The organism is Acidovorax sp. NO-1 (assembly GCF_000238595.1).
Classification (GTDB): domain Bacteria; phylum Pseudomonadota; class Gammaproteobacteria; order Burkholderiales; family Burkholderiaceae_C; genus Acidovorax.
The window spans coordinates 1-111934 of record NZ_AGTS01000075.1 but is presented as its reverse complement, the minus strand read 5'-3'; the positions used below and the strand labels follow the sequence as shown (position 1 = coordinate 111934).

Sequence of the window (111934 nt, the reverse complement as noted above, 5' to 3'; positions counted from 1 at the left end):
TCGCGCGTGGCCAGGTTCCACACGAACTCGCCGGTCTCCTGCACGTTGCGCACCGTGTCCTTGTAGCCGATGCTGGCAAAACCCACGATGGGCGGCACGTAGTTGAAGGCGTTGAAAAAACTGTAGGGCGCGAGGTTGGTGGCACCGGCTGCGTTTTGCGTGGCAATCCAGCCGATGGGGCGGGGCCCCACGATGGCGTTGAACGGGTCATGCGGCAGGCCGTGGCCCAGGCGGGGTTCGTAGCTGTGGATGCCATCGCGGCGGGGTGGGGAGGTGTTCATGGGGCGCAGGGAGTGGATGAAGTGCACGCCGCAGCGGATGTTTTTTTACCGCGCAGTCTGTGGTGCGCACCATACCGCAGGCTTCTGGCGGAGACAGCCATCCGGTTTTTGCTGTGCTGCAAAAATCATAGCTGCAAGCGCATGCTGGTAAAGCGCAAACACCCTTTTTTATTCGAACAGTTGAGACAACAACGGCGCGGCGCCCCTGGTGGTGATCATCAGGGGGAGCGGCCGGAGCACAGGGCGCCTGTGCCGCTGAGATGCCTCGGTAACAGGGCTAAACGCGTGCCCGAGAAGCGACGAGTCACCGCCCAAAAAAATGGACCTCGAGGGTCCATGGGCAGCCGGCGGTGGGCGGTCGCCGCTGGGGTGTTGGCAGTCTTATTTCTGAAACAGCACCAGCTGGGTCTCTGTCGGCGCCATGCCGCCCCTTTCGGCGGTCATCGTCACTTCGTAGCGGGTGCCCGGCAGCGGGACCTGCGAGGTGAAGCTGAAGGAGAAGTCTCCATTGCCATCGGCCTGAACGCGCTGTGACAGCAGTTCCTGATTCAGGCCAAAAACGCCGACCAGGGTGCCTACCGCATTGACCTTGGCATCGACCACCGCGCCAGGCACGGTGCGCCCACGCACGACCACCGGGCCTCTGTCTACCGTGGCGTGGTTGGCGTGGCTGGTGACCTGCAGCTGCACGGTGGCAGGCGCAGCGTTGACTTGCGAAGCGACGTTGAAGGTCCAGTTCTGGCGCATGCCGTTGCCGGCCATGTCGCGGGCAGTCACCTCCACCGGGTACCGGCCGGTGGGCAGGTCCGCGCGGTAGGTGAAAAACTGCGGCGTGATCTGCGAGGCGGTCGTGACGTCGCGTCCCGCGACCACGATGCGCACGCTTCTGGGGTCCACACCCACACCGCCGACGTCGTCAAACGTGCCGGACACCGAGGTGGCCGCGGTGCGCGGAACCGTCTCCCCATCGCGGGGCGACACATGGCGAATCACCGGCGGCTTGGCATCGGCGATCAACGGCTGGGTCAGGGTGGAGGAGACCGTGCGGTCACCGACACGCAAGGTGGCCACGGCGGGGCGCGAGGGCGCCAGGTTGTCCATGCGGCGGATGGTGTACGCACCCTCGTACACACCGGGTGATACCTCGCGCATCGGCACGTTGTCGATGACCCCGGGAATGTCGAAATCCGCCCTGCCGCCGGGCGCGCCGTTCAGCGTGAAGCGCAATTCGGCGCCGGGCTCCATCTTGTCGATGGGGGCGACCGAGAAGCGGTCTATCTTCAGGCCCGGCGGCGGTGCCACCGCCACGTTGCGGCCGCCGATGTCGGCGGGAAGCGCGTAGTTGCTGGTGATGGTGCGGTTGCGCACCTTCAGCGTGGCGCGCACGGCACTGCCTTCACGGAGCCGGTCCTGGCGGCGAAGGGTATAGCTGCCCGTGTAGACCCCCCGTTCGGTTTCCTGCAGCACGATGCTGCGCGGCACGCCGGCAAGGTTGAGTTGAACCCGGCCCCGCGGTGTGGCTTCTACCGTGAACTGCAGTTCGGCCCCGGCGCGAAGGCCGTCGTCTGACACGACCTGCAGTGACCGCAGCTCCGGCTGGGAGGGCTGCGCCATGACCGTGCCCGGAACTGCCACCAGGGCGGCAGCGGCGGGAAGAAGCAGGAATAGGGCGGCCACATGGTGGCGAATCTGTTTTGTCATGGTGTGCAACCTGGTGCTGGGGTGAAACCAGTCTGGGTGCAACAGATGTTGCCAAACGTAGGCGAGGAGGCCCAAGTGCGAAGGACAACGCGCCGATCCCCTGTCAGGCGGCCCCTGTGGCCGGCAGGTGACCTACTGCACAGGGCCGGGCTGCTGCTGCCCCAGAAACCGCCCCGGCGGCTGCCCCACCGACTTGCGCACCATGGCGCTGAAGGCGCTCGCGCTGTAGCCCAGCTCGGCGGCGATCTGGCCCATGGGCATGCGCCCGGCGGCCAGTGACACGGCCTTGGCGAGGATGACCTGCTGTCGCCATTGGGTGAACGTGCTGCCCAGTTCGGACCGGAACAGGCGTGCCACGGTGCGGGGGCTGGCGCCCGTGTCGTGCGCCCAGTCGGCCAGGGTGTCGTGGCGCGTGGGGTCGGCCAGCACGGCCTCGCACAGGTGGCGCAGGCGTTTGTCCTGGGGCAGGTCCACGCCCAGCTTCACGGCGGCGGCGCGGGCGAGTTCTTCGCGCACCAGGGCGCTCAGGTGTTGCTCGCGCCGCAGTTCGGCTGCAGTGAGGGCGGGGCCGTCGTCGGGCGCGGTGGGCATTTCGCGCACCAGGGCGCGCAGCAGGTCGGATACCTCCAGCACGCGGCACTGCCACCAGGCGCCTTCCTGCCCGTGCGGTACGCCGGGGCCGCACTGGCCGCGCGGCTGGTGAAAGTACAGCGTGCGCAGGTCGGCGTCTTCCACCATGGTCACGGCGTGCTCCACGCCGGGGGGAATCCACAGTGCACGCGAGGGCGGCACGATGTACGTGCCGTGGTTCACCGTGAGCCGGATCACGCCCGTGGTCGATATCGCCACCTGCGCCCAGGGGTGGCTGTGGGGCATCACCTGTGTGTCGGCGGCCAGCCAGCGCAGCTTGGCGCGCACCGGGCGCGCGGGGGTGGGCACAAACAGCTCGGGCGTGAGCGAGCCGACATACGACAGCCCGCGCGGGCCGCCGCGCCCGCTGGCCGGCCTCGGGCCCGGCACCACCTGAGCGGCAAAGTGTTCCACCGCCACTTCGGTGGGTGCCAAGGGGGCGGTGCGTGGTTTTGGCATGTTTGCAATAGAAATTGGCCGCCTATCGTAAACCTGCCGAGCCAGCCCTGCCTAAGATGAAGTCCATGACCGCTTCCTCCTCTGGCACCCCTGCCCAACCCGTCCCCCTGCGGCAAGACGCCCGCACCATTGGCCTCATCGGCCTGGCGCACGGCAGCTCGCATTTTTTTCACATGCTGCTGCCGCCGCTTTTTCCCTGGCTGATTGGCGAGTTCGGCTTCAGCTATTCCGAGCTGGGCCTGCTGGTGTCGGTGTTTTTCGTGATCTCGGGTGTGGGCCAGGCGCTGTCGGGCTTTCTGGTGGACCGCGTGGGTGCGCGGCCGGTGATGTTTTTTGCACTGTCGAGTTTTGCCACCGCGGGCCTGGTGGCGGGCACCGCACAGGGCTATACGGGGCTGCTGCTGGCGGCGGCGCTGGCGGGGCTGGGCAACGCGCCCTTTCACCCGGTGGACTTCACCATACTGAACAAGCGCGTGTCGCCCCAGCGGCTGGGGCATGGGTTTTCGGTGCATGGCATCAGCGGCAACCTGGGCTGGGCCACGGCGCCGGTGTTCATGGCGGGCATTGCCACGGCCACGGGCTCGTGGCGCACGGCCTGCCTGTGCGGTGGGCTCCTGGCCCTGGTGGTGCTGGCCATCATGGTGTGGAACCGCGACGCGCTCGATGACCGCCAGGGCACATGGGCGCACCAGGCCAAGGGCGCTGCAGGCGTTGCCGCCCAGCCCGAGCACCCCATGGCCTTCCTCAAGCTGCCCTCGGTGTGGCTGTGTTTCTCGTTCTTCTTCTGGAGCACCTGCGCGCTGAGCGCCATCCAGAGCTTTGCCAGCCCGGCGCTGCAGACCATGTACGGCCTGCCGCTCAGCGTGACGGCCATGGTGGTCACCGGCTACATGCTGTTTGGTGCGGCGGGCATGTTGATTGGCGGCTTCCTCGTGGGGCGGGTGCAGCGGCTGGAGAAGATCATCTCGGTGTGCCTGCTGGGCTCTGCGGCGCTGCTGGTGGCGGTGGGCATGGGGTTTTTGCCCGGCATGGCGGCCGTGGTGGTGGCGTCCCTGGCGGGGCTGGGCACGGGCCTGGCGGGCCCCTCGCGCGACATGCTGATCAAGCGCGCCGCGCCCCCCGGCGCCACGGGGCGGGTGTATGGCACGGTGTACTCGGGGCTGGACCTGGGTTTTTGCCTGGCGGCCCCGGCCTTTGGCGCCATGCTGGACCACGGCATGACGTCCGGCATCTTCTACGGCTCGGCCGTCACGCTGGCAGTCAGCGTGGTGTCGGCGGCGCTGGTAGGGGTGGGCGTGGCTGCGCGGGCCGCGCGGCCGGTGGTATCGGCTGTGTGATGATAATATGAATCAAAAGTGCCTCCAGCGCTTGATGGATAAGCGCGGGCAGCTATTGAATTGATAGTTCATGCCAAAGGCGCGCAGGGCAAAGCTGCCGACAGCCCCCTGCCCATGAAAAAAGGCCCCGCCAGGCGGGGCCTTTGTGTGGGCGCAGTGACGGGCGCTTAAGCCGCGATGGCCTTGAGCGCCTGGTTCAGCGTCTTGCTGGGGCGCATCACGGCGTCCAGCTTGGCCACATCGGGCAGGTAGTAGCCGCCGATATCGGCGGGCTGGCCCTGCACGGCCGCCAGTTCAGCCACGATGGTCTGCTCGTTGTCGGCCAGCTGCTTGGCCAGCGGGGCGAACAGCTTGGCCAGTTCGGCGTCGGCCGTTTGTGCGGCCAGCTCTTGCGCCCAGTACAGGGCCAGGTAGAACTGGCTGCCACGGTTGTCGAGCTGACCGGTCTTGGGCGAGGGGTTCTTGTTGTTGTCCAGCAGCTTGCCCGTGGCGGCGTCCAGCGTCTGGGCCAGGATCTTGGCCTTGCCGTTGCCGGTTTTCAGGCCCAGGTCTTCCAGCGACACGGCCAGCGCGAGGAACTCGCCCAGCGAATCCCAGCGCAGGTGGTTTTCTTCCACCAGCTGCTGCACGTGCTTGGGCGCAGAGCCGCCGGCACCGGTTTCGTACATGCCGCCACCGGCCATCAGCGGCACGATGGACAGCATCTTGGCCGAGGTGCCCAGCTCCATGATGGGGAACAGGTCGGTCAGGTAGTCGCGCAGGATGTTGCCGGTGGCGCTGATGGTATCGAGGCCACGGATCACGCGTTCCAGCGTGTAGCGCATCGCACGTACCTGGCTCATGATCTGGATATCGAGGCCGGTGGTGTTGTGCTCGTGCAGGTACATCTTGACCTTGGTGATCAGCTGCGCTTCGTGCGGGCGGTACGAGTCGAGCCAGAACACCACGGGCATGCCGGAGTTGCGGGCGCGGTTCACGGCCAGCTTCACCCAGTCGCGGATCGCGGCGTCCTTGACCTGGCACATGCGCCAGATGTCGCCGGCTTCCACGTTCTGGCTCAGCAGCACTTCGCCCGTGGCCAGATCGGTGATGTTGGCCACGCCGTCTTCGGCGATCTCGAACGTCTTGTCGTGGCTGCCGTATTCCTCGGCCTGCTGCGCCATCAGGCCCACGTTGGGCACCGTGCCCATGGTCTTGGGGTCGAACGCGCCGTGCCACTTGCAGAAGTTGATGATCTCCTGGTAGATGCGGGCGAAGGTCGATTCGGGCATCACGGCCTTCACGTCCTTCAGGCGGCCGTTGGCGTCCCACATCTTGCCGCCGTTCCTGATCATGGCGGGCATGGAGGCGTCCACGATGATGTCGTTGGGCGAGTGGAAGTTGGTGATGCCCTTGGCGGAATCGACCATGGCCAGCTCGGGGCGGCCTTCGTGGCAGGCGTGCAGATCGCGCTTGATCTCATCGCGCTGGCTTTGCGGCAGGGTTTCGATCTTGCTATACAGATCGACCATGCCGTTGTTCACGTTCACGCCCAGTTCCTCAAAGGTCTTGGCGTGCTTCTCGAAAGCGTCCTTGTAGAAGATCTTCACGCAGTGGCCGAACACGATGGGGTGCGAGACCTTCATCATCGTGGCCTTCACGTGCAGCGAGAACATCACGCCGGTCTTGCGCGCGTCTTCAATCTCTTTCTCGTAGAAGGCCAGCAGCGCCTTCTTGCTCATGAACATGCTGTCGATCACTTCGCGGTCGAGCAGGCTGACCTTGGGCTTGAGGATGATGGTCTTGCCGCTCTTGGTCAGCAGCTCCATCTTCACGTCGCGGGCGCGGTCCAGCGTCATGGACTTTTCGCCATGGTAGAAGTCGCCAGCGTGCATGTGCGAGACGTGCGAACGCGAGGCCTGGCTCCACTCGGCCATGCTGTGCGGGTTCTTGCGCGCGTATTCCTTCACGGCCTTGGGCGCGCGGCGGTCGGAGTTGCCTTCGCGCAGCACGGGGTTCACGGCCGAGCCGGTGCACTTGCTGTAGCGGGCCTTGAGTTCCTTTTCCTTGTCGTCCTTGGGCTGGTCGGGGTAGTCGGGCAGGGCATAGCCCTTGGCCTGCAGCTCGGCAATGGCCGCCTTGAGCTGCGCGACGGACGCGGAGATGTTGGGCAGCTTGATGATGTTGGCATCGGGCTGCAGCGTCTTCTTGCCCAGCTCGGCCAGGTTGTTGGGCACGCGCTGTTCTTCGGTCAGGTAGTCAGGGAACTCACCCAGGATGCGTGCCGCCACCGAGATGTCGCTCTCCAGCACGTTGATGCCTGCCGGCGCCGCAAAGGTGCGAACAATGGGCAGGAAGGAAGCCGTGGCCAGACGGGGTGCCTCGTCGGTCAGGGTGTAGATGATGGAAGGTTGCTGGGTCGTCATGGCTTGTCTCACGAAACAGGGTAGTTAGAGGTGCCCGGCTGCGTCGCAGCGAGGCCCAACGCGGATGCTCGCAGATTGTCCTTGCTCGGGGCTGTCTGCGCCCGCTGTTTTTGCAATCGAATCTCACAATACAAAATTATCATAAGCCCAGTGCACTTTTTTTGACCCAAACGGTGCGAATTCCCGCACTGCACCGGACGGTTTGGCGCCTGTGCCGTTGCCGGGCGTCGCCCGCGGGTTTTCAGCAAGCGCCGGCTGAAATCGCCACCACGCGGCCCGGCGTGACCGCAAAGCGGGCCCAGCTGCGCGGCAAGGCGGTGGGCGACGTGCCCGTGAACGCGCCGAAGGCTGGCAGGATCACTTGCCCTTCGCCCCAGCCAAAACAGGGCGCCCGCAGCGCATCCCGCGCCGCGCCGCGCAACCGCAGCGTGGGGTGCAGGTGCCCGGCAAGCACGGTGTGGCCCGCAACCGCCTTCGGGTGGTGGCAGGCCAGCACCGGCACACCAGCACAAGGCTGCCAGGGCTCGTTGACCAGCGCTATCGCCAGCATGGGGGGCGGATCGCCCGCGTGCAGGTCATGGTTGCCGCGCACCAGGGTCATCGCCACGCGGGCATGGCGCTGACGCCAGGGCAGGAGTTGCTGCCACAGCGCATCGGCCGCCCCGCCGCGCGCATGCAGGAAGTCGCCCAGAAACACCAGGTGATCCGCCCCGGTGGCCGTCAGCACCGCATCCAGCCGCGCCAGGTTGTCGCCCGTGGTTCCGTGCGGCACGGGCAAGCCTGCACGGCGAAAGGTGGCGGCCTTGCCGAAATGCACATCGGCCACCAGCACCATGCGCGCAGCAGGCCACCACACGGCGCGCTGGGGCAGCAGCCACAGGGCGGTGGCACAGGGCAGGGTGATGGCATGCGCGCCAGCTGGCGGCGAGGGGGGCAGTGTCGGGGTGATCACGTTCAGGAAGTCGGTGCTCAGAACCCATGGCGCCGTCGTGGGCGACCCTCGGCACTGCCACGACGCGCGCGGCGCGGGGTTGTGGTCGATGAGCCTTCAGGCAGGTCCCACACCATGTCCGCAGATGGCACTGCGCGCTGCGCAAGGTGGGTGCCCGTGGTCGCGTCGGCCGCCTGCTCCAGCGCCTGCACTATGCGCGCCAGCCGGTCGGCCAGGGTCTCGGTGCTCAGGCGCTCGCGAAAGCGCTCCACCATCAGCGGCAGGGCAAACGGGGTGGGGCGCTCAAGCGCGTGGATGGACAGGGTCTGCGCCTGCATGCCGCGCAGCGTGCGGGCCAGTCGCTCCATGTCCAGCTCGTTCGCTAGCAGCTCGGCACGGGCCTGGGCCAGCAGCAGGTTGTCGGGGTCGTACTGGGCAAACACGTCGTAATAGAGCGACGACGAGGCCTGCAGCTGGCGGCTGCTGCGCTGCTCGCCGGGGTGGCTCTGGAAGATCAGGCCCGCAATGCGCGCGATCTCGCGAAAGCGCCTGCGCGCCATTTCGGTGGCGTTCAGGCTGGCCAGCACTTCATCTTCGAGCCCGCTGCCAATGGTCGTGTGCGTGCCCTCGCCAATCAGGCGCGGCAGCAGCGTGGGCCAGTCCACCGGCTTGGCCGACAGCAGCTCCAGCCCATAGTCGTTGACCGCGATGGAGAAGGTGTTGGGCACCTGCTGCGACGCGCGCCAGCCCAGCAGCCCGGCCAGGCCCAGGTGCACCAGGCGGCCTGCCAGCGGGTACAGGTACAGGTGCCAGCCCTCGCGCGTGTGCAGGGTCTCGGCTACCAGGCGGCTGGGTGTGGGCAGCGCCGACCAGGCCTGCTGCAGCTCCAGCAGTGGCTGGGCGCAGCACATCTCGGGCGTGGTGAACTCGCCGCGCTCGGCCTGCGCCAGCTGTTCCAGCATCGCATCGGCCAGCGTGTTCGACAGCGGCATGCGTCCTCCGCTCCAGCGCGGCAGCGCAGCGCTGCCCTTGGGGGCGATGCGCACATAGGCCGTCATCTGCTGGGTGCGCACCAGCTCCAGCAGCCGGCCTGCAAACATGAACACATCACCCTTGCGCAGCCGGGCAATGAAGCTCTCTTCCACCGACCCCAGGCGCCCGCCGCTCACAAACTGCACCTGCATGCTGGCATCGCTCACGATGGTGCCGATGTTGCTGCGGTGGCGGCGCGCCAGGCGCGCATCGGGCACGCGCCAGATACCTTCGTCGTCGGGCACCACGCGGTGAAAGTCCGGGTAGGTGGCCAGCGATGCGCCGCCCTGGCGCACGAACTGCAGCGCCCACTGCCAGTCGTTGTCAGCCAAGGCAGCGTAGGCTGGTGCGCGGCGCACCTCGGCCAGCAATGCATCGGGCACAAAGCCGCCGCCCAGCCCGATGGTGACCAGGTGCTGCACCAGCACGTCGAGCGGCGCACGCGGTGTGTGCCGGTCTTCAATGCGGCCCTGCGCCAGCGCGTGGCGTGCGGCGGCGGCTTCCACCAGCTCCAGGCTGTGCGTAGGCACCAGGGTGATGCTGGAGCTGCGCCCCGGCGCATGGCCCGAGCGGCCCGCGCGTTGCACCAGCCGCGCCACGCCCTTGGCCGAGCCGATCTGCAGCACCTGCTCCACGGGCAAAAAGTCCACGCCCAGGTCCAGGCTCGATGTGCAGACCACAGCCTTGAGCTGCCCGGCTTTGAGGCCTTGCTCCACCCAGTCGCGCACCTCATGCCCGAGCGACCCATGATGCAGCGCAATGGTGCCGGCCCAGTCGGGGCGCGCCTCCAGTAGCGCCTGGTACCAGCGCTCGGCTTGCGACCGGGTGTTGGTGAACACCAAGGTGGACGCTGCCACTTCGATCGACTGCACCACCTGCGGCAGCAGGCTCAGCCCCATGTGGCCCGCCCACGCAAAGCGGTCGGCACGCGCGGGCAGCATCACCTGCACCTCCAGCCGCTTGTCGATGCGGCCCTGCACCAGCACGGCTGGCGGTGGATGCGGTACGCCGGGCACAGATGCAGGCAGCAAGGTGTGCAGCGCCTCCTCCAGGTTGCCCAGCGTGGCCGACATGCCCCACACCTGCAGCGCCGGGCTCCAGCCCGACAGGCGCGCCAGCGCCAGTTGCACCTGCACACCTCGCTTGTTGCCCACCAGCTCGTGCCACTCGTCCACCACCACCAGGCGCACGCTGCCCAGGCGCTCACGCGCATCGGCGCGGGCCAGCAGCAGCGAGACGCTCTCGGGCGTGGTCACCAGCAGCGTGGGCAGGCGGCGGTCTTGCGCGGCGCGCTCGCCGCTGGCCGTGTCGCCCGTGCGCAGGCCGCTGGTCCAGTCGGGCGCGAGGTCGGGCAGCGGTGCCTGCAGGGCGCGCAGCGAATCAGCAGCCAATGCGCGCATGGGCGTGATCCACAGCACGGTGAGGGGTGGTGCCGCAGCGCGGCGGGTGCGCAGGGCCGTGCGGGCACTCGCTTCTTCCGTGGACGCAACGGGCGCGCCCGCCAGCGCCAGGTGCTGCAGTGCGCCCAGCCACACCGCATAGGTCTTGCCGGCGCCCGTGGTGGCGTGCAGCAGGCCTGAACGGCCTTCGCCCATGGCGCGCCACACTTCCTGCTGAAAGCCAAAGGGTTGCCAGCCGCGCGCGCCCATCCAGCCTGTTGCAGCGCTTGCGGCGACGCTGGGCAGCGGCTTGCGCGGACGGCGGGCCGTGCTCATGTACCAGTGTCCTGCCCCGGAAGCAATGCTGCCAGCGTCTGCAAGGTGTCGGCCTCGGCGACGGTCTTGTCCTGGCGCCAGCGCAGCATGCGCGGGAAGCGCACCGCAATGCCGCTCTTGTGGCGCGGGCTCTTCGCGATGCCTTCAAAGCCCAGCTCAAACACCATGGTGGCCTCCACGCTGCGCACGGGCCCGAAACTCTCGCGCGTGGTCTTGCGCACGATGGCATCCACCTGCGCGATCTCCGCGTCCGTCAGGCCAGAGTACGCCTTGGCAAATGGCACCAGCTGGCGCTCGGGATCATCCTGCGGGCCGGTCCACACCGCAAAGGTGTAGTCGGTGTAGAGGCTCGCGCGGCGGCCGTGGCCGCGCTGGGCGTAGATGAGCACGGCGTCCACGCTCATGGGGTCGATCTTCCACTTCCACCACACGCCCACATCCTTGGTGCGGCCCACGCCATAGTGGGCGCTGCGGTGCTTGAGCATGAAGCCCTCGGTGCCCATGCTGCGCGCGGCCTCGCGCTGGCGTGCCAGGTCTTGCCAGTCGGCGCCATGCAGCAGTGCGCTCAGGCGAAGCGCGGGGAGCGCCGCGACGGCGGCAAGAGCGGGTGTGATTGCGGGTGTAGGTTCCAGCGCGAACTCCTCAACCCGTTCGGACTGAGCCTGTCGAAGTTCTGCACTGCGCTTCGACGGGCTCAGCGTGGACGGTTCGGCGCTCGGCGTGAGCGGTTCGGTGGTTGGCGAGGTTTCCGCAGTGTCGGAGGATGCGTTGACCATTGCCTGGCCCGCTTCGGGCTCCACCACCCGGTCAGACTGAGCTTGTCGAAGTCCTGCGCTGCGCTTCGACGGGCTCAGCGTGAACGGTTCGGTGGGTGGTGGCTTTCCTGCAGTCGCAGTGGACGAGTAGGGCTGCAGCACCGCCTCCAGCAGCGCGCGGCGCGCCTGCTGCGGCTGCTGGCGCAGGTCCTGCCCCGCGTGTTCGAGCAGGTCGTAGGTCACCAGCACCACGGGCAGCTCGCGAAGCAGCTTGGCGCCCAGGGTCTTGCGGCCTAAACGCTTTTGCAGGTCGGCAAAGGGGCGCGGCTGGGGCTCATCAGGCAGCCACACCAGAATCTCGCCATCAACCACTGTGCCGTCAGGGAGCTGCTCCATCGCGGCCTCGGCCAGTTCGGGGAAGCGGTCGGTCACCAGCTCTTCGCCGCGGGACCAGATCCACACCGCACCGTCCCGGCGCACGATCTGCGCGCGGATGCCGTCCCACTTCCATTCCACCAGCCAGTCACCTGGCGTGCCCAGCAGTGCGGGCATCTCGGCCACGGGCTGGTTGAACGGGTGGGCCAAAAAGAACGGGTAGGGCTGGCCTGCATCGGCAGCATCCTGCGCGCTTGCCTCGTCGTCCACCGGCGCGATCAGCGCCTGGTAGTCGCTGGCCTGCGGCTGCCGGCCGATCTGCGTGTAGCCCATCAGCCGGTGGGCGATGCGCTTGGGGTCCAGCGCGCTCACCGTGGCCAGCGCCTGCGTCACCTGCAGGCGCGACACCCCCACGCGGAAGTTGCCGGTGATGAGCTTGAAGTACACAAAGCGCTGCTCGGGCGCCAGCATGTCCCATTGCGTGCGCAGCCGGGTATCGGCGTCACCCTGCGGCAGGGTGCGCAGGGGCAGCAGCTGGGCCATCCATTCCGCCAGTGTCAGTTCGGTGGGCTGGGCGGGCGGGGGCAGCAGCAAGGCCAAGGTTTCGGCCAGGTCGCCGACGGCCTGGTAGCTTTCTTCAAACAGCCACTCGGGCAGGCCCGCAGCCTCTTGCGCCAGCGCTTTCAGGCGCTTGGTGGGCACCATCTGGCGCGGCTTGCCGCCTGCCAGAAAGTACGTGGCCCAGGCTGCATCGGCGGGCGGTGCCACGCGCAGGTAAGCCACCAGCGCCGCGAGTTTGGCCGACTGCGCGGTGGTGGCGTCGAGCGCCTGGAACAGCTGGGCAAAGGCCCTCATGGCGCGGCCTCGGGTTGCGTGCCCGGCTCCTCAGCAGGGGCCGAAGGGACCACTGTGTTGGCGTCGTCCTCGTTGTCGTCGGCGCCGTATTCAGTCTTGAACACTTGCGCGTTCAGACCCTGTTCGCACAGCCAGCGCACCATCACCTCGGTGCTGCCGTGAGTGACGATGACGCGCTCGGCCCCGGTGGCGCCGATGGCCTTTTGCAGGCTGGGCCAGTCGGCGTGGTCGCTCATCACAAAGCCCCGGTCCACGCCCCGGCGGCGGCGCGCGCCGCGCACCAGCATCCAGCCGCTGGCAAACGCGTCGGAGTGTTCGCCAAACCGCTTGAGCCACGGTGTGCCCGCTGCCGAGGGCGGTGCCAGCACGAGCGCGCGTTTCAGGTCGGCTTTGGTCAGGCCCGGGTCCGTCACGCGCAGCGTGGGCGGCAGCGCCACACCGGCCGCGCGGTACACGGCGTTGAGCGGCTCCACCGCGCCGTGCACCACGATGGGTCCGATGCTGGCGTCCACCCCATGCAGCAGCCGCTGCGCCTTGCCAAATGCGTAGGCATAGAGCACGCTGGCCTTGCCCGCCGCTGCGTTGGCTGCCCACCAGGCATTGATGTCGGCAAACAGCGCGGGTTGCGATGGCCAGCGGTAGATGGGCAGTCCAAAAGTCGATTCGGTGATGAAGGTGTGGCAGCGCACGGGCTCAAAGGGCGGGCAGGTGCCGTCGTCTTCGAGCTTGTAGTCGCCCGAGGCCACCCACACCTGGCCAGCGTGCTCGATGCGCACCTGTGCCGACCCCAGCACATGGCCTGCGGGGTGCAGCGACACCCGCACGCCGTGGTGGTCGATGACCTCGGCATAGGCCAGCGTCTGCAGCGCGATGTCCGCCCCCAGCCGGTTGCGCAGCGTGCCCGCGCTGTCGGTATGCGCCAGGTAATGGGCCGAGCCCATGCGTGCGTGGTCCGAGTGCGCATGCGTGATCACCGCCCGGCTGACGGGCCGCCACGGGTCAATGTAGAAGTCCCCGGGCGGGCAGTACAGGCCTTCGGGGCGGTGGACGATCAGGTCGCTGCTGGGCATGGGCAAGGAAGCATCGTAGGCGGCACGCAAAAGCCGGGGTGGGGTCCGGGGTTTGCGGCGCGGGCATTTGTGTCGAGAATATGAATAAAAACAGCCTCCAGCGCATACCCATATTGCGCTAACAGCTATCAATAACGGAGCAACAAACGGCGATCACCTTTACTGCCGATTACGCGTTGCTATGCTCATCATCCTGCGCACAGCCCCGCTGTCTGCAGGCCAAAACCGCTTTGTCTTGCGGTACCAGATCGTGGCCGTGCAACGTCACCGGCCGGGCACCTCAGGGAGCACACCATGCGCGATGTGGGCAGGTTTCTGCGTTTCATGCTGTGGACATCCGTTGTCCTTTGGCCACTGCTGACCTGGGCCCAGGCTGCAGGCAGCCCGCCCCCGCGCACCAACGCCTTCAACGACCCGTTCGTGCAGGTCACCCGCGCCCTGCCGCAATGCCCCGTGCCGGAGGGCCCGCTGTACACCGAGGCTGAGGTGCGCGAACTGGCCCATGTGCGCTCACAGCACGGCGGCAGCTGCCACCGCGTGGGGCGCTGCCGTCTGCCCAACTCCTACCTGTACGACGCCGAGATCATCCCGCGCGTGCAGCGCTACATCCAGCAGGACGGGCGCTTTGACGACACCAGCGTGTGGGTGCTGGGAGAGCGGCGGCTGGTGACGCTGATGGGCTGCGTGCGCTCGCAGGAACAGGCCGAAGCGCTGGAGAAGGCCGTGTGGCTGGTGGACGACGTGATGGGGGTGATCAACCTGTTGCAGGTGGGGACCGAGCGGGGCGGTGTGCGCTACCCGACCTCGAAGCGGTGAAGGGAAGCGATCCTGCCGCGAAAGCGGGCGAAAACGCCTATAGACGCGCGGGCGCTTCAGATGAACAAGGTGGACAACATGTGCATCGGCACAGGCAGGCAGGCCGGGCGTGGCATCCGTCGCCTCGAAGAAGTCCGCGCCTTGCTGGGCGGGACGGATGGACGAAAAGATGGGTGGAAAATGCGGCCGGGTGATGTGGTGCTTCGCCTTGCATTCTTCGCAGGCATGCAGCTTGGGAACAAATTGGTGGTTCTTGCGTGAACCCACTGGGCCCAGGGTGTCCCACACGACGCGTGAAGCTTCGGCTGACACCGGTTTGCAGTGGCCGCGCCAATCGACATTGCCCAGAACTGCCACGTAGAAGCCGAGAAGGTTTGACACGAGATCTTCTTCGCTGAAGCCGCTGTTTGTGAAGGCGGAGAGCGAGGCCTGGACATCCTCAAATCCCATCGATACTTCTTTGAAGATGGCCAGCGCCACAGATCGCTGGGTGGCCAGCGGCAGCCCCTTGCGGATGAAATAGAACTTCGCGAAATCGCGCGAGAGGCCGAATTTGCGCATTCCCTGCCGGTACATCACCACATGGTGGTCCGGACGCCCGGTGACCTGCAAGCCACGCTCCAGCGACACGTCCTTCCATAGATAGGCGGCGCTCGCATGGCGGTTTGCCGGTTACTCGACCGACACAAGGTGACCTATATCGATCCAGCCGCAATTGCACGTGTAGATGAGGCGATTGGGAATGTCAGAGCGAGATGACATGGATGTTCAACGAGGAAGTGGTGAAGAAGAAGGCCGCCCCTTGTGGGAGGGCTGTGTCTTGGGACGAATCAATCAAAGTGAGTGATTTCAAAGCGGATCGACGGGGCGCCCGCATCACTGTCCTGGTAGGTAGTCAACAGGACCAAGTCGTGCTTGTCGGAGGTGTATTGCGCCTCCCTGATTCCCGGAGAGACGGTGTTCTTGTTGCTGACCACCGTCGGGTCATTGCCGCCGGTGCTGACGGAGTGCAGGGCCAAGTTTTGCATTTGCCGGGTCATTTCGTCCCACACCGCATCGGCGGTGTCAGGCGGCACCTTGAAGCTCAATTGCGATTGGGACGGCTTGTTCCCATCACCGACCGAGCCGAAGTATTCGCGGCCCTGTGCGCCGTCCGGCACCTGGATATCGCGGACCAGCGATGAGATGCCCAGGTAGTACACGGGGGAGCCGGGCCGCGTCACGTAGTCCTCTACGGAAAAGAAATATCCCAGCGTGGTCAACGCAGCTAGGAGAAGTGCAGCAGCGACAACGGCGGCCAGTCGAAAGACAGCGCGGAGGGTTGGCTCTGGCATTGTGGGATTGGAGTTGTGCAGAGGGGGCCAGTGATTCTGGCCGTGCATTCCAAAGTGGCGATGTAAGAGATGTAATGGACCGTTTTCCTCCTCGGTTGGTTGGCATGCCATGTGCATTGTTTGCCCTCTCCTCGTGCCGTTGGAACACCATCCAAGGGATTTCCATATCCGCAGAAGAGGGGAGGTATTGCACATTGCGTGCTACCAACAACTTAGAGGTTTGTATGCCATTACGTTTTGATCGTTTCTCGCAGTTATCCGCCCCCGCCTTGGCGGCTGTTTTGACATGCACGATGCCCACCATGACTTCGGCCAAGCCTTTCAAGTGGGCAGGCTCCAGCGACATCCAGACCATGGACATCCACTCGCAAAACAGCGCCCTGGGCAACGGCATCCACGCGGCGGTGTACGAGTCGCTGGTGATGTTCAACAGCCGCACGCTCAAGGTCGAGCCGCTCTTGGCCACATCCTGGCAGCAGGTCACGCCCACACAAATGCGCTTCAAACTTCGCCAGGCGGTGAAGTTCAGTGATGGCTCGACCATGACGGCCGACGACGTGGTCTATTCGCTGCAGCGCGCTATGAGCAAGACCTCCACGTATTCCATCTACACCCAGGGCATGGACCGCATCGCCAAGGTGGATGGCGAGACCATCGACATTTTCCTGAAGAACCCCAACCCCGTGTTGCTGAATCAGTTGACCGAGCTGCGCGTGATGAGCAAGGCCTGGGCCGAGAAGAACAATTCGGTGGAGCCCAAGGACATCAAGGCCAAGGACGAAACCTATTCGCACCGCAATGCCATGGGCACCGGGCCGTTTGTGCTCAAGGAATGGGTGCCCGACCAGAAGATCGTATTCACCGCCAACCCCCATTGGTGGAACGCGGGCAAGGCCGAAGGCAACGTGACCGAGATCACCTACACCCCCATCAAGTCCGAAGCCACACGCATCGCAGCGCTGCTGTCGGGCGAGGTGGACATGGTGCGCGACACCAGCATCCAGGATTTGGCCCGCATCAAGGCCAACCCCCAGCTCAAGGTCATGGAGATGGTGGAGAACCGTACGGTGTACCTGGCCATGGACCAGTTCCGCGACGAGCTGCCCGGCGGCAACATCAAAGGCAAGAACCCGCTCAAGGACCTGCGCGTGCGCAAGGCGCTCTACCAGGCCATCGACAGCGCCACGCTGCAGCGCGTGACCATGCGCGGCATGTCCAAGCCCACGGGCGCCATGGTGTCGCCGCTGGTGAACGGATGGACGGAAGCCGTGGACCAGCGCCTGCCGTACGACGCTAACGCCGCGAGGGCATTGCTGGCCGAGGCGGGCTACAAGGACGGCTTCGAGGTGGACTTTGCCTGCAGCAACAACGCCATCGTGCAGGACGAAGAGCTGTGCCAGGCCATCACTTCCATGTGGTCGCGCGTTGGTGTGAAGGCCCGGCTGCGCACGCTGCCCGCTGTCACCTACTACCCCATGGCACAGCGGCACGAGGCCAGCATTGCGCTGCTGAGCTGGGGTGTGCCCACGTTCGATGCGCTGTACACCCTGCAATCACTCGTCCGCACCAAGACCACGGGCGGCGACGGCAACTACAACCTGGGCCGCTACACCAATGAACGCATGGACTACATCGTGGACCGTGTGAAGACCGAAACCGACCTGCCCGTACGCAACCGTCTGCTCACCGAAGGCCTGCAGCTACAGAACGACACCGTGGCACACATCCCCCTGCACAACCAGATGCTGGCATGGGCCATGAAGAAAAACGTGGAGCTGGTGCAGCGGCCGGACAACCGGATCGATTGGCGCTTGATAAAACTCAACTGAGCCGGCACCCCTGCGCAGACTTCTTTCCCAGTGCCCGTGAATATGTGTGGCCATTTCAGCGGCCTCACGTCCGCTGTACTGGGGCACGGAACAGGGTCGCACCGGTTGCGCAGTGTGCAGCGGCTTTTTTGTGCTCAGCGCGCAGGCTGCAGCATGATGATGGCCATGCCCGCCAGCGCCACCAGCACCCCTGCCACGTCCCATGCCGTAGGCCGGATCCCATCCACCACCCACAGCCACGCCAGCGCCACACCGATATAGACCCCGCCATAGGCCGCGTAGACGCGGCCGGCGCCTGCGGTGTCGTGCAGCGAGAGCAGCCACGCGAACAGCGCGAGGCTCAGCGCCGCCGGCAGCAGCAGCCACGCTGGCTTGCCGTGCTTGAGCCAGAGCCAGGGCAGATAGCAGCCCACTATTTCGGCGAGGGCCGTGGCAATGAAGAGCAAAAAGGTCTTCATCATGGCGTGGTGCCCTGCATCGCCTCTTCGGGTGGCGTACCTGGCCTGGCCGAGAGCCACTGGTGCAGCGCCAGTTCGCCCTTGGGCGTGAAATGCACCACGCGCGAACCCTGTGCGCGGCGCGCCCATCCGCCCTCAAACAGGCGTTTCAGCAACGCGCTGCCCAGCGCGCCGCCCAGGTGGTGGCGGCGCTCGCTCCAGTCCAGGCAGGGGCGGCACAGCATGCGCCGCTGCTGCGCAAGAGCCGAGGCATCGATCCCGACCTGGGCAAACCACTGCAGGCCCGCGGGGGTGAGCTCGGCCCCTGCTGGCGTGGCCGTCACCAGGCCCTGCTGCAGCAGTGATTCGTAGAACTGCACACCCACTTCGCCAGCAAGATGGTCGTAGCACATGCGCGCGCGGCGCAACGCGGGCTCACGCGGGCTCGCGCGCAGGCGCACGGCACCTGCGCGAAAGGCAACGTTCATCAACGATTCCAGCAGGTGCGCCACATCGCGGTCGGCCAGCCGGAAGTAGCGATGGCGGCCCTGGCTCTCGACAGCAATCAAGCCCGCATCCAGCAGCTTGGCAAGGTGCGCGCTGATGGTCTGTTTGGTCACGCCTGCAATGTCCGCCAGCTCGGTGGCCGTGAGCGCGCGGTCGGCCATCAGCGCCGTAAGGACTTCGGCGCGTGCGCTGTCGCCAATGAGCGCGGCAATGCGCGCGATGTGAGGCCCGTCTTTCATGGTTCGATCTTGGGCGAACCATCGATGAGCGTCAAGCGCCTACCGTGGAGGCCTTGTTTGTTTTCTCCACGCGTCAGGCCTTGTCATGATCACCTGTTTCATCCGCTACGAAATCGACCCCTTCCAACGCCAACTGTTTGCCGAATACGCATGCAGGTGGGGCCAGATCATCCCCCGCTGCGGCGGCCATCTGCTCGGGTACTTCCTGCCGTACGAAGGCAGCAACTACGAGGCCTGGGGCCTGATCGGCTTTGAATCGCTTGCTGCCTACGAGGCCTACAGAGCACGGCTGCGCGCCGACCCCGAAGGCCGAGCGAACTTTGCGATGGCGCAGGAAAAGCGCTTCATCCTGCGCGAGGAACGCACCTTCACCCTGGGCGTGGAGGGCACGCTGGGCCTGCCCGCGCACCGCCCGGAGGCGGGCGCACGATGATTGTGTTGAACTTCGACCTGCAGCCCGCACCGGTCCTGCCCAATTCCAAAGGTAGCCAAGAGGGGGTTGGGATGCCAAGACGAGTCGTGGGCAGTAGCCTTATCTGCAGGAGCACCCAGTCTCAATATTCGCTATTAAAAGAGGAGCTATTTGCGCAATCTAGATAAGCGCTGGAGGCCAAAAACACTTAAACTTTTCGGCTATGGCAGGCGCAGCACCAGCGCAGTGACCTCTGCGCGGCGATACCGGATTACAGCGAAAAAATCTTCCCAGGATTCAGGATGTTCTTCGGGTCCAGCGCACGTTTGATGGCCCGCATCATGTCCACCGCGCCAGCGCCGGTTTCATCCACCAGAAAGCCCATCTTGTGCAGGCCCACGCCGTGCTCGCCGGTGCAGGTGCCGCCCATGCTCAGCGCGCGGGCCACGAGCTTGTGGTTCAGGTCTTCAGCGGTCACGCGCTCTTCAGGGATGTTGGGGTCAAGCAGGTAGCCAAAGTGAAAATTGCCGTCGCCCACGTGGCCGACGAGGAAGTAGGGGATGCCGCTGTCCTCGGCCTCCTGCACCGAGTCGAGCAGGCAGTCGGCCAGGCGGCTGATGGGCACGCAGGTGTCGGTGCTGATGGCGCGGCAGCCGGGGCGGCTTTGCACGGCGGCGAAGTAGGCGTTGTGCCGGGCTGTCCACAGGCGTGTGCGCTCTTCGGGCGTGCTGGCCCATTCAAACGCGTTGCCCCCAAACTCGCTGGCGATGTCCTGCACCGTCTCGGCCTGCTCCTTCACGCTGGCGGGGGAGCCGTGGAATTCCATCAGCAGCATGGGTTCCTCGCGCAGGGTGAGCTTGCTGTGTGCGTTGACCATGCGCACGGTGTGGTGGTCGATGAGCTCCACGCGCGCAATCGGCACGCCCAGCTGGATGGTCTGGATCACGGTGCGCACGGCCGCTTCAATGCTCGGGAACGAGCAGATGGCAGCGCTCACGGCCTCGGGCAGCGGGTACAGGCGCACCGTGATCTCGGTCATGATACCCAACGTGCCTTCGCTGCCCACCATCAGGCGGGTTAGGTCGTAGCCGGCGCTGCTCTTCTTGGCGCGCGTGCCGGTGTGGATGATGTCGCCGCCGGCGGTGACCACCTGCAGCGCCAGCACGTTTTCGCGCATGGTGCCGTAGCGCACGGCGTTGGTGCCACTGGCGCGGGTAGCGCACATGCCGCCAATGCTGGCATCCGCACCGGGGTCGATGGGGAAGAACAGGCCCGTGTCCTTGATGGCCTCGTTGAGCTGCTTGCGTGTGATACCGGGCTGCACGGTCACGGTGAGGTCTTCAGCGTTGATGCTCAACACGCGATTCATGCGGCTCACATCGATGCTGATGCCGCCCTGCACGGCCAGCAGATGGCCTTCGAGCGACGAGCCCGCGCCGTAGGGGATCACCGGCACTTCGTATTCACTGGCGAGCTGCACCACATCGGCCACGTCCTGCGTGCTTTCGGCAAACACCACGGCACTGGGCGGTGGGGCCTGCAGCGAGCCCTCGTCGCGGCCGTGCTGCTCGCGCACCGCCTGGGCCAGGGAGCACTGCGCGCCAAAGCGCGCCTGCAGCCCGTCGATGAGGGCCTGTGGCACGTCCCGCAGGTGGATCTCGGGTAGGAGGTGGGCGGCGGCGGTCGGGGCGTTCATGGCATGTCTCCGGAAAGGGCCAAAAAGAATACCACCTGGATGTACTGCGCGACGCCCGGAACGTGCGAAGGCCTGTCCACGCCCTGGAGTTCCAGCGCAGACAGGCCTTCACGGGCTAGCACCCGTCTACGGGGGGAAGGCGTCGGCAGGGCATGGCGGCCCGGGCTGGCGCTTTCCGGGCAGGGTCAGGACTGTGCTCCTTTTTCAAACTCTTCGCGAGACAGCGTACCGTTCTTGTCGGTGTCGAGCTCGTTGAACCTCTGCACGATGGCCGGCAGGCGGGCAACTTCCTGCGCGCTCAGCTGGCCGTCCTGGTTGGTATCCGCCCGCTCGAACGCTGCGGACGCGGCGCTCGCGGTGGCGGGTGCCTTGGAGTTGGCGGGGGCCGGGCCGATGGTGTAGCCAGAGCCACTGCTCTGGGTGTTGCCTTTGCCGCCGGGACCGAACTGGGGGGATGCGCTTGCCGTTTGTGCGTGCAATGCGGCCGCGCCGCCCAAGGCAAGGGCCGCAAAAAGCATCACGCTGCGGGTATCGAACGAATAGCTGCGTCGTTGCAGTGCTTTCATAAGAGCCAGGCTCCTTCGAAGTTGAACAGGGCTTTATTGCACCGCGGCAGCACTGGCAGCGCCAGCACTCTTGCCCGCTGTTGCCCGTGCCAACATTTGCCAGCGCGGTGTAACGCTGTGGGCCCGCGTGTGAACCTTTGTGGCCGGGTTGTGGCGAAATGTGTAGTCCGGACGACTGGCCCGGTGGCGGCGAGGGCTCTTTAGCCGGAGCAATCACCGTGTTGGCTGGCAGCGGCCACAATGGTCATATTCACCCGAGTGGGCCGCGCGGACCGTGCGCGCTCCTCGCGCCATTACATAACCATCACGAGGTCACCATGGGCAACCGGCTCACACAGATCGCAACCCGCACCGGCGATGCCGGCACCACCGGCCTGGGCAACAACCACCGGGTTTCCAAGAACAGCCTGCGCATTCACGCCATGGGCGATGTCGATGAGCTCAATTCGCACATCGGCCTGTTGCTGTGCGAGCCGCTGCCTGACGCCGTGCGCGGGTTGCTGGTGCAGGTGCAGCACCAGTTGTTCAACCTGGGTGGCGAGCTCTCGATCCCGGGGTTTGAACTGCTCAAGAAAGAGGCCGTGCTGCAGCTGGATGAGGCCCTGGAGGAGCACAACGCTGCACTGCCCCGGCTGCAGGAATTCATCCTGCCCGCAGGCACACGTGCGGCGTCACAGGCCCACGTGTGCCGCACGGTAGCGCGGCGTGCCGAACGGGCGGTGGTGGCGCTGGGCAATGAGGAGGCGATCAACGACGCTCCACGCCAGTACCTCAACCGCCTGTCCGACCTGATGTTCGTGCTCGCCCGCGTGCTCAACCGCGTGGATGACGGCGACGATGTGTACTGGAAGAGCGAGCGCCTGGCCCGGCAGGAAGTCGGCAGCGCGTAGCCGGAACCGCAGCGGGTTGCACCGGGGGCTGGTGCAATTTTTCTGGCTCCGGTTTTGCCCACCTTGGTTTATGCTGGCCTGAAACCCCCTCCATCCTTTGCTGTCCCTGCATTTCATGGCTGCCCACGTCCCCACCATGCTGGCGATGATCATCGTCAGTTCGCTGCTGATGGCGGCCTCCCTGGCCGTGGTGGGCTGGGGGCGACGACGCGATGGGCTGGGCTACTGGGCGGCGGGCCTGCTCGTCAACGCGCTGGGGCATGTGCTGCTCATGCTGCGCGGCCGGGTACCGGATGTGCTGTCCATCGTGGTGGGCAACCTGCTGTTGTCCTGTGTGTTCGTGGCGATGATTGCCGCCATCTACCAGTTCCAGGGGCGCCAGCCCCGCTGGCTGCTGCTGTTGGTGCCGCCGGCGCTGGTTACGACACTGGTGATCGTGTTCATGGACAACTTCGCGGCGCGGGTGGGCTGGGTCGGTCTCCTGATCGGGCTGCAGGCCCTGTGGGCGATGGCCATCGCGCTGGAGCACCGCCGGTCCACCGTGGGGCGCGGGCAGTGGCTGCTGGTGGGCGGGTTTGCGCTGGAAGGCGCGGTGTTGCTGGGCCGGTCGTTGCTGGCCATGGGGTTGCAGGGGGGCGCAGGCGCCACGAACATCCTGCAGGGCAGCGGCCTGCAGACCCTCACCTTTGTGGCCACGTTCACGGTGGTGCTGGTCAGCTCGATAGGGTTTGTGTTCATGTCACGCGACCGCGCCGACGAGAACAACCGCATGATGGCCGCGCTGGATCCGCTCACGGGGGTGGCCAATCGGCGCTCGCTGATTGCCGCGCTGGACCGTGACGTGGCCCGTGCCGTGCGCACCCGCGAATCGATCGCGCTCATGATGGTGGACATCGACCATTTCAAGCACGTGAATGACCGCTATGGCCATCCCGTGGGCGACCAGGTGCTGTGCAGTGTGGTGAATGTGCTCAGTGCGCGCGTGCGGTCGCAAGACCTGGTGGGCCGCTACGGCGGCGAGGAGTTCATGGTGGTGCTCCCCGACACCACGCTGGCAGGCGCCGAGCAGCTGGCGCGGTACCTGTGCAGGGCGGTGGAGGAATCCCGCTGCCCGGTTCGCACCAGCGGCGATGCTGGCGCGGGTGCTGCAAGCGCGGAGGGCCAGACCATTGCCGTCACCGTGAGCATCGGCGTGTTCGGTGGACGCCTGGAGCCCGGCGACAGCTGGGACATGCTGATAGCGGCGGCAGACCGGGCGCTCTACGAGGCCAAGGAAAAAGGCCGCAACCGCGTGGAGGTGGCCACGGCCTTGCGGCGCCCCGCATCCCAGGCCACCGCCGACAGCTATTCGGGCGCGGACGCGGCATCCCGGTACTGAGCGCGGGCATGTGCGGCTAGGTTGGCGTCTGCACAGACCTTGTGTTGGAATGCAGGTTTCGGTCCACAAGATCACCCGTTTTCAGGAGAGCCTTTTTATGAACGCCCGTGTTCCCCCCAATGTCCTGCAACCTGCACTCGCCCTGGAGCGGGTGAGCCAGGCCTGGGACAACGACATCGTGCGCCAGCTCACCGACTACATCGCCATCCCCGCCAAGTCGCCGATGTTTTCGCCCGACTGGGCCGAGCAGGGCCTGCTGGACACCGTGGTGCGCAACGCCGCCGCCTGGGTCGAATCGCAGAAGGTGGAGGGGCTGAAGCTGGAAGTGGTGCGCCTGGAAGGCCGCACCCCCGTGCTGTTCTTCGAGATCGAGTCCACCCAGGCCGGCGCCACCGACACCGTGCTGATGTACGGCCACCTCGACAAGCAACCCGAGTTCTCTGGCTGGCGCAGCGATCTGGGCCCTTGGACCCCCAAGTACGAGGACGGCAAGCTCTACGGCCGCGGCGGCGCCGACGACGGCTACGCGGTGTATGCCAGCATCGCCGCCGTGCAGGAGCTCAAGCGCCAGAACGTGCCCCATCCGCGCATCGTGGGCCTGATCGAAACCTGCGAAGAAAGCGGCTCGCGCGACCTGCTGCCCTACATCGACGCCCTCAAGCCCCGCATGGGCAACGTGGCGCTGGTGGTGTGCCTGGACTCGGGCGCCGGCAACTACGACCAGCTGTGGCTCACCACCAGCCTGCGCGGCATGGCCACCGGCACGCTCAAGGTGGAGATCCTCACCGAGGGCATCCACTCCGGTGACGCCTCGGGCCTGGTGCCCTCGTCGTTCCGCATCATGCGCCAGGTGCTCGACCGACTGGAAGACAGCAAGACCGGCCGTCTGCTGCCCCAGAGCTTCCACTGCGAAGTGCCCGCAGACCGCCTGGCCCAGGCCCGCGCCACGGCGGCCATCCTGGGCGAAGAGGTCTACCGCCGCTTTCCCTGGGCGCACTACGACTGCGGCGGCTCCACCACCTTCGCGCTGCCCACCACCACCGACCCGGTGCAGGCCCTGCTCAAGCGCACCTGGGAACCCACGCTCAGCGTCACCGGCGCCGAAGGCTTTCCCGCGCTTCAGGACGCCGGTAACGTGCTGCGCCCCTACACCGCCTTCAAGCTCAGCCTGCGCCTGCCCCCGCTGGTGGATGCAGCCCAGGCCGTGCAGGAGCTGAAAACCCTTCTCGAAGACAACGCGCCCTACCAGGCCAAGGTCACCTTCCAGGGCACCAGCGGCGCTACCGGCTGGAACGCGCCGAGCACCACGCCGTGGTTCGAGCAGGCGCTCAACGAGGCCTCCCAGGCGCATTTCGGCACGTCCTGCGGCTACATCGGCCAGGGCGGCACCATCCCGCTGATGAACATGCTCAGCGAAGGCTTCCCCACAGCGCAGATGATGGTCTGCGGCGTGCTCGGCCCCAAGAGCAACGCGCACGGCCCCAACGAGTTTTTGCATGTGCCTTACGCCAAGCGCCTTACGGCGTCGGTGGCCCATGTGATTGCCGCCATGGCGGAAAACTCGGTTACAACCCCCTGAGGCGCTGCGCGCCTTCCCCCCTTCGCTCGAAGTCGCTGCGCGGCTTCGGGAAGGAGGACGATGCCCTCGCTGCGGGGCGGCCCTTGCTCGGCATCCCCGGTATTGCGCCCCGCCTGATCCGCGTTTTGTTCCCTTGTCCGACCCAGCCCTTTGACCATGACCCTCGACGACGACGAGCTTGCGCCCTCGACCCTGACCACCTTCACCGCCAGCGATGGCGAGAACCTGGCCGTGCAGGACTGGCCCTTGCCAGAAGGTGAGCCCTGCCGGGGGACAGTGCTGCTGGTGCACGGCCTGGGCGAGCATGTGGGCCGCTACGACGCACTGGCACGCCGCCTGAACGACTGGGGGTTTGCCGTGCGCGGCTACGACCAGTACGGGCACGGCGAGTCCGGAGGGCCGCGCGGCGGGCTGACGTCGGACATGCGGCTGCTGGACGACCTTGCCGACCTGGTGGACGCCACCCGGGCGCGCGTCCCTGCAGGCCAACCCCTGGTGCTGCTGGGCCACAGCATGGGTGGGCTGGTGGCGTCGCGCTTTGTGTCGCTGAAGATGCGGCCCGTGGATGCACTGGTGCTGTCTTCCCCCGCGCTCGACGCGGGGCTGGGCGCCGTGCAAAAGCTGCTGCTGGCCACCTTGCCGCACGTCGCACCCAACCTGCGGGTAGGCAACGGGCTGGACGCGCAGTACCTGTCGCACGACCCTGCCGTTGCCGCCGCCTACCTGGCCGATCCGCTGTGCCACGACCGCATCAGCGCCCGCCTGGCCCGCTTCATCGCCTCCGCCGGGCCCGCCACGGTGGCGCGGGCCGCGCACTGGAGCGTGCCCACGCTGCTGCTGTGGGCGGGCAGCGACAAGCTGGTCAACCCTGCCGGCAGCCGGGCGTTTGCCGCGGCAGCGCCCAAGGCCGTGGTGCAGTCCCACTGCTTCGAGCCCCTGTACCACGAGCTGTTCAACGAAAGCCCGGAACTGGCCGAGCCGGTGTTCGACATGCTCCGGCGGTGGCTGGTGCAGCGTTGTCCCGCGTGACTCAAAGCAAAAATGGGCTCCGGCGCTTGTGTGACAAGCGTTAGCAGCTATAAATAATATAGCATTTGTCCGTTTGTCAGGCTGGTGTCTCCGGCACCGCACGGCGGCGATGCCTTGCCAGCCATACCAGCGCCGCGCCTGTCACCGCAATGGGCACGAGCGAGCCCGCATTGAGCAGCGTCCAGCCCTGCGTGGTGACCAGCACCCCCGATGAAAAGGCACTGAGCGCGAGCGTGGCGTACACGCAGAAGTTGATGGCGGCCTGGGCGCGGTCTTTCTCCTCGGGGCGGTAGGCCGTCATGGCCAGGGCGGTGCCGCCGGTGAACAGAAAGTTCCAGCCCACGCCCAGCAGGAAGAGGGCGATGCCGAAATGGTGCAGCTCCACACCCATCAGGGCCACGGCCACGCAAGCGAAGTTCAGCGCCACACCCGCGCCCATCACCGGCAGCACGCCCAGGCGCTTGATCAGGTGCCCGGTGAAGAAGCCGGGGGCAAACATGCCGATCACGTGCCATTCGAGCACCAGCGCGGACGCATCAAAGTCAAACCCGCACACCTGCATGGCCAGGGGCGTGGCGGCCATCAGCAGGTTCATCACGCCGTAGCCCAGCGCCGCGCCCAGGATGGCCACCACCATCGCGGGCTGGCGCAGCAGCACCGTCAAGGGGCGCCCCTGCTCGCGCTGGCCCGCCGCGTTGAGTACCACCGGCTGGGCTTCGAAGCGGATCGCCGACATGCACAGCATGGACAACAGCGCCACGCCGATCAGCGCGATGTAGGCGCCGGCAAACGGCACCGGGAACAAGGTGCGCGTGGCGCTGGCCAGATTGGGGCCCGCCACGGCGCCCAGCAGGCCCCCGGCCAGCACCAGCGACACGGCCTTTTCGCGGTAGTCCGGCTTGGCCAGTTCGGCGGCGGCAAAGCGGTACAGGCCACCGTTGGCGCTGTAGTAGCCCGCCACCAGCGTAGCGGTGCACAGCAGCCAGAAGCTTGCGCTGAACGCCGCCCAGGCACACAGCGCGGCCGATGCCACGGCCACGGCCAGCCCGATCTGGAACGACACCTTGCGGCCCCAGCGCATCTGCGTCCTGGCCACCAGCGGTGTGGACAGCGCACCGCCCACCACATAGCCCATCACCGGCAGCGTGGCCATCCAGCCAAAGGGCGCGAGCTGCAGGCCCACCAGGCCATTGATGGCGATGAAGACAACGTTGTTGGTCAGGAAAAGGCCCTGGCACAGGGCCAGCAACCACAGGTTCTTGTTCACGGCAGGGGAGCGCTCGGGGCGTGCGGTAGGGCGTTGGGAGGGTGGACTGATGCAAGTCAAGGCCGGTCGGCAGGGCGGCGCACCGGGAAGGTAGGGGCACATCAAAACCCGACTGCATTGCTGCGGCATTGTGCACTGCCGTTGATGAAGATCAGCGGATGCGTGCGGCCTCCCCCGTATGGTCGCGCCCAGTGCTGTGGCTCCCTGTCGGGGCCGGCGTTTGAATGTTTGTGATGCAACCCCTGAACCCGATGGAGGCGGTGCGTGCCGACGAGGCTGCAACCCCCGCCCTGGAACTCGTCTGCCCCGCCGGCAGCCTGCCCGCCCTGAAAGCTGCCGTGGACCACGGCGCCAACTGCGTCTACCTGGGCCTGCGTGATGCCACCAACGCGCGCAACTTTGCGGGCCTCAACTTTGACGAGGCCGCCATCGCCAACGGCATTGCCTATGCGCATGCACGCGGCTGCAAGGTCTTCATGGCGCTCAACACCTACCCGCAGGCCAGCAACCCCGGCCCGTGGCGCAGCGCACTGGACAAGGCGGTGGACCTGGGCGTGGACGCGGTCATCCTGGCCGACCCCGGCCTCATGCACTACGCGGTGCAGCGCCATCCCCGGCTGCGCCTGCACCTGTCGGTGCAGGGCTCGGCTACCAACTACGAGGCCATCAACTTCTACCGCGAGCAGTTCGGCATCGTGCGCGCCGTGCTGCCGCGCGTGCTCTCGATGGAGCAGGTGCGCCAGGTCATCGATCGCACGCCGGTCGAGATCGAAGTCTTCGGCTTCGGCAGCCTGTGTGTGATGGTCGAGGGGCGCTGCGCGCTGTCGTCGTACGTGACCGGCGAATCGCCCAACACGCACGGCGTGTGCTCTCCGCCCAAGGCCGTGCGCTGGGTGGAGACGCCGCAGGGCTGCGAGTCGCGCCTGAACGGCGTGCTCATCGACCGCTATGCGCCCGGCGAGAACGCGGGCTACCCCACGCTGTGCAAGGGGCGTTTCGACGTGGGGGATGACGAGAACTACTACGCCATCGAAGAGCCCACCAGCCTCAACACGCTGGAGCTGCTGCCCCAGTTGCTCAAGATGGGTGTGCGCGCCATCAAGATCGAAGGCCGCCAGCGCAGCCCCGCGTATGTGGCGCAGGTCACCCAGGTCTGGCGCGAGGCCATGGACCAGTGCCTGGCCTACCCGCACCGCTATGCGCCCAAGACGCGCTGGATGGCCAGCCTGGACCAGGTGGCTGAAGGCCAGCAGCACACGCTGGGTGCTTACCACCGGCCGTGGAAATGAAATGATCAGGCGACAACCCCCTGAGCCGCTGCGCGGCTTCCCCCTTCTCTCTACGCGCTTCGCGCTGGGGGAAGGGGGACAACGCCAGCGCACGCCAGCGAAGCGCCGCATACGCGGCTTGGCGGCCCTTGCGCGGCGTCCCCTGGCCTGGATCGCGCCAGATCGAAGGTCGGTGCGCCGCTTTGAATCCGAAATATCACGATGAAACCCCGGAGACCGCCCCATGAAACTCTCTCTCGGCCCGCTGCTTTACTACTGGCCCCGCGACACCGTGTTCGCGTTCTACGAGGCCATGGCCGCCACGCCTGTGGATGTGGTGTACCTGGGCGAGACGGTGTGCTCACGCCGCCATGAGCTGCGCCTGGCCGACTGGCTGGCGCTGGCGCGCATGCTGCGGGACTCGGGCAAGGAGGCGGTCTTGTCCAGCCAGGTGCTCATCGAGTCCAGCGCCGACGTGGGCGTGATGCACAAGATCACGGGCAACTGCGAGTTTCTGGTCGAGGCCAATGACATGGGGGCCGTGAGCTGCCTTGCACGCGCACCTGCCGGGCCGCAGGCCTTTGTGGCCGGGCCGCACCTGAACCTCTACAACGCGCACTCGCTGCAATGGATGGCGCAGCTGGGCGCCGCCCGCTGGGTGATGCCGCTCGAAATGTCGCAGGACGCGCTCGCTGCCGTGCTGGCGCAGCGGCCCGCAGGCATGCAGACAGAGGTGTTTGCCTACGGGCGCATGCCACTGGCCTATTCGGCACGCTGCTTCACCGCGCGCCACCGCAACCTGCCCAAGGACGACTGCCAGTTCAGCTGCCTCGACCATGCTGACGGACTGCCGCTGCGCACGCGCGAGAGCGAGGGTTTTCTGGTGCTCAATGGCACACAAACGCAATCGGCCCGCGTCTACAACCTGGCCAACGAATTGGCCGCGATGCGCGCCCGGGGCGTGGACGTGGTGCGCCTGAGCCCGCAGGCCCAGCACATGGCGCAGGTGATTGCCTCGTTTGACGAAGCCCGCCGTGCCGCAGCTGCGGAAGCCACCGCTGAAAAGGCGCCCGACTTTGTGGAGCGCATGCAGCCCTTCATGCCCGATCTGCCCTGCAACGGCTACTGGTTCGGGCGCCCGGGGCTGGAGCAGGGGTTGCAGCGCGGGCCGGAATGACGCGATAGAAGCAGGACCAGCAACGCATGTACCCCGGCGAACGTTTCAACAGCATCAGCCACCTGGTGGGCGCCCTGCTGGCCACGGCGGGCACGGCCGTGCTCATCACCCTCGCGGCGCGCCTGGGCGACCCGTGGAAGGTGGTGGCGTTCAGCATCTACGGCGCCATGCTGGTGGCGCTGTACGCCGCCTCCACCGCGTACCACAGCGTGCGCCGGCGCCCCATCAAGGCCGTGCTGCAAAAGCTGGACCACTGCAGCATCTACCTGCTGATTGCGGGCAGCTACACGCCGTTTGCGCTGGTGTCGCTGCGCGGCGCCTGGGGCTGGTTGCTGCTGGGCGTGGTGTGGGGCCTGGCCCTGCTGGGCATTGCGCAGGAGATCTGGTGGGCGCGGGGTGCACGCGTGCTGTCGCTCGCTATCTACGTGCTCATGGGCTGGCTGGCGCTGGTGGCCGTGGTGCCGCTGTGGCAGGCGCTCACGCCCGCCGGGTTTGCCTGGCTGCTGGCGGGCGGGGCCTGCTACACGCTGGGCATCGTTTTCTATGCGCTGGACCACCGCGTGCGCCACGGCCACGGGCTGTGGCACCTGTTTGTGCTGGGCGGCAGCGTCTGCCACTTCTTCACCGTGTTTTTCTACGTGGCCTGAGGGCCCGTCTTCAACCTATGGCTGCTTTCCCTTCTTCGCCCACCCCTGCCGCGAACCCACGGCTGGTGCCGCCGCCCGTGGGGGCTTTGCTGGCGCGCCTGCCCGCCTACCCCGGCTCGATGCTGCTGGTGACGGCGCTCAACCTGGCGCTCGCGCGGCACCTGCCCGATGACGTGGGCCGCTTGTTGCTCCACAAGAAGATGCGGGTGCAAGTGCGCGATGCGCGCCTGGCCTTTGACTTTGCCTGGACAGGCCAGCGCTTCGCCCCCCACGCCCCGCTGGTGCTGCCGCAGGTGGCTGACGTGACGCTGAGCGCCACGGCCCACGATTTTTTGCTGCTGGCCCAGCGCCAGCAAGACCCGGACACGCTGTTCTTCAGCCGCCGCCTGTCGATGGAGGGCGACACCGAGCTGGGCCTGGTGGTGAAGAACGCGCTCGATGCCATCGAGCTGCCGGTGCTGGACCCGCGCCAGTGGGCGCAGAAGTTGGCACCGCGCCAGGTGCTGGGCCACCTGCGGCGGCACCTCGACCCCACACCACGCCACAGAGGATGAGCATGGCCACCGACACCCATCCCCAGAACCACCCCTTGGTCTATTCCTGCTCGGGCTGCTCCAGCGCCGCGCAGCTGGCCAACCACGTGGCGCTGCAGCTCGACCGGCGCGGCGTGGCCGAGATGTCGTGCATCGCCGGGGTGGGCGGCGACGTGCCGCACCTCATGAAAACCGTGCGCTCGGGCCGGCCCATCATCGCGCTCGACGGCTGTCCGCTGGTCTGCGTCAAAAGCACGCTGGCGCGCCACGGCATCGTGGCCGACCGGCACTACCAGCTGCAGCAGTACGGCGTAAAAAAACGCGCGCACGAAGACTTCGACCCCGTGCAGGCCGCGCTGGTGCTGGAGCAGGTGGAGGCCGACCAGCAGGCGCAACCCTTGGCTCGCTCTGCCGCCGTGGAGCCCTCGCATGGCTGATGCTGCCCACACCCGCCGCGTCATCGTCGCGATCTCGGGCGCCAGCGGCGCCGTGTATGGCGCGCGCCTCTTGCAGGTGCTGCAGGGCCAGAGCGGCATCGAGACGCACCTGGTCGTCTCCGACGCAGGCTGGCGCAACCTGCAGCACGAGCTGGACATGGACCGCGCTGCGGTGGAGGCCCTGGCGCACCGCGTGCACGACGTGGCCAACGTGGGTGCGGCCATTGCAAGTGGCTCGTTCCAGTGCCATGCCATGGTGGTGGCACCCTGCTCCATGCGCACACTCGCCGCCATTGCGCACGGCCTGGCCGACAACCTGCTCACGCGCGCGGCCGACGTGGCCCTCAAGGAGCGCCGCCGCCTGGTGCTGATGGTGCGCGAGTCGCCGCTGCACCTCACGCACCTGCGCAACATGGTGGCCTTGACCGAGATGGGCGGCATCATCTGCCCGCCGCTGCCCGCCTTCTACCTGCGCCCGCAGACCGTGGGCGAGGTGGTGGACTACAGCGTGGCGCGCGCGCTCGACCTTATCGATGTGCAGCACGACCTGGCGCCCCGGTGGCAGGGTCTGGAGCGGAGTGCTCCATAATTGATAGCTGTTTGCGCTTGTTGTACAAGCGCTAGCGGCCAATTTCATTCAAATTCTGGACCTGATATGGCCTACAGCGACCTGCGCGACTTCATGGCCCAGCTCGAAGCCACGGGTGATCTGCGCCGCGTGGCGGAGCCGGTGTCGCCCCACCTGGAGATGACCGCGCTCAGCGATCGCGTGCTGCGCGCAGGCGGCCCGGCGCTGTTGTTCACCCAGCCCACGGGCCACCGCATGCCGGTGCTCACCAACCTGTTTGGCACCACCGACCGCGTGGCCCGCGCCATGGGCGTGGCCGACCTGCGCGGTGTGCGCGCGCTGGGCGAATTGCTCGCCACGCTCAAGGAGCCCGAGGCCCCCAAAGGCTTCAAGGACATGCTGGGCATGGGCCAGCTGCTCAAGACCCTGTGGAACATGGCCCCGCACACCGTGGCGCGCGGCGCACCCTGCCAGCAGGAGGTGTGGGAAGGGCCCGATGTCGATCTGGCCCGCCTGCCCGTGCAGCACTGCTGGCCCGGCGACGTGGCCCCACTCATCACCTGGGGTCTGACCATCACGCGCGGTCCGCGCAAGGCGCGGCAGAACCTGGGCATCTACCGCCAGCAGGTGCTCTCGCGTAACCAGGTCATCGTGCGCTGGCTGGCGCATCGGGGTGGCGCGCTGGACTTTGCCGATCACTGCGCTACGTACCCCGGCCAGCCCTACCCCGTGGCGGTGGCGCTGGGGGCCGACCCCGCCACGCTGCTGGGCGCCGTCACGCCCGTGCCCGATGCGTTGAGCGAGTACCAATTTGCAGGCCTGCTGCGCGGCGCACGCACGGAGGTGGCGCCCGCGCTGGGCGTGCCCCTCTCGGTGCCTGCCACCGCCGAAATCGTGCTCGAAGGCCACATCCAGCCCGATACCCACCACGCGAGCGGCTGGCAGCACGCGCTGGAAGGGCCGTACGGCGACCACACCGGCTACTACAACGAATGCGCCGAGTTCCCCGTCCTCACCGTGGACCGCATCACGCTGCGCAAAGACGCGATCTACCACAGCACCTACACCGGCAAACCGCCCGACGAGCCCGCCGTGCTGGGTTTGGCGATGAACGAGCTGTTCATCCCGCTCTTGCAAAAGCAGTTCCCAGAGATCGTGGATTTCTACCTGCCGCCCGAAGGCTGCAGTTACCGCATGGCGGTGGTGAGCATCCGCAAGGCCTACGCCGGCCACGCGCGGCGCGTGATGATGGGCGTGTGGAGCCACCTGCGCCAGTTCATGTACACCAAGTTCATCGTGGTGGTCGATGCCGACGTGGACGTGCGCGACTGGAAGGAAGTGATCTGGGCCATCACCACCCGCATGGACCCAGGGCGAGACACGCTGCTGGTGGAGCACACACCCATCGACTACCTGGACTTCGCCTCGCCCGTGAGCGGCCTGGGCAGCAAGATGGGGATGGACGCCACCAACAAGTGGCCCGGCGAGACGCAGCGCGAATGGGGCCGGCCCATGCGCATGGACGAAGCTGCGTCAGCCCGGGCGGAGGAGCTGTTTGCGGCGTTGGGCTTTTGAAAACCCGTTCATCCGCGCAGCAGCCTGTCCTCGGCCAGCGAGAGCGCGGCAGGGTGGCCCGACAACACGAGGGTGTCGCCTTCTGCCAGTTGCGCTTCGTCCACCGCGGGGCTCATGTGCCCATTGCCGCGCCGCAGGTTCACCACCCGCACACCCATCGCCGGCAGGGCCAGCTGTCCCAGGTTGCGGCCCAGCGAGGTGGCGCCGGGCGGCAGGTTGATGGTGGACAGGCGCTCCTGGTCGCGTTCGTGCACCGTGTCGTCGTCCGCGCCATGGAAGTAGCCGCGCAGCAGGTTGTAGCGCGCATCGCGCTGTTCCTGCACCAGCCGCAGCACGCGGCGCATGGGCACGCCCACCAGGGCCAGAGCGTGGCTGGCGAGCATCAGCGAGCCTTCGATGGCCTCGGGCACCACCTCGGTGGCGCCGGCCTCCTGCAGTTTGTCCAGGTACAGGTCGTCCTGCGTGCGCACCACCACCGGCACCTGCGGCGCGTGAGAGCGCGCATTGGCCAGCACCTTCAGCGCTGCGGGCACGTCGATGTAGGTGATGGCCACGGCACTGGCGCGCACCAGGCCGGCGGCCATCAGCGCCTGCAGCCGGGTGGCATCCCCATACACCACCGAATCGCCCGCCGCCGCGGCCTGGCGCACGCGGTCCGGGTCCAGGTCGAGCGCCATGTACGGGATGCCCTCGTGCTCCAGCATGCGCGCCAGGTTCTGGCCGCAACGGCCGTAGCCGCAGATGATCACGTGGCTGCTGGTGTTGATGGCCTTGCGGGCGATGGACGTCATCTGCAACGACTGCTGCAGCCAGTCGCTGGCCACCAGCTTCATCACGATGGGGTTGCTGTACAAGATGAGGAACGGCGTGGCCAGCATCGACAGCACCATGGCCGCCAGGATGGGGTTCATCAGCGCCGGTTGCACCAGGTCATGGGTCTGGGTGAGGGACAGCAGCACAAAGCCGAACTCGCCCGCCTGCGCCAGGTACAGCCCGGTGCGCAATGAAACCCCGGTGGTGGCACCCATGCCGCGCGCGAGCGTCAGGATGATCGCGAGCTTGAGCAACAGCGGCACCGTGAGCAGCAGCAGCACCAGGGCCCAGCGGTCCACCAGGATGTGCCAGTCCAGCATCATGCCGATGGTGATGAAGAACAGGCCCAGCAGCACGTCGTGAAAGGGCCGGATGTCCGTGCCCACCTGGTGCTTGTACTCCGTCTCGGACACCAGAACGCCCGCGATGAAGGCGCCCAGCGCCAGGCTCAGGCCCGCCAGCTCCGTCAGCCAGGCCAGGCCCAGCGTGATCAGCAGCAGGTTGAGCATGAACAGCTCATCGCTCTTGCGCCGCGCCACCAGCGTGAGCCACCAGCGCATCAGCCGCTGCCCGCCGGTGAGCAGCAGGCCCACCAGCACCGTGGCCTTGATCAGCGCCCAGCCCAGTGACGTGAGCAGCTGGTCGGGCGACGACCCCAGCGCAGGAATCAGCACCAGCAGCGGCACCACGGCCAGGTCCTGGAACAGCAGGATTCCCATCACCCGCCGGCCGTGTTCACTCTCCAGCTCGGCCCGTTCGGCCATGAGCTTGACCACAATCGCCGTGCTGCTCATGGCCATCACGCCCGATAGCGCCAGCGCCGTCTGCCAGCCCATGTCCCACACGCCGCCCACCCAGCGGGACAGCACCAGGGCCAGCGCGGTCACCACGGCCATGGTCAGCACCACCTGCATCAGCCCCAGGCCAAACACCTGCTTGCGCATGGCGCGCAGCTTGGGCAGGCTGAACTCCAGCCCGATGGCGAACATCAGGAACACCACGCCGAACTCGCCCAGGTGGCGCACACCTTCGGAGTTTTGCGCCAGTGCCAGTGCGTGCGGACCGATGAGCACGCCGGCGGCCAGGTAGCCGAGCATGGGGGGCAGCTTGAGGCTGCGGCAGACCACCACCCCCAGCACCGCGGCCAACAGGTAAAGCAGTGTGAGGGCGAGCGAAGACATGACAGCGATGCTATCCGAGCCTTGCCCGCCGCGCCTGTCCACCGCGCGCGAAAGCGCTGGCCGAGCCAGTGGGCTTGGTGCACCCTGCACGGTGGCAGGCAGGCCCGGTCGATAGAATCGCCATATGACTCCCGCCCCTGCCGCGCTGCCCCCTTTTGATGCTGATCAGGCCCTGCGTCTGGCCCGTGAGACCTTCGATATCGAGGCGGCGGCGTTGACCGGGCTTGCCGCCCGCGTCGATGGCGTGTTTGCCAAGGCCGTGCAGCTGGTGCTGCAGGCCCGGGGCCGGGTGGTGGTGATGGGCATGGGCAAGAGCGGCCATGTCGGCCGCAAGATCGCCGCCACGCTCGCCTCCACCGGCACACCCGCGTTCTTTGTGCATCCTGCCGAGGCCAGCCACGGCGATCTCGGGATGGTCACCGGTGACGATCTGGTGCTGGGCATCTCCAACAGCGGTGAAAGCGGTGAGCTCACTGCCATCCTGCCTGTGCTCAAACGCCTGGGTGCGCCGCTGATTGCCATCACGGGCGGCCTGCATTCCACGCTGGCCCGCCACGCCGACCTGGTGCTCGACTGCAGTGTGGAGCGTGAGGCCTGCCCCCTGAACCTGGCCCCCACCGCCAGCACCACGGCCCAGCTGGCCATGGGTGACGCCCTGGCCGTGGCCCTGCTCGATGCCCGGGGCTTTCGCCCCGAAGACTTTGCCCGATCCCACCCCGGCGGTGCGCTGGGGCGCAAGCTGCTCACCCATGTGAGCGACGTGATGCGCACCGGTGCCGAGGTGCCGCGTGTGCCGCCCGACGCATCGTTCAGCGACCTCATGCGCGAAATGAGCGCCAAGGGCCTGGGCGCGTCGGCCATCGTCGATGCCGCCGGGCAGGTGCTGGGCATCTTTACCGACGGCGACCTGCGCCGCCGCATCGAGGCCGGGGCCGACCTGCGTTCCACCACCGCCGCCCAGGTCATGCACGCCAACCCGCGCCGCATCGCACCCGACGCCCTGGCCGTGGACGCCGCCGAAATGATGGAAGCGCATTCCATCACCAGCGTGCTGGTGGTGGACGCAGCGGGCGCCCTGGTGGGAGTGGTGCACATCGGCGACCTGATGCGCGCAAAAGTCATATGACCCCCCTGAGTCGCTTCGCGCCTTCCCCCCGAGGGGGACGCACCCCCTGGCCCGGCGAAGCCGGTTCCACGGGTGCACTCGCTTTGGCCGTCCCTGTTCAAACTCTGTGTAATGACCTCTGACGCAACCTTTCCCGTGCTGCAATTCCCCCCCGAGTTGCTGCTGCGCGCCCAGGGCGTGCGCGTGGCCTTTTTCGACGTGGATGGCGTGCTCACCGATGGGGGCCTGTATTTCAGCGAAACGGGCGAGACACTCAAGCGTTTCAACACGCTGGACGGCCACGGCCTCAAACTGCTGCAAAAGGCAGGCATCACCCCCGCCGTGATCACCGGCCGCGACTCTGCCCCGCTGCGCGTGCGCCTGAAGGCTCTGGGCGTGGAGCACGCCGTGTTCGGCACCGAAGACAAGCGCCCCGCGGCCGAGCAGATGCTGGCTACCCTGGGCCTGACCTGGGCCCAGGCCGCCGCCATGGGCGACGACTGGCCCGACCTGCCCGTGATGCGCCGCAGCGCCTTTGCCTGTGCGCCCGCCAACGCCCAGACCGAGGTGCGCCACGCGGCGCATTTCGTCACCCAGGCGCGTGGGGGCGACGGGGCAGCCCGTGAGTTGTGCGATCTGCTGCTGGTGGCCACGGGCCGCTATGCGCAACTGCTGGAACAGTACACCGCATGAGCAGCAACGACGACCGCCACACCCTTTTCTGCGGGGCAGCCGCGTGAAGCGCCCGCTGATTCGCCAGGGCTGGGAGCAACTCTCGCTGTATCTGCCGGTCGTGATCATGGGGTTTCTGGCGCTGGGCACGTGGTGGCTGGTGCGCAATGCACCCATGCCCCAGCTGCCTTCCCTGGAGCGACCCCTGGGACATCAGCCGGACTATTTCATGAAGTCGTTTTCCGTCAAGAGCTTTGACGCCACCGGGCGGCTGCAGAGCGAGGTGCGGGGCGACGAAGCGCGGCACTACCCCGACACCGACACGCTGGAGATTGACCAGGTCCGCATGCGCTCGGTGACGCCGCAGGGCCGTCTGACGGTGGCTACGGCCAATCGTGCCCTGACCAACGCCGATGCTTCGGAAGTGCAGCTTTTCGGCAATGCCATCGTCACCCGCGAGCCGTTGCCGGCCAAGCCGGGCGCGCCCGCCCAGCCCCGGCTGGAGTTTCGGGGTGAATTTCTGCACGCCTATACCGGTACGGAGCGCGTACGGTCCGACCAGCCCGTCACGCTCATCCGCGGCAATGACCGTTTCACCGCAGAGTCCATGGACTACGACAACCTGGACCAGGTGCTGCAGCTGCGCGGGCGCGTGCGTGGCGTTCTCCAGCCCGGCACGGCCAAGCCCTAACCTGCCCGCATCAGCCACCAGACCGCATGACCACCACACCCCTCGTCTTCATCACCGGCGCATCCAGCGGCATTGGCCAGGCGCTGGCGCTGCGGTTTTACCGCGCTGGCTTCCGCCTCGCATTGGTGGCACGGCGCGCTTCTGAGATAAAAACGTGGGCTGAGTCACAGGGGATAAGCGCCAATAGCTATGAAATTTATAGTGCAGACGTTGCCGTAACAGACAGCATCGTCGCGGCGGGCAAGGACTGCATCGCGCAGCAGGGGGTGCCCGACGTGGTCGTGGCGAATGCCGGCATCAGTGTGGGAATGGACACGGGTGTGCGCGATGACATTGACGTGATGGCACGCACCTTCGCCACCAACAACATCGGCATGGCGGCCACCTTCCATCCCTTTGTCGATGCCATGGTGCAGCGAGGCAGCGGCACCCTGGTCGGCATCGGCAGCGTGGCGGGGATACGGGGCCTGCCAGGACACGGCGCTTACTGCGCCAGCAAGGCGGCTGTCATCAGCTATTGCGAGAGCCTGCGCGGAGAAATGCGGCCCCACGGAGTCCGCGTGGTCACCCTTTCGCCGGGCTATATCGACACCCCCCTCACGCGCAAGAACCGTTACAGCATGCCGTTCCTGATGCAGGCGGATGATTTTGCAGACCGGGCCTTCCGCTCCATCACGGCGGGCACCAGCTACCGCGTCATTCCGTGGCAGATGGGGGTGGTTGCGAAATTGCTGCGCCTGGTGCCCAACCCGCTGTTCGACAAGCTGCTGGCAGGGCGCCCCCGCAAGCGCCGCCAGAGCGAGCAGTAGACAAAGCGCGCGCACATCCATTTTTTGTGCAGTGCCAGCCAGCGCCAGGCGTAAAAAAAGCCCCCGAGGGGGCTTTCAGAGAAATCCTGCCGGCGAGGCATCAGTAGCCATTGCCACCACCACCGTAGCCGCCACCACCGCCACTGCGACCACCGCCGCCATTGCGTGAGCCGGATCCATAGGGACTGCGAAAACCGCCTTCGCTGCGGCCGCCGCCACCGCCACCGCCATAGCCACCACCGCCTTCGCGGTTTCCACCATAGCCGCCACCGCCACCACCTTCACGGCCGCCGCCATAGCCACCGCCACCGCCACCGCCACCGCCGTATCCACCCCCCCGCTGCGACCACCACCGCCGCCGCCGTAGCCACCACCACCAAACCCACCGCTGCGTGGAGGGCGGGGTTCCATGGGGCGGGCTTCATTGACAACAATGCTGCGGCCTCCCAGCGGCTGCCCGTTCATGCCGCTGATGGCAGCCTGGGCCTCTGCGTCGCTGCCCATCTCCACAAAGCCAAAGCCCTTGGACCGACCCGTGTCGCGTTCCATCATCACCTTGGCGCTGGTCACCGCACCAAACTGGCCAAAGGCCTGCTCCAGATCGCCGTCGCGCACCGAGTACGGAAGATTGCCGACGTACAGTTTGTTGCCCATCGAGGGACTCCTCAAAAACACATGGATAAAGCGATGGAGTCCCGAAAACGCAGCCAGCTAATCTCAATGACGCTCTCAGCGAAACTGACGGATCACCGCAAACTTGTAAAGCGCGAAAAATCGCGCCAACTCATTATGCGCCACACTTTTGCGGAAAAGGCAAGCATCAATTTGTGCTGTGGCGTCCATGCTGCGCGGCCATGAAAAAAGGAGCCCTTGGGCTCCTTTTTTTGCCTCAGTCAACCCAGAAGGGTCGACTGAAAGGGCTTTTTAGTAGCTGCTACGGCCACCGCCGTAACCACCACCGCCGCCGCCGCCGCTACGGCCACCGCCGTAACCGCCGCCACCACCACCGCCGTAGCCGCCACCACCACCGCCGCCGCCGAAGCCGCCGCTGCGGGGAGCGCGGGGCTCCATGGGACGGGCTTCGTTGACCACGAGGTCACGGCCGCCAAAGTTGGTGCCATGCACGCCCTGGATGGCGGCTTGGGCTTCAGCATCGCTGCCCATTTCGACAAAGCCGAAACCCTTGGAACGGCCGGTGTCGCGCTCCATCATGACCTTGGCGCTGCCGACGGAACCGTACTGGCTGAAGGTCTGCTGCAGATCTTCGTCGCGGAAAGAATAGGGCAGGTTGCCCACGTAAAGTTTGTTGCCCATGAAGGACTCCTGAAAAAACACAAAAACGCGATGGAGTCCGACGCAATCAACAAACCTGTGACGACTTCAAAGACGCGAAACTGACCATTCACCGCTAAGCTAACTGCTTTCCTGCACGCAGAAAAGCGAACCCATTATTAATCACTTTTATGGGCGTTGTGGGTTTTATTTGTGAGGTTTCCGGTCCAAAGCCCTGTATTGGTGTGGTTTGCAGGGAAATCCCCATAGGGGTCGATGGGATAAAATCGACGCGTCTTTGGGGAGTAGCCCGCCCGGCCGCGCAATGCGCCGGGGGCATGCGTCAACACACTTGGGCTCTGTGAGCCTATGGCGTATGCGGTTTTTGAGCTGGGCGAGACCATTGACTGCACGCCGATCCCAATGGCCGGAGTCGGTGCGCAGTCAATGCGTTTTCCACCCATCCGGCCGGACAGGACCCCCTCCCATGGAAGCCTTCTTCATTTCCACCGCCATCGTTGCGCTCGCCGAGATGGGCGACAAGACGCAGCTGCTCGCGCTGGTGCTGGCGGCACGTTTTCGCAAACCCTGGCCCATCGTGCTGGGCATTCTGGTCGCCACACTGGTGAATCACGGCCTGGCCGGCGCGGTCGGTGCCTGGGTCACCACGTTCCTGGGGCCGCAGATGCTGCGCTGGATATTGGGGGCATCGTTCATCGCCATGGCGGTGTGGATGCTGATCCCCGACAAGCTCGACGAAGGCGAAGCCGACGGATCGCCACGCTGGGGGGTGTTTGGCACCACCGTGGTCGCATTCTTCCTGGCCGAAATGGGCGACAAGACCCAGATCGCCACCGTCATGCTGGCCGCGCAGTACAACGCCTACCTGTGGGTGGTGGCGGGCACCACGCTCGGCATGATGATCGCCAACGCGCCGGTGGTCTGGCTGGGCGAGCGCATCACTCGCCGCGTGCCCATTCGCGCTGTCCATGTGGTCTCGGCGGTGATTTTTCTGGTGCTGGGGTTGGTGGCGATCTTCACGCCCGCCGGGTGAGCAGCAGCGGCCGTTTTGGTATATTTGCCAGACGCGCCGATTTGCCACAGCTTGCGGGCGCTTTATAAATCCTGCTAAAGACCCGTCCGACACATCCGCCCGGCCTCGTTTTTAGCGACGCCGGGTTTTTTTATGTCGTTTTTTGCCACGCCCCAGTCCATGCATTTTCCGGAGGTCCTGCCGCTGCAAAGCGGTGCGTCCATCCGCGACTACCACCTGGCCTACGAGACCTACGGCACGCTCAATGCCGACCGCTCGAACGCCGTGCTCGTGTGCCACGCCCTCAATGCCTCGCACCACGTCGCGGGCGTCTACGCCGGGCAGGACAAGAGTGAGGGCTGGTGGGACAACATGATCGGCCCCGGCAAGCCCGTGGACACCGACCGATTCTTCGTGATCGGCGTGAACAACCTGGGCTCCTGCTTTGGCTCCACCGGCCCCATGCACAACCATCCCGATACGGGCGAGGTCTATGGCGCGGACTTCCCCGTGGTCACGGTGGAAGACTGGGTCAACGCCCAGGCGCGGTTGCTCGACCGTCTGGGCATCCAGCAACTGGCCGCCGTGCTGGGTGGCAGCCTGGGCGGCATGCAGGCATTGAGCTGGACGCTGCAGTACCCCGAGCGCATGCGCCACGCGGTGGTCGTGGCCAGCGCGCCCAACCTCACGGCCGAGAACATCGCCTTCAACGAAGTGGCGCGCCGCGCCATCGTGACCGACCCGGACTTCCACGGCGGGCACTTCTACCGCCACGGCGTGATCCCCAAGCGGGGGCTGCGCATCGCCCGCATGATCGGCCACATCACGTACCTCAGCGACGACGTGATGAACGAGAAGTTCGGGCGTCAACTGAGAGAAGGCCTGGAGCTGAAATACAGCACGCAGGACATCGAGTTCCAGATCGAAAGCTACCTGCGCTACCAGGGCGACAAGTTCAGCGACTACTTCGACGCCAACACTTACCTGCTGATCACCCGCGCGCTGGACTACTTCGACCCTGCGCGCACCCATGCCGGCAACCTCACGCGCGCCCTGGCCCGGGCGCAGGCCAGGTTCCTGCTGGTGAGCTTCACCACCGACTGGCGTTTTTCCCCCAAGCGCAGCCGCGAGATCGTCAAAGCCCTGCTCGACAACCGCCGCCGCGTGAGCTATGCCGAGATCGACGCGCCCCATGGGCACGATGCTTTTTTGCTCGATGACGCCCGCTACATGGGCGTTATGCGCTCATATTTCGATAGCATTGCCAAGGAGTTGCAACCATGACCGAAAAAGCGGCAATGCAAGCCCTGGCGCGCCTGGTGCCCCCAGGCTCGCGCGTGCTCGACCTCGGTTGCGGCAACGGCGCCATGCTGGACTACCTGCAGCGCGAGCGCGGCTGCAGTGGCTACGGCGTGGAGATCGACGACGCCAACGTGCTGGCCTGCGTGCAGCGCGGGGTGGATGTGATCCAGCTCAACCTCGACGAGGGGCTGGCCATGTTCGACGACAACAGCTTTGACGTGGTGCTGCAGATCGACACGCTGCAGCACTTGCGCAATGCCGAAACCATGCTGCGCGAGACAGCGCGTGTGGGCCGCACCGGCGTGGTGGCGTTCCCCAACTTTGCGCACTGGCCCAACCGCCTGTCCATCCTGCGCGGGCGCATGCCCGTGACGCGGCGCCTGCCCTACCAGTGGTACGACACGCCCAACATCCGCGTGGGCACCTACAAAGACTTCGAAGTGCTGGCCACCAAGAACAGCCTGCGCATCCTCGACTCCTTCGGGCTGCAGGACGGCGAAGAAGTGCGCTGGCTACCGAACGCGCGGGCAGGTACCGCAGTCTTCCACTTCGAACACGCGTAGCGCTTACCGGGGTGTACGCCCCGGCGACACGCCGCTGTCAAGCGCATAGGCTAAGGTGCGGTCTCCGTTTGCAGGAGATCCGCATGAAACGCATTGCACTGCGCGCCGTGACTGCCGCCGCGTTGCTCACCACCTGGGCGCTGGGTGCCGTCGCCCAGGCCTGGCCGCCCACCCCCACCGTCATCGCCCACCGGGGCGCCTCAGCCCTGCGGCCCGAGCACACGCTGGCCGCCTATCAGCAGGCCGTTGACGATGGCGCCGACATCATCGAGCCCGACCTCGTCATCACCAAGGACGGCGTGCTGGTGGCCCGGCACGAGAACGCGATTGCCATCCTGGGCGCCGACGGCTCGGTGAAGGAGGCCACCACCGACGTGGCGGACCGTCCCGAGTTCGCGGGCCGCAAAACCACCAAGACCATCGATGGCAAACCCATTACCGGCTGGTTCACCGAAGACTTCACCCTGGCCGAACTGAAAACCCTGCGCGCCCGCGAGCGCATCCCCGCGCAGCGCCCGGCCAACGTGGCCTACAACGGCCAGTTTGAGGTGCCCACCTTGCAGGAAGTCATCGACCTGGCCAAGGCGGCCACGGCCAAGACCGGCCGCGTGATCGGCATCTACCCCGAGACCAAACACCCCACCTACTTCCAGTCCATCGGCCTGCCGCTGGAGGCGCCGCTGCTGGCCGTGCTGGAGAAAAACGGCTGGAACCACAAGGACGCGCCCGTGTTCGTGCAATCGTTCGAGGTCAGCAACCTGCAGGCGATCCGCAAGCAGAGCAGCGTGCGCCTGGTGCAGCTGGTCGCCCCTTCGGGCCGACCGTATGACTTTGTGGCCCAGGGTGCGGCCAACACGCGCGCCTATGCCGACCTGATCACGCCCGAGGGCCTCAAGCAGGTGGCGACGTATGCCAACGCCATCGGCCCCTTCAAGACGCTGGTGGTGCCGGTGAAGGATGGCGTACCGGGCGAGCCTACCCCGCTGGTGGCGCGTGCCCGCGCCGAAGGCCTGGCCGTGCACATCTGGACGCTGCGGCCTGAAAACGCCTTCCTGCCCGCCGGGCTGAAAAAGGCCCCCACTACCGACGGCACGGTGCGCGGCGACAGCGTGGCCGAGATCACGGCCTACCTGCGTGCGGGCATTGATGGCTTCTTCACCGACGACCCTGCCGTGGGCCGGGCGGCGGTTCAAGCCTTCACGGCGACGAAGTAACGGGCGCGGGGCGTGGCTTGCGCGGCGCGGCGCGTGCGCCCTGGCGCTCCCCCAGTTGCCGCGCCTTCACCACCCACTGCGCCAGCCGCTCGGGGCTGGCGCTGCGCACCGGGCCAAAGCTGTGTACGCGCACGGGCCGGATGCCGCAGAACTCCAGGATGGCCTTCTTCATCTGGTGGTGGCCGGGCATGCGCGTGACCCAGCGGAAGTACCAGGGCGGGGAGTCCATGGTCACCAGCAGCTCCGCCGAGCGGCCGGCCAGCAACTTGTCCCACAGCGACGAGCCCTTGCGGTACCTGAAGGCGTAGCCCGGCAGGAACGTACGGTCAATGAAACCCTTGAGCAGCGCAGGCATGGCGCCCCACCAGATGGGGTAGACCCACACCAGGTGGTGCGCCCAGGTAATGTCGGCCTGCGCGGCCAGCAAGTCAGGCTCCAGCGGCTGGACGGCGCCGTAGCCTTGAAACAGCGGGTTGAACGCCAGCTGCCCCACGTCCAGAAACCGCACCTGTGCCCCTGCTTGTTGCGCGCCGTCGGCATACGCGCGTGCCATGCCAGCGCACAGGCTGTCGGTGGCGGGGTGGCCCAGGATGACCAAAATGTTTTGCTGCTCTGTCACAGATGCTCCCTCACGGTGGTGTTGATGGCGCCATCGTCACCTTGCCCCGCGGGGCAGAGTCAAGCGGTATGCGCTGAGGGGGCGGAAATCCTGCAGCGGCAGTATGGGCGGCAGCAAATTGCGCGGGGTTGTGGAGTGGCGGTGACACCGTCAGCGCAGAGGGCGCTGCGCAGGCTTCGGTCGCCACGGGCACAGCCAGGGTGTCGCAGGTGTGCAGCTCGGCCTCCAGCAGGGCCAGTTGAGCGTCCAGCGCGGCCAGACGCGCCAGCTCCTCGGCCACGGCGGCCCGCCGCCCGGCCACCAGCTCGGCCATGCGGTTCCAACCCGCGGCGGTGTCGATGTGGGGCAGGCCGTCCAGTTCCGACAGCCGAAAGCCCAGCGCCTGGGCCTGGCGGATCAGCAACACGCGGGCCACATCCGCCTCGCCATAGCGGCGATAGCTGCCCGCGCGCGCCACCTTGCCCAGCAGGCCGCGGGCTTCGTACAGCCGGATGGCCTTGGGTGTGGTGCCGGTGCGTTGGGCGAGTTCTCCGATGCGCATGGGTGGCTTTCAGGAAGCGATAAAACTATGAAATTAATAGCTGTTAGCGCTTGCTGTATAAGCGCTGAGGTCCAATTTGACTCATATTTTTGGTGCAGGCCAGCGGGTTGATGCCGGGCAAGGACCGCAGGGTGCTCCAGGCTGCACGATAAGCTGCTGCGCTCTGATCTCACCTTCTGTCCCTGCCCCGCCATGCCCCAGTTTGCCGCCAACCTGAGCCTGATGTACACCGAACTGCCGTTTCTCGACCGCTTTGCCGCTGCGGCGCGCGACGGATTTGCGGCGGTGGAGTTTCAGTTCCCCTATGCCTTCGAGCCCGCCGACATCGCCGCGCGGCTTGCGGACAACGGCCTGCAGCTGGTGCTGTTCAACGCTCCGCCTGGCGGCACCGACCGCGCCAGCTGGGCCAGTGCGTGGGAGCAGCAGGCGCGTGGCACGGCGGCGCAGCCGGGGCGCGAGGCCGAGTTCCGCGCCGGGGTGCACGAGGCGCTGCGCTATGCCGAGGTACTGGGCTGCCCGCGCATCCATGTGCTGTCGGGCATGGTGCCGCCGGGGGTGGAGCGTGAAGCGCTCAAGGACCTGTGCGCCAGCAACCTGCGTTGGGCGGCCACCGAGGCTGCGCACGCAGGGCGCGACATCCTCATCGAGCCCATCAACCTGCGCGACATGCCCCGCTACTTTCTGAACCGGCAGGACCACGCGCACGAACTGCTCGATGCCGTGCAGGCCCCCAACCTCAGGGTGCAGATGGATCTGTACCACTGCCAGATCGTGGAGGGCGATGTGGCCATGAAGCTGCAGCGCTACCTGCCCACCGGGCGCGTGGCGCATATTCAGATCGCCGGGGTGCCGGGCCGCCACGAGCCCAACCACGGCGAGCTGAACTACCCCTTCCTGTTCGACACCATCGACGCGCTGGGCTACACCGGCTGGGTGGGCTGCGAGTACAAACCGGCGGCGGGCACTACGGCAGGGCTGGGCTGGATGCACCGGAAGACGCGCTGAACCGTTTGTGCGCCCTCGCGCAGCCCAGCGGCCGCGCGCAAGTACGCAGCTTTGCGTAAGGGAATGCGTGAATAAATGTAACAAGACTCTCGCCGTAGAGTGAAGCAGGGCGTTCCCTCGCGCCGGGACCCCTTTCCAAGACCGGCTCAGCCGGCTTTTAGCATTCATTTTCAGGAGACTTCCCCCATGGCCGAATCCCTCGCGAACAACCGGTCCGTCGCGCGCCAGGTCACGCTCACGGCCATCACACTGGTTGCCGTGGTGCTGGTGCTGGTGGGGCTGGCGATTGCCGTGCTGACCGAGCGCAGCACCCGGGCGCAGGTGGTGTCCAGCGTGGGCAACACGGCGCAAAGCGTGGCCCAGTCGCTGGACGCAGCAGACAACACCAACCGCGAGCTGGTGCAGCTGACGATGCGCGGGTTCCAGCGTTACTTCGAGGCCAACATGCACCTCGACGAGGCCACGGGCGAGCTGCGCAGCTACGGCGCGCTGGTCAACGAGGACTACGGCTCGGTCGACAAATTTGCCAGCGAAACCGGCGGCATCGCCACGGTGTTCGCCAAGAAGGGCGACGACTTCATCCGCATCACCACCTCGGTCAAGAACGACAAGGGCGAGCGCCAGCAGGGCACGCTGCTGGGCAAGAACGATCCGGCCTATGCCAATGTCTCCAAGGGCGAGCCTTACACCGGCGTCACGGTGGTGGGTGGCAAGCCCTATATGGGGCACTACCTGCCGGCCAAGGACGGCTCGGGCAAGGTGGTGGGGCTTCTCTTTATCGGCAACGACATCAGCGTGTTCCACGCCATGCTGCAAAAGCAGGTGACGCAGACGAAATTCTTCGAGCATGGCGGCACCTACGTGATCAACCCCGGCACTTCGCTGGACCAGGCAGCATTCGTGTACCACCCCACGGCGAGCGGCAAGCGCGTGCTGGAAGCGTACCCCCAGGCACGCCCGTTTTTTGAAGCCCTGGCCGCATCGCCCGACGGCTTCGTGCGCGAAGCCGCCCCGGTTTTGGGCTCCGACGCACAGGACCCCTGGGCCCTGATGCGCAAGACCAGCGGCGGCTGGTGGGTGGTGGCCGAGGTGCCCGACGGCGAGGCCATGGCCAGCCAGCAGCGCGTGACGATGGCGGTGTGGGCCCTGATGGCGGTGGCGGTGGCGTTGCTGGCCATCGGCCTGTTCCTCATGCTGCGCCGCAGTGTCAGCCGCCCCCTGCAGGACCTGACCCAGGCCATCACGCTGGTGGCGCAGGGCGACCTGACTGAAACCTTCCGCACCACACGGCGCGACGAGATCGGCGCGCTGGTGCAGGAGGTCGAAGGCATGCGCCAGCGCTACACGCAGATGCTGCAGCAGGTGCGCACGGCGGTGGACAGCATCACCACCGCCAGCGCCGAGATTGCCAGCGGCAACCAGGATCTGTCAGCGCGCACCGAGGCCACGGCCAGCAGCCTGGCGCAGACGGCGCAGAGCATGGACCAGCTCACCGCCACCGTGCGCCAGTCGGCCGACGCCGCACGCCAGGCCAACCAGCTGGCCAGCACCGCCGCCGAGGTGGCCGCACGCGGCGGCAAGGTGGTGGGCGAGGTGGTGACCACCATGGGCGACATCAACCAGAGCTCGCGCAAGATCGCCGACATCATCGGCGTGATCGACTCGATCGCGTTCCAGACCAACATCCTGGCGCTCAATGCGGCCGTGGAGGCCGCCCGCGCGGGTGAACAGGGCCGGGGCTTTGCGGTGGTGGCCAGCGAGGTGCGTTCGCTGGCCGGGCGCAGCGCCGAGGCCGCGCGCGAGATCAAGGCGCTGATCGGCGCGTCGGTGGAGCGGGTGGAGTCGGGCGCGCGCCTGGTCCAGAACGCGGGCAGCACGATGGACGAGATCGTGGGGTCCGTCAAACGGGTGGGCGACATCATTGGCGAGATCACTGCGGCCTCGGGCGAGCAGTCCGACGGCATCGGCCAGGTCAACACCGCCGTCAACCAGCTCGATCAGATGACGCAGCAGAACGCCGCGCTGGTGGAGGAATCCGCCGCCGCCGCACAAAGCCTGCGCGAGCAGGCCACGCGCCTGGCCGGGGCGGTGCAGGTGTTCAAGCTGTCGCAGGCGGACGATGGCGAAGCGCTGCACACCTTGCCAGCGCCGGCTCCCATGCGCTCGATCACGTCGGGTTAGGCGCTGCCCGAGCGGCGCCAAGGCGCAGGAAAAGACGCGTGGCGCGGGCTGGGCGTCGCAGGATCAGCGGGGCGCCAGGATCGCCATCGTGAGGCGCGACACGCAGGTCAGCTCGCCCGCATCGTTGGCCAGCTCGATCTGCCACACGTGGGTGGTGCGGCCCACGTGCACGGGCCGCGCGGTGCCCGTGACCCAGCCGCTGGTGGCCGAGCGCAGGTGGTTGGCGTTGATGTCCAGGCCCACCGCGTGGTGGCCTTCGGGGCTGGCGTAGTAGGCGCCGATGGAGCCCAGCGTCTCGGCCAGGACCACGCTCACCCCGCCATGCAGCAGGCCAAAGGGCTGTACCGTGCGGTGGTCCACCGGAACACGGCCCCGCACAAAGTCATCGCCCAGCTCGGTGATCTCGATGCCCAGGTGCTCGGCAGCGGTGTTGTGGTTGGCGGCGTTGATGATGGCCAGGGTGGCGGGTTTTTTCCAGATGGGCATGGCGGGAGGGCTGCGCGGGGCCAGAGTCTTGCAAAGGAGGTTATTGTGCCCAAGCATTGGGCGCGCGTGGGTGGGCCAGGAATGGAGGCAGCGCACCGGTGCATACAATTTGTTCAACCTTGATGACCCGGCTTGCGCCATGATTTTGGCGCCCGTGTGGGCCTGTGGCGGTCAACCAGCGAAAGGCGGTCAATGGATCGGATGGCGAAAGATAGGGACGGCTCAGGGCCTGATCTGGCGGCTTGCGCACTGCAGGTGCTGGCGGCCACCACCGTGCCTGCAGCTGCCAGTGCAATACTGAGCAGCCTTGCCGAGTGTGGACTGCACGCCGATGCGGTGCTCTGGCAGACTGGGGATCATGTGGCATGCGAGCCCACCACGGCGGTATTGCCATTGCCGCTCCCGTCCACGCTGGCCGCGCTGCTCCAGGCGCAAGGAGTGTCTTGCCACGTTTTGCACTCTGACGCCGATGGCCCGCAGGCCGTGCTGGTGGCGGCGCCAGACTCGCTCAGCCAGATCAGCCCAGCGGCGGCAGGTGTATTGCGCCTGTGCACACAGCGGCTGGCAGAGCTGCTGACGCTGCAAAACCTGCAGGCCTCGGTGCAGCACCTGGAGCAGTCGCGCCAGTTGCAGCAGGCGCTGTTTGCCATGGCGGACCTCGCCTCTTCCGATCAGGACATGGACAGCATGCTGCGCGGCCTGCACGACATCATCGGCAGGCTGATGTATGCCCGCAACTTCTTCATTGCGCTGTATGAGCCGCAGCGTGACAGCCTGCGTTTCATCTATTTTGCGGACGAGGTGGACGAGGGCATGTACGACCCCGAGCGGGAGATTCCCGCTGCCGATCTCAAGGAAAGTTTCACCTTGGCCATCATCCGGCAGGCGCGCTCCGTGCGCGGCCCGGCATGGGAGGTGGCACGCCAGCTCGGTATCGTGCGGGGCCCCGTGGTCGGCACACCGTCGGTGGACTTCATGGGGGTTCCCATGCGCCGGGGCGCAGAGGTGCTGGGCGCCATTGCGGTGCAAAGCTACCGCGAAGGGCTGGGTTATACCGAATCGGACAGCGCGGTGCTGGGCTTTGTGGCCGAACATGTGCTGACCGCGCTGGAGCGCAAACACGGGCGTCAGGCCCTGGAGCGGCGTGTGCAGGAACGCACGCGCGAACTTGCTTTTGCCAACCAGCAACTGCAGGCGCAGGTGGCCGAGCGCGAGCGTGCCGCCCACCTGCAGGCCACGCTGTACCGCATCGCCGCACTGGCCAATGGCCAGGAAAGTGATGACCAGTTCTACCGCAGCCTGCACGCGGCCGTGGGCGAGCTGATCAACGCCGAGAATTTCTACATTGCCCTGGTGTCGGACGACGGCAGCACCCTGCACTTTCCCTACTGCGTGGATGTGGCGGGCGAGGGCGGGAAGACCCGCCCCATGGCGCGCGGCCTGAGCGAATACGTCATGCGCCAGGGGCAAACCCAGCTGGTGGACACGGGCCGGCTTGAGCAGCTGCGCGCAAGCGGTGAGGTGGCGATCCAGTCGCAAACAGGTACAACGGCCACGGTGTGCTGGCTGGGCGCGCCCCTGCTGGGTGCCCAGGGCGTGATGGGCGTGGTCACGGTGCAAAGCTACCGCCCCGACCTGATGTTTGGGGAGCAGGATGCCGCGTTGCTGACCTTTGTGTCGCACCAGATCGCCACCAGCGTGCAGCGCCGCCAGCAGGCGGAGGCCCTGCACGCGCTCAACAGCGAACTGGAGCAGCGGGTGCAGCAGCGCACCCAGGAGCTGCGCCAGGAAATTGCCATGCGCGAGCAGGTCGAAGCGCGTCTGCAGCACGAGGTGATGCACGACCCCCTCACCGGCCTGCCCAACCGGGTGTATCTGCGCGACCGGCTGGAGCGGGCGCTGGCCACCCACCGGCGCGATCCGCAACGCGGCTTTGCGCTGCTGTACCTGGACGTGGACCGATTCAAGCTGTTCAACGACAGCCTGGGCCACCAGGCTGGCGACATCGTGTTGCGCGAGGTGGCGCGCCGCCTGCTGCAGTGCGTGCGCACCCCCGACGTGGCCGCCCGCCTGTCGGGCGACGAGTTCGCCATTCTTCTGGAGGACGGCCCGCAGCCGGCCACGGCCTGCAAGATCGCGCAGCGCATCCAGACCTGCATGCAGGAGATGGTGCAGGTGGGCGATCGTGCCCTGCGCCTGTCGGTCAGCATCGGCATCGCAGTGGGCAAGACGCACCACAAGACCATCGACGAGCTGCTGCACGACGCCGATGTGGCGCTGTACCGCGCCAAGGAGGGCGGGCGCCAGCGGTTTGTGCTGTTTGATGACCGCGAGCAGCGCGCTGCGATGGACGTGCTGCAGGTGGAGCAGGAGCTGCGCGATGCGCTGCAGACCGCGCAGATCGTGCCGCATTTCCAGCCCATCGTGCGCCTGGCAGATGGTCAGGTGGTGGGCTATGAGACGCTGGTGCGGTGGCAACATCCGGTGCGGGGCTTGCTGGCCCCGGGCGACTTCCTGCCGATTGCCGAGCAGACCGGGCTCATCGAATCAGTGGACTGGCATCTGTACGGCCTGGCCTGCGAGGCCGGTGCACCCCTGGTGCACGAAGGGGGCTTCCTGACCCTGAACGTATCGGCGCGCCACTTTGCCAATGGCGACTTCGACCGGTCGCTCCTGGCGCTGTTGCGGCGCACGGGTTTTGATCCGGCCAGGCTGCACATCGAGGTGACCGAAAGCACGCTGCTGGGCGACCCCGCTGCCGTGGCTGCGATCCTGCAGCGCCTCAAGGACGCAGGTGTGGGCACGGCGCTGGATGACTTTGGCACCGGCTATTCATCACTGGGCCATGTGCACCGGTTCCCGCTGTCCATGATCAAGATCGACCGCTCTTTTACCGGCGAGCTGGACAAGGCCCAGCCGTCGCGCAGTGTGGCCATCATTGATGCGGTGCTCAGCCTGGGGCGGGCGCTCAACCTGGACGTTGTCGCCGAGGGCGTGGAGACCGATGCCCAGCGCCAGGTGCTCCTGGCCATGGGCTGCGTATACGGCCAGGGGTACCACTTCGGCCGCCCCGCGCCGGCGGCGCACTGGTTCAGTTGAAAGGACTGACCCGCACACGCGCCGCACCGCGTGAAGGGCGGACGCCTCGTCACAGGCGCATGCTGCCCGTTTCCACATAGCGCTGGTGCCACGACAGCGCCTCGTTCAGCAGGTGCGGCGTGTGCTGGCCCACCGCGCCGCGTTTTGCGCGGGCCACGTAGTCGTGCAGCTCGGGCCGGAAGTCCGGGTGCGCGCAGCGTTCGATGATGATCTCGGCGCGCTGCGAGGGCGAATGGCCGCGCAGGTCGGCCAGGCCTTGCTCGGTGACGAGGATCTGCACATCGTGCTCGGTGTGGTCCACATGCGAGGCCATGGGAACGATGCACGAAATGGCGCCGTTCTTGGCCAGCGACGGCGTCATGAAGATCGACAGGTAGGCATTGCGCGCAAAGTCGCCCGATCCGCCGATGCCGTTCATGATGGCCGAGCCCATGATGTGCGTGGAATTCACGTTGCCGTAGATGTCGACCTCGATCATCCCGTTCATCGCGATCAGGCCCATGCGCCGGATCAGCTCGGGGTGGTTGCTGATCTCCTGCGGGCGCAGCACGATGCGCTCTTTGTAGAAGTCGATGCGCTCGTTGAAGTCCTGCATCGCCGCGGGGCTCAGCGACAGGGCGGTGGCCGAGGCGCTGGCCAGCGTGCCCGAGCGCAGCATGTCCAGCATGCCGTCCTGCAGCACCTCGGTGTAGGCCGTGAGATTCTCGAACGGCCCGTTGTTCAGCCCTGCCAGCACCGCATTGGCGATGTTGCCCACGCCCGACTGCAGCGGCAGCAGGTCTTTGGGCAGGCGGCCCTTCGTTACCTCGTGCTGCAGGAACTCGATGATGTGGCCCGCGATGCGGTTGGAGGTGTCGTCGGGCGCGGCGTACACACTGTTGCGGTCGGGCTGGTTGGTCATCACCACGGCCATCACCTTGCTCGGGTCGCAGTGCAGGTAGGGCTCGCCAATGCGCTGGTTGGGCTCCGTCATCGGGATGGGCTTGCGGTGGGGGGGCACGTCGGTGCCGTAATAGATGTCGTGCATGCCCTCCAGGCCCGGGTTGTGCCAGGCGTTGACTTCCAGGATCACCTTGTCGGCCTGGTCCAGCCAGGTCTTGTTGTTGCCCACCGAGGACGAGGGGATCAGCCGCCCGTCGGGCAGCACGCCCGCCACCTCGACCACGGCCACGTCGAGCTTGCCCAGAAAACCGAACCACACAAACTGCGCCACATGCGACAGGTGAATGTCCACATACTGCATGTGCCCCGCATTGATCTGGCGGCGCACCGTGGGGTCGGACTGGTAGGGCAGGCGCATTTCGATGCCGTCCACCTGCGCCAAGGCGCCGTCCAGCTCGGGCGCGGTGCTGGCGCCTGTCCACAGCCCGATCTTGAAGCCCTTGCCCTGGGCGTTGAGGCTCTCGATGCGGCGGGCCAGCGCTCCGGGGACGGCCTTGGGGTAGCCCGCGCCGGTGAAGCCGCTCATGCCGACATGGGCTCCGGCAGGGATCAGCGCCGCGGCCTCGTCGGCGGACATGGTGCGGGAAAGAAAGTCTGGGTACAGCACCCGATCGGCGAAAGACATAGGCGCGCGCGCTCCGTGGGGTTCGTTCAGCAAAGCCTCCATCGTAACAAGCCGCCCTGGCCCACTACGGGTTTACCCTGAAATCATGCGGTGCCCGGCTCTGCCTGAGAAGCGCAGCCCCGGTGCGTGGCCACCGCACGCAGGGCGCCGATGACCCCTGGCCGCTGCGGGTTAGCATCGGCGCCCATGACCTCTGCCCCGTCCTGCCCCTCCTGCCGCCAGCCCATGCAGATCCACCGGTTCACCAGCAACCAGGGCGAACCGCTGGAGCTGGACATCTGCTTTGCCTGCCAAGGCCTGTGGTTTGACCGGCACGAGAACCTCAAGCTTTCACCCGCATCGGTGGTGGAGCTGTTCCGCGTGCTGCACGAACACCGCACCGACCAGCACCAGCCACTGGCCGACCCCATGGCCTGCCCGCGCTGCAACACCACGCTGGCCAAGGGCTTTGACGTGGTGCGCAGCGGGCGCTACATGATCTACCGGTGCGGGCGCCAGCACGGACGTTTCAGCGCCTTCTCGTCCTTCATGGTCGAAAAGGGCTTTGTGCGCCACATGACGCGCCCCGAGATCGACGACCTCGCCCAGCGCGTGGGCGCCATCTACTGCACCAGCTGCGGCGCGCCGGTGGACATCCGCAAAGACCACGCCTGCCCCTACTGCCGCGCCGCGTTTTCGCTCATCGACCCGCAGGCCGTGGTGCGCGCAATGGAGGGCTACGCGCAGGCCAGCACCCGCGCGCACGCTGGCACGCCATCGTCGCCCTCCGTCGATATTGGCGACGCCCTGGTGGCGCTGGAGCGCGACCGCACGCGGGCAGAGCGCGAGCGGCATAAAAATGCGTTCGGCCACACTGCCAGCGCTGCGGATGCCGGGTTCACGGGCGACCTGCTGGCGGCGGGGGTGGAGATGGTCTGGGCGTTGATCAAAACCAGAAGCCACTGAGAGGCTAGCGTCTCAGCCTCCGGGGTCGCTCGCGCTGCAGTAGATCGCCGCGCGGGCCGCGCCATACATGATTGCCGGGCGCGGAAATTGCCCACGCGCGGGGCGATGGCGTCCACAATGGGGCAGGCCTGTGCCCAGGGCCACCCGCATCCCACCCACCGTGGCGCCTTCTCGCCACCCGAGGAGAGCCCCATGCCTCAGCCGCCGCCCCCGAGCCGACGCCGCCCCGCCCACCCGCAGCGCGCACGGGCCACCCCCGCGCAACACGGTGACTGCGGCACCGACCAACCCTGCCTGCTGGAGCGCGCCCAGCTCCACGCGGTACCCAGCACCCTGCTCATCCCCCTGGCCGCCCGCGCGCATGGCGGGCGGTACTTTGCCTGGCTGGCTTGCCAGGACGCGGTGGCCACCCGCCTGCTGGCCGGGCTGGGGGCCAACGTCAATGCGTACCTGGACGACCTGCCCACCGTGCTCAACGTGCTGTGGCGCACGCGCGCCATCAAGGAGGCCGGGCGTGCCTTCTTTGCAGAGCACCCGCAGGCACTGGGCGTCAACCTGGGCTGTGGGCTGACGCACTATTTTCAGTGGCTCGACACGGGCGCCAACCGTTGGCTCGATGCCGACCTGCCCGAGGTGATGGCGCTGCGCGAGCAGCTGCTGCCACTGCACTGCCCGCGTGCGCAGCAGGCGCGCGTGGATCTGGCGCAGCCCGGCTGGTGGAAGCGGCTGGGGCTGCCCGGCAAAGCCGGCACGCACCCGGTGCTGCTGGTGTGCGAGGGCGTATTGATGTACCTGCAGCCCGGGCAGGTGCAGGCCGTGCTGGCAGAGTTTGCGCAGTGCGCGCCGCCGGGCTCGCGCATGGTGCTGGACGTGCTCACCCGCCAGGCCGTGGGGCATGCAGCCACCCACCCCAGCGTGGGGCGCACGGGCGCAGAATTCTGCTGGGGCGTGGGCCGCATGGCCGAGCTGGAACAGGTGCACCCGCGCCTGACGCTGCTGCGCGAGCAGAGCGTGGCGGAGTGCTACGGCTGGACAGGCATTGCGCTGGACATGCTGTGGCGCCCCTGGCTGGGCGCGCCGCTTTATGGCATGGCCACACTCGGGGTGGACGCCGACCGCTGAAACCGCGGAAATCCTCCGGCGACCACGGCCCCTGTGGTCGCTACGGCGCCAGCCACCGCGCCCAGGCCGGCGGGCGCCCTGTCAGCTGCCCCACGATGGCGGCCTGCAGCGGCGGCAGGCGCCGCGCGCCCTGCAGCACCCACTGGCGCAGCAGGCGCGGCACGGGGCGCGGGTCGGTGTACAGCCGCACGATGGCGTTGGTGCCCTGGTAGATGGGCCAGGCGTGGCGGTGGTGGGCGCGGGCATACGCGGCCAGCGCGTCGGCGCTGCCGATGTCCTGCCCGCGCTGGCGGGCGTCCACCAGGGCGGCGGTCAGCCGCTCCACCCCCGCCAGGCCCAGGTTGTAGCCATGGGCCGTCACCGGGTGCATGCCCACGGCGGCATCGCCCAGCAGGGCGCAGCGCGGGCCGGCAAATCGCTGGGCATACACGGCGACCAGCGGGTAGGCGTGGCGCTCGCCCTCCAGCTGCATGGGCCCCAGCCGTGCGCCGAACTGGGCCTGCACCTGCGCCGCAAAGGCCTCGGGGCTGAGCGCCATCAGCGCGGCGGCGTCGGCGGCAGCGGCCGTGACCACCACCGAGCACAAGGGGTGCCCGCCCACCGGGTCGTCGGGCAGGGGCAGCACGGCCAGCGTGCGTTCGTAGCCAAAACACTCATGCGCCACACCGCCATGGGGCAGGGTGTGGCGCATGCGGCAGACGATGACCGTGCGGCCAAAGTCGGTCATCTGCGCGCCCATGCCCAGCTGGCGGCGCGTGGCAGAGAAGCGGCTGTCCGCCGCCACCAGCAGCGGGGCACACAGGCGCCGGGGCGCGGCGGCGCTGTCGTCGGCCGCCACGTAATCCAACTCGGCCTGCGCACCCAGCGTGGCTACGCGGGTAACCTGGGCGCGGGTAATGATGCGCACGCCCGGCGTGCGGGCTGCCACCGCGTAGGCACTGCGGCGCAGTGCGTGGTTGGGCACGATGAAGCCCAGCGCGCCGGGCGCCGTTTCCGCCGCGCCACCGTGGGAGCCGCTGGCCGCGTCCAGCTGCAGCGCACTGTGGTGGCCCAGCGGGCCGTCGTGCACCTGGGCCTGGGCGATCTGGCCCACCTCGTGGTGGGCCAGGTGCGCCCAGGTGCCCAGCCGCTGCAGCGTGGCGCGGCTGGGGTGGGTCAGCGCAATCTCGCGCCCGTCCGGTGCGGGCTGCGCCAGTGCGGTGTCGGCCTGCTGCTCCACCACCGTGGCGGTGAAACCGGCCTGCGCCAGGGAAATGACCAGCGACAGGCCTGCCGGGCCGGCGCCGACGATGAGAACGTCGCTGTGAGGGGTCATGGCAAGAACAACGCAATGGCGGAGCGTGCCATTGTGGGCGGGCGCACTGGCGCGGGTTTTGCCCTGCGTCAACCGGCAATGCCTTGGGGAATTTTGCTATCAATAAAAGAGCTTTTGGCGCTTGATGGAAAAGCGCTGGAGGCCAAAAACACTTGAATTCCTGGCAGTGGCCAGCGCAGTGCCAGTTTCTCAGGCCCTGGCTGTCTTGCGCGGGGCCTTGGCGGCCTTCCTGCGTGCGGGGGACGACTTCCGGGGCCCGCGCAGATGCAGCGCCCAGGTCACCACCAGCCACAGGTACGACAGCGGCACGCCGCACGCCGCCACCCAGGCCAGCGAACCCGGCGCCGCCGTCAGGGAGCGCGGGTTGGCGATGGTCATGAGAAGCTGCAGCGTGCCCGTGCCCAGCACCGGGTTGGCCTGCGCGCTGCCCGAGCGCGCCATGCGTGCGGCCATGAAGATGAAGAACTCCATCAGCAGCGCGCCCACCACAAAACACGCCAGCAGCACCAGAAGATGGCCCAGGGCCCGCCGGTCGCCCTTGACCAGAAAGTACAGGGCCGACACCAGCGCCAGCGCGGGCAGCAGCCAGACCAGTGCGGGCCAGGCGGAGATGAGCATGTGCATGGGAGGGTCTGACGTCGCAGCAGGTGAAGAAAAGGCACCGCGCGCCGGTGGCGCACGGCGGGTGTGGCTGCGGATGATAGACGCTGCGGCTGGCAACCCGGCCAGCGCGGGAGCGCGTTGTTTCCGGGATCGAAACGCACTATGCTTTTAATAGCTGCCAGCGCTTGCTGGTAAAGCGCCAGGGGCCTGAAACACTTCAAACCTTGGCACACACCCCTTGCCACCTTCACGGCGCCCGTCGGGTGGGGGCGTTGGGTGCCTCGCTGCCGGGGCTTGCCACCATCTCGCGCATGCGCCGCCGCAGTGCGCGGTCCCGGCGTTCATCGGCTTCCCAGTCGGCCTTCACGCCGCGCCACAGTGCCAGCGCCATCAGCAGGATGACGCCGGTGAACGGCAGCGCGAACACGATGGTGGCGGTCTGCACCGCCTTCACGCCGCCCGCCAGCAGCAGGCTGATGGCAATGCCGGACACCAGCACGCCCCAGATGATCTTGACGCGGGCCGACGGGTTCTCCTGCCCGCCGGTGCTCATCATGCCCAGCACCAGCGTGGCCGAGTCGCCCGATGTGACAAAGAACACCAGCACCAGCAGCGTGGCCACAAACGACATCACGGCGCCCCAGGGCAGGGCGTTGAACATGGCAAACAGCGCGGTCGATACATCGGCCTTGACGGCTTCGGCCAGCGGGATGCCCTGCATGATCTCCATGTGCAGCGCCGTGCCGCCAAACACCGAGAACCACACAAACGCCGCCAGCGTGGGCGCCAGCACGGTGCCCAGAATGAATTCGCGGATGGTGCGCCCGCGCGATACGCGTGCAATGAACAGGCCCACAAACGGCGACCAGCTCACCCACCAGGCCCAGTAAAACACCGTCCAGCCGCCCACCCAGCCGCTGTCGCGAAAGGGCGTCATGCGCAGGCTCATGCGCACAAACTCGGTGAGGTAGCTGCCCAGCGTGTTGGTGAAGGTGTCAATGATGGCCACCGTGGGCCCCAGCACAAACACCGCCAGCGCCAAGAGCGACGCCACCACCAGATTGATGCTGGACAGCCACTTGATGCCGCGTGTCACGCCCGTCACCGCCGACGCCAGAAACAGCACCGTGGTCACTACGATGATGCCCACCTGCGACGCGGCCCCCACCGGCAGCCCGAACGCGCCGTGCAGCCCGCTATTGATCTGCAGCGCCCCCATGCCCAGCGACGCGGCCACGCCAAACGCGGTGGCGATCACCGCCAGGATGTTGACCAGCGGGCCAATGCGCTGCAGCGGCGCCCAGGGCAGGGCCATGACCGCGGTGCTGACCAGCGCCGAGCCGCCCTTGCGGAACTGAAAGAACGCAATCGCCAGCGCCACGATGCTGTACACCGCCCAGGGGTGCAGCCCCCAGTGGAAGAAGCTGTAGCGCATGGCCGCGTTGGCCGCTTCGGGCGTGTGGGCTGCAATGCCCGGCGGTGGCGCACCGTAGTGCGAGATGGGCTCCGCCACGCCCCAGAACACCAGGCCAATGCCCATGCCTGCCGCAAACAGCATGGCAAACCAGGCGCCGATGGAGAACTCGGGCTCGTCGTCCTCCTGGCCCAGCTTCAGGTCGCCATAGCGGCTGAAGGCCAGCACCAGCGCCATCACCACCAGCCCCAGCACCACCCACAGGTAGAACCAGCCAAAGTTGCGCGTGATGGCCGCCAGGGCCGTGTCGAACACGGCGCCCAGCGAATCGGGCGCAAGCACCCCCCAGAGCACGATGGCGAGGATCAGCCCCGCCGAGATGAGAAGTTCCATGGATCACCTTTCTTCTGCTGCTTGATCGACCAGGAGATGCGCAGGCCCCGCCGCCCGCCGCGCAGGGCCCGGGGCGCAGCGTGCCACGGGGGCCGGATCGACGCAGTGGGGGCTCGGAACGCCAGCAAGGCGGGACGGGGCGGATGCCGACTTCGGCGGCAACTGCACAGCTCCGGAGTGAAAGCGGGCCGTGTCGCAAGGATAGTGCGAGGACGCGGCCCGGCGCCGATGCGCGCTTGGGGACCAGCGGCGCGGCAAGGCAGGGCATTGGCGCGCCCCGCCGTGTGCGGGGCTCAGGGCCCCGGCGGGGCGTGCGCCAATGAAGAGGGGGGCGAGTGTAGACAACAGGCGCGCTGCGACGCGGGCAATACCGCAGTCAAGCGCAGGGACGTTGGGCCCGTCAGCGGGCGGCGGCCGCCGGGGCCGCTGCGGACGCCACGCCGTCGGCCACAAAACCGGCCACCGCGTGCAGCACCTCGGCCTGCTGCAGGATCTTGCGGTGGCCCAGGCCTTCGGTGGCCAGCAGCGTGGCGCCGGCAATGTGGTCGCGGTAGGACTCCCCATCGGCAAAGCGGTTGATGCGGTCACCCCGGTCGTGCACCACCAGCGTGGGCAATGCAATGCGTGGGCCCACGGCCGGGGGCTCGAACTGGCGCATCAGGATGCCCTCCCGCGCCTCGATGCGCCGCTGCATCGCCGCGCGCGTGCGCTCGGTCAGCCCGAACACCTGCGCAAACAGCCGCGTGTATTCGTGCGGAGATGCGGGCGGTGCCAGCAGCACCAGCCGCCCCGTGGCCAGGCCCCGGCTGGCGGCGTGCGCAGCGGCGTTGGCGGCCAGCGAATGCGCCACCACGGCAGCGGGCGCCAATGCCTGCGTATGCAGGCGGGCGGTGGCGTATTCGATGGCGCGGGCGAACTGCGGCAGGTTGCTGACCCGGCCGCGGCTGCCGCCGTGCGCGGGCAAATCCAGCAGCACCGGGCGCAGGCCGCGCGCGGCCAGGGCCTGGGCCAGCGGCAGCATCTGGCGCGCATGGCCGCCCCAGCCGTGCAGCAGCAGAACGGCAGGGCCGTGGGGTTGGGCTCGCGGGGTGTAGACGGTGATCTCGGCGTCTTCAAACGGCCAGCGCTCGGTGCGCCAGTCTGCGCCCGGCGCCGCGCTGCGCCCGGGCCGGCGCAGCGGAAGCGGCGTGCCGAACAGCCGGTAGGCCGCACGCACGGCCAGCGCAGGCCACAGCCGCTCGGTGGCGCCCAGGCCCGCGCGCAGCAGACGCATGGCGGGGTGCTCGCCGTAAAAGCTGGAGGTGGCCTGCAAGGCCGAGGCGGCAGACGGGGAGGGGGTGGAGGTCATGGTGGGGCTCCAAAAAAAAGGGGGAACAAGGCAGGCGCACGGGCAGGCCGCGCTCAGTAAAAGATCCAGTCGCGGTTGCTGCGCGGCAGCCGGGCCAGCGTGGCGCGCACCAGCTGCACCAGGCAGGCCAGGGCGGCCAGCCCGGCGACAGCGGTCACAGTCCAAAAAATCGGCAACATGGGGCTCTCCTTTCTTCGCACGGTTGTGCGAAATTTGGGTGAAGAAAAACGATGGCTATCGTTGTGGGGAAGCAAAAGAAAAAGGGAGGTCAGCAGCGGCCTGCGCGACCGCGCTGGTCAGCGTTTCGGTGGTACGGCACCCAGCGCGGGTGCGGTTCAGCGAGCGGGGGCCGGGGTGTCGTTGGCATAACTTTTCAGCAGGCGCGCCCACGACGCCTCGGTGCGCGGCACGGCCTGCGGGTCGCGCAAAAAGCGCACGTCGTGCAGCAGGCCCATGATCATGGAATAGATCTCGCCCACCAACTGGTCGGGCGGTGTGCCGGCGGGCAGGTGCCCGGCATCGATGGCCTGGACCACCGTGCGGCGCAGCGCAGCGCGCCAGCGCGTGATCTCGCTGTGCAGCAGGTCGCGCAGCTCGCCCTCGCGGTCGTCCAGCTCGAAGGCGCCGGCCGTGTAGATGCAGCCGGTGAAGGCCTCCACATCGCGCGTGCGGGCGATCCAGCGCCGCACGATGTCGTTGAGCCGCGGCAGGCCCTTGGGCTGCTGCATGGCGGGCACGAACACATCGGCCAGAAAGCGCCGGCCAAACTCCTCGATCACCGCCTTCTGCAGCGCCTCGCGCGAGCCAGCACGCGAGAAGACGCCGCTCTTGGACAAGCCGACGCGGTCCGCCACCGCCTGCAGCGTGATCGACTCCAGCCCCTCGGCCGCAGCCAGGTCCAGCGCGGCGCCGACGATGGCGGCGCGGGTGAGTTCGGCCTTTTGGGTTTTCGCGTCCATCGGCGCAATTTAGCACAATCGTGCGAAACAGTGCAACCCCGCTAGCGGGGTCAGGACCACAGAACACAAGCTCACGGTGCCGCGCGACCTGTCAAGCCCGCGACGCACCCGGCTGGCCCACCCGCCGCCCGGCTGGTACGCTGCGTCGCCATGGAGACAACAGCACACACCACCCCGCCCTTCATTCCCCAGATCCGCCTGTACCGGAACTGGCTGCGCGACCAGCGCGGCCTGCAGTTCGACAGCTACGACGCGCTCTGGCGCTGGTCCACCACCGATCTGGACGCCTTCTGGCAAAGCGTGTGGGACTATTTCGAGATCGAGTCGCCCACGCCCCACACGGCCGTGCTGGCCCACAACACCATGCCCGGTGCGCAGTGGTTTCCGGGCGCCCAGGTCAACTACGCGCGCCAGGTGTTGCGGCATGTGGATGCCGCGCACGCCGCGGACCTGCCCGCCATCATCAGCCGCAATGAAAAAGGTCAGCACCGCGAACTCTCCTGGCCCGAGCTGCGCCGCCAGGTCGCGTCGCTTGCGCTGCACCTCAAGGCCCAGGGCGTGCAGCCCGGCGACCGCGTGGCCGCCTACCTGCCCAACGTGCCCGAGGCCATGGTCGCCTTCCTGGCCACCGTGAGCATCGGCGGCGTGTGGAGCATCTGCGCGCCCGACATGGGCACGCACGCGGTGCTCGACCGCTTCCGCCAGATCGAACCCAAGGCGCTGATCAGCGTGGACGGCGTGACCTACGGCGGCCGCGACCACGACCGCACCGGCGTGCTGGCCGAGCTGCGCGCCGCGCTGCCCAGCGTGCAGCATGTGGTGCTGCTGGGCAACCTTGATGCTTCTGTTTTGATAGCTGGTTGCGCAACCTGGGCAAGCGCTACAGACCAAAATGATGCTCAAACCGCAGCGTTCGAGCCGATGTGGCTGCCGTTTGACCACCCGCTGTGGATCGTCTATTCCAGCGGCACTACCGGCCTGCCCAAGCCGATCGTGCACGGCCATGGCGGCACGGTGCTGGTGGCGCTGCAGCTCAAGGTGCTGCACAACGACATCGGCTGCAGCTACGCGCCCAACAGCTTTGGCGAGCGCTACCACTGGTACAGCTCCACCGGCTGGGTGATGTGGAACGCGCAGCTCAGCGGCCTGCTCTCGGGCACCACCTGCGTGATCTACGACGGCAACCCCAGCGGCAGCAAGGACCACCCGGACTGGGGCGTGCTGTGGCGCTTTGCGGCCGAAACGGGCGTGACCTTTTTCGGCGCTGGCGCGGCGTTTTTTGCGAACTGCATGAAGGCGGGCATCACGCTGGCCGACTACGGCGACCTGAGTCGGATCCGCGCGCTGGGCACCACGGGATCGCCGCTGTCGCCCGAGGTGCAGCAATGGGGCACGGCGCAGTTCGAGGCGCTGGGCACCCATGACATCTGGTGGAACAACATCTCCGGCGGCACCGATTTTTGCGGCGCCTTCATCGGCGGCAACCGCGAGATGCCGCAGGTGCCCGGCGAGATGCAGTGCCGCATGCTGGGCGCTGCCGTCGAGTCCTGGAACGCCGAAGGCCTGCCGGTGATGAGCGAGGTGGGCGAGCTGGTCTGCGCGCAACCCATTCCGTCGATGCCGCTCTACCTGTGGGGCGACAAGGACGGCAGCCGCTACCTGTCGAGCTACTTCGACATGTACCCCGCAGGCCACGGCCGACAGCCCGGCGGAGGCGACGGCCCCGCCAGCATGGGCGCGGTCTGGCGCCACGGCGACTGGCTCAAGATCGGCGCCAACGGCGGCTGCGTGATCTACGGCCGCAGCGACGCCACCATCAACCGCCACGGCCTGCGCATGGGCACGAGCGAGATCTACAGCGCGGTGGAATCACTGCCCGAAGTGCTCGACAGCCTGGTGGTGGACCTGGAATACCTGGGCCGCGAAAGCTACATGCCGCTGTTTGTGGTGCTGCGCCCTGGCAGCGTGCTGGACGACGCGCTGCGCGGGCGCATCAACGGCGCGGTGCGCACGGCGCTGAGCCCGCGGTTTGTGCCCGACGACATCTTTGCCGTGGCCGAGGTGCCCCGTACCCTGAGCGGCAAGAAGCAGGAGCTGCCCATCAAGAAGCTGCTGCTGGGCCAGCCCATCGAGAAGGTGGTGAACAAGGACGCCATGGCCAACCCGGCGTGCCTGGACTGGTACGTGGCGTTTGCGGCCCAGCGCCATGCCGCGGGCGGGGGCCAGCCCGGCTGAGCCCGACAGGCGGCCATCACCTACACGCAGGGGCCGCGTGTGGGGGCAGACTGTGCGCTGCTGCGCCCCGCCATAATGCGCGACCCCGCCACGCGCCCGCCCTGCAGGAGAGACTTGCCCATGACCACCCCTTCCCACCCCAAGCGTTTTTCGATGATCCGCGAGTTCCACCTGGCCGACTGGTTCACGCTGGGCAATGCCGTGTGCGGCGTGGGCGCGCTGTTCTCGACCATGACCTACCTGGAAACCAGCGACGTGCGGCACGTGTACTTTGCCTGCGCGCTGGTGCTGGCCGCGCTGATCTTCGATGTGTTCGACGGCCGCATTGCGCGCTGGCGCCAGAAGAGTTCGGCCATGGGCCGCGAACTCGATTCGCTGGCCGACGTGATCTCGTTCGGTGTGGGGCCCGCCATCATTGCCTACGGCTGCGGCATGCAGGGGCTGTACGACCGCATCGTGCTGGCCTACTTTGTGGCCTGCGGGGTGTCGCGCCTGGCGCGCTACAACGTCACCGCCGAAACGCTGTCGGGCGATGATGGCAAGGTCAAATACTTTGAGGGCACGCCCATCCCCACCTCCATCGTGCTGGTGGGGCTGATGGCGCTGGCGGCCTACCTGGGCGCTGTGCGCGAGAACCTGTGGTTTGGCCAGGTGATGCTGGGTGGTTTTGTGCTGCACCCGCTGGTGCTGGTGTTTGCGGTGTCGGGCTCGCTGATGATCAGCCGCATCAGGATTCCCAAGCTCTGAGGCGCCACCATGCCGCTGCAGAAGATCGCTGCGTTTTCCGATGGCCCCGTGGGCGGCAACCCCGCCGGGGTGTGGACAGGCGATGCCTTGCCGCCGCCTGCCGAGATGCAGCGCATCGCAGCCGGGGTGGGGTTTTCAGAAACCGCATTTGCCGCGCCGCAGGGCAGCGGCGGCTGGCGCGTGCGCTACTTCTCCCCTGAAACCGAGGTGCCCTTTTGCGGGCACGCCACCATTGCCCTGGGCGCAGCGCTGGCGCGGCGTGAGGGCGACGGGGTGTTTGACCTGGCGCTCTCCCACGCCCGCATCACGGTGGAAGGCCGCCGCAGCGGCGACCTGGTGCAGGCCGCACTGCAGTCGCCCCCCACACGCAGCGGGCCGCTGCCTGCCGGCCTGCTGGACAGCCTCCTCGCGCTGTTTGGCCTGGCACCTGCCGACCTTGACCCCCGCATCCCGCCTGCGCTCATCCACGGCGGTGCAGACCACGCCGTGCTGGCCTTGCACAGCCGCGCACGGCTGGCGGCCATGCACTACGCGCTGGACGCGGGCCGCACGCTGATGCTGGCATCCGGCCTGGTCACGGTGGTGCTGGTGGTGGTGGAGTCAGACCAGCTCTTTCACACGCGCAACGCATTTGCCTCGGGCGGGGTGCTGGAAGACCCCGCCACGGGCGCTGCCACGGCGGCGCTGGCGGGCTACCTGCGCGACCTGGGCTGGCCCCATGGCGGGGCCATCGACGTCGTGCAGGGCGAAGACATGGGCATGCGGTCACGCCTGCGGGCCGAGATCGGGCCGGTGCCCGGCAGCTCCATCCGTGTGTCGGGCACGGCGCGGTGGATGCGCAGCGATGAATAAATTGCTATAAATAAGATAGCTACTGGCGCTTGATGGGTAAGCGCTAGCCCCATTTTTAACCATTATTTCTGAATCAGCCCCCCGCTGCTGGCCGCCGGTTCACCAGCACGATGCCCGCCGCCACCAGTACCAGCGCGGCCACCAGCCCTGCGGTGATGGGCTCGCCCAGCCACCAGGCGCCAAACAGCAGCGCAAACACGGGGGTGAGAAACACAAACACCGAGATCTTCGTGGCCGGGTAATGCGCCAGCATCCACATCCACGCCAGGTAGCTCACAAACGCACCCACCAGCGCCTGCACCAGCAGCGAGCCCCAGGCAAATGCGCTGAACTGCCAGTTCCACGGCTCTCCCAGCGCCAGCGACAGCCACGGCAGCGCGACGGCGCTCACCCCCACCTGGTAGAGCAGCTGCTTGGCGGGCGCCACGCGCGCCAGCGGCGTGGTGCGGATGACCACCGTGGTCAGCGCCCACATCAGGCCCGCCGTCAGGCCCAGCAGATCACCCAGCCACGCCTGCGGCAGCGCCGCATTGGCGGGGCCCAGCAGCCCGTCGCCCAGGGCCAGGCCCACGCCCACAAAGGCGGCGGCCAGGCCCAGCCACTGCCAGCCCTTCAGGCCCTCGCCCGGGATGAAGCGCGGCAGCAGCACGGCCACCCAGAACGGCGCGGCATACAGAAACACCGTGAGCCGCGAGGCGGTGGTGTACTGCAGGCCCAGGTAGATGCAGGCAAATTCGCCGGCAAACAGCACGCCCGCCAGCAGCCCGGCGCGCAGGGCACCCGCGGGCTCCGCGGCGCTGGACAGCTGCACCCCGCGCCACATGCACCAGACCGCAACTGCCACCGTGGCCAGCGCAAACCGCACAAACGCCTGGAACACCGGCGCCACCTCGGCCACCGTGGCCTTGACCAGCACCTGCTGGAAACCCCAGAACATGCAGCAGGCCAGCAGCAGGGAAACGGCGAGGGAGTCGAGGTGGGTTTTGCGGGTGAAAGGCATCGGGCGATTATCAAAGGGCTTGCCGGTGGTGCGCGTCGCCTGCGCGGCCTCGATCGGCTTCGAGCGGCCCTGGTGCGGGGCTGTTGCAGGCCGCCTGTCCCGTGCGCCCGGCCCAAACAGGCGCTTACACGGGCCCACGGTACACTTTGCGCCTTCTGAAACCGCTTTCCGCGCCTTCTCTCCCCTACCCGCATTCATGGCCCTTACGACGGCGGCCCAGGCCCGCACCAGCTTTGACCTCAAAAGTGCCTCGCTGCCCGTAGTGGCCGTGGTGCTCAAAACCACCGACGCCGCGCAGTTCGCTGCCGATCTGGCCGAGCGTGTGGCCGATGCACCGGGCTTTTTTGACAGCGACCCCGTGCTGATCGACCTGGCTGCCGTGCGCGAGGCCGAGGCGCCCATCGACTTTGCCGCCATCGTGGCCGCGCTGCGCCGCCACAGCACGCTGCCCGTGGCCGTGCGCGGCGGCAGTACCGCGCAGATGGACGCGGCCCGTGCCGCCGGGCTGGCCCCGGCCCCCGACGCACCGCCCGCCCGCGCCGATGTGCCGCCCGCAGCCGCCGAGGTGCGCGAGGTGGTCCGCGAGGTCGAGGTGGAAGTGGTGCGCGAAGTGCCCGTGGCAGGCCCGGCCACCCTGGTGGTCGACAAGCCGCTGCGCTCCGGGCAGCAGGTGTATGCGCGGGGCGGCGACCTGGTGGTGATGGCCGTGGTGAGCTTTGGCGCCGAGGTCATTGCCGACGGCAACATCCATGTGTATGCCCCGCTGCGCGGCCGTGCCATTGCCGGCGCACGGGGCAACACCGAAGCCCGCATCTTTTCCACCTGCATGGAGCCGCAGCTGGTGTCCATTGCCGGCATTTACCGCACCACCGAAACCGCGCTGGCCGCCGAAGTGGCCGGCCAACCGGCGCAGGTGCGGCTGGAAGGCGAGAAGCTCATCATCGAGCCGCTGCGCAACCCTGTACGTATCAACCCCAGAGAGACTCAGTAAACCCATGGCCAAAATCGTTGTTGTGACTTCCGGCAAGGGTGGTGTGGGCAAGACCACCACCAGCGCCAGCTTTGCCTCCGGCCTCGCCCTGCGCGGCCACAAGACCGCCGTGATCGACTTTGACGTCGGCCTGCGCAACCTGGACCTCATCATGGGCTGCGAGCGCCGCGTGGTGTATGACCTCATCAACGTGATCCAGGGCGAGGCCAACCTGAACCAGGCCCTCATCAAGGACAAGCAGTGCGACAACCTGTTCGTGCTGGCCGCCAGCCAGACGCGCGACAAGGATGCACTCACGCAGGACGGCGTCGAGAAGATCCTGAACGACCTCGCCGGCATGGGCTTTGAATACATCATCTGCGACTCGCCCGCCGGCATCGAAAGCGGTGCGCTCATGGCCATGCACTTTGCCGACGAGGCGCTGCTGGTGACCAACCCCGAGGTGTCCAGCGTGCGCGACTCCGACCGCATCCTGGGCATGCTGGGCAGCAAGACCAAGCGGGCCATCGAAGGCGGCGAACCCATCAAGGAACACCTCCTCATCACCCGCTACAACCCCAGCCGGGTGGAAGACGGCCAGATGCTGAGCCTGGAGGACATCCAGGACATCCTGCGCATCAAGCTGATTGGTGTGATCCCGGAGTCGGAGGTGGTGCTGCAGTCGTCCAACCAGGGCACGCCCGCGATCCACGCCCAGGGCAGCGATGTGTCCGAAGCCTACAAGGACGTGATCGACCGCTTCCTGGGCGCCACCGACAAACCCCTGCGCTTTATCGAGGCCGAGAAGCCCGGCTTCTTCAAACGCCTGTTCGGGAGCAAATAAGCCATGGCTTCTTTCCTGTCCTTCCTGCTTGGCGAAAAGAAAAAGACCGCCAGCGTCGCCAAGGAGCGCCTGCAGATCATCCTGGCGCACGAACGCAGCGGCCGCAATGCTGCCGAGCCCGACTACCTGCCCGCGTTGCAGCGCGAGCTGGTGGCCGTGATCTCCAAGTACGTCAAGATCAACCCCGAAGACCTCAAGGTGCACCTGGAGCGCCAGGACAACCTGGAAGTGCTGGAAGTCAAGATCGAGCTGCCTGAGGCCGCGCGCTAGGTCGCTCCAAATTTTGGGTCATTTTGGCTGCTGGCGCTTATCCAGCAAGCGCTAGTAGCTACAGTTTTGGTAGCAATTGAATCAGCGGGCGTGTTTTGCCCACTTGCCGGCCAGCGCCTGCGCAATGCTCAGCCCGCGCTGCCCGGGCACCACGATGGCGGTCTCTCCGGCCGCGAGGGTGCCTGGCTGTTCCACGGCCAGGTAGTAGCCGCAGCAGCCGGCCAGGGCCATCGCCCGGCCCGCCTGGGCGAACCCCATGACGGCGTTGAACTTGTAGCAGGGCTCGCGCGGCGCGGTCACGCGCAGCACGCAGTGGGGGAAATGCCATTCGTCGCCCACAAACACGTCGTGTTCCAGGGGCCCGTCGATGGTGAGGTTCTCCCCCATGAAACCCGGTGGCAGCGCCTCGTCGAACAGGCTCACGCCCCGGTCCCGGCGCTGGGCCTGCCAGAACGCATAGTGCACGGCCGGGTAGGCGTACACGGCCTTGCCCAGGCCGCCATGCACGATCAGGTCGGCCTGCTCGTCACCCGCCAGGCCCAGCGGCCCCACCGCCACGGGGCCGGCGACGGGCGCCTTGCCGATGCCGGTGAGCACCGATCGTTCGCCCACCTTGAGGCGCCGGGCCGTGCCGATGTTCACGTGGCGCACGACCACCGTGGCGGTGCTCACAGCGGGTGCTCGGTGTAGAACTTGCCCCCGTGGTACAGCAGGGGCGATGCGCCTTCGCGGTGCTCGCAGCGTTCGACCTCGCCCACAAAGATGGTGTGGTCGCCTTCCTTGTACTGGCTGCGGTTGAAGCACTCGAACGTGGCGGCCGCGCCGGCCAGCAAAGGGGCGCCGCTGATGCCGGGCCGGTGCGCGAGGCCCGCCCAGCGGTCAATGCCACGGGTGGCAAAACGCTCGGCCAACGCCTTCTGGTCTGCGGCCAGCACATGGATGGCGTAGTGCGAGCCATCGGCAAAGGTGGGCAGGGTGCTGGCACCGTGCGAGAGGCTCCACAACACCAGCGGCGGTGCCAGCGACACCGAGTTGAACGAGCTGGCCGTGAGCCCCACCAGCTCGCCCGTTGCGGTGCGGGCGGTGACGATCGTCACGCCGGTGGCAAACATTCCCAGCGCATCGCGAAACTCGCGTGCAGAGAAACTGGGCGGCAGGGCAAGAACAGGACGGGGGGGCAAAGGGTTCACAAAAAACGGCGCCAGCGGGGGCAGCAGGGGGATGCAACTATTATCAGGCGCCACCCACCGCCGCGCTGTAGCGGGGGTTACCACCCCCCATCCCCCCATGTCTGCACTACCAACCTTCTCCTCCCTGGGCTCGGGCCCCACCGTGCTCATGCTGCACGACGCCGATGGGGGCCACCTCAGCTTCGCGCCGCAGGTGGAGACCCTGGCCACCGCGGGCTACCGTGCCGTGGCCTGGAACATGCCGGGCTATGGCCACAGCGCGCCCGTGGAGCCCTACACCTTCAAGGCCCTGGCCCAGAGCGCCGTGGCCCTGGTGGACGCCCTGCAGAGCGGGCCGGTCACGCTGGTGGGGCACGGCATGGGCGCCATGGTGGCGCTGGAGCTGGCGGTGCGCCACCCCGCGCTGGTGCACCGCCTGGTGCTGGTTGCCGGTGGCCCGGCACTGGACGACGCAGCCCTGCAGGACTGGGTGGCGCCCCGGTTGCACGCGCTCAAAGCGGTGGACGCGGGGGGCAGCATGGAACAGCTGGCGCAGACGCTGGTGCCGCAGTTCATCGGCACCGGCGCACTGCCCGAGGGAGTGCGGCTGGCCGGCCACGCGCTGGCGCAGGTGTATCCCGGCGCCTACCGCCGTGCCCTGCAGGCCCTGCCCACGTTCGACCGGGGCGCGGCCGCACTGGCGCGCCTGGCCATGCCCACCCTGCTGGTGGCGGGCGGGCAGGATCGCTGCACGCCGCCCGTGGCCCTGGAGGCGCTGGCACAGGTGCTGCCCGATGCGGCGATGGTGCTCATGCCGCATGTGGGCCACTGGCCGCAGCTCGAAGACCCGGAGGGTTTCGACGGCGTGCTGCTGGACTTTCTGGCCCAGCGCCGCACCCTGCATTGAGCCGACTCGGGCGTGTGCCGCGTGCCCGGGCACCCCGGCAGGCGTGCGCAATTTTGATTTCCACCGTTTGACCCCATGCTGTTTGCCCTGAAAAAAGTCCTGTCTGCACTGCTGCTGCCCCCGGTGTCGAGCATCCTGCTGGCGCTGCTGGGCCTGTGGCTTGCGCGCTACCACCGGCGCACCGGGCTCACGGTGGTGGTGCTGTCGTTGCTGTCGGTGCTGGCGCTGTCCTGGCCGCCGGTCTCGGGTGCGCTGGTGCGCAGCCTGGAGCGTCACCCCGCCGTAACGCCCCGGCAGCTGGCCCAGGCGCAGGTCCAGGCCATCGTGGTGCTTGGCGGGGGCCCCGATACCGTGGCACCGGAATACGGGGTGGAGATGCTCAGCAGGGGCTCGCGCGAACGGGTGCGTTATGCGGTGCACCTGCAGCAGCAGACGGGGTTGCCCATGCTGGCCACGGGCGGCTCCAGTGGCGGCACACGGGCCGAGGCGCTGGTGATGAAAGAGGTGGTGGAGCGTGAGTTCAGGGGGCGGGTGCGCTGGACGGAGGTGGAATCCCTGGACACCCGTGGCAACGCGGAAAAATCCGCGCGCCTGCTCCAGGCTGCCGGTGTGCAGCGCGTTGCGGTGGTCACCCACGGGTGGCACATGGTGCGCGCGGTCCGGGCCTTCGAGCGTGCGGGCCTTCAGGTGCTGCCTGCGCCCATGGGCTTCAAAAGCGGGCAGGGGCGCAGGCTCTACCGGGTGTTGCCCCGCGCCTCCGCGCTGGCCGACAGCAGCCTGGCGCTGCATGAATGGCTGGGCATCCTCGCCCAGCGCTGGTCACTCAACGCCTGAAGGGAGATCGGCGGGGCGCCGGTGCGCCTTGCCCATCACGGCGCGGCGTGCGCCCGCAGGAAACCGCGGGCCTGTGTGAGTGCCTGTGCGTCGGCCTCTACCGCGCCCGGCGGCCCGCCTTTGCCCCAGAGGGCGCCGCCCCAGGCCATCGACAGAAACTGCGCACACAGCGCCACCGAGTCGATCATGGGCTGGGCCTTGGTGCGGTCGCCGCTGGTGGTGATGAGCGACAGCGTCTTGTGGCCCATCGCGTCCTTGAAATCCAGGCCCGGCACCCGCATCCAGGCGCTCCAGTGGTCCAGATACGTCTTGAGCGGCGACGGGATGCTGTACCAGTACACGGGTGCCACAAAGACGATGTGGGTGGCTGCAAGGGTGGCATCGAGCAGCGTTTTCATGTCGCCCTCAGGGGGCGCGTAGGTGCCCGTGGTGTGGCGCTGGTCCACAAAAGGCGGCAGGTCCATGCGTGCCAGGTGGTGCCAGGTTTGCCGGGTGCCTGCAGGCAGCGCAGCGGCCGCCTGGCGGGCCAGCCATTCGGTGTTGCCGATGTGGCCGGGCGCGCGGGTGGAGGTGGTGAGGAGCAGGTAGTGCGGTGTGGGCGGCGTTGTCATAGCGCGATCGTAGCGCTGGCCTGCGCGGGCCGCAGGTACGCCAGGCACAGCGCGACCAGTGCATCCTCAAACTCTGCGCTGTCCAGCAGCGGCGACTGCTCCAGCGATGCGGCCCGCACGGCACCCATGAAGGCGCGCGTGAGCACGAACAGCCGGGCGGCCGACGGCGCTTGCAGGTGGTGCTCATCGGCCATACGCTGCAGGTGCAGGGCGATGCGTTCGCTGGTGCCCCGCACCGACACCAGCATGGTGGCGCGGTAGTCCTGCTTCCACGACAGGCGGGCGAGCGCCCGCAGCTCCTGCGGCCCGCCTCCAAACGCCTGCAGGTAGTGGCGCACATAGTGGCGCACCTGCTGCTCGGGGGGCCAGCACTCGGCGCGGGCCTGGGCCAGCAGTGCGTCCAGCGCCAGCATCACACGGTCGCAGTGCTGGTCCAGCATGGCCACCAGGATGGCCTCCTTGCTGGGGAAGTACTGGTAGAGCGAGCCCACGGACACACCCGCCCGCTCGGCGATGCGGTTGGTGGTCAGGGCAGCTTCGCCCTGCGTGGCCACGATGCGGGCCACGGCCTCAAAGATGGCATCCACGGTGACCTGGGAGCGTTCCTGCCGGGGCGTGCGGCGGGGGGTTGGGGTGGTCGGGGGCATGGGCAAACCTGAGCGCAATGCGAGTAGGCGGCGGGGCCGGGGCGGCCTATTCTGCCGCCATCGGCCTAACCAACCCAACCCATCACCCGGAGAAGACAGACATGAATGAAACCACCCAGCTCGCCCTGGGCGCCACGGCCATCGGCCTGGCGGGTACCTGGGTGTGGCGCCAGCGCCCGGCCCTGCGCACGCTGCACCGCGCCAGTGCCATGGCGCTGGCCCTGTTCCTGGGTGCGCATGTGCTCGGGCACCTTGCAGGCCTGGCAGGGGCCGCCGCACACCAGGCCGTGCTGGAAGCGCTGCGCAGCATCTACCGCCAGCCGGTGGTCGAGGGGCTGCTGCTGGCCGGTGTGTTGTTCCAGGCGGGTAGCGGGCTTGCGCTGCTGTGGCGCGGCTGGCGCCAGCGCAAGGGGGTTGTGGCGTGGGCACAGGCGCTATCGGGGGCGTACCTGTCGCTGTTCCTGATGATCCATGTGGCGGCCGTGCTGGTGGCGCGCCAGCAAGGGGTGGACACCAACTTGCAGTTTGCGGCGGCGGGCATGCACACGCCGCCCTGGCAGTGGTTCTTCGGGCCGTATTACTTTCTGGCGGTGCTGGCCCTGTGCACCCATGTGGGCTGTGCCCTTTACTGGAACCTGCCCCGAAGCCAGGGCGCCCCGGCGTTGGCGGCCGCCCTGGTGGTGGGTCTCGTGCTGGCAGCCACTTTGGTGGTGATGCTGGCAGGCGGCTTGCAGGGGCTTGCGATCCTGCTGGCCACCGGGCCCAGCAACATGCCGGCAGTGGCCTGAAGCGACCCCATCGTGGGCGACTCAGGCCGCCTTGGCCGACAAGGTGCTGTGGCCATGGTCCATGCCGCAGAAACCGAAGTTCATGGCAGGCACCTGGCCGCTGATCAGCTCTGCCAGGGCCTTGCCCGATCCCGCGCCGTGCGTCCAGCCCAGGGTGCCGTGCCCGGCGTTGACCCACAGTTTGCCCACGCGCGTCTGCCCGATGAAGGGGATGTTGGTGGGTGTGGCGGGGCGCAGGCCGGTCCAGTACTGGGGGTCGCCACCCTGTTCGGGCGTGCGGGTGTCGCACACGCCGGGCAGGATGGCCTCGATGCGGCGCGAGAGCATGTGGCAGCGGGCGCGGGCCAGGGCGCTGTCGAGTGTCAGGTCCCAGCCATTGAGTTCGATGGTGCCCGCCACGCGCAGGAAGTTGCCCAGGCGGCTCATGGCGATCTTCTTGCCGTCGTCGATGGTGGAGACCATGGGCGCGCCTTCGGGCCTGAGCAGCGGGAAGGTGGCGCTGTAGCCCTTGCCCGGATAGATGGGCAGATCCACGCCCACGCTGCGCAGCAGCGGCGCGCTGTACGAGCCGCAGGCCACCACCACGGCATCGGCTTTTAGTATGAAGTCTTTTTTGCCTCCGGCGCTTGACTGGCGATGCATGACAGCTACTGAATCAATAGCGTTGCCGATCTTGTTGAGGCGCAGCACATCATGGTCGTAGAGAAACTGGGCACCGCGTGCCACGCAGCGGCGCGCCAGTTCCTGGGTGAAGACGCGCGCGTCGCCGCTCTCGTCGGTGCTGGTGTACGTGCCGCCGGTGATGTGGTCGCCGTAGGCCTTGAAGGCCGGCTCGATCCTGAGCAGCTCTTCGCGGCTGACCAGCCGGCGTTGCACGCCGTGCTTGCGCATGAGCTCCACGGCGTGGCCCGCCGCGTCAAAGGATTTCTGGTCGGTGTAGAAGTGGGCAATACCGCGTTCGAGCCGGTTGTATTCGATTCCGGTAGCATGCACCAGGTCCTTCAGGGCCGCATGGCTGTAGGCGCCCAGCGCCACGATCTGCTGCACATTGCGCTCGAACGCGGCGTCGTTGCACTGCGCCAGAAACTGCAGGCCCCATCGCCATTGCTGCCAGTCCATCTGCGGGCGAAACAGCAGCGGCGCCTCTTTGTCGAACATCCACTTGAGCGCCTTGAGCGGAGCCTCGCGGTTGGCCCAGGGTTCGCAATAGCTCACCGAAATCTGCGCAGCATTGGCAAAGCTGGTTTCGAGGGCGGCATCGGGCTGGCGATCGACGACGGTCACGTCATGACCGCGCTCCAGCAGGTGCCACGCTGTGCTGATGCCGATGATGCCGGCGCCCAAGACAATGGTTTTCATGGGGCGCAGTGTGCGTGACATTGCTTTCAATAAAAAGCAAAATTAAACTTGATCCAAAAACATCAGCGTGCCTTATGGAGGGCGCTGGCCAGGCACAATTTTCAGCTTCCGAGACGACCATGAGCTCCTACGATCCTGCTGCCCTTGAATGCCTTGCCGCCATTGTGGAAGAGGGGGGGTTCGAGCGCGCCGCACAGCGCCTGAACGTCACCCAGTCGGCGGTATCGCAACGCCTGCGCGCGCTGGAGGCCCAGGTGGGCTCGGTGCTGATCGTGCGCAGTCGCCCGCTGCGGCCCACCTCGGCCGGGCAGTTGTTGCTCAAGCACACCAAACAACTGCGCCTGCTGCGCGCCGACCTGGAGCGCGACCTGCACGAGCTGGCGCCGAGCGCGCCAGGGGGTACACGGGAAGATGAGCGCATTGCCATCGCCATCAACGCCGACAGCATCGCCACATGGGCCATGGGCGCGCTGCACGACCTGGTGCGCCAGCGCCTGCCGCTCGAAATCATCGTGGACGACCAGGATTTCACGCAGGAATGGCTGCGCTCAGGGCAGGTGCTGGGCTGCGTCACCACGCTCAAGCAGGCCCTGCGCGGCTGCAAGATGGTGCCGCTGGGGGCCATGCACTACGTGGCGGTGGCTTCTGCCAGCTATGCGCAGCAGCACCTGCCGCAAGGGCTTACGCCGCACAATTTTCGCGACGTGTCGTTTCTGTCGTTCAACCGCAAGGACGATATGGCCGCCGAGTTTGTGGCGCGCGCGTTCGGGCTCAAACGTGTGGCACTCAACCATCTGTTCGTGCCGGGCTCCGAGGCGCAGATGCGTGCGGTGGCTGCAGGCTGGGCGGTGGGGGTGATCCCGGAACTGATGGCGCGCGACGCGCTCTCGGACGGCAGTGTGGTCAACCTCGCACCGGGCCACTCGCTTCCGATCCAGCTCTACTGGCACTGCTGGAATCTGGAATCGGCCGTGCTGGACGCCCTGACCGACGCCCTGACCGCCACCGCTGGGCGGACCCTGGAGGCGCCGGCTGCCTAGGTGGCACGGTGCGCAAGGGGCCACGGCGCTGATGCGCCGTTAAACGCCCGGAGCCCACTAAAATCGTAAACGACGTAGTTGCATTGCAACTTAGTCATTTATTTTTATACTGCAATGTATAAAATAGCGGCCATGCAAACGCCGCAACCCAAAGTTTCGTTCAAAGAACAGATGCACCAGGCGCGGGAGGAAGCCATCCTGCAGTCCACATGTCAGCTTCTGGGCGAAAAAGCCTTTGATGCCATGACCATGGACGACGTCGCCAACGCCGTGGGCATTGCCAAGGCCAGTCTGTACAAGCACTTCTCCAGCAAGGAAGAGCTGTGCAGCGCCGCCATGGTGCAGATCCTCGGTCGCGTACAGGCGTACCTGGCCGAACTGCCCGAGGCCATGCCGCCGGTGGACAAGCTCCACGCGCTCGTGCGCTGGTCGCTGGAGCGGTTGCTGGCCAACGAAATGCCGTTGCTGCCGAGCCGCAACTCCACACTCCAGGCGGTGCTGATGGCCAACAAGGATTACCTCAACGGCCTGGTCGCCGTGAGTGACCAGATTGGCGAGTGGATCACGCTGGCCCAGTCCCAGGGCGTGATCAACCCCACACTGCCACCCCTGGTGGTGCTGTACACCCTGTATGCGCGCGCATGTGATCCGGTGGTGAGCTTTCTCAAGGAAAGCGGCCAGTACTCGGACGCGGAGATCGTGGATCTGGTGGTGCGCACGTGTTTCGACGGGCTCGCCGCCCGCCCTTGAAAGCTGGCGCGTTCTGCGCCGCAGCCCCAAAGAAGAAAGCCCGGCATGCCGGGCTTTCTCGCATTCAGACCCAGGCCTGCATCATTGGGGCAGGATCACCTTGTCAATCACGTGAATCACGCCATTGCTGGTGAACACATCGGCAGTGGTGATGTTGCTGGTGCGCATGTTCTGATCGGTGATGACCAGGCTCGCGTTCACCGAGAAGCTCTGGCCCTGGACGGTCGCAATGGCCGTGTTCAGGGGTACTTCGGCCTTGAGCACCCGCGCGGGAACCACGTGGTAGGTGAGTACCTTGGTCAGCAGGGCCGTGTTGGCCAGCAATGCTTCCTTGGTAACCCCGAGCTCAGACAGCAGGGCCGCAAAGGCCGCGTTGGTGGGTGCAAACACCGTGAACGGGCCGGGCCCCTGCAATGTGCTGGCCAGCCCGGCTGCCACCACCGCCTCCACCAGGATGCTGAAGTCCGCAATGGACGACGCGGTGGCGACGATGTCCTTGTCTGCCGGCAGCAGCACCCGGTCTACCAGATGCACCACGCCGTTGCTGGCCTGGATGTCGGTGGCCGTGATGGTGGAGACGCGGTTGCGGCCATCGGTGATCTTCAGGCCGCCCGACGACTCCACCTTGAAGAAGCCACCCGACACCGGCGCAATCGCCTTGCCCACGGGAACATCCGCCAGCACGACCTTGCTGCCCAGCACGTGGTAGGTCAGCACCGCCGTCAGCAGGGGCTTGTCGGCCAGCAGTGCCTCCTTGGTGACGCCCAGCTCCCCCAGCAGTGCCGCGAAGGCGGCATTGGTGGGCGCAAAGACGGTCAGGCTGCCGGTGCTCAGCGTGGGGGCGAGCCCCGCAGCCACGACGGCTTCCACCAGGATGCTCAGGTCGGGGTTGCTCTGGGCGAGCTCCACGATGTTGCGCTGGGGTTCGTCATCGTCGCTGCCGCCACAGGCCTGTAGCAGGGTGGTGCTGGCGCCCAGCGCAGCGGCGAGCAAAACGGTACGGCGGTTGAATACGGTGTTCATGGGCTTCTCCTCGCAAAGGGTGTTGGGTGAAGGGCGTGGGTGCGATGCTTATTTGGGCATCAGAACGGTGTCGATGGCATGGATCACGCCATTGCTGGCCGCAACGTCTGTTGCGATGACCTTGGACTGGTCGACCATCACGCCCATGCTGGTGGACAACGTGAGTTCCTGGCCCTGCACGGTCTTCACGGCACCGGCTTTCACGTCTTTGGCCATCACCTTGCCTGGCACCACGTGGTAGGTCAGCACTTTGGTAAGGGCCGCCTTGTCAGCCAGCAGGCCATCAAGCGTTGCCTTGGGAATCTTGGCAAAGGCTTCATCGGTCGGCGCAAACACGGTGAACGGGCCGGGGCCCTTCAGGGTGTCGACCAGACCCGCTGCCTGAACGGCGGCCACAAGGGTTTTGAAGTTGCCGGCCTTCACGGCGGTATCCACGATGTCCTGGGCCATCACGCTCAGGGAGGCACCTGCGGTCAGGGCCAATGCAATCAGGGTCTTCTTCATGGGGTGCACCTCGGGTTGGGTGGAAAAAAGCACGCCAGGATGGGCGTGTCGGGAATGTATAACCAATTGGTTTAAAAGTAAACCACATGGTTATACATTAACCAATCGGTCGCGTACGGGCAAAAAAAAGCCCCGCGGTGGCAGGGCTTCTTGGGGCGCTGAACGCTCGCGGGGCTAGCGCACGATCAACAGGGGCACCTTGCTGTTCGCCAGCACCTGCGTCGTCACCGAGCCCATCACCAGCGTGGCGAGTGCGCCGTGGCCGTGCGAGCCCATCACCAGCAGATCGAACTTGCCGGTGTCAGCCACCTTGGCAATGTTCTCGCCCACCGAGCCCACCTTGAAAATGCGCTTGGCATCCACGCCGTGGCGCGCCAGAAACTTGCCCACGGGCGCGAGGATTTTTTCGGCCTCTTCAGCGTGGTAGGTGTCGACCACTTCCTTGCCCAGTGCTGCACGCGCGCGCGTTGGCAGCGGGGCCTGTACGGTCAGCACGGTGTACTGGTGGGTGCCGGCCAGCAGCTCCTCGTGGGTGGCCAGGTAGGCCAGCATCTTCTTGGTGTAGGCGCTGCCATCGACAGCGAGCAGGATATTCATGAGGTTCTCCGAAATGGGATGGGGCAGACTACTCTGCGCGGGGTCCTGTTGTCTTGACCTGAGTCATGGTTTTTGTCCTGCGCGCGGCGGTGTCCAAGGCGCCGCCGCGCGATCATACGGCGATCACGCACTGGGGCTTGAAACTCTCCTGTTCGCCTTTGCGGGCATAGCCCAGGGGATTTGCCACCACGCGGCACTGCCACAGGGTCCCGTCTTGCGCCTCACCCCGCACCGTGTAGTCGCTGGGGGCATGCAGATGCCCGTGCAACCACAGCCGCGCGCGCGGCAGCAGGCGATCCAGTGCGTTGCAAAAGCCCGCAGTGCCGGGCACCAGGCCGTAGCGCGGGTCAGCGCTCAGCAGGCTCGGTGCGAAATGCGTGACCGCGACAGTGGGCCCCGCAAAAGGAGCGGCGAGCGCGTCAGCCAGCCACTGCTGGCAGGCCAGTGCCTGGTCACGAATGGCTTCGGCCAGAAAGGGCTCGGCGTTGCGGGTGCTGCCCGTCTTGCGCAGGTAGAAATTTGCGGCCCTGAAGGCCTTCTCGCGCAGTTTCAGCCGCCTGCCCAGGTCGGTGTTTCCCTCATGGTCTGCGAGCGCATCGAAATCGCTCCAGAGGGTGGTGCCGACAAAACGCACGCCCCCCACCACCAGTGTTTCACGCTCCAGCCATGCAATGCCCAGACGATCGCAGGTGCTGCGCAGCCGCGTGTGGGCCTCATCAAAATCCTGCGCGTCGTATTCGTGGTTGCCCGGTACGAAAAGCACCGGGGTGGGCCACCCGGCCCCTCGTGGCAGAGGCGAGAACCGGGCCAGTCCAAAGTCCTGATCGGCCAGCTGCGAACCCTCCTGGTATGAGCCCACATCGCCGGCCAGGACGAGAACATCGGCGCCTGGCGCAGGTTCAGGGAGGAAGTGGGGATGCGCCTCAAGGTGCAGGTCGGAAAGCAGCTGAATGTTCATGCACCGCTGAGTCTACGGGCAGGGCGCTAGACCGGGAAGGTCCGCCGCGCGGAGCGCGCCAAGGCGTGCAGCAGCCAGTTCATCGCTGCCTGCTGGGGGCCGCGCCGGCGCCAGAGCGCGTCCACATGTACGGGAGGCACATCCAACGGGAGGGCCCTCTGCACCAATGCGTCTGCAATTCCGGTGACGGGAACGAAGTGACGCGGCAGCACCGTGAGCAGGTCCGAGCCGGAGACCACGCGCCCCGCGGTGAAAAACTGGTTGACCGTGATGACCACCTTGCGCTCGCGTCCCAAAGAGGCCAGCGCCTCGTCGATGAATCCATAGGGGCGGCCCGAGAAGCTCACGAGCATGTGGCGTGCTGCGCAATAGGCATCCAAGGTCAGGGGGGCATTCGCCAGGGGGTGGCCCTGTCGCATCACGCACACATACTCGCCGTCGTAGAGGCGGCGGCTGTCGAAAGCGACAACGCCGCCAGTCTGTGCGCGGGCGGTCAGGTCTGCCAGCACCGAGGGAAAGTAGCCCACGGCCATGTCGGCAGCCTCTTCCTCCAGCAGGCGACGAGGGTCGCGGGTCGTCAAGGGGAGTACCCGGATGGAAATGCCCGGTGCTTCCCGCTCGATCGTTTCCACCAGGCCCGGAATCAGCGTGGCGGCCGTGGCGTCGGCCATCGCCAGCACGAACGTGGACTCGGCGGTGGCGGGATCGAAGTGGCCCGGCGCCAGGCACTGCTCAAGGTGTGCCAGGGCCTCGCGCACCGGGGGCCAGAGGGCCAGCCCACGCGGTGTCGGCTCCACCCCCTGGCCGCTGCGTACCACCAGTTCGTCGCCGATGACATCCCGCAGTCGCCGCATGGCGTTGCTAACCGCCGGCTGGGTGAGCGCCAGCTTGTGCGCTGCCCGCGTCAGGCTGCGTTCGGCCATGACCTCATCGAACACACGCAGGAGATTCAGATCCAGAGACCGGAAATTGATGGGGTCCATGGCCAAATTATCACTGGTATGAATATTAGTGATTCAAAATATAAACTTGAACAAACAAAGGGTTAACCCTAATATTCCCCCATAGCGCGCGGCAATCCAGCCCAGCGCCAAGAAAGGGAAATCAAAAATGACCAGCTTCGCCCACGTTGACCATCCTGCCGAACATCCTGGTGTTGTCCGTGCGGAGAACGCTGCCGCAGCGCTCCGGCAGATTGCCGCGAATTTCGATGGGGCGCGCGGTGCCGCAACCCTTTTGCTGGCAGCCGTAGTCTCGGCATTGCTGGTGGTGGCCAACCAGATGATCGACACCTGGAGCGAAGGCCACCTGCTGGCTGCCTGGATGGTGCTGTGGCTGGTAGCTTTTGCGGCGCTGGCCTTGCTCAGCGCCCCGGCCCGCCGTGCCGGGGCAGCGCTGCGTGTCGCAACCCGTGCCTGGGCGGAAGGCCGACGCCGCGCGGCGGAAGACGAGCGGACGTGGCAGGTTGCAGTCCGGGATCCGCGTGTCATGGCCGAACTGCACCACGCCATGGGCGTTGCCACAGTGCAAGACATCCGTCCTTATCACTGAAGCGTGCGGCGCCCCTGGCGCCACCGGATCAGCACCTGAAGCCGTGGCGATTGCTCGCCACGGCTTTTTTGTTGCGGCAGGGCGCTCTGCGGTGGACGAAAAAAACCGCCCGTCGGATCGAACGGGCGGTTGGCAGGATCAGGCAAGCGCGGAATCAGCTTGCCAGTCGTTGCTCCAGGGCAGCTTTGGTGTCGAGCAGAGCCTTGGGCAGGTGGTAGGCCAGCTGCTCGAAGTGGGCATCGTGCAGCTTGAACTCTTCGGTCCATGCCGCTTTGTCGATGTTGGTCACAGCCTGGAACTGCTGGGCACTGAAGTCCAGCCCCGTCCAGTTGATTTCGCCGTACTGTGGAGCCACGCCAAACATGGTCTCCTGGCCGGGGGCCTGGCCTTCAATGCGATCGATCATCCACTTGAGCACGCGCATGTTGTCGCCGTAGCCAGGCCACACAAACTTGCCGGCCTCGTCCTTGCGGAACCAGTTCACGCAGAAGATCTTGGGCGCAGCCTTGCCGGTGGCAGTGACCTTGCCTTCCATGTTCAGCCAGTGCTGGAAGTAGTCGCTCATGTTGTAGCCGCAGAAGGGCAGCATGGCGAAGGGATCGCGGCGCACCACGCCTTGGGCGCCGAAGGCGGCGGCGGTGGTCTCGGAACCCATGGTGGCAGCCATGTACACGCCTTCGGTCCAGGTACGGGCTTCCGTCACCAGCGGCACGGTGGTCGAGCGGCGGCCGCCAAAAATGAAGGCATCGATGGCCACGCCGTTAGCGTCGTCCCACTGCGCATCCAGGGCAGGGTTGTTGGTAGCCGCCACCGTGAAGCGCGAGTTGGGGTGCGCAGCCTTGGCGCCGGTTTCCTTGGCGATCTGGGGCGTCCAGTCCTTGCCCTGCCAGTCGATCAGGTGATCGGGCAGCTTGCCGGTGTCCTTTTCCATGCCTTCCCACCACACGTCCCCGTCATCCGTCAGGGCCACGTTGGTGAAGATCACGTCCCTGTCCAGGCTCTTCATGCAGTTGGGGTTGGTGTGCATGTTGGTGCCGGGGGCCACGCCAAAGTAACCCGCTTCGGGGTTGATGGCATACATCTTGCCGTCGGCATGGGGCTTGATCCAGGCGATGTCGTCACCGATGGTGGTGACTTTCCAGCCCGCGAAACCAGCTTCTGGTGGCACCAGCATCGAGAAATTGGTCTTGCCGCAGGCGCTGGGGAAGGCTGCAGCCACGTGGTACTTCTTGCCCTCTGGGTTGGTCACGCCCAGGATGAGCATGTGCTCGGCCAGCCAGCCTTGGTCCCGGCCCATGGTGGATGCGATGCGCAGCGCCAGACACTTCTTGCCCAGCAGCGCGTTGCCGCCGTAGCCCGAGCCGTACGACCAGATCTCGCGCGTTTCGGGGTAGTGCACGATGTACTTGACCTTGGGGTTGCAAGGCCAGCTCGTCGTGTCCTTTTCGCCTTCGGCCAGGGGTGCGCCCACCGTGTGCATGCAGGGAACGAACTCGCCTTCTACACCCAGCACGTCGTACACGGCCTTGCCCATGCGGGTCATCAGGCGCTGGTTTACGGCCACGTAGGCGCTGTCGGTCAGCTCCACGCCGATGTGGGCAATATGGCTGCCCAGCGGGCCCATGCTGAAGGGCACCACGTACATGGTGCGGCCCTTCATGCAACCGTCGAACAGCGGCTGCAGCGTGGCGCGCATTTCGGCGGGGGCCATCCAGTTGTTGGTGGGGCCGGCGTCTTCCTTTTGGGCCGAGCAGATGTAGGTGCGGTCTTCCACGCGGGCCACGTCCGATGGATCGGACCAGGCCAGGAAGCTGCCAGGGCGCTTGGCGGGGTTGAGCTTCTTGAAGGTGCCAGCATCGACCAGCTGCTGGCACAGGCGGTCGTACTCTTCCTTGGAGCCATCGCACCAGTAAATGGTGTCGGGTTTGCACAGGGCGGCCATGTCGGCCACCCAGGCGAGCAGCCGGGCGTTTTTGACGTAAGCGGGGGCGTTGAGATTCAGGCCCTGCATGGTGGGTGCGTTCATCGGGGAGCTTCCTAAGTTGAAAAACAGTTTTTTCAAAGGAAGCGGACCGGGGGAGATCGCGGCAAGGCCTTGCGCAATTGCGGTGCTGAGCGCTGCCTTTGAAAAAACGGCTTTCGTGCTCAGTCGGCGGGCGGGAGCGTGAATCAGCCCCACGGGTGGAGGCTAGTTCCACGGATTCCGCGGGTCGGCTGGGATGTCGATTTTATGAATCTGCCGCCGGCTTGTCTGTCAGACAGGGGGTAAATCCATGCAAAATATGCATGGGGTTATGCGTGATTTGAGACGCTCCGCCAGCGTTCGTAGCCGTTCCTGCGCAGCTCGCAGGCGGGACAGGTGCCGCAGCCATAGCCCCAGGCGTGGGGGGTGTCACGCACACCGTGGTAGCAGGTGTGGGTGTCGGAAACGATCAGCGCCACCAGGGCCTCGCCTCCCATCGCCCGCGCCAGCTCCCAGGTGTCGGCCTTGTCCAGCCACATGAGCGGCGTCTCGAAGGTGAACCGCTGCCCCATGCCCAGCGACACGGCTACCTGCAGGGCCTTGAGCGTATCGTCCCTGCAGTCCGGGTAGCCTGAAAAATCCGTTTCGCACATGCCACCCACCAGCGTGTGCAGGCCGCGCCGGTAGCCCACGGCCGCCGCCAGGTTGAAGAACAGCAGGTTGCGCCCGGGCACGAAGGTGTTCGGCAGGCCGGACTCGGTCATCCGGATTTCGGTCTCGCGGGTCAGCGCCGTATCGCTGATGTTTCCGAGCACGGCGAGATCCACCATGTGGTCCGCGCCCAGCCGGGCCGCCCAGTGGGGGAACTGCCCGCGCAAGGCGGCCAGCACGGCCTGGCGGGCCTGCAGCTCCACGCTGTGGCGCTGGCCATAATCGAACCCGATGGTTTCCACATGGGCAAAGTGTTCCAGCGCCCACGCCAGGCAGGTCGTGGAATCCTGCCCGCCAGAAAAAAGGACGAGTGCGTGTCCGGGTCTCATGAAGCTTCTCGCGATAAAAATGGGGCGGACGTAAAAAAGCCCCGCATTGCGGGGCTGTGCGCGATGGTGATGGTTGCCGGGGCCGCCCGATCAGGCCATCGTCACGGCGATGAAGGCCAGCAGGAACATCATGATGCCGCCGACCACCGGCAGCACCACGGGAACCAGATGAACCACGTTTTCCACGGGGTCGTTCGATGGCGTTGCGGGGGAGTGCGAGGTGTTGTGGTCAGACATGGTGGGCTCCAGATGCTTAAAACTTGCGCAATTCTAGCCGCGGCAGCGCGAGCGGAGTGCAAAACCCCGCACGGCATCACTTCAGATCAGATCAGGTCGGCCTGCATGCCGGCTGTGCGCAGCTGGGCCAGCACTTCATCCACGTGCGCCTTGCCCCGGGTCTGCAGCACCAGTTCGATCTCCACGTTCTGCGCGGCCAGCATGGTGAAGGCGCGCTGGTGGTGCACCTCTTCAATATTGGCGCCCGCGTCGGCCACCGTGGCGGTGATGCGTGCCAGCACGCCGGGCACGTCGCGCGCGCTCACCTTGATGCGCGCCAGGCGCCCGGAGCGCACCATCCCGCGCTCGATGATGGCGGCCAGCAGCAGCGGGTCGATGTTGCCGCCGCACAGCACCAGGCCCACGCGCTTGCCCTTGAAGCGCTCGGGGTAGCGCACCAGTGCGGCCAGCCCGGCGGCCCCCGCACCCTCCACCAGCGTCTTTTCGATTTCGAGCAGCATCAGCACTGCCTGCTCGATGTCGCCTTCGTCCACCAGCACCAGGTCGTCCACCAGGCGCCTGACCACCTCCTGCGTGATCTTGCCCGGCGTGCCCACCGCAATGCCCTCGGCAATGGTGGATGTGCCCTGGGGGTGGTGCGTGCCCTTGACGGCGTTCACCATCGCCGGAAAGCGTGCGGTCTGCACACCGACGATCTCGATGCCGGGCTGGATCGCCTTGGCGGCGGTGGCCACGCCGGCAATCAGCCCGCCTCCCCCCACGGCGATCACCAGCGTGTCCAGGTCGGGCACGGCCTGCAGCATCTCCAGCGCCAGCGTGCCCTGGCCCGCAGCCACGGCCTCGTCGTCGTAGGGGTGCACAAAAGTCAGGCCCTGTGTGTCAGACAGCATGTAGGCGTGGGCGCGCGCTTCTTCCAGCGTGTCGCCGTGCAGCACCACCTCGGCGCCAAAGCCGCGCGTGCGCTCCACCTTCACGCCGGGCGTGAAGCGCGGCATCACGATCACGGCGCGCAGGCCCAGCCGCTGCGCGTGGTAGGCCACGCCCTGGGCATGGTTGCCCGCGCTCATGGCCACCACGCCGTGCGCGCGCTCCTCGGGCGTGAGCAGCGTGAGCTTGTTGCAGGCGCCGCGCTCCTTGAACGAGGCAGTGAACTGCAGATTTTCGAATTTGAGGAACACCTGCGCGCCCACGATCTGCGAGAGCGTGCGGGATTCCACACACGGCGTGTCCAGCACCTGGCCTTGTAGGCGGGTGGCGGCGGCCTGGATGTCTTGAAGGGTGATCATGTCCGGCATTGTGGCGGGGAATGCTGCGGGCCGGGCCACTGTTCAACTGGCGCTACCAAAATAATAGCTATTGGCGCTTGATGAGCAAGCGCTTGAAGCCGTTTTGACCAAAACTTTATGCCGCCCGAGCGGCTGGGCGTGCTGGCACGCCGGATGGGTTCGTTCCCTTCCTCACACCACCCGGTTCCACTCCAGCGCCCGTGAGCGCCAGTGCGCATCAATCGTCTGCGTGAAGTCCGCCCGCACCAGTTTGGCGCGGTTCTCCAGCCAGTCGGCGTTTTCGCGCCGCACCACGATGCCTTCGAGGTGGCCCTGGCGGAACTGGCTGTCGTGGGCGTGCACCCAGTCGCGCAGCTGGTCCAGCGTGACCTCGCCCGCGTACAGGCAGGGCACGGTGTTGAAGCCCATCTGCGCGGCCCAGGCGTTGCGCCGCTGGGTGCTCCAGAAGCGCTGTTCCTGGCGGTCGTACACGTCGAACAGCATCCACCAGTCGGGCAGGGTGGCGTAGTCGAGCGAGTGGCGCGCGGCGCACCATTCGCCAAAGGCCACCAGGTGCGTCCCCAGGGCGTCGAACAGCTTGTCTTCGTGCGCGGCCAGCCAGGGGCCCAGGCGGGCGAACTGGCCGTGGAAGGGTTGGGGCAGGTACTGGCCCCGGTTCTGGGCGCGCAGCACGCCGTCGGGCGAGACCGAGAAGCCCAGGTTGGCGCCGTCGAGCTTTTCCTCCAGCACCACAGGGCCGCTGAGGATGTCCTCGGCCTCGGCGGGCGAGAGCACTTTGTCGTCGCGCGGCTCGCCCGTGGCCAGCCAGGCGATGTGGGGGGTGTGGGGGAAGCGGAAGAAATCTTCGGACATAGGTGTTCTATTTTGCGCGCCGCGCGGGCGGGTGTTTCTGGCGCCAGCGGGCTTGCAACCAGTCGGGCAGCAGGTTTTCCACCTCCAGCCCGACGTCGTGCAGGGCCTGGCGGCAGTCGATCCAGTCGGTGTCGGCGGCGTTGGTGATTTGGGTTGCGTGGCCTGCGTCCAGCGCGGCGAGGGCGGCGGCCACCATCTTGCGGTCGGCCAGGTCGGTGACGGCCTCGGCCAGCTCGGGCGGCAGCACGGCGTTGCCATTCTTGTCGAGCAGCACATCGACCCACACCACCTCGCCGCGATCCATCTTGTGCATCAGGGCCAGCCAGCCGTAGTCCTGCTCGGTGAGCTTGTGGCGGTATTCGCCGCAGACATGCCAGTCCACGTCGAGCACGGCGTGGCGCGTGGGGTCGGCCTCGAAGGCTTCGAGCCAGTCGAACACCTGCTGGCGCAGCGCGGCTTCTTCCACGGGGGTGGCGTCCTGGCGAAAGGGCGAGCCCTCGTCGACCGCGCTGGCGACGATGAGCACATTGGTGTCCACCAGGCGGGCCTGCATCGCTCCTGCCTCAGCCATCGGCGGTTTCCCTTAAACGCAGTGCGCGTGCCCGGGCCTGCTCGCGCGCCTCGCCCATCGCGTCGCCAAAAAAGCGCGGCGGCCAGTTGCGCACGGCGCCAAATTCGTCCACGTCCAGCGGCACCAGCACGGCATCGGCCCCCTTGCGCTCGACGAACAGCATGCGGCACTGCGCGGTGCTGGTCTGGCGCCGGGCGATCAGGGTTTGCATGCGGCGGAACAGGTGCTCGGAATGGGTTTCGACGAGAAACTGCACCTGGCGCTGCTGGCTCACCTCGGCAAACATTTCGGCCAGCACGGCCTGGGCCAGCGGGTGCAGGTGGATTTCGGGCTCTTCCAGCAGCACGGTGCTGCCCGGCGGTGCGCAGTAGGCCACGGCCAGCACCGGCAGCACCTGCGACACGCCCACGCCCACGTCGCGCAGGTTGGCCACCACGCCGTCGTGGTGCACCAGCACCTCGTAGCGGCCCGATCGGCCCACGGCGCGCACGCTGAGCTGCTCGGCCATGCCCATGCGCTGCAGCCAGTGCGACACGCTGCGCAGCACGCTGCCCTGGTGCTCGGACGGCAGCAGGGTGTTGGCCAGCAGCGCGTCGATGGCCTTGTGGCCGTCGCTGCCCACCTCGCCGGGCGCCGTCTTGTTCCACACATAGTCGCGCTCGGGGCGGCGGCGCAGCGGGCCGAGGTAGACGATGCCCTCCAGCTCGCGGCGCAGGGCCAGGCTCAGGTCCTGCAGGTGGGCGCCGTCGCTGCCCAGCAGGGCCAGGGCCTCGGCAGGGAGGGCGATGGAGCGCTCGGGCGCGAGCTGCGGGCCCTTGCCGCGCGGGCGGGGCTCGTCGTCCACGTACACCGCGTAGGCGCCGCGCTCGCGCCGCACAGCCCGGAAGCGCCGCGCCACGGTGGACAGCTCCAATTCCTGGATGGCCACCGCCCCGCTGGCCGTCTGCCCGTAGCTGCAGGCAAAGCGCCCGTGGCGCACACGCTCGCCCTCGGGCCGCTGGAAGCTGAGTGCGATGGAGAACTGGCGCGGTGCGGCCGCGCCGCGTGCCAGCACCGCATCAAAGCCGCCAAAGTGAAAGTAGTCGTTGGCCTCATCCCCGCCCAGGTTCAGGTGGATGGTGCGGTCGGGCGAGGCCACGGTCTGCTTGAGCAGCAGCAGGCTTTGCAGCAGCGTGGACTTGCCCGACGAGTTGCTGCCCAGCAGCATCGTCACGGGCGCCAGTTGCACCGGGCCGCTGTCGCGCCAGGCCTTGAGGTTCTGCAGGTGGAGTTGGTCGATCATGGCAAGGGCATCTTACGCGGCGTGCAGGTTTGAATAAAAACGGCCTACAGCGCTTATCTGACATGCGCAAACAGCTATCAAATATGTAGCTAATCCTTGAGCGCCAGACGGCGCGCCAGCTTGTGCAGGTTGCTGGCGTCGATGTCCAGCTCGCGCGCGGCGCGCGCCCAGTTGCCGGCGTGGCGGGCCAGGGCGGCCTGGATGCAACGGCGCTGGCAATCATCCACCGCGTCGCGCAGCGTGCCCGGTGCCTCCGGTGCGGGCCCGGTGGCGGGCGCCACGGGGGGCAGGGCCGGTGAGGTGCCCGGGGTGCCGGGGCCTTGCAGGGCATCCAGGTCGAGCAGGGCGGCCTCCAGGGTCACGATGTCGTTGCGCGCAGCGCCGCGGCTCAGGGCCTTGAGCGCGGCGCGGCTCACCACGTGTTCCAGTTCGCGGATGTTGCCAGGCCAGGGGTAGCGGCGCAGCGCGTCCTGCGCGCCGGGCGACAGGCGCAGGCTGCGCAGGCCCAGCCGGGCGCGGTTCAGCTCCAGAAAGCGGCCCGCCAGCAGCAGCACATCGTTGCCGCGCTCGCGCAGCGGCGGAATGGGCACGGGGTACACCGAGAGCCGGTGGTACAGGTCTGCGCGGAAGTCGCCCGCAGCCACCTGCTCGCGCAGGTTGCGGTTGGTGGCTGCTACCACGCGTACGTCCACGCGGCGCGGGCGGTCGGCGCCCAGGCGCTGGATCTCGCCGTTCTGCAACGTGCGCAGCAGCTTGGCCTGCACGGCCAGCGGCAGCTCGCCCACTTCGTCGAGGAACAGGGTGCCGCCCTCGGCGGCTTCAAAGCGCCCGGGCCGGTCGGTGACTGCGCCCGAGAACGCGCCGCGCACGTGGCCAAACAGCTCGCTTTCGGCCAGCGACTCCGGCAGCGCCGCGCAGTTCACGTGTACCAGCGGGCGCGCAGCGCGTGGCGACTGGCGGTGCAGCAGGCGCGCAAAAAGCTCCTTCCCCACACCGGTCTCGCCCAGCAGCAGCACCGGCAGGTCCGAGCCCGCCACCACCTCCAGCTCGTGCAGCAGGCGCAACAGGGGCTCGCTCTGGCCGACGATCTCCATGTCGCCATCGCCTGCACGGGTGGTGCGCCCGTCGTCGGCGCTGCGGGTGGGGGGGGCGCTGCGCAGCGCCTGCACCTCGCGCTCCAGCCGCGAGATGCGCACGGCCGCCTCCACCAGCACCTTGCAGTCGGCCAGCGCGGCGCGTGCGGCTTCGCCAAAGGTGCCGGTCTGTAGTGCGTCGAGCGTGAGCACACCCCAGGGCTGGCCGTCCACCTGCAGGCTCACGCCCATGCAGTCGTGCACGGGCAGGGGCTCGCCCACCAGGGTGTCGAGCAGGCCGTCGTAGGGGTCGGGCAAGGTGCTGTCGTGGTCAAAGCAGGTCACCTCGCGCCGCGCCAGGATGGCCGCCAGCCGCGGGTGCTGGCCCACGGCAAAGCGGCGCCCCAGCGCCTCGCGCACCAGGCCCTCCACGGCCACGGGGCGCAGGTGGTCCTGTTCCAGCTGCAGCAGCGCCACAGCGCCGCAGTGAAAGCGGGCCCGCAAGTGGTCCACCAGCCGCTGCAGGCGCACGGCCTGGGGCAGGTCGGTCGAGAGGTCGGCCAGAAGGGGAGTGTCGGTCATGGTGATAAATACCCTTTGCGGGTGAAATGTACCCGCAAAACAAAAGGTAAAAAACACCCTGGATGCTGCAAGTGATTGTTTTGCAAGGCAACCGGTGCTGGCGTGTGGCTTGCAACAAGAGCGTGTGTTTGCTTTATCTGAAACCACAACCATGAATTCACGCCACGCACTGCATTGGGAGGCCCGCCATGGGTAACTATCGAAAACTCTGGTTCACGCTGATTGGCGTGCTCATCGTCACTTTCAGCCTGCTGGGTTACTACGGCGCCGAGGTGTACCGCACGGCGCCGCCGATCCCGGCAAAGATCACGACGGCTGGGGGGGAGGTTCTGTACACGCACGACAGCATCCTCGATGGCCAGACCGCCTGGCAATCGGTGGGTGGCATGCAGCTGGGCTCCATCTGGGGCCACGGCGCCTACCAGGCACCCGACTGGACGGCCGACTGGCTGCACCGCGAGCTGCTCAACTGGCTGGAAGTGGCCGCCGAGCGCAAGCACGGCAAGTCGTTTGCCGAGCTGGACGCCAGCGACCAGGCGGTGCTGCGCGACCGCATGAAGACCGAATACCGCACCAACACCTACAACCCCGAAACGGGTGAGGCCACGGTGTCGTCCACACGGGCCGATGCGATATCGATGACGGCGCTGTACTACGACCGGCTGTTCAGCGATGCGCCCGAGATGCAAAAGACGCGCGAGAACTTTGCGATGAAGGAGAACACCCTGCCCAGCGCCGAGCGGCGCGCGCAGATGACAGGCTTCTTCTTCTGGACCGCCTGGGCCGCCGCCACCGAGCGCCCGGCCGACGTGGGCGGCAGTGGCGCCACCTACACCAACAACTGGCCGCATGAGCCGCTGATCGGCAACAAGCCCACGGCCGAGAACATGGTCTGGTCGGTGATGAGCGTGGTCGTGATGATGGCGGGCGTGGGCTTCCTGGTGTGGGGCTGGGCCTTCCTGCGCAAGCACGATGAGGCCGACCCCGAGCCGCCCAAGCACGACCCGCTCTCGCGCGTCCCGCTCACGCCTTCACAGCGCGCCCTGGGCAAGTACCTGTTCCTCATCGTGGCGCTGTTCAGCTTCCAGGTGATGCTGGGCGGCTTTACCGCGCACTACACGGTGGAGGGGCAGCAGTTTTACGGCATCAACGTGTCGCAGTGGTTCCCCTATTCGCTGGTGCGCACCTGGCACATCCAGAGCGCGCTGTTCTGGATCGCCACGGGGTTCCTGGCCGCAGGGCTGTTCCTCGCGCCGCTCATCAACGGTGGCAAGGACCCGGCCTACCAGAAGCTTGGTGTGGACATCCTCTTCTGGGCGCTGGTCGTCGTCGTCGTCGGCTCGTTCGCCGGCAACTACCTGGCCATCGCGCAGATCATGCCGCCCGAGTGGAACTTCTGGCTGGGCCACCAGGGCTATGAATACGTGGACCTGGGCCGCCTGTGGCAGATCGGCAAGTTCACCGGCGTGGCCTTCTGGCTGGTGCTGATGCTGCGCGGCATCGTGCCCGCCTTCCGCCAGCCCGGCGACAAGAACCTGCTGGCGCTGCTCACGGCGTCGGTGGTGGCCATCGGCCTGTTCTACGGCGCGGGCTTCTTCTACGGCGAGCGCACCCACCTGTCGGTGATGGAGTACTGGCGCTGGTGGGTGGTGCACCTGTGGGTCGAGGGCTTCTTTGAAGTGTTCGCTACCACGGCGCTGGCCTTCATCTTCTCCACGCTGGGCCTCGTGTCGCCACGCATGGCCACGGCTGCCAGCCTGGCCTCGGCATCGCTGTTCATGCTGGGCGGCGTGCCCGGCACCTTCCACCACCTGTACTTCAGCGGCACCACCACGCCGGTGATGGCGGTGGGTGCATCGTTCAGCGCGCTCGAAGTGGTGCCCCTGGTGGTGCTGGGCCATGAGGCCTGGGAACACTGGCGCCTGCAGCACCGCGCGAAGTGGATGGCCAACCTCAAGTGGCCGCTGATGTGCTTCGTGGCCGTGGCCTTCTGGAACATGCTGGGCGCGGGCGTCTTCGGCTTCATGATCAACCCGCCGATCGCGCTGTATTACCTACAAGGTTTGAACACCACGCCGGTGCACGCCCATGCTGCGCTGTTCGGTGTGTATGGCTTCCTGGCGCTGGGCTTCACGCTGCTGGTGCTGCGCTATATCCGCCCGCAGCTGGTGTTCAGCGAACGCCTCATGAAGACGGGCTTCTGGTGGCTCAACGCCGGCCTGGTGCTGATGATTGCCACCAGCCTGCTGCCGATTGGCCTGTTCCAGTTCCACGCCAGCGTGAGCGAAGGCCTGTGGTACGCCCGGGGCGAGGGCTTCATGCAGCAGCCCTTCATGCAGACCTTGCGCTGGGTGCGCACCTTCGGTGACGTGGTCTTCATCGTGGGCGCGCTGGCGATGGCCTGGCAGGTGGTGAGCGGGCTGTTCGGCTCGCGCGCACCGGCAGAGGCGGGCCCTTACCTGGCGCAAGCGCGTCGCTGAAATCAATGCACCGTGCGCGGCAGCCGCCACCAGCGGCAGCCGCGCACACCCCTGAGCAGCCCACAAGGACGGACCATGAACATCGACAAATTCAAGCACCAGCACACCGACATCCTGCGCGGCATCGCCATGTTGCGCGCGCTGGCGCAATCGGGGGTGGAGGCCAACGCCAGCGCCATCGCCCAGGGCATCGTGGCCATGAGCGGCACCATCAAGCTGCACCTGGCCGTGGAAGACCAGGTGCTGTACCCCGCGCTGCAGCGCGGTGGCAACGCCGAGCTGGCCCGCATGGGCCGCCAGTACCAGAGCGAGATGACTTCCATCGCCAGCGCCTACGACGCCTTTGCGCGCCGCTGGAACACCGCCGACGGCGTGCGCCGCGATGCACAGGGTTTCCGCAACGAGGCCAACGTGGTGCTGCGCCGCGTGTTCGAGCGCATGCAACGCGAAAACCATGACTTCTATCCGCGCATCGAGGAGGAAGAAGCCACCGCCTGCCATTGAGCAGCACCCTCCTGCACCCCACTGCATGCCTGCGCATGCACCTCTGATCCATCGGTAGGGCCTGACGGCACCTTCCTTTCTGCCGGTCCCTGTGCCGGCATTTTTTTACCCCTGCTTACCGCCCCAATTGTGTTGAATCAAACTACCTATAGTGTTTGATGGGTATCGTAGACACCATAGGTAGTGTTTTTTAACCCGTTCCACAGATTGGTCGAACCCATGGCGTCCACCCTTGCCACCTTGCCCCGCGAAGTCGTTTTGCGCAGCGGCCAGCGCGTTCCGTTTGATGCCGAACGCATCCGCGCCGCGCTGGCCAGCGCCGGGCAGGCCTCGGGTGAATACGGCGCCGACGAAGCGGCATTGCTAACCGCCCAGGTCACCAAGGTGCTCATCCACCGCTTCCACGGCCAGGCGCCCACCATCGAGCAGATCCAGGACGTGGCCGAGCAGACGCTGATCGCCGCCAACCACCTGGCCACCGCGCGTGCCTACATCGTCTACCGCGAGCAGCACGCCACGCTGCGTGCGGACAAGCAGACGCTGGTCGATGTGGAAAGCTCCATCAACGAATACCTCACGCGCGCCGACTGGCGCGTGAATGCCAACGCCAACCAGGGCTATTCGCTGGGCGGGCTGATCCTGAACGTCGCGGGCAAGGTCACGGCCAACTACTGGCTGTCGCACGTGTACACGCCCGAGATCGGCGATGCGCACAGGAGCGGCGACCTGCACATCCACGACCTCGACATGCTCAGCGGCTACTGCGCGGGTTGGTCGCTGCGCACGCTGCTGCACGAGGGCCTGAACGGCGTGCCCGGCAAGGTGGAGGCGGGGCCGCCCAAGCACATGAGTTCGGCCGTGGGGCAGATCGTGAACTTTCTGGGCACGCTGCAGAACGAGTGGGCGGGCGCGCAGGCGTTCTCGTCGTTCGACACCTACATGGCACCGTTTGTGCGCATCGATGCCATGGACTACGCCGCCGTGCGCCAGTGCATCCAGGAGCTGGTCTACAACCTCAACGTGCCCTCGCGCTGGGGCACGCAGACGCCGTTCACCAACCTCACCTTCGACTGGACCTGTCCCGAGGACCTGCGCGAGCAGGTGCCCGTGATCGCTGGCAAAGAGATGCCCTTCGCATACGGCGACCTGCAGGCCGAGATGGACCTTATCAACCGCGCCTATATCGACGTGATGACCACGGGCGATGCCAAGGGCCGCGTGTTCACCTTCCCCATCCCCACCTACAACATCACCAAGGACTTCCCCTGGGAGAGCGAGAACGCGCAGCTGCTGTTCGACATGACCGCCAAGTACGGTCTGCCGTACTTCCAGAACTTCATCAACTCCGAGCTGGAGCCCAACATGGTGCGCTCCATGTGCTGCCGCCTGCAGCTGGATTTGCGTGAATTGCTCAAGCGTGGCAACGGCCTGTTCGGCAGCGCCGAGCAGACCGGCAGCCTGGGCGTGGTGACGATCAACTGCGCGCGGCTGGGCTACCTGCATGCGGGTGATGAAGCAGGCCTGCTCGCCGCGCTCGACCGCCTGATGGAACTGGGCAAACAAAGCCTGGAGACCAAACGCAAGCTCATCCAGCGCCTCATGGACCAGGGCCTGTTCCCCTATACCAAGCGCTACCTGGGCACCTTGCGCAACCACTTCAGCACGCTGGGCGTGAACGGCATCAACGAGATGGTGCGCAACTTCACGGCGGACCAGCACGACATCACCAGCGACTGGGGCCATGCGTTTGCCGTGCGCCTGCTCGACCACGTGCGCGAGCGCATGACGGCCTTTCAGGAGGAAACCGGCCACCTCTACAACCTGGAGGCCACGCCCGCCGAAGGCACCACCTACCGCTTTGCCAAGGAAGACAAAAAGCGCTGGCCCGGCATCCTGCAGGCCGGCACGGAGCAGCAGCCCTACTACACCAACTCCTCGCAGCTGCCTGTCGGCTTCACCGACGACCCGTTCGAGGCCCTGATGCGGCAGGAGGCGCTGCAATCCAAATACACCGGCGGTACCGTGCTGCATCTGTACATGGGCGAGCGCTTGTCCAGCGGTGCGGCCTGCCGCGATCTGGTGCGGCGCGCGCTCACGCGCTTTCGCCTGCCCTACATCACCGTCACGCCCACGTTCTCGATCTGCCCCACACACGGCTACCTGGCGGGCGAGCACCCGTTCTGCCCGCGCTGCGACGAAGAGCGGCTGGACGCCAAGCGGCGGCGTCTGGTCGCCTAGATTTTGAGCAAAAGTGGCCCTGGCGCTTGATGGTCAAGCGCAAGCAGCTATCAAAACAGAAGCAAACCATTTCCTCCACCCCCGAAAGGACCCCGGCATGAGCCATTTCTCCGCCACCGAACACACCGCCATCTCCAGCGCCGCCGCCGTGCAGCTCACCGACGACGAGCGCCAGCCCTGCGAGGTCTGGACCCGCGTGATGGGCTACCACCGCCCCGTGGCCAGCTTCAACACCGGCAAACAGGGCGAACATGCCGAACGCCGCTTCTTCGCCGAAACGCACCGTGGCTCCAGCCGCAACGGCTGCTGAGCCTAGTGCCGCCGCCCTGCGCCTGGGCGGCATGACACCGCTGACCACCATCGATTTCCCCGGCCGCCTCGCGGCCGTTTTCTATTGCCAGGGGTGCCCCTGGCGCTGCGGGTATTGCCACAACCCCGGGCTGCTGGACGCCACCACGCCTCCCGCGTTGCCGTGGAACCAGGCGCTGCAGTTTTTGCACAGCCGCCGGGGCCTGCTCGATGGCGTGGTGTTTTCGGGCGGCGAGCCGACGCTGCAGGCCGCGCTGCCCGCTGCGGTGGACGCCGTGCGCGCACTGGGCCTGCAGACTGCGTTGCACACCGGCGGCATGTACCCCGGGCGGCTGGCGGCACTGCTGCCGCGCCTCCACTGGGTGGGGCTGGACATCAAGGCCCTGCCGCAGCGCTACGACGCCATCACCGCCACCCACGGCAGCGGCGCGCGCGCCTGGGCCGCGCTCGATGCCATGCTGGCCCATGGCATCGACCACGAATGCCGCACCACCTGGCACGCGGGCCTGTTTGGTGTGGACGAACTGCTGGAACTGGCCCAGGCCCTGGCCGCGCGCGGGGTGCGGCATTGGGCGCTGCAGGAATGCCGCGTGCTTGACGCCCCGGCCTGGGCGCTTACGCCCGCACACCAGCAGCAACTGGCCGCGCTGTTTTCCGGATTCACCTTGCGCCGGGTGTAAGCGCCGGGTGTGAGCGCCGGGCGCAGATTTCCTGCGTTGCAATGGCCTGCATGAAATGAATCTGCAAATACTTCGGTTGTTGCACACGCTTTGATGCGCATCAGAGGTGATTTCCGCTACCAGCATGGACCATCCTTGCCATCGCCCCACAGGCACCACCAAGCAAGGAAATCCTCCATGAACCCCCTCGGCCTCCAGCTGCTGCAAGCGCTCAAAACCCACGGCGCGCGCGAAATTTTCGGCATCCCCGGCGACTTCATCCTGCCCCTGTTCAAGCAAATCGAGGAAAGCGGCATCCTGTCCCTGGTCACGCTCAGCCACGAACCCTCGCTGGGTTTTGCCGCCGATGCCGCCGCGCGCATGCACTGCGGGCTGGGCGTGGTGGCCGTCACCTACGGCGCGGGCGCGCTCAACGTGGTCAACGCGGTGGCGGGGGCCTATGCCGAGCGCTCGCCGCTGGTGGTGCTGGCCGGCTGCCCCGGCGAGGTCGAGGCGCACTCGGGCCTGGTGCTGCACCACCAGGTGCGCCATGTCGATTCGCAGTGGCGCATCTTCCGCGAGATCACCTGCGACCAAGTGCGCCTGTCCGACCCCGCCACCGCGCCAGCCGACCTTGCCCGCGTGCTGCGCAGCTGCCGCGAATACTCGCAGCCCGTGCTCATCGAGGTGCCGCGCGACATGACGCTGCACCCCATGGCCGAGGTGCCGGTGCTGCCCCCCAGCCCGTTCAACGCAGCCGCCGTGGCCGAATGCGCCGACGAATGGATGGCCCGCATCCAGGCGGCCCGGCGCCCCGTGCTGGTGGTGGACGTGGAGGTGCGCCGCTTTGGCCTGGAAGCCCGCGTGGCCGAACTCGCGCGCCGCCTTCAGCTGCCCGTGCTCACCACCTTCATGGGCCGGGGCCTGCTGGCCGAGGATGCGGGGCATGCCGGCGTGCCCTTCCACGGCACCTACCTGGGCGTGGCGGGCGCACCGGAGACCAGCGCGCTGCTGGACGACTCCGACCTGCCCGTGATGCTGGGCGCCATCCTGTCGGACAGCAACTTTGGTGTGAGCGCCCAGCGCATGGACTTCCGTCGCGCGCTCATTGCCGCGCACCGCGAGGCACGCGTAGGCCACCACCTGTACCAGGACATCCCCCTGGCCGCGCTGGTAGAGGCCCTGCTGGCGCGCGCCCCGGCCGCGGGCAGCCAGGCCCTGCGCACGCTGCCCCCCCGCCCGCCTACCCCGACGGCCTGGTGGCCGACGACACCCCTGTGTGCGCCGCCGACCTGAGCCGCGCCCTCAACGACCGCATCCGCACCCACGGCCCCATGAACATCGTGGCCGACATCGGCGACTGCCTCTTCGCCGCCATGGAGCTGCTGCCCACGCCTCTGGTGGCGCCGGGCTACTACGCGTCGATGGGCTTTGGCGTGCCGGCCGGCATTGGCGCCCAGGTGGCCACGGGCCAGCGCAGCCTGATTCTGGTGGGCGACGGCGCCTTCCAGATGACGGGCTGGGAGCTGGGCAACTGCCCGCGCCTGGGGCTAGACCCCATCGCCATCGTGCTCAACAACCAGACCTGGGAGATGATCCGCGCGTTCCAGACCGAATCGCGCTGCGCCGCCCTGGGCGACTGGCACCTGGCCCAGGCGGCCGATGCGCTGGGCGGGCGAGGCCACCGCGTACACACCCGCGCCCAGTTCAAGGCGGCGCTGGACGCAGCCTTTGCCGAGCGCGGGCGCTTCCAGCTCATCGAGCTGATGGTGCCGCCGGGTGACAGCACGCCCACGCTGCGGCGGTTTTCCGAGGGCATCCGGGCCTTGCGGGCACGGGCGACAGCGGGTTGACCGTAAACAGTCGGCAATATCTATTCAAAAACTCCCACCCACAAAGGAATACCTGGTAAATTTATCTATTCATATAATGATTCATGAGCCGTCCCTCCCCACACGCTGAGAACCTCCTTCGGGCCCTGCGCCGCCAGGGCGGTGTCGCCACCAGCGCCGAGCTGGTCACCGCCCTGGGCGTGAGCCAGCCCACGGTGTCGCGGGCCCTCATGCCGCTGGTGCGTGCGGGCCAGGTGCGCAAGGTGGGCGCGGCGCGCTCGCAGCGCTACCTGCTGCCGCGCGCGGTGGGCGAGGTGGGTGACGACATCCCCATCCTGCGGGTCAACACGGAGGGCGTACCCCAGCCGTTTGGCCGCATGGTGCCCCTGGCGGGCGGTGCCTACTGGGTGGACGAGGAGGATGGCGTGAGCGAGCGCCACGACAGCCTGCCCTGGTTTCTGGCCGACATGCGGCCCCAGGGCTTCATGGGCCGCAACTTCGCGCAGCTGCACCCCGACCTCTCGCTGAACACGGACCCGCGCCACTGGTCCGACGACGACGTGCTGCGCGCCCTGGCCCTGCGCGGCGAAGACCTGCCGGGCAACCTGCTGGTGGGCCAGGCATCGCTGGCGCGCTTTCATGCGCTGGGCCCGCGCCTGGCGCGCGCCGCCTCGGCCGATGACTACCCTGCGCTGGCCCGCAGCGCTTTGCAGGGGCAGCTGCCGGGCTCATCCGCCGGGGGCGAGCAGCCCAAGTTTTGCTGCGTGACCGCAGGGCGCAGCGTGATCGTGAAGTTTTCGAGTGCAGGCGTGAGCCCGGCCGACCAGCGCACGCGCGACTTGCTGCTGTGCGAGCACCTGGCCCTGCAGGTACTGGCGCAGGCCGGCCTGCCCGCCGCGCACACCGAAGCCTTTGTGCGCGACGGCCGGGTCTTTCTCGAATCCCAGCGCTTTGACCGCTGCTCGCCCTGGCAAGGCGGCCCCGCGGGCGCACCGCCCGGGCGCATCGGCATGGTGTCGCTGATGGTCTATGACGCGCAGTACGTCGGCGAAATGGACCACTGGGCCGCCACAGCGCAGCGCATGCAGGCCCGCGGCCTGCTGACCGCCAACGACGCCCGCGCCCTGCGCCTGCTGGAGGCCTACGGCGTGCTGATCGGCAACACCGACCGGCACTACGGCAATATCTCGCTGGTGCTGGTGGACGACGATTGGCGCCTGTCCCCCACCTACGACATGCTGCCCATGCTCTACATGCCCATCGCGGGCGAACTGGTGCCGCAGGACCTGGGCCTCCACAAGAAGGCGCCCACAGCGGCCACGATCGACGTGTGGCCGCAGGCCTGCGCGCTGGCAGGGGCTTTCTGGCGTGCCGTGGCCAGTGAGGGCCGGGTATCCGAAGAGTTCCGGGCTATTGCACAGGCCCATGCTGCCACCCTGGCGGCCCTGCACGGCTGAGGTCGGGCAAGCCCTCAGCCCGCGCCCACCACCCGCAGCACCTCGGCCCCATAGGCCTCCAGCTTCTTCGCCCCCATCCCGCTGATGCCCTGCAGGTCGTCGAGCGTGGCCGGGTTGCGCTCGGCAATCGCGGCCAGCGTGGCGTCGTGAAAAATGACGTAGGCGGGCAGGTTGTGCTCCTTGGCCACCTCGGCGCGCCAGGCCTTGAGGTTGATGAAGCGCACCTGCGCATCAGGCCCCAGGTTGGCGGCGGCGGCCGGGGGGGCGCTGCCCGTGCCCTTGCGGGTGCGCGTGCGCTTGGCCGGTGCGGCGGCGGTGGATTCGCGTAACTGCACCGGCACCTCGCCCTTGAGCACGGCGCGCGAGCCTTCGGTGAGGCACAGGGTGTCAAAGCTGTGGCCGCTGTCCAGCATCACCTTCTGCAGGCCCAGGGCGCCCGTGGCGATCAGCTGGCGCAGCACGCCGCGCAGCTGGGGCTCGGTCAGGTCCGCGCCGATGCCGAAGGTGGAGATTTTTTCGTGCCCAAACTGCGCGACCTTCTCGGTCTTCTTGCCGCGCAGGATGTCCATGATGTGCCCCGTGCCAAAGCTGATGCCGCTGGCCTGGTTCACGCGGTAGATGGTGGAGAGCAGCTTGCGTGCCGCATCCGTGGCGTCCCACACCGCAGGCGGGTTCAGGCAGTTGTCGCAGTTGCCGCAGGGTGTGGACTGCTCGCCAAAATACGCCAGCAGCCGCACGCGGCGGCAGTCGGTGGCTTCGGCCAGCGCCAGCAACGCATCCAGCTTGCCGCGCAGCGCCTGCTTGAACTCCTCGCCCGCCGGGCTCTCGTCGATCATGCGGCGCTGGTTGACCACGTCGTTCAGGCCATAGGCCATCCAGGCATCGGCGTTCAGCCCGTCGCGGCCCGCGCGGCCCGTCTCCTGGTAGTAGCCCTCGATGTTCTTGGGCATGTCCACATGGGCCACAAAGCGCACGTCGGGCTTGTCGATGCCCATGCCGAACGCGATGGTGGCCACCATCACGATGCCTTCCTCGCGCAGGAAGCGATCCTGGTTCTTCTGACGCACTTTCGTGTCCAGACCCGCGTGGTAGGGCAGGGCCGTGATGCCCGCGTCGCACAGCGTGGCGGCCAGCTCTTCCACGCGCTTCCTGGACTGGCAATACACCACGCCCGCCTCGCCCGCATGCTCGCGTTCGATGAAGCGCAGCAGCTGCGTGGTGACGTCCTTCTTTTCCTCAATGCGGTAGCGGATGTTGGGCCGGTCAAAGCTGCTGATGAACAGGCGCGCGTCTTCCAGCTGCAACCGCTCGATGATGTCGGCGCGTGTGAGGTCGTCGGCCGTGGCGGTGAGCGCAATGCGCGGCACGCCCGCATACCGCTCGTGCAGCACCGTGAGCGCGCGGTATTCGGGGCGAAAATCGTGGCCCCACTGGCTTACGCAATGCGCCTCGTCGATGGCAAACAGCGACAGGTGCCCGCCCTGGTACAGGCTGTCGAGCAGGCCCAGGAACCGCGGCGTGTTCAGCCGCTCGGGCGCAGCGTACAGCAGCGTGATGTCGCCGGTCTGCAGTCGCAGCTCCACGTCCTGCGCTTCGTCAAAACTCAGCGTGGAGTTGAGAAACGCGGCAGAAACCCCCGCCTCGTGCAGTGCCCCCACCTGGTCGTGCATCAGCGCAATCAGCGGCGACACCACGATGGTCACTCCACGCCCCTGCTGCTGGCGCACGATGGCCGGCACCTGGTAGCACAGGCTCTTGCCGCCGCCCGTGGGCATGAGCACCAGGGCGTCGCCGCCGCCAATCACATGCTCGACGATCGCTTGCTGCGGGCCGCGGAACTGTTCGTAGCCGAAGACGTCCTGCAGGACGGTGTGGGCGGGAGACAAAGCGGGGGACAGGCGGGAAGACAAGCAAATACTCTGAAATTGATAGCTGATAGCGCTTGTATATCAAGCGCTAGAGGCCAATTTGGCCAGTAATTTCGCGGCGAGTGTGCCCGCTCGCGAAGGGGCCTATTGTGCGCCGGGTGCCATGTCCCAAGGATTGATCAGCACCACGGGTGCGCTGGCAAAGTCGCTCACGTTGCGCGTGACCACGGCCAGGCCATGCTCCAGCGCCGTCGCGGCAATCAGCGAGTCGAAAGCCGCCATCGGCTTGCCCGCTGCCTCGGCCTGCGCGCACAGGCGCGCCCAATATCCGGCCGTATCCCGTGTGAAGGCCAGAGTCCGCTGCCCAAACCCCGCCTGCACACTGGCGAGCCAAGTGGCCAGTTCGCTCTGGCGGCGCGAAGGCGACAGTCGCACAATGCCCCGCTCCAGCTCGGCCAGTGTCAGAGCTGAGACAAACAGGTCGGCAGACGTGCGCGCGCCCATCCACTCCAGCACTGCGGGATTGGGCGCGGGCCGCACCAATTCAGACAGCAGGCAAGTGTCCAGCAGGTACTTCACTTCAGATCACTCCAGCGCCAACGTGCGAATGGGTTCGGCTGACCGTGCCGTATCCAGCGGCTCCCCACGTGGCGCCTGCAACAGCAGGGACACCAGTGCATCCTCGCCCGCCAGCCGCCGGTACTCGGGCGCGGCCATCAGCACCACGGCGTCGTTGCCACGCCGGGTAACCAGTTGGGGGCCTTCATTCAGTGCGCACTCCACCAGTTCGCTAAAGCGGCTTTTGGCGTCTTGTAGTTGCCAAGCATGCATAAAGGCTCCTTTTATTGATCTGACTAGACTGACTAGTATGATTGGGTGGCGTGATGCTGTCAAATCAAGAGGGCCTTGCCAATCACCGGCTTACAATTCCGCACGGTGCCCACCCTGCTTGCACACGAGCAAAAAAGGCTCTCTCTTCTTCCTCTTCATTGATTTCATGCGGCCTCTATTCACAGAGTGCGCTGCCGTGGCTTAAACGTGTGCACTTTCCCGGCGTTGCGCGCTCGCTGAAGAAAGGTTTCACATGAACAACATCGCTTCGTTTGCGCGTCAGGCGCAAACCCACCTACAAACGATTGCAGGCGCCGACCGTGCCAACGTCAAGCGGTCTCACGTCTATGAACTGATGGCCGCTGCGCTGGGGCTCGGCTCCCATGCCGCGCTGAAGGCCCATGGCCTGCTGTGCCCCCTGCCATCACAGCCGCTGTTGGCGCACTACGGCACTTTGCATCCCGGGCCTTGCGCGGCGCGGGCCGAGGCGCTGGGCATGGCCCGTGAGCGCAGCGGACCATTGGCACAGGCCCTGTGCGCGGACATGCCAGCGCATGCGCTGGGCCTGGTGCCATGGGAAGACATCCTCGAGGTCCTGCTTTCTGGCAGCCAAGAGTTGTACCGCGAAACGCCGCGCGACGATGCGTACTACGAGGCACTGGAAGCAGCGCTGGACAACGACCCCCACGCCTGGCCAGAAGATCCGGAACCCTTGCGCCTAAATAGCCCCTTCGTGTGCCAAGCCTTGCAAAAGGCAGCTGAGCAGGGCGAGGGGCGCGCCCACTTGGCGCTGGGTCTTCTGATCGAGCGCGGAGCCCGCGTGGACGCGGGGCATCAGGACGGAGACGACGATGAGGATGATGAAGACATGGACGACGTGCCCGATTCGCGGGCTGGCTTGTATTGGTACGAACGCCAGCAAAAGGGCGAGGTGCTGACAGGCGTCGAGTTGGAATGGGCCGAGGCTATGCAGAGCGCGTCCAGCGTCGCGCTGCGGCGTCGCGCGAGCGGGCCGCGCGCAGCAGCTCTGCCCGCGACCACTTCAACGCCGCAGCCGCATTGGGCCAGCACGATGCGTTGCTGTTGCTGGCGGACCGTTATGGCGACGACAGCTTCTTTGATCTGCAGGCGCCGCAGGTTCGTGCCGACCCTTTGTGGATCGCCGAACTCGCGCAGCGCGTAGGCCGCTATGAATGGACGCCTGCCTGGTTGGCATTGGCGGCCGAGCGTGGCGACATGCGGGCCATGCGCGAGCTGATGGAATCGTGGCACGCGGACGATCCGCTCAAGGTATGGACCTGGTTTCACTACGCCAAGTTGCTGGGTAAGGATCTCACCCAAGGCGACTACCGGGCTATTCACGAGGATGGCTCCAGCTACGACGACGATGTGGGTGGCCCCATGTTCGTAGACGGGGTGGATGGCATCGAACTCCCCACGGCGGATGAATCCGTGCGCCAAGAAGCTCTGCGGGCGGCGCATTCCTTGTTCGCACACATGAAGGCAAATTAGTCCAGGGTAGAAAGCCGTTTAGCCCGGCTTTCTACAATAGCGCCCTATGCAAGCCCTTCACTACACGCGCGCCGCGCAACTGCCCGACATCCTCGCCCAACGCATCGTCATCCTCGACGGCGCCATGGGCACCATGATCCAGCGCTTCAAGCTGGGCGAGGCGCAGTACCGGGGCGAGGGCTACAACGGCCCGGATGGGGCAGGTGACCGGTTCAAGGACTTCCCGCGTGACGTGAAGGGCAACAACGAGCTGCTCAGCATCACCCGGCCCGATGTGATCCGCGACATCCACGAGCGCTACCTGGCCGCAGGCGCCGACCTGATCGAGACCAACACCTTCGGCGCGACCACCATCGCGCAGGAGGACTACAAGATGGCCCACCTGGCGCGCGAGATGAATTTGAAATCTGCCCAGCTGGCCCGCGCCGCCTGTGACAAGTACAGCACGCCCGACAAGCCCCGCTTTGTCGCAGGCGCCCTCGGCCCCACGCCCAAGACGGCCAGTATCAGCCCCGACGTGAACGACCCCGGCGCGCGCAATGTGGATTTTGAGCAGCTGCGCGCCGCGTACTACGAGCAGACCGAAGCGCTGGTCGAGGGCGGCGCCGACGTGCTGCTGGTCGAGACCATCTTCGACACCCTGAACGCCAAGGCCGCGCTGTTCGCGATTGACGAGTTCTTTGACAAGAGCGGCGAGCGCCTGCCGCTGATCATCAGCGGCACCGTGACCGACGCATCGGGCCGCATCCTCTCCGGCCAGACCGTCACCGCCTTCTGGCACAGCGTGCGCCACTCGCGCCCGCTGGCCATCGGCCTGAACTGCGCGCTGGGCGCCACGCTGATGCGCCCCTACATCCAGGAACTGAACCGGGTGGCCGAGGACACCTTCATCAGCTGCTACCCCAACGCCGGCCTGCCCAACCCGATGAGCGACACCGGCTTTGACGAAACCCCCGAGATCACCAGCCGCCTGGTGCACGAGTTCGCGGCCGAGGGGCTGGTCAATATTCTGGGCGGCTGCTGTGGCACCACGCCAGACCATATTGGCGCCATCGCCAAGGCAGTCGAGAACGTGCCCACCCGCAAGATGTTCTACCCAGCAGAAGCCTAGAGTAGCTGCCCCCCTGAGTCGCCTGCGGCGCCTTCCCCCAAGGGGGACGCCGCCAGCGCGGCGGGGCGGCCCTTGCGCGGCGGCCTTTGGTCTGGGCCGCGCCGGTTTCGCGCGCTGCAGGTTTTGCAACGCCCACCCAAGGGTGAGAGATTCGCGCTGAATGAACGGTTTGTAGGAAAATTGGCACCTGGCGCTTGATGGTCAAGCGCCAGGTGCTATCTAATTAGTAGCAATTGTTGCCGCTCTGAAGTGCGGCAACGCAGTGCCGTTCCAGGCAGCCCACCATGATCGACAACGCTATCTTGCCCGCCGACACGGCACCTGCCGACGATGCTGCTCAAAAAGCCGCCGCCCACGCCGCGCTCAAGCTTGAAAAGCGCCTGGTTCGCCAGGTCGCCCAAGCCATCACGGATTTCGGCCTGATCGAAGACGGCGACAAGGTGATGGTGTGCGTGTCTGGCGGTAAGGACAGCTACGCCATGCTGGACGTGCTGCGGATGCTGCAGCAGCGCAACGGCCACAAGTTCGAGCTGATCGCCGTCAACCTGGACCAGAAGCAGCCGGGCTTTCCGGCCCATGTGCTGCCCGAGTATTTGACCCAGGTCGGCGTGCCTTTCCACATCGAAACGCAGGATACCTACAGCGTCGTTAAGGAGCACATCCCCGAAGGCAAGACCATGTGCAGCCTGTGCAGCCGCCTGCGCCGGGGCATCCTGTACCGCGTGGCGGACGAGCTGGGCTGCACCAAAATTGCGCTCGGCCACCACCGCGACGACATGCTGCAGACCTTCTTCTTGAACATGTTCTTTGGCGGCAAGCTCAAGGGCATGCCGCCCAAGGTGCAGAGCGACCGCGGCGACCACCTCATCATCCGCCCCCTGGCCTACGTGGCCGAAGACGACCTCACCCGCTGGGCCGAGCACCGCAACTTCCCCATCATCCCCTGCACGCTGTGCGGCAGCCAGGAGAACCTGCAGCGCAAGCAGATCGGCCAGATGCTGCGCGACTGGCAGCAGCTGTACCCCGGCCGCATCGAGAACATGGCCGTGGCGCTGCGCAACCTGGTGCCCTCGCACTTCATGGACCCGCGCCAGTTCGACTTCAAGGGCCTGGTGCCCAACGGCGTGCAGGATGCCGATGGCGACAAGGCCTTTGACGCCGAAGAACTGCCTGCGCAGGCCGTGGGCATGCTCGCGGGCCTGCCGCTGATGCCGCGCTGACCTGACACCGACGATTTCTAGATTGGGCCACCCCATGACCACCCCCATCAAAGCCCCCGAACTGCTCCTGCCCGCCGGCTCGCTCGACAAGATGCGCGCCGCCTACGACTTCGGTGCCGACGCGGTGTACGCCGGCCAGCCACGCTACTCCTTACGCGCACGCAACAACGAGTTCAAGCTGGAGCAGATCAAGCAAGGCATCGACGAGGGCCACGCGCGCGGCAAGAAGTTCTTTGTGACCAGCAACCTCATCGCCCACAACGACAAGATCCGCACCTACCTGCGCGACATCGAGCCCGTGATCGACTGCAAGCCGGACGCCCTCATCATGGCCGACGCGGGCCTGATCATGATGGTCAAGGAGAAGTGGCCCGAGCAGGTGATCCACCTCTCGGTGCAGGCCAACACCACCAACTGGGCGGCGGTGAAGTTCTGGCAGAAGATGGGTGTGGAGCGCATCATCCTCTCGCGCGAACTCAGCCTGGACGAGATCGAGAAAATCCGCCAGGAATGCCCCGACATGGAGCTGGAAGTGTTCGTGCACGGCGCGCTGTGCATTGCGTACTCGGGCCGGTGCCTGCTCAGCGGCTACTTCAATCACCGCGACCCCAACCAGGGCACTTGCACCAACGCCTGCCGCTGGAACTACGCCACGCACGACGCCGACATCGACCCCACCACGGGCGAAGCCATTGCCCAGAAGATGGAAGGCGACTTCAATTTCGAGGCCGCGCAGCAAAAGGCCGAGCAGGCCTTTGCCTCCACCACCGGCAACGGCGAGCGCCACCCCAAGGCCGACAAGGTCTACCTGATCGAAGAGGCCGGCCGCCCGGGGCAGATGATGCCCATCATGGAAGACGAGCACGGCACGTACATCATGAACAGCAAGGACCTGCGCGCGGTGGAGCACGTGGCCCGCCTCACGCAGATCGGCGTCGACTCGCTCAAGATCGAAGGCCGCACCAAGAGCCTGTACTACGTGGCCCGCACCGCCCAGGTCTACCGCCGCGCCATCGACGACGCCGTGGCCGGGCGGCCGTTCAACCCCGAGCTGCTCATCGAATTGGAAGGCCTGTCGAACCGCGGCTACACCGGCGGCCTGCTGGAGCGCCGCCCGAGCAACGATTACCAGAACTACATCAACGGGCACTCAGCAACGCAGCGCAGCCAGTATGTGGGCGAGGTACTGGGTGCCGAAGGCATTGCCGATGTGGGGCTGTCAGGAGACTGGGTGCAGGTGGAGACGAAGAACCACTTTGCGGTGGGCGACCTCATTGAAGTGGTCCACCCGAGCGGCAACATCACGGTGCGCTTGCAGGAGATGCGCAATGTGGAAGGCCAGCCGGTGAACGTGGCCCAGGGCAGCCCCGTGCGTGTGTGGATTGCGCTGCCTGCGCGCTACAGCGGGGCCCTGCTGGCGCGGGTGGTGGAGTCGCAGCCCGGAGCAGGAAAGACTGAGGCTGCGATGCTGGCCTGAGGCGATGCTGAATGAGTCGCCGCGGACTGCACAAAGCAGCGATGCGCGGCGCGCGAGCGACTTTTTCAGCATTGCCTTGCGCGGGCTGTTCACTACTGTGGATTCGCTTCAGAATCCCGCATGGCCATCCCCATCGACCTGTCCCGCAGCGCACTGCCGCCCGTAGCCCAGTTCCTGGCAGAAGCGGCGTTGCAGCGGCAGTCTGCTTTGCTGGGGCCGGATAAACCCGGGCCTGTCGCAGCGCCCGCTCCGCTTTCGGGGGCCGACCCCAGCGCTCCGCCGCCTTCGGTCGCATCCCCCAGTCCGCCCGCCGGGCCGCTGCCCACACCGGCCGACAAGGCAAGCATTTCACCGCAGGCGCGCGAGCAGTTGGCTGCGGGGTTTGACCCACGGGGTGGCGGCGCAGCCAATAGCGGTTTGCAGGGCGCGCGGGGTGATGGCGCGTTGCGGGCGGCACCTCCGGCGCTGCCCAGCGGTGCTCAAGCCGCGTCGCAGCCTTCAGGTTCGGCCACCACGTCGGGTGCGTCGGCGCTGCGCGGTGCGGCCTGGCCCACGTCAGGGCTGGGCGCACCGCTGCTGCGTCTGGTCAGCGCGCTGGTGGCGCAGGTGACGGCGCAGGCAGGTGTTCCGCAGCGCGTGGTGGCTGCGCAGCCCTGGCCCATCGGCATGGCCCAGGCGCTGGAGAGTGGCGCGCTGGATGCCGATCAGCCGCCGCTGCAGACCTGGCTGGTGCGCCAGGGCGTGGTGTTGACGCCCGAGGGGCCACGTGGCATGGCGCTCACCTTGCGCGCACCGGTCCCGTGGCTCGCTGCGCAGCAGGCGCAGACTGCAGGGTTGGGGGCAGGGGCGCAGACCAGCGCCGCGGGTGCGTTGCAGGTGCCCTTTGCCGGTGGCGGGCAGGCGCTGCAATCCGGAGTGATGGCCCTGGTGCTGCAGGGCATGGAGGCGGCTGCGCCGCGCACCAGCGCGCTGCTGGTCATGGATCTCCAACCGCAACTCGCTGCCGCCGTGTACGGCCGCGAGATGCTGCAGCAGGCGACCACAGGCCGGCTGGACCCCTGGACGCAGATGGCCGTGCTGCAAGCCAGCGGCCAGGTGCCGCGCGAGGACGAGCGTGCGCGCAATGGTGCGTCGGGCCTGTGCGATACGGTGGGCTGCCCTTACGCCGCGCGGGCTGCGTGCGTGCAGCCGTTCTGCCTGGCGATGCGCGGGGTTCTGCCGCCCGAGCCGGTGGGGCCGGCGCTGCCGGCCTGACCACGCAACAAACAACCGTGCCCACAAAAAACCGCCAGGGCCGGATCGCGGCGGCTGGCGGTGGTTTGTGGTCCTGTCTGCCTGAATGAGGTGATAGACCCCTCCTGATGCATATCCCTACCGTTCGGGCTGAGCCCGTCGAAGCCTTGCGCGGCGCTTCGACAAGCTCAGCGTGAGCGGTTTGTGTGGCGCTGACAACGCAAAGGGAGCGTCGCCAAAACCAGCGCACCCGTGGAACTGGCTCTGCCAGGCCACCGGGTGCGTCCCCCTCCGGGGGAAGCGGCGCAGCCGCTCAGGGGGTCAGGGATACAGCCCGCGCATTTCGCGCGCATGCAGGATGCGCTGGCAGGCCACGATGAAGGTGGCCGTGCGCAGGCTCACCTTGTGCTCCTGCGCCACATTCCATACGCCTGCGAAAGCCTCCTGCATGATGCGCACCAGGCGGGCGTTGATCTCGTCCTCGCTCCAGAAGAAGCTGGAGAAATCCTGCACCCATTCGAAGTAGCTCACCGTCACGCCGCCGGCGTTGGCGATCACGTCGGGCAGCACGAGCACGCCCTTGTCGTGCAGGATGTCGTCGGCCTCGGTGGTGGTGGGGCCGTTGGCGCCTTCGATCACCATCCTGGCCTTGATCTTGCCCGCGTTGTCCTTGGTGATCTGGCCTTCCAGCGCGGCAGGGATCAGGATCTCGCAGTCCACCGCCCAGAAGTCTTCATTGGCCAGCGCCTCTGCGCCGGCAAAGCCGCCCACGCCCCCGCGTTGCTTCACGTGGTCCAGCAGGGCGGCAACGTCCAGGCCGTTCTTGTTGATGATGGTGCCGGTGTGGTCCTGCACGGCCACCACCCTGGCGCCTGCATCGGCAAACAGCTTGCCCGCAGTACCGCCCACGTTGCCAAAGCCTTGCACGGCGATGCGCGCGCCTTCAATGGGCAGGCCGGTCAACTTGGCGGCTTCCACACCCACGGTGTACACCCCTCGGCCCGTGGCCTCCACGCGCCCCAGCGAGCCGCCCAGGTCCACCGGCTTGCCGGTGACCACGCCGGTGGCGGTGGCGCCCACGTTCATGGAGTAGGTGTCCATCATCCAGGCCATGATCTGGCCGTTGGTGTTCACGTCGGGGGCCGGGATGTCTTTGGAGGGGCCGATGAGCAGGCCGATCTCGCTGGTGTAGCGGCGCGTGAGGCGCTCCAGTTCACCCATCGAGAGCTTCTTGGGATCGACGCGGATACCGCCCTTGGCGCCGCCGTAGGGCACGTTCACCGCCGCGTTCTTGATCGACATCCAGGCCGACAGGGCCATCACTTCCGACAGCGTCACGTCCTGGTGAAAACGCACACCGCCCTTGCCGGGCCCACGGCTCAGGTTGTGCTGCACGCGGTAGCCCTCGAAGTGCGCGATTGCGCCGTTGTCCATCTCGATCGGTACGTCCACGATCAGGATGCGCTTGGGGCGCTTGAGCGTCTCCACCCAGCGGGCCAGATTGCCCAGGTACGGCGTGACACGGTCCACCTGCTGCAGGTAGTTGCCCCAGGGGCCGAGGTGGGTGGCGTCAAGGTAGGACGGCAGGGTGTGCGCAGCGCTGGCGGGGGTGGTGCCGGCGGCGCCTGTGGATGAAGACATGTGAAATTCCTTGTGGGATCTGTTCAAGCCACAAAGCTTATGCCTGCCGCCGCAGGCTGTCTAAGGCCGGAGTGTTTGCGGGTTATGCGTTTACAGCATGGGTCTGGGGCTGGCGGCCACTGCGCACCTCAGCGCTGCGGGTGGACGGCATTGCGCCGGAAACCTGCGTGCGCTGGCAACACGGCTCACGCCACGCTTGCGCTTGTTACCAATCCCTAACATTCGGTCGATAGACTCCACCCGCCCCGCGCGGACTGCCCGGTGCGGTGAACCGGTGCGCACAGGCTCCATGCCGCGTGCCTTCTCTTTGTCTGACTCCAAACGACTTTGACCTGGCTCTTGGGCCACAAGGGGATTGAATGAGTGTGATCTGTCCGGCCTGCACGGCCGTCAATCGGGACGGTGCCCGGCATTGCAAGAGCTGCGGAGGCACGCTGGGCGCGTTGCCGTTGCCGTTGCCAGTGCCCGCGCCCGCAGAAGCGGCCGTGGAAGCGCCGGTTCAGGAGCCCGTGCCGCCGCCCGCTGCCGCACCAGCACCAGCACCAGCACCAGCACCAGCACCAGCACCAGCACCAGCAGTGTTACCCGGAGCGCAACAGCCATCTGCTGGGCTACAGCCAGACGCGCCACTGAGCGTGGAGGACCTCGAAGAGACCTTACCCGCCCGCCGCCCGACCGCTCTGTATGCCGGGGTGGCAGTGGCCGGTGTTGCGCTGGTGGGCGCGCTGGCCTGGTGGCTGCTGCGCGATGCGCCGGCGGCCGCTTCGGTGCCGGTGGCAGCTCCTGCGGAGGCCACCGCCCCCACGGTGGCCCGAACGCCCGATGAAGACATCATCACGGAGGCGGCCGAACCCGCAGGGCCCGCCCCGGCAGAACCGGCGGTTGCGCTGGTACCCGACCCGGCGGTGGCCGCGGCGCCCTCTGCAGTGGCCAGCGCCCCTGCCCGCCCTGCACCTCCGCGGCCCCGGCCCGCCCCTGGCGACAGCAACGATCCTCCCTGGCAGCACCCGGGCTCGCGCGCACCGGCACCGGCCAGCC

General features: G+C 67.0%; 105 protein-coding genes, 2 pseudogenes and 1 riboswitch (1 of these 108 cut by a window edge). Of the genes and pseudogenes, 57 read left to right on the top strand and 50 right to left on the bottom strand.

Translation table 11 applies throughout. The annotated features are described in order from the left end of the window. The 3 genes from KYG_RS09335 to KYG_RS09325 form a co-directional block, all read right to left on the bottom strand. Positions 1-281, bottom strand: partial view of a flavin reductase family protein gene (locus KYG_RS09335; RefSeq protein WP_034693892.1) — the 5' end (the start) only. Its footprint begins 358 nt before the window's first position; only the first 281 of its 639 coding nucleotides appear in the window; its start codon is at positions 279-281; its stop codon lies beyond the left edge, outside the window. Positions 282-662: 381 nt separating this feature from the next. Continuing rightward, entirely contained in the window at positions 663-1982 is a 1320-nt protein-coding gene (locus tag KYG_RS09330; RefSeq protein WP_008904637.1) for a hypothetical protein, read from the bottom strand. Between the two features lie 132 nt (positions 1983-2114). Then, positions 2115-3071, bottom strand: coding sequence for a helix-turn-helix domain-containing protein (locus KYG_RS09325; RefSeq protein WP_034693890.1), 957 nt, complete (start codon positions 3069-3071; stop codon positions 2115-2117). Positions 3072-3136: 65 nt separating this feature from the next. Here KYG_RS09325 and KYG_RS09320 point away from each other — a divergent pair, with 65 nt between their 5' ends. Continuing rightward, positions 3137-4408, top strand: a complete 1272-nt coding sequence (locus tag KYG_RS09320; protein WP_008904635.1) for an MFS transporter — start codon at positions 3137-3139, stop codon at positions 4406-4408. Positions 4409-4575: 167 nt separating this feature from the next. Here KYG_RS09320 and KYG_RS09315 read toward each other — a convergent pair whose 3' ends face one another. The 5 genes from KYG_RS09315 to KYG_RS09295 form a co-directional block, all read right to left on the bottom strand. Next, positions 4576-6813: an NADP-dependent isocitrate dehydrogenase gene (locus tag KYG_RS09315; protein ID WP_008904634.1), complete on the bottom strand. Its 2238-nt coding sequence runs from the start codon at positions 6811-6813 to the stop codon at positions 4576-4578. A 241-nt stretch (positions 6814-7054) separates the two neighbouring features. After that, the gene (pdeM, locus tag KYG_RS09310) at positions 7055-7765 is read right to left on the bottom strand and encodes a ligase-associated DNA damage response endonuclease PdeM (RefSeq protein WP_008904633.1); all 711 of its coding nucleotides are present in this window, start codon (positions 7763-7765) and stop codon (positions 7055-7057) included. A 17-nt stretch (positions 7766-7782) separates the two neighbouring features. Next, positions 7783-10491, bottom strand: a complete 2709-nt coding sequence (locus KYG_RS09305; protein ID WP_008904632.1) for a ligase-associated DNA damage response DEXH box helicase — start codon at positions 10489-10491, stop codon at positions 7783-7785. After that, positions 10488-12476 carry an ATP-dependent DNA ligase gene (locus KYG_RS25135; protein WP_008904631.1) on the bottom strand — a complete coding sequence of 663 codons (1989 nt, stop codon included), beginning with the start codon at positions 12474-12476 and terminating at the stop codon, positions 10488-10490. Before KYG_RS25135 ends, KYG_RS09305 begins: the two co-directional genes overlap by 4 nt. Next, positions 12473-13546 (bottom strand): ligase-associated DNA damage response exonuclease, encoded by a 1074-nt coding sequence (locus KYG_RS09295; RefSeq protein ID WP_034693888.1) that lies wholly within the window; start codon positions 13544-13546, stop codon positions 12473-12475. Before KYG_RS09295 ends, KYG_RS25135 begins: the two co-directional genes overlap by 4 nt. 294 nt (positions 13547-13840) lie before the next feature. On the opposite strand from KYG_RS09295, the gene KYG_RS09290 reads away from it, so the two are divergent. Both KYG_RS09290 and KYG_RS24670 read left to right on the top strand, forming a co-directional pair. Further along, positions 13841-14362, top strand: a complete 522-nt coding sequence (locus KYG_RS09290; RefSeq protein WP_008904629.1) for a BON domain-containing protein — start codon at positions 13841-13843, stop codon at positions 14360-14362. Between the two features lie 60 nt (positions 14363-14422). Next, positions 14423-14623: a hypothetical protein gene (locus KYG_RS24670; RefSeq protein ID WP_008904628.1), complete on the top strand. Its 201-nt coding sequence runs from the start codon at positions 14423-14425 to the stop codon at positions 14621-14623. Positions 14624-15192: 569 nt separating this feature from the next. On the opposite strand, the gene KYG_RS23265 is transcribed toward KYG_RS24670, so the two are convergent. Beyond that, the gene (locus KYG_RS23265) at positions 15193-15696 is read right to left on the bottom strand and encodes a hypothetical protein (RefSeq protein ID WP_139019346.1); all 504 of its coding nucleotides are present in this window, start codon (positions 15694-15696) and stop codon (positions 15193-15195) included. A 293-nt stretch (positions 15697-15989) separates the two neighbouring features. Between KYG_RS23265 and KYG_RS09275 the strand changes: the two genes are divergently transcribed. Then, positions 15990-17525, top strand: coding sequence for an ABC transporter substrate-binding protein (locus KYG_RS09275; protein WP_008904626.1), 1536 nt, complete (start codon positions 15990-15992; stop codon positions 17523-17525). A gap of 134 nt (positions 17526-17659) precedes the next feature. Here the strand turns inward: KYG_RS09275 and KYG_RS09270 are convergent, their stop codons facing one another. Then, positions 17660-17983, bottom strand: coding sequence for a YnfA family protein (locus KYG_RS09270; RefSeq protein ID WP_008904625.1), 324 nt, complete (start codon positions 17981-17983; stop codon positions 17660-17662). After that, positions 17983-18708 (bottom strand): helix-turn-helix transcriptional regulator, encoded by a 726-nt coding sequence (locus tag KYG_RS09265; protein WP_008904624.1) that lies wholly within the window; start codon positions 18706-18708, stop codon positions 17983-17985. Before KYG_RS09265 ends, KYG_RS09270 begins: the two co-directional genes overlap by 1 nt. A gap of 85 nt (positions 18709-18793) precedes the next feature. Between KYG_RS09265 and KYG_RS09260 the strand changes: the two genes are divergently transcribed. Next, on the top strand, positions 18794-19141 hold the full coding sequence (locus KYG_RS09260; protein WP_008904623.1) for an NIPSNAP family protein: 348 nt from the start codon (positions 18794-18796) through the stop codon (positions 19139-19141). A gap of 250 nt (positions 19142-19391) precedes the next feature. Here KYG_RS09260 and KYG_RS09255 read toward each other — a convergent pair whose 3' ends face one another. Then, positions 19392-20816 (bottom strand): FAD-binding oxidoreductase, encoded by a 1425-nt coding sequence (locus KYG_RS09255; protein ID WP_008904622.1) that lies wholly within the window; start codon positions 20814-20816, stop codon positions 19392-19394. Positions 20817-21001: 185 nt separating this feature from the next. After that, positions 21002-21382 carry an EF-hand domain-containing protein gene (locus KYG_RS09250; protein ID WP_008904621.1) on the bottom strand — a complete coding sequence of 127 codons (381 nt, stop codon included), beginning with the start codon at positions 21380-21382 and terminating at the stop codon, positions 21002-21004. A 317-nt stretch (positions 21383-21699) separates the two neighbouring features. Here KYG_RS09250 and KYG_RS09245 point away from each other — a divergent pair, with 317 nt between their 5' ends. The 4 genes from KYG_RS09245 (at position 21700) to KYG_RS09230 (ending at position 26258) form a co-directional block, all read left to right on the top strand. Further along, a complete protein-coding gene (locus KYG_RS09245) occupies positions 21700-22272 on the top strand; it encodes a cob(I)yrinic acid a,c-diamide adenosyltransferase (protein WP_008904620.1) in 573 nt (190 codons plus the stop codon). 115 nt (positions 22273-22387) lie between these two features. Further along, positions 22388-23650 (top strand): diguanylate cyclase, encoded by a 1263-nt coding sequence (locus tag KYG_RS09240; RefSeq protein ID WP_034693923.1) that lies wholly within the window; start codon positions 22388-22390, stop codon positions 23648-23650. Positions 23651-23747: 97 nt separating this feature from the next. Beyond that, on the top strand, positions 23748-25229 hold the full coding sequence (locus KYG_RS09235; RefSeq protein WP_008904618.1) for a M20 family metallopeptidase: 1482 nt from the start codon (positions 23748-23750) through the stop codon (positions 25227-25229). Positions 25230-25385: 156 nt separating this feature from the next. Next, complete coding sequence (locus KYG_RS09230; RefSeq protein WP_008904617.1) at positions 25386-26258, top strand: alpha/beta hydrolase; 873 nt, start codon at positions 25386-25388, stop codon at positions 26256-26258. A gap of 76 nt (positions 26259-26334) precedes the next feature. Here the strand turns inward: KYG_RS09230 and KYG_RS09225 are convergent, their stop codons facing one another. Continuing rightward, a complete protein-coding gene (locus tag KYG_RS09225) occupies positions 26335-27525 on the bottom strand; it encodes an MFS transporter (protein ID WP_008904616.1) in 1191 nt (396 codons plus the stop codon). A gap of 233 nt (positions 27526-27758) precedes the next feature. Between KYG_RS09225 and KYG_RS09220 the strand changes: the two genes are divergently transcribed. The 7 genes from KYG_RS09220 to ubiD all read left to right on the top strand — a co-directional run bounded on the left by KYG_RS09220 (position 27759) and on the right by ubiD (position 33730). Further along, positions 27759-28814: a peptidase U32 family protein gene (locus KYG_RS09220; RefSeq protein WP_192810321.1), complete on the top strand. Its 1056-nt coding sequence runs from the start codon at positions 27759-27761 to the stop codon at positions 28812-28814. A gap of 223 nt (positions 28815-29037) precedes the next feature. Next, the gene (locus KYG_RS09215; protein ID WP_008904614.1) at positions 29038-29970 is read left to right on the top strand and encodes a U32 family peptidase; all 933 of its coding nucleotides are present in this window, start codon (positions 29038-29040) and stop codon (positions 29968-29970) included. Positions 29971-29996: 26 nt separating this feature from the next. Further along, positions 29997-30617, top strand: coding sequence for a hemolysin III family protein (locus KYG_RS09210; RefSeq protein WP_008904613.1), 621 nt, complete (start codon positions 29997-29999; stop codon positions 30615-30617). 17 nt (positions 30618-30634) lie between these two features. Beyond that, on the top strand, positions 30635-31171 hold the full coding sequence (locus KYG_RS09205) for an SCP2 domain-containing protein (RefSeq protein WP_008904612.1): 537 nt from the start codon (positions 30635-30637) through the stop codon (positions 31169-31171). 2 nt (positions 31172-31173) lie between these two features. Continuing rightward, entirely contained in the window at positions 31174-31587 is a 414-nt protein-coding gene (locus KYG_RS09200; protein WP_085942542.1) for a putative zinc-binding protein, read from the top strand. After that, the gene (locus tag KYG_RS09195) at positions 31580-32176 is read left to right on the top strand and encodes a UbiX family flavin prenyltransferase (protein ID WP_008904610.1); all 597 of its coding nucleotides are present in this window, start codon (positions 31580-31582) and stop codon (positions 32174-32176) included. Before KYG_RS09200 ends, KYG_RS09195 begins: the two co-directional genes overlap by 8 nt. 66 nt (positions 32177-32242) lie before the next feature. Continuing rightward, positions 32243-33730 carry a 4-hydroxy-3-polyprenylbenzoate decarboxylase gene (gene ubiD / locus KYG_RS09190; RefSeq protein ID WP_008904609.1) on the top strand — a complete coding sequence of 496 codons (1488 nt, stop codon included), beginning with the start codon at positions 32243-32245 and terminating at the stop codon, positions 33728-33730. An 8-nt stretch (positions 33731-33738) separates the two neighbouring features. Here the strand turns inward: ubiD and KYG_RS09185 are convergent, their stop codons facing one another. Further along, the gene (locus KYG_RS09185; protein ID WP_008904608.1) at positions 33739-35724 is read right to left on the bottom strand and encodes a monovalent cation:proton antiporter family protein; all 1986 of its coding nucleotides are present in this window, start codon (positions 35722-35724) and stop codon (positions 33739-33741) included. A 124-nt stretch (positions 35725-35848) separates the two neighbouring features. Here KYG_RS09185 and KYG_RS09180 point away from each other — a divergent pair, with 124 nt between their 5' ends. The 4 genes from KYG_RS09180 (at position 35849) to KYG_RS09165 (ending at position 39001) form a co-directional block, all read left to right on the top strand. Then, the gene (locus KYG_RS09180) at positions 35849-36850 is read left to right on the top strand and encodes an SIS domain-containing protein (RefSeq protein WP_008904607.1); all 1002 of its coding nucleotides are present in this window, start codon (positions 35849-35851) and stop codon (positions 36848-36850) included. Between the two features lie 111 nt (positions 36851-36961). Beyond that, complete coding sequence (locus KYG_RS09175; RefSeq protein WP_008904606.1) at positions 36962-37522, top strand: HAD family hydrolase; 561 nt, start codon at positions 36962-36964, stop codon at positions 37520-37522. A 43-nt stretch (positions 37523-37565) separates the two neighbouring features. Continuing rightward, a complete protein-coding gene (lptC, locus tag KYG_RS09170; RefSeq protein WP_008904605.1) occupies positions 37566-38192 on the top strand; it encodes an LPS export ABC transporter periplasmic protein LptC in 627 nt (208 codons plus the stop codon). Between the two features lie 26 nt (positions 38193-38218). Continuing rightward, complete coding sequence (locus KYG_RS09165) at positions 38219-39001, top strand: SDR family oxidoreductase (RefSeq protein ID WP_008904604.1); 783 nt, start codon at positions 38219-38221, stop codon at positions 38999-39001. Between the two features lie 100 nt (positions 39002-39101). Here the strand turns inward: KYG_RS09165 and KYG_RS09160 are convergent. Next, positions 39102-39655, bottom strand: a pseudogene (locus KYG_RS09160) (RNA recognition motif domain-containing protein). 270 nt (positions 39656-39925) lie between these two features. After that, positions 39926-40315, bottom strand: coding sequence for an RNA-binding protein (locus KYG_RS09155; protein ID WP_008904602.1), 390 nt, complete (start codon positions 40313-40315; stop codon positions 39926-39928). Between the two features lie 246 nt (positions 40316-40561). Then, positions 40562-40748, top strand: a riboswitch (yybP-ykoY riboswitch). Between the two features lie 12 nt (positions 40749-40760). Here KYG_RS09155 and KYG_RS09150 point away from each other — a divergent pair. The 4 genes from KYG_RS09150 (at position 40761) to KYG_RS09135 (ending at position 44385) form a co-directional block, all read left to right on the top strand. Beyond that, positions 40761-41327: a TMEM165/GDT1 family protein gene (locus tag KYG_RS09150; protein WP_008904601.1), complete on the top strand. Its 567-nt coding sequence runs from the start codon at positions 40761-40763 to the stop codon at positions 41325-41327. Positions 41328-41459: 132 nt separating this feature from the next. Next, positions 41460-42590 (top strand): homoserine O-acetyltransferase, encoded by a 1131-nt coding sequence (locus KYG_RS09145; RefSeq protein WP_008904600.1) that lies wholly within the window; start codon positions 41460-41462, stop codon positions 42588-42590. After that, positions 42587-43171 (top strand): methionine biosynthesis protein MetW, encoded by a 585-nt coding sequence (gene metW, locus KYG_RS09140; RefSeq protein ID WP_008904599.1) that lies wholly within the window; start codon positions 42587-42589, stop codon positions 43169-43171. Before KYG_RS09145 ends, metW begins: the two co-directional genes overlap by 4 nt. Positions 43172-43254: 83 nt before the next feature. Then, positions 43255-44385 carry a glycerophosphodiester phosphodiesterase gene (locus tag KYG_RS09135; RefSeq protein ID WP_008904598.1) on the top strand — a complete coding sequence of 377 codons (1131 nt, stop codon included), beginning with the start codon at positions 43255-43257 and terminating at the stop codon, positions 44383-44385. Here KYG_RS09135 and KYG_RS09130 read toward each other — a convergent pair. Further along, positions 44369-45004, bottom strand: a complete 636-nt coding sequence (locus tag KYG_RS09130) for an NAD(P)H-dependent oxidoreductase (RefSeq protein ID WP_008904597.1) — start codon at positions 45002-45004, stop codon at positions 44369-44371. The genes KYG_RS09135 and KYG_RS09130 overlap by 17 nt on opposite strands. Before the next feature lie 10 nt (positions 45005-45014). Beyond that, a complete protein-coding gene (locus tag KYG_RS23735; RefSeq protein ID WP_008904596.1) occupies positions 45015-45545 on the bottom strand; it encodes a MerR family transcriptional regulator in 531 nt (176 codons plus the stop codon). Between the two features lie 192 nt (positions 45546-45737). Here KYG_RS23735 and otnI point away from each other — a divergent pair, with 192 nt between their 5' ends. Together otnI and KYG_RS09115 are read left to right on the top strand one after the other, a co-directional pair. Continuing rightward, a complete protein-coding gene (gene otnI, locus KYG_RS09120) occupies positions 45738-46550 on the top strand; it encodes a 2-oxo-tetronate isomerase (protein WP_008904595.1) in 813 nt (270 codons plus the stop codon). A gap of 186 nt (positions 46551-46736) precedes the next feature. Then, complete coding sequence (locus tag KYG_RS09115) at positions 46737-48731, top strand: methyl-accepting chemotaxis protein (RefSeq protein WP_008904594.1); 1995 nt, start codon at positions 46737-46739, stop codon at positions 48729-48731. 63 nt (positions 48732-48794) lie between these two features. On the opposite strand, the gene KYG_RS09110 is transcribed toward KYG_RS09115, so the two are convergent. Further along, on the bottom strand, positions 48795-49217 hold the full coding sequence (locus KYG_RS09110) for a hotdog fold thioesterase (RefSeq protein ID WP_008904593.1): 423 nt from the start codon (positions 49215-49217) through the stop codon (positions 48795-48797). 201 nt (positions 49218-49418) lie between these two features. On the opposite strand from KYG_RS09110, the gene KYG_RS09105 reads away from it, so the two are divergent. Next, a complete protein-coding gene (locus KYG_RS09105) occupies positions 49419-52316 on the top strand; it encodes an EAL domain-containing protein (protein WP_008904592.1) in 2898 nt (965 codons plus the stop codon). 49 nt (positions 52317-52365) lie between these two features. Here KYG_RS09105 and KYG_RS09100 read toward each other — a convergent pair whose 3' ends face one another. Further along, on the bottom strand, positions 52366-53883 hold the full coding sequence (locus KYG_RS09100) for an acetyl-CoA hydrolase/transferase family protein (RefSeq protein WP_008904591.1): 1518 nt from the start codon (positions 53881-53883) through the stop codon (positions 52366-52368). Positions 53884-54069: 186 nt separating this feature from the next. On the opposite strand from KYG_RS09100, the gene KYG_RS09095 reads away from it, so the two are divergent. Both KYG_RS09095 and KYG_RS09090 read left to right on the top strand, forming a co-directional pair. Further along, positions 54070-54828 carry a zf-TFIIB domain-containing protein gene (locus KYG_RS09095; RefSeq protein ID WP_034693882.1) on the top strand — a complete coding sequence of 253 codons (759 nt, stop codon included), beginning with the start codon at positions 54070-54072 and terminating at the stop codon, positions 54826-54828. Positions 54829-55020: 192 nt separating this feature from the next. Beyond that, complete coding sequence (locus KYG_RS09090) at positions 55021-55950, top strand: class I SAM-dependent methyltransferase (protein WP_139019345.1); 930 nt, start codon at positions 55021-55023, stop codon at positions 55948-55950. A gap of 40 nt (positions 55951-55990) precedes the next feature. Here KYG_RS09090 and ubiM read toward each other — a convergent pair whose 3' ends face one another. After that, on the bottom strand, positions 55991-57265 hold the full coding sequence (gene ubiM / locus KYG_RS09085; protein ID WP_034693914.1) for a 5-demethoxyubiquinol-8 5-hydroxylase UbiM: 1275 nt from the start codon (positions 57263-57265) through the stop codon (positions 55991-55993). 15 nt (positions 57266-57280) lie between these two features. On the opposite strand from ubiM, the gene KYG_RS24665 reads away from it, so the two are divergent. Next, entirely contained in the window at positions 57281-57421 is a 141-nt protein-coding gene (locus KYG_RS24665) for a hypothetical protein (protein ID WP_160165342.1), read from the top strand. A 33-nt stretch (positions 57422-57454) separates the two neighbouring features. On the opposite strand, the gene KYG_RS09080 is transcribed toward KYG_RS24665, so the two are convergent. The 5 genes from KYG_RS09080 to KYG_RS09065 all read right to left on the bottom strand — a co-directional run bounded on the left by KYG_RS09080 (position 57455) and on the right by KYG_RS09065 (position 61982). After that, the gene (locus KYG_RS09080; RefSeq protein ID WP_008904586.1) at positions 57455-57889 is read right to left on the bottom strand and encodes a hypothetical protein; all 435 of its coding nucleotides are present in this window, start codon (positions 57887-57889) and stop codon (positions 57455-57457) included. 226 nt (positions 57890-58115) lie between these two features. Further along, entirely contained in the window at positions 58116-59675 is a 1560-nt protein-coding gene (locus tag KYG_RS09075) for a BCCT family transporter (protein ID WP_008904585.1), read from the bottom strand. A 400-nt stretch (positions 59676-60075) separates the two neighbouring features. Beyond that, positions 60076-61023: an alpha/beta fold hydrolase gene (locus KYG_RS09070; protein WP_008904584.1), complete on the bottom strand. Its 948-nt coding sequence runs from the start codon at positions 61021-61023 to the stop codon at positions 60076-60078. A 53-nt stretch (positions 61024-61076) separates the two neighbouring features. Then, positions 61077-61202, bottom strand: a complete 126-nt coding sequence (locus tag KYG_RS25350; protein ID WP_008904583.1) for a hypothetical protein — start codon at positions 61200-61202, stop codon at positions 61077-61079. Positions 61203-61358: 156 nt separating this feature from the next. Then, the gene (locus tag KYG_RS09065; protein ID WP_008904582.1) at positions 61359-61982 is read right to left on the bottom strand and encodes a TetR/AcrR family transcriptional regulator; all 624 of its coding nucleotides are present in this window, start codon (positions 61980-61982) and stop codon (positions 61359-61361) included. A 150-nt stretch (positions 61983-62132) separates the two neighbouring features. Between KYG_RS09065 and KYG_RS09060 the strand changes: the two genes are divergently transcribed. The 3 genes from KYG_RS09060 (at position 62133) to KYG_RS09050 (ending at position 65816) form a co-directional block, all read left to right on the top strand. After that, on the top strand, positions 62133-64217 hold the full coding sequence (locus KYG_RS09060) for an acetoacetate--CoA ligase (protein WP_008904581.1): 2085 nt from the start codon (positions 62133-62135) through the stop codon (positions 64215-64217). Positions 64218-64337: 120 nt separating this feature from the next. Further along, the gene (gene pssA, locus KYG_RS09055; RefSeq protein ID WP_008904580.1) at positions 64338-64964 is read left to right on the top strand and encodes a CDP-diacylglycerol--serine O-phosphatidyltransferase; all 627 of its coding nucleotides are present in this window, start codon (positions 64338-64340) and stop codon (positions 64962-64964) included. Positions 64965-64973: 9 nt separating this feature from the next. After that, a complete protein-coding gene (locus KYG_RS09050) occupies positions 64974-65816 on the top strand; it encodes a PhzF family phenazine biosynthesis protein (RefSeq protein ID WP_008904579.1) in 843 nt (280 codons plus the stop codon). 73 nt (positions 65817-65889) lie between these two features. Here KYG_RS09050 and KYG_RS09045 read toward each other — a convergent pair whose 3' ends face one another. Next, on the bottom strand, positions 65890-66816 hold the full coding sequence (locus KYG_RS09045) for a DMT family transporter (RefSeq protein ID WP_008904578.1): 927 nt from the start codon (positions 66814-66816) through the stop codon (positions 65890-65892). Positions 66817-67012: 196 nt separating this feature from the next. On the opposite strand from KYG_RS09045, the gene minC reads away from it, so the two are divergent. From minC to minE, 3 genes are read left to right on the top strand one after another with little or no spacing between them, the layout of a single operon-like run. Further along, positions 67013-67807: a septum site-determining protein MinC gene (minC, locus tag KYG_RS09040; RefSeq protein WP_008904577.1), complete on the top strand. Its 795-nt coding sequence runs from the start codon at positions 67013-67015 to the stop codon at positions 67805-67807. A 4-nt stretch (positions 67808-67811) separates the two neighbouring features. Next, positions 67812-68630 (top strand): septum site-determining protein MinD, encoded by an 819-nt coding sequence (minD, locus tag KYG_RS09035; protein WP_008904576.1) that lies wholly within the window; start codon positions 67812-67814, stop codon positions 68628-68630. A 3-nt stretch (positions 68631-68633) separates the two neighbouring features. Next, a complete protein-coding gene (gene minE / locus KYG_RS09030; RefSeq protein ID WP_008904575.1) occupies positions 68634-68900 on the top strand; it encodes a cell division topological specificity factor MinE in 267 nt (88 codons plus the stop codon). 81 nt (positions 68901-68981) lie between these two features. Here the strand turns inward: minE and KYG_RS09025 are convergent, their stop codons facing one another. Both KYG_RS09025 and KYG_RS09020 read right to left on the bottom strand, forming a co-directional pair. Continuing rightward, on the bottom strand, positions 68982-69572 hold the full coding sequence (locus KYG_RS09025; RefSeq protein WP_008904574.1) for an MOSC domain-containing protein: 591 nt from the start codon (positions 69570-69572) through the stop codon (positions 68982-68984). Then, the gene (locus KYG_RS09020) at positions 69569-70090 is read right to left on the bottom strand and encodes a flavin reductase family protein (RefSeq protein WP_034693879.1); all 522 of its coding nucleotides are present in this window, start codon (positions 70088-70090) and stop codon (positions 69569-69571) included. Before KYG_RS09020 ends, KYG_RS09025 begins: the two co-directional genes overlap by 4 nt. Before the next feature lie 97 nt (positions 70091-70187). On the opposite strand from KYG_RS09020, the gene KYG_RS09015 reads away from it, so the two are divergent. Next, positions 70188-70976 (top strand): alpha/beta fold hydrolase, encoded by a 789-nt coding sequence (locus KYG_RS09015; RefSeq protein WP_008904572.1) that lies wholly within the window; start codon positions 70188-70190, stop codon positions 70974-70976. Positions 70977-71051: 75 nt separating this feature from the next. Beyond that, complete coding sequence (locus KYG_RS09010; protein ID WP_008904571.1) at positions 71052-71810, top strand: YdcF family protein; 759 nt, start codon at positions 71052-71054, stop codon at positions 71808-71810. Between the two features lie 35 nt (positions 71811-71845). On the opposite strand, the gene KYG_RS09005 is transcribed toward KYG_RS09010, so the two are convergent. Both KYG_RS09005 and KYG_RS09000 read right to left on the bottom strand, forming a co-directional pair. After that, on the bottom strand, positions 71846-72421 hold the full coding sequence (locus KYG_RS09005; RefSeq protein ID WP_008904570.1) for a flavodoxin family protein: 576 nt from the start codon (positions 72419-72421) through the stop codon (positions 71846-71848). Next, on the bottom strand, positions 72418-73068 hold the full coding sequence (locus tag KYG_RS09000; RefSeq protein ID WP_034693877.1) for a TetR/AcrR family transcriptional regulator: 651 nt from the start codon (positions 73066-73068) through the stop codon (positions 72418-72420). The genes KYG_RS09005 and KYG_RS09000 overlap by 4 nt, the downstream gene beginning before the upstream one ends. Positions 73069-73169: 101 nt before the next feature. On the opposite strand from KYG_RS09000, the gene KYG_RS08995 reads away from it, so the two are divergent. Further along, positions 73170-73856 (top strand): hypothetical protein, encoded by a 687-nt coding sequence (locus KYG_RS08995; protein WP_008904568.1) that lies wholly within the window; start codon positions 73170-73172, stop codon positions 73854-73856. A 21-nt stretch (positions 73857-73877) separates the two neighbouring features. Here KYG_RS08995 and KYG_RS08990 read toward each other — a convergent pair whose 3' ends face one another. Continuing rightward, positions 73878-75215, bottom strand: a complete 1338-nt coding sequence (locus KYG_RS08990; RefSeq protein ID WP_008904567.1) for a D-amino acid dehydrogenase — start codon at positions 75213-75215, stop codon at positions 73878-73880. A gap of 119 nt (positions 75216-75334) precedes the next feature. Between KYG_RS08990 and KYG_RS08985 the strand changes: the two genes are divergently transcribed. Continuing rightward, positions 75335-76255, top strand: a complete 921-nt coding sequence (locus KYG_RS08985) for a LysR family transcriptional regulator ArgP (protein ID WP_034693911.1) — start codon at positions 75335-75337, stop codon at positions 76253-76255. Between the two features lie 132 nt (positions 76256-76387). Then, positions 76388-77005: a TetR/AcrR family transcriptional regulator gene (locus KYG_RS08980; RefSeq protein ID WP_008904565.1), complete on the top strand. Its 618-nt coding sequence runs from the start codon at positions 76388-76390 to the stop codon at positions 77003-77005. 81 nt (positions 77006-77086) lie between these two features. On the opposite strand, the gene KYG_RS08975 is transcribed toward KYG_RS08980, so the two are convergent. The 5 genes from KYG_RS08975 to KYG_RS08955 all read right to left on the bottom strand — a co-directional run bounded on the left by KYG_RS08975 (position 77087) and on the right by KYG_RS08955 (position 81070). Next, the gene (locus KYG_RS08975) at positions 77087-78028 is read right to left on the bottom strand and encodes a fasciclin domain-containing protein (RefSeq protein ID WP_008904564.1); all 942 of its coding nucleotides are present in this window, start codon (positions 78026-78028) and stop codon (positions 77087-77089) included. Between the two features lie 48 nt (positions 78029-78076). Then, complete coding sequence (locus KYG_RS08970; RefSeq protein WP_008904563.1) at positions 78077-78532, bottom strand: fasciclin domain-containing protein; 456 nt, start codon at positions 78530-78532, stop codon at positions 78077-78079. A 174-nt stretch (positions 78533-78706) separates the two neighbouring features. Further along, complete coding sequence (locus KYG_RS08965) at positions 78707-79129, bottom strand: universal stress protein (protein WP_008904562.1); 423 nt, start codon at positions 79127-79129, stop codon at positions 78707-78709. A 112-nt stretch (positions 79130-79241) separates the two neighbouring features. Then, a complete protein-coding gene (locus KYG_RS08960) occupies positions 79242-80087 on the bottom strand; it encodes a metallophosphoesterase (protein WP_008904561.1) in 846 nt (281 codons plus the stop codon). A gap of 26 nt (positions 80088-80113) precedes the next feature. Further along, on the bottom strand, positions 80114-81070 hold the full coding sequence (locus KYG_RS08955; protein WP_008904560.1) for a LysR family transcriptional regulator: 957 nt from the start codon (positions 81068-81070) through the stop codon (positions 80114-80116). A 127-nt stretch (positions 81071-81197) separates the two neighbouring features. On the opposite strand from KYG_RS08955, the gene KYG_RS08950 reads away from it, so the two are divergent. Further along, complete coding sequence (locus KYG_RS08950; protein ID WP_008904559.1) at positions 81198-81638, top strand: hypothetical protein; 441 nt, start codon at positions 81198-81200, stop codon at positions 81636-81638. A gap of 154 nt (positions 81639-81792) precedes the next feature. Here KYG_RS08950 and KYG_RS08945 read toward each other — a convergent pair whose 3' ends face one another. The 8 genes from KYG_RS08945 to norR form a co-directional block, all read right to left on the bottom strand. Then, complete coding sequence (locus KYG_RS08945) at positions 81793-83664, bottom strand: phosphoenolpyruvate carboxykinase (GTP) (protein ID WP_008904558.1); 1872 nt, start codon at positions 83662-83664, stop codon at positions 81793-81795. Positions 83665-83930: 266 nt separating this feature from the next. Beyond that, positions 83931-84641, bottom strand: coding sequence for a 7-cyano-7-deazaguanine synthase QueC (gene queC / locus KYG_RS08940; protein ID WP_034693875.1), 711 nt, complete (start codon positions 84639-84641; stop codon positions 83931-83933). A 90-nt stretch (positions 84642-84731) separates the two neighbouring features. Further along, entirely contained in the window at positions 84732-84878 is a 147-nt protein-coding gene (locus tag KYG_RS24840; protein ID WP_008904556.1) for a hypothetical protein, read from the bottom strand. Positions 84879-84964: 86 nt separating this feature from the next. Continuing rightward, the gene (locus tag KYG_RS08935) at positions 84965-86164 is read right to left on the bottom strand and encodes a threonine ammonia-lyase (RefSeq protein WP_008904555.1); all 1200 of its coding nucleotides are present in this window, start codon (positions 86162-86164) and stop codon (positions 84965-84967) included. 171 nt (positions 86165-86335) lie between these two features. Further along, positions 86336-87016: an RNA ligase family protein gene (locus KYG_RS08930; RefSeq protein ID WP_008904554.1), complete on the bottom strand. Its 681-nt coding sequence runs from the start codon at positions 87014-87016 to the stop codon at positions 86336-86338. Positions 87017-87023: 7 nt separating this feature from the next. Then, the gene (locus KYG_RS08925) at positions 87024-87587 is read right to left on the bottom strand and encodes a hypothetical protein (protein ID WP_139019344.1); all 564 of its coding nucleotides are present in this window, start codon (positions 87585-87587) and stop codon (positions 87024-87026) included. Continuing rightward, positions 87580-88869: a DUF3696 domain-containing protein gene (locus tag KYG_RS08920; protein WP_008904552.1), complete on the bottom strand. Its 1290-nt coding sequence runs from the start codon at positions 88867-88869 to the stop codon at positions 87580-87582. Before KYG_RS08920 ends, KYG_RS08925 begins: the two co-directional genes overlap by 8 nt. A gap of 89 nt (positions 88870-88958) precedes the next feature. Then, positions 88959-90524, bottom strand: coding sequence for a nitric oxide reductase transcriptional regulator NorR (norR, locus tag KYG_RS08915; protein WP_008904551.1), 1566 nt, complete (start codon positions 90522-90524; stop codon positions 88959-88961). A 188-nt stretch (positions 90525-90712) separates the two neighbouring features. Between norR and KYG_RS08910 the strand changes: the two genes are divergently transcribed. From KYG_RS08910 to yjjJ, 8 genes are all read left to right on the top strand, one after another. Beyond that, complete coding sequence (locus tag KYG_RS08910) at positions 90713-93004, top strand: nitric-oxide reductase large subunit (protein WP_008904550.1); 2292 nt, start codon at positions 90713-90715, stop codon at positions 93002-93004. A 75-nt stretch (positions 93005-93079) separates the two neighbouring features. Next, entirely contained in the window at positions 93080-93508 is a 429-nt protein-coding gene (locus tag KYG_RS08905) for a hemerythrin domain-containing protein (protein ID WP_008904549.1), read from the top strand. Between the two features lie 219 nt (positions 93509-93727). Next, a complete protein-coding gene (locus tag KYG_RS08900; protein WP_008904548.1) occupies positions 93728-95746 on the top strand; it encodes a ribonucleoside triphosphate reductase in 2019 nt (672 codons plus the stop codon). 97 nt (positions 95747-95843) lie between these two features. Further along, positions 95844-96056: an anaerobic ribonucleoside-triphosphate reductase gene (gene nrdD, locus KYG_RS08895; RefSeq protein ID WP_008904547.1), complete on the top strand. Its 213-nt coding sequence runs from the start codon at positions 95844-95846 to the stop codon at positions 96054-96056. 31 nt (positions 96057-96087) lie between these two features. Beyond that, positions 96088-96735, top strand: a complete 648-nt coding sequence (locus tag KYG_RS08890; RefSeq protein WP_008904546.1) for an anaerobic ribonucleoside-triphosphate reductase activating protein — start codon at positions 96088-96090, stop codon at positions 96733-96735. A gap of 177 nt (positions 96736-96912) precedes the next feature. Then, on the top strand, positions 96913-98010 hold the full coding sequence (locus KYG_RS08885; RefSeq protein ID WP_008904545.1) for a thiamine pyrophosphate-binding protein: 1098 nt from the start codon (positions 96913-96915) through the stop codon (positions 98008-98010). Then, on the top strand, positions 97974-98567 hold the full coding sequence (locus KYG_RS25130) for a thiamine pyrophosphate-dependent enzyme (protein WP_008904544.1): 594 nt from the start codon (positions 97974-97976) through the stop codon (positions 98565-98567). Before KYG_RS08885 ends, KYG_RS25130 begins: the two co-directional genes overlap by 37 nt. 83 nt (positions 98568-98650) lie before the next feature. Beyond that, complete coding sequence (gene yjjJ, locus KYG_RS08880; RefSeq protein ID WP_008904543.1) at positions 98651-100003, top strand: type II toxin-antitoxin system HipA family toxin YjjJ; 1353 nt, start codon at positions 98651-98653, stop codon at positions 100001-100003. Positions 100004-100017: 14 nt separating this feature from the next. Here the strand turns inward: yjjJ and recQ are convergent, their stop codons facing one another. The 3 genes from recQ to KYG_RS08865 form a co-directional block, all read right to left on the bottom strand. Continuing rightward, positions 100018-101889 carry a DNA helicase RecQ gene (gene recQ / locus KYG_RS08875; RefSeq protein ID WP_008904542.1) on the bottom strand — a complete coding sequence of 624 codons (1872 nt, stop codon included), beginning with the start codon at positions 101887-101889 and terminating at the stop codon, positions 100018-100020. A gap of 126 nt (positions 101890-102015) precedes the next feature. Then, a complete protein-coding gene (locus KYG_RS08870; RefSeq protein ID WP_008904541.1) occupies positions 102016-102450 on the bottom strand; it encodes a type II toxin-antitoxin system VapC family toxin in 435 nt (144 codons plus the stop codon). A 6-nt stretch (positions 102451-102456) separates the two neighbouring features. Then, on the bottom strand, positions 102457-102702 hold the full coding sequence (locus tag KYG_RS08865; RefSeq protein ID WP_008904540.1) for a type II toxin-antitoxin system Phd/YefM family antitoxin: 246 nt from the start codon (positions 102700-102702) through the stop codon (positions 102457-102459). A gap of 253 nt (positions 102703-102955) precedes the next feature. Here KYG_RS08865 and KYG_RS24350 point away from each other — a divergent pair, with 253 nt between their 5' ends. From KYG_RS24350 to KYG_RS08835, 6 genes are all read left to right on the top strand, one after another. After that, positions 102956-103885 (top strand): hypothetical protein, encoded by a 930-nt coding sequence (locus KYG_RS24350; protein WP_034693871.1) that lies wholly within the window; start codon positions 102956-102958, stop codon positions 103883-103885. After that, positions 103855-104214, top strand: coding sequence for a hypothetical protein (locus KYG_RS23250; protein ID WP_034693869.1), 360 nt, complete (start codon positions 103855-103857; stop codon positions 104212-104214). The genes KYG_RS24350 and KYG_RS23250 overlap by 31 nt, the downstream gene beginning before the upstream one ends. A 46-nt stretch (positions 104215-104260) precedes the next feature. Next, a complete protein-coding gene (locus tag KYG_RS08850) occupies positions 104261-105325 on the top strand; it encodes a homocysteine S-methyltransferase family protein (RefSeq protein ID WP_008904537.1) in 1065 nt (354 codons plus the stop codon). A gap of 284 nt (positions 105326-105609) precedes the next feature. Beyond that, complete coding sequence (gene ttcA, locus KYG_RS08845) at positions 105610-106545, top strand: tRNA 2-thiocytidine(32) synthetase TtcA (RefSeq protein WP_008904536.1); 936 nt, start codon at positions 105610-105612, stop codon at positions 106543-106545. 34 nt (positions 106546-106579) lie between these two features. Then, positions 106580-108022 (top strand): tRNA 5-hydroxyuridine modification protein YegQ, encoded by a 1443-nt coding sequence (yegQ, locus tag KYG_RS08840; protein ID WP_008904535.1) that lies wholly within the window; start codon positions 106580-106582, stop codon positions 108020-108022. A 120-nt stretch (positions 108023-108142) separates the two neighbouring features. Then, positions 108143-109276: a hypothetical protein gene (locus KYG_RS08835; protein ID WP_008904534.1), complete on the top strand. Its 1134-nt coding sequence runs from the start codon at positions 108143-108145 to the stop codon at positions 109274-109276. Positions 109277-109576: 300 nt separating this feature from the next. Here the strand turns inward: KYG_RS08835 and KYG_RS08830 are convergent, their stop codons facing one another. Further along, complete coding sequence (locus tag KYG_RS08830) at positions 109577-110896, bottom strand: Glu/Leu/Phe/Val dehydrogenase (protein ID WP_008904533.1); 1320 nt, start codon at positions 110894-110896, stop codon at positions 109577-109579. A gap of 635 nt (positions 110897-111531) precedes the next feature. Here KYG_RS08830 and KYG_RS24660 point away from each other — a divergent pair. Further along, positions 111532-111934, top strand: a pseudogene (locus KYG_RS24660) (hypothetical protein); the annotation flags it as partial.

What these genes read in the sequence shown, in the direction of transcription:
- KYG_RS09330 (WP_008904637.1), bottom strand. Translation starts at nt 1,982, where the DNA reads ATGACAAAACAGATTCGCCACCATGTGGCCGCCCTATTCCTGCTTCTT.
- KYG_RS09325 (WP_034693890.1), bottom strand. Translation starts at nt 3,071, where the DNA reads ATGCCAAAACCACGCACCGCCCCCTTGGCACCCACCGAAGTGGCGGTG.
- KYG_RS09320 (WP_008904635.1), top strand. Translation starts at nt 3,137, where the DNA reads ATGACCGCTTCCTCCTCTGGCACCCCTGCCCAACCCGTCCCCCTGCGG.
- KYG_RS09315 (WP_008904634.1), bottom strand. Translation starts at nt 6,813, where the DNA reads ATGACGACCCAGCAACCTTCCATCATCTACACCCTGACCGACGAGGCA.
- KYG_RS09305 (WP_008904632.1), bottom strand. Translation starts at nt 10,491, where the DNA reads ATGAGCACGGCCCGCCGTCCGCGCAAGCCGCTGCCCAGCGTCGCCGCA.
- KYG_RS25135 (WP_008904631.1), bottom strand. Translation starts at nt 12,476, where the DNA reads ATGAGGGCCTTTGCCCAGCTGTTCCAGGCGCTCGACGCCACCACCGCG.
- KYG_RS09295 (WP_034693888.1), bottom strand. Translation starts at nt 13,546, where the DNA reads ATGCCCAGCAGCGACCTGATCGTCCACCGCCCCGAAGGCCTGTACTGC.
- KYG_RS09290 (WP_008904629.1), top strand. Translation starts at nt 13,841, where the DNA reads ATGCGCGATGTGGGCAGGTTTCTGCGTTTCATGCTGTGGACATCCGTT.
- KYG_RS24670 (WP_008904628.1), top strand. Translation starts at nt 14,423, where the DNA reads ATGAACAAGGTGGACAACATGTGCATCGGCACAGGCAGGCAGGCCGGG.
- KYG_RS23265 (WP_139019346.1), bottom strand. Translation starts at nt 15,696, where the DNA reads ATGCCAGAGCCAACCCTCCGCGCTGTCTTTCGACTGGCCGCCGTTGTC.
- KYG_RS09275 (WP_008904626.1), top strand. Translation starts at nt 15,990, where the DNA reads ATGCCCACCATGACTTCGGCCAAGCCTTTCAAGTGGGCAGGCTCCAGC.
- KYG_RS09270 (WP_008904625.1), bottom strand. Translation starts at nt 17,983, where the DNA reads ATGAAGACCTTTTTGCTCTTCATTGCCACGGCCCTCGCCGAAATAGTG.
- KYG_RS09265 (WP_008904624.1), bottom strand. Translation starts at nt 18,708, where the DNA reads ATGAAAGACGGGCCTCACATCGCGCGCATTGCCGCGCTCATTGGCGAC.
- KYG_RS09260 (WP_008904623.1), top strand. Translation starts at nt 18,794, where the DNA reads ATGATCACCTGTTTCATCCGCTACGAAATCGACCCCTTCCAACGCCAA.
- KYG_RS09255 (WP_008904622.1), bottom strand. Translation starts at nt 20,816, where the DNA reads ATGAACGCCCCGACCGCCGCCGCCCACCTCCTACCCGAGATCCACCTG.
- KYG_RS09250 (WP_008904621.1), bottom strand. Translation starts at nt 21,382, where the DNA reads ATGAAAGCACTGCAACGACGCAGCTATTCGTTCGATACCCGCAGCGTG.
- KYG_RS09245 (WP_008904620.1), top strand. Translation starts at nt 21,700, where the DNA reads ATGGGCAACCGGCTCACACAGATCGCAACCCGCACCGGCGATGCCGGC.
- KYG_RS09240 (WP_034693923.1), top strand. Translation starts at nt 22,388, where the DNA reads ATGGCTGCCCACGTCCCCACCATGCTGGCGATGATCATCGTCAGTTCG.
- KYG_RS09235 (WP_008904618.1), top strand. Translation starts at nt 23,748, where the DNA reads ATGAACGCCCGTGTTCCCCCCAATGTCCTGCAACCTGCACTCGCCCTG.
- KYG_RS09230 (WP_008904617.1), top strand. Translation starts at nt 25,386, where the DNA reads ATGACCCTCGACGACGACGAGCTTGCGCCCTCGACCCTGACCACCTTC.
- KYG_RS09220 (WP_192810321.1), top strand. Translation starts at nt 27,759, where the DNA reads ATGCAACCCCTGAACCCGATGGAGGCGGTGCGTGCCGACGAGGCTGCA.
- KYG_RS09215 (WP_008904614.1), top strand. Translation starts at nt 29,038, where the DNA reads ATGAAACTCTCTCTCGGCCCGCTGCTTTACTACTGGCCCCGCGACACC.
- KYG_RS09210 (WP_008904613.1), top strand. Translation starts at nt 29,997, where the DNA reads ATGTACCCCGGCGAACGTTTCAACAGCATCAGCCACCTGGTGGGCGCC.
- KYG_RS09205 (WP_008904612.1), top strand. Translation starts at nt 30,635, where the DNA reads ATGGCTGCTTTCCCTTCTTCGCCCACCCCTGCCGCGAACCCACGGCTG.
- KYG_RS09200 (WP_085942542.1), top strand. Translation starts at nt 31,174, where the DNA reads ATGGCCACCGACACCCATCCCCAGAACCACCCCTTGGTCTATTCCTGC.
- KYG_RS09195 (WP_008904610.1), top strand. Translation starts at nt 31,580, where the DNA reads ATGGCTGATGCTGCCCACACCCGCCGCGTCATCGTCGCGATCTCGGGC.
- ubiD (WP_008904609.1), top strand. Translation starts at nt 32,243, where the DNA reads ATGGCCTACAGCGACCTGCGCGACTTCATGGCCCAGCTCGAAGCCACG.
- KYG_RS09185 (WP_008904608.1), bottom strand. Translation starts at nt 35,724, where the DNA reads ATGTCTTCGCTCGCCCTCACACTGCTTTACCTGTTGGCCGCGGTGCTG.
- KYG_RS09180 (WP_008904607.1), top strand. Translation starts at nt 35,849, where the DNA reads ATGACTCCCGCCCCTGCCGCGCTGCCCCCTTTTGATGCTGATCAGGCC.
- KYG_RS09175 (WP_008904606.1), top strand. Translation starts at nt 36,962, where the DNA reads ATGACCTCTGACGCAACCTTTCCCGTGCTGCAATTCCCCCCCGAGTTG.
- KYG_RS09165 (WP_008904604.1), top strand. Translation starts at nt 38,219, where the DNA reads ATGACCACCACACCCCTCGTCTTCATCACCGGCGCATCCAGCGGCATT.
- KYG_RS09155 (WP_008904602.1), bottom strand. Translation starts at nt 40,315, where the DNA reads ATGGGCAACAAACTTTACGTGGGCAACCTGCCCTATTCTTTCCGCGAC.
- KYG_RS09150 (WP_008904601.1), top strand. Translation starts at nt 40,761, where the DNA reads ATGGAAGCCTTCTTCATTTCCACCGCCATCGTTGCGCTCGCCGAGATG.
- KYG_RS09145 (WP_008904600.1), top strand. Translation starts at nt 41,460, where the DNA reads ATGTCGTTTTTTGCCACGCCCCAGTCCATGCATTTTCCGGAGGTCCTG.
- metW (WP_008904599.1), top strand. Translation starts at nt 42,587, where the DNA reads ATGACCGAAAAAGCGGCAATGCAAGCCCTGGCGCGCCTGGTGCCCCCA.
- KYG_RS09135 (WP_008904598.1), top strand. Translation starts at nt 43,255, where the DNA reads ATGAAACGCATTGCACTGCGCGCCGTGACTGCCGCCGCGTTGCTCACC.
- KYG_RS23735 (WP_008904596.1), bottom strand. Translation starts at nt 45,545, where the DNA reads ATGCGCATCGGAGAACTCGCCCAACGCACCGGCACCACACCCAAGGCC.
- otnI (WP_008904595.1), top strand. Translation starts at nt 45,738, where the DNA reads ATGCCCCAGTTTGCCGCCAACCTGAGCCTGATGTACACCGAACTGCCG.
- KYG_RS09115 (WP_008904594.1), top strand. Translation starts at nt 46,737, where the DNA reads ATGGCCGAATCCCTCGCGAACAACCGGTCCGTCGCGCGCCAGGTCACG.
- KYG_RS09110 (WP_008904593.1), bottom strand. Translation starts at nt 49,217, where the DNA reads ATGCCCATCTGGAAAAAACCCGCCACCCTGGCCATCATCAACGCCGCC.
- KYG_RS09105 (WP_008904592.1), top strand. Translation starts at nt 49,419, where the DNA reads ATGGCGAAAGATAGGGACGGCTCAGGGCCTGATCTGGCGGCTTGCGCA.
- KYG_RS09100 (WP_008904591.1), bottom strand. Translation starts at nt 53,883, where the DNA reads ATGTCTTTCGCCGATCGGGTGCTGTACCCAGACTTTCTTTCCCGCACC.
- KYG_RS09095 (WP_034693882.1), top strand. Translation starts at nt 54,070, where the DNA reads ATGACCTCTGCCCCGTCCTGCCCCTCCTGCCGCCAGCCCATGCAGATC.
- KYG_RS09090 (WP_139019345.1), top strand. Translation starts at nt 55,021, where the DNA reads ATGCCTCAGCCGCCGCCCCCGAGCCGACGCCGCCCCGCCCACCCGCAG.
- ubiM (WP_034693914.1), bottom strand. Translation starts at nt 57,265, where the DNA reads ATGACCCCTCACAGCGACGTTCTCATCGTCGGCGCCGGCCCGGCAGGC.
- KYG_RS24665 (WP_160165342.1), top strand. Translation starts at nt 57,281, where the DNA reads ATGGCGGAGCGTGCCATTGTGGGCGGGCGCACTGGCGCGGGTTTTGCC.
- KYG_RS09080 (WP_008904586.1), bottom strand. Translation starts at nt 57,889, where the DNA reads ATGCACATGCTCATCTCCGCCTGGCCCGCACTGGTCTGGCTGCTGCCC.
- KYG_RS09075 (WP_008904585.1), bottom strand. Translation starts at nt 59,675, where the DNA reads ATGGAACTTCTCATCTCGGCGGGGCTGATCCTCGCCATCGTGCTCTGG.
- KYG_RS09070 (WP_008904584.1), bottom strand. Translation starts at nt 61,023, where the DNA reads ATGACCTCCACCCCCTCCCCGTCTGCCGCCTCGGCCTTGCAGGCCACC.
- KYG_RS25350 (WP_008904583.1), bottom strand. Translation starts at nt 61,202, where the DNA reads ATGTTGCCGATTTTTTGGACTGTGACCGCTGTCGCCGGGCTGGCCGCC.
- KYG_RS09065 (WP_008904582.1), bottom strand. Translation starts at nt 61,982, where the DNA reads ATGGACGCGAAAACCCAAAAGGCCGAACTCACCCGCGCCGCCATCGTC.
- KYG_RS09060 (WP_008904581.1), top strand. Translation starts at nt 62,133, where the DNA reads ATGGAGACAACAGCACACACCACCCCGCCCTTCATTCCCCAGATCCGC.
- pssA (WP_008904580.1), top strand. Translation starts at nt 64,338, where the DNA reads ATGACCACCCCTTCCCACCCCAAGCGTTTTTCGATGATCCGCGAGTTC.
- KYG_RS09050 (WP_008904579.1), top strand. Translation starts at nt 64,974, where the DNA reads ATGCCGCTGCAGAAGATCGCTGCGTTTTCCGATGGCCCCGTGGGCGGC.
- KYG_RS09045 (WP_008904578.1), bottom strand. Translation starts at nt 66,816, where the DNA reads ATGCCTTTCACCCGCAAAACCCACCTCGACTCCCTCGCCGTTTCCCTG.
- minC (WP_008904577.1), top strand. Translation starts at nt 67,013, where the DNA reads ATGGCCCTTACGACGGCGGCCCAGGCCCGCACCAGCTTTGACCTCAAA.
- minD (WP_008904576.1), top strand. Translation starts at nt 67,812, where the DNA reads ATGGCCAAAATCGTTGTTGTGACTTCCGGCAAGGGTGGTGTGGGCAAG.
- minE (WP_008904575.1), top strand. Translation starts at nt 68,634, where the DNA reads ATGGCTTCTTTCCTGTCCTTCCTGCTTGGCGAAAAGAAAAAGACCGCC.
- KYG_RS09015 (WP_008904572.1), top strand. Translation starts at nt 70,188, where the DNA reads ATGTCTGCACTACCAACCTTCTCCTCCCTGGGCTCGGGCCCCACCGTG.
- KYG_RS09010 (WP_008904571.1), top strand. Translation starts at nt 71,052, where the DNA reads ATGCTGTTTGCCCTGAAAAAAGTCCTGTCTGCACTGCTGCTGCCCCCG.
- KYG_RS09005 (WP_008904570.1), bottom strand. Translation starts at nt 72,421, where the DNA reads ATGACAACGCCGCCCACACCGCACTACCTGCTCCTCACCACCTCCACC.
- KYG_RS09000 (WP_034693877.1), bottom strand. Translation starts at nt 73,068, where the DNA reads ATGCCCCCGACCACCCCAACCCCCCGCCGCACGCCCCGGCAGGAACGC.
- KYG_RS08995 (WP_008904568.1), top strand. Translation starts at nt 73,170, where the DNA reads ATGAATGAAACCACCCAGCTCGCCCTGGGCGCCACGGCCATCGGCCTG.
- KYG_RS08990 (WP_008904567.1), bottom strand. Translation starts at nt 75,215, where the DNA reads ATGAAAACCATTGTCTTGGGCGCCGGCATCATCGGCATCAGCACAGCG.
- KYG_RS08985 (WP_034693911.1), top strand. Translation starts at nt 75,335, where the DNA reads ATGAGCTCCTACGATCCTGCTGCCCTTGAATGCCTTGCCGCCATTGTG.
- KYG_RS08980 (WP_008904565.1), top strand. Translation starts at nt 76,388, where the DNA reads ATGCAAACGCCGCAACCCAAAGTTTCGTTCAAAGAACAGATGCACCAG.
- KYG_RS08975 (WP_008904564.1), bottom strand. Translation starts at nt 78,028, where the DNA reads ATGAACACCGTATTCAACCGCCGTACCGTTTTGCTCGCCGCTGCGCTG.
- KYG_RS08970 (WP_008904563.1), bottom strand. Translation starts at nt 78,532, where the DNA reads ATGAAGAAGACCCTGATTGCATTGGCCCTGACCGCAGGTGCCTCCCTG.
- KYG_RS08965 (WP_008904562.1), bottom strand. Translation starts at nt 79,129, where the DNA reads ATGAATATCCTGCTCGCTGTCGATGGCAGCGCCTACACCAAGAAGATG.
- KYG_RS08960 (WP_008904561.1), bottom strand. Translation starts at nt 80,087, where the DNA reads ATGAACATTCAGCTGCTTTCCGACCTGCACCTTGAGGCGCATCCCCAC.
- KYG_RS08955 (WP_008904560.1), bottom strand. Translation starts at nt 81,070, where the DNA reads ATGGACCCCATCAATTTCCGGTCTCTGGATCTGAATCTCCTGCGTGTG.
- KYG_RS08950 (WP_008904559.1), top strand. Translation starts at nt 81,198, where the DNA reads ATGACCAGCTTCGCCCACGTTGACCATCCTGCCGAACATCCTGGTGTT.
- KYG_RS08945 (WP_008904558.1), bottom strand. Translation starts at nt 83,664, where the DNA reads ATGAACGCACCCACCATGCAGGGCCTGAATCTCAACGCCCCCGCTTAC.
- queC (WP_034693875.1), bottom strand. Translation starts at nt 84,641, where the DNA reads ATGAGACCCGGACACGCACTCGTCCTTTTTTCTGGCGGGCAGGATTCC.
- KYG_RS24840 (WP_008904556.1), bottom strand. Translation starts at nt 84,878, where the DNA reads ATGTCTGACCACAACACCTCGCACTCCCCCGCAACGCCATCGAACGAC.
- KYG_RS08935 (WP_008904555.1), bottom strand. Translation starts at nt 86,164, where the DNA reads ATGATCACCCTTCAAGACATCCAGGCCGCCGCCACCCGCCTACAAGGC.
- KYG_RS08930 (WP_008904554.1), bottom strand. Translation starts at nt 87,016, where the DNA reads ATGTCCGAAGATTTCTTCCGCTTCCCCCACACCCCCCACATCGCCTGG.
- KYG_RS08925 (WP_139019344.1), bottom strand. Translation starts at nt 87,587, where the DNA reads ATGGCTGAGGCAGGAGCGATGCAGGCCCGCCTGGTGGACACCAATGTG.
- KYG_RS08920 (WP_008904552.1), bottom strand. Translation starts at nt 88,869, where the DNA reads ATGATCGACCAACTCCACCTGCAGAACCTCAAGGCCTGGCGCGACAGC.
- norR (WP_008904551.1), bottom strand. Translation starts at nt 90,524, where the DNA reads ATGACCGACACTCCCCTTCTGGCCGACCTCTCGACCGACCTGCCCCAG.
- KYG_RS08910 (WP_008904550.1), top strand. Translation starts at nt 90,713, where the DNA reads ATGGGTAACTATCGAAAACTCTGGTTCACGCTGATTGGCGTGCTCATC.
- KYG_RS08905 (WP_008904549.1), top strand. Translation starts at nt 93,080, where the DNA reads ATGAACATCGACAAATTCAAGCACCAGCACACCGACATCCTGCGCGGC.
- KYG_RS08900 (WP_008904548.1), top strand. Translation starts at nt 93,728, where the DNA reads ATGGCGTCCACCCTTGCCACCTTGCCCCGCGAAGTCGTTTTGCGCAGC.
- nrdD (WP_008904547.1), top strand. Translation starts at nt 95,844, where the DNA reads ATGAGCCATTTCTCCGCCACCGAACACACCGCCATCTCCAGCGCCGCC.
- KYG_RS08890 (WP_008904546.1), top strand. Translation starts at nt 96,088, where the DNA reads ATGACACCGCTGACCACCATCGATTTCCCCGGCCGCCTCGCGGCCGTT.
- KYG_RS08885 (WP_008904545.1), top strand. Translation starts at nt 96,913, where the DNA reads ATGAACCCCCTCGGCCTCCAGCTGCTGCAAGCGCTCAAAACCCACGGC.
- yjjJ (WP_008904543.1), top strand. Translation starts at nt 98,651, where the DNA reads ATGAGCCGTCCCTCCCCACACGCTGAGAACCTCCTTCGGGCCCTGCGC.
- KYG_RS08865 (WP_008904540.1), bottom strand. Translation starts at nt 102,702, where the DNA reads ATGCATGCTTGGCAACTACAAGACGCCAAAAGCCGCTTTAGCGAACTG.
- KYG_RS24350 (WP_034693871.1), top strand. Translation starts at nt 102,956, where the DNA reads ATGAACAACATCGCTTCGTTTGCGCGTCAGGCGCAAACCCACCTACAA.
- KYG_RS08850 (WP_008904537.1), top strand. Translation starts at nt 104,261, where the DNA reads ATGCAAGCCCTTCACTACACGCGCGCCGCGCAACTGCCCGACATCCTC.
- ttcA (WP_008904536.1), top strand. Translation starts at nt 105,610, where the DNA reads ATGATCGACAACGCTATCTTGCCCGCCGACACGGCACCTGCCGACGAT.
- yegQ (WP_008904535.1), top strand. Translation starts at nt 106,580, where the DNA reads ATGACCACCCCCATCAAAGCCCCCGAACTGCTCCTGCCCGCCGGCTCG.
- KYG_RS08835 (WP_008904534.1), top strand. Translation starts at nt 108,143, where the DNA reads ATGGCCATCCCCATCGACCTGTCCCGCAGCGCACTGCCGCCCGTAGCC.
- KYG_RS08830 (WP_008904533.1), bottom strand. Translation starts at nt 110,896, where the DNA reads ATGTCTTCATCCACAGGCGCCGCCGGCACCACCCCCGCCAGCGCTGCG.